Raw genomic sequence first — 112188 nt, forward strand, 5'->3', positions numbered from 1 at the left:
CATCACGTCAGCGCTGCCAACACGTCGCATCAGCACGGACTCACACAGCACAACCCGAAGGTCCGGGGGCGCCTCCGCTTGTAGGACGGCCTGGCTGGCAAGGCGCTTGCTGACATCCGCCGCAATCTCCTCAGGGGTTGCCCGCGGAGCACCCTTGAGCAGGAGAGCCCGAGCGTAACCAGCGGTCTGCAACAAGCCTGGGACGATAGTTGGCGACCACTCCCAAATGGCCTCCGCCTGCCGTTCCAGAGCCATCCGGCGCCGATACAGGGCAGGGAAGTCAGCGGCAACGATCTCCTCATACAGGGCCTTGAAGAGGCCGCCAGTGTTGAAGACTTGGTCTAGGAGCGCCGGCAACTCTGGCGGGATCGGTGAGTCAGTGGACTCCAGGCGGCTAATGGTTGACTTCGAGGTACGGGTACGACGGCCCAACTCTGTCTGAGACATGGGGCTGCTCCCGTACAGCTCCCGAGCACTCCTCAGCTCTTCAGCAAAGCGACGCCGAGGGTTGTCAACGTCGTGGCTGTCGGCCATCTCACCCCGCCCACGTACTTGGTCACCGAACAAGGATCAGCCTTCCCGCAGGTCACGAGTCCTGGAATATGCCAGGCCGCCCAAACCGCAGGTCGGGCCGCGAAACCCTTTCAGGCTACTCGCATTGGGTTCAGGGTGGGGTACGGACAGTGACGTTGGGGCGAGGACGCCCCTGAGAGAGGTATCCCCCCATGCCCTTGCCGAGTCCCGAGTTGCTCAGCCGTGCATATGACCCTCAAGGCCCGGAGATGGAAGACGTCTTCAAGCTCTACCCCATCCTTCGCACGGCTGCGGAGCAGGGTGTGTCTGTCCTACTGGAGCGCATTGAGGGTGGCATGGGGCGGCTGTGGGTGCAGGGCTGGCACGTCAGGACGTGCGAAGACATCCACAACGTCACCACAGCCGTCCTTGAGGCGAAGGGAGCGGTATGAGCGGCGGCGCGCGAGACCACTACGTTCCCTCGTTCGAGGAGATCGTGAAGGACACAGGAAGCGGCAAGGTCGGCGTGTACCGAGGTACGTGGGCGGGGTCGGCCTGGCTCCGTCCCGTTGGTGGCGGCCGAGAGTGGGAGGTCGAGGCCACCAACATCCGCCAGGCCACGCAAGAGGAGCGGATGAAGGCTCAGCTCGACGCCCGGAACCATGTGATCGGAGGACGGCCGTGACCCGCTCAGTGATCAAACACGTCACGTACGAGCTGAGGCCGGACGAGACGGCCAATCAGGAGTTTGAGGCCCGCTGCGTCTGGGGTGAGGAGAAGGAGTGCGGCGCCGAGTCCGGCCCTCAGCCGACTCCCGAAGACGTGACAGTGTGGATGATCCAGCACACGTCAAAGACCCGACACAACAGGTATCGGCGCGCCCTGGCCGACTATCAGATTTGGAGTCCCACAGAGCCGGTGCCGGCGCCTCAGCCCGTTCCACCGCTGGAGCCCGCGAAGGTAGACAGGGTGAGGACGTGAAGGACATACCCTCACTGCCGGAAGGCTGGTACTGGTGGCGCTGCATGCTCGGGTGCATGCGCGAGGGCCTACCCGTTAAGTGGCTGGGGCCAATCCGCATTCCTCGTGGAGAAGGTCAACTGTACGGATGCACGGACTGTGTTCCTAGGCTCCTGGCCATGGTCGAAGAAGACCTCGGAGCCGCTGACGAAGCCGCCTTGGTGGCTCGATGACTCCCACCCTGCCGGACGGAATCCGCAAGAGGCTCCCCCGCCCTCTCGGAGATCCCGGCGGGGTGGGGCACTGCCTCTGTCGGTGTCCTTGCATTGGGCGATCCTCAAGGGGGGGACAACGAGTGTCCGACAGAGAGCCCGTGAACCAAGGTCATCGCTAAATAATCAACGGCCGCGTTGGCTGATCCGGTCCAATCCCGGACACGGGCACCCCCAAACCACCCCCCAAAGGCCCCGGTCGTCTCCTTCCTCCTCCGTGGGAGACGGCTGGGGCTCATTCATACGCTGATTTTCGGAGAGGTCATGATCCGGTGCCGCAGCAGGCGCACAATCCAGCTCGCAACGCTGCGTTTGGCTGAGGAAAGCCTGCCCTGTTGTATTGAAGGGTTCGAAGCGGAGCCATTCGAAGTCTTCCAGTGCGAGCTTGGTGACGACGGACATGAAATGCACGGGGCTTTCCTTGACGAGTTGGCAGATCCAAGAAAAGACGCGTACTTCTGTTGGTCGGAAGACGATGAAACTCAGTACGTGTTTGCCTCAAAGGTCTGCCGTAAGCGTGCCAACGACGATGACCTGTGCACTCTGTACGAGAATCACTCTGGGGTCTGTCGCTGGGGCCTCGTTGATCCTGTGAGGGTCGCTATTCAAGCGCAGGTTGATCAGGCAATGGCTAGATGGCGGGACATGGGGTTTGCCCCCCCCCGGCTCCGAAAGCGGGGGAGTGAGTGACCTAGTGTCTGTTACAGCGGTTTATAGAGACCTTCGCGGCCTCCAGGTCGACCCATGCCGCAATTGCGGACGCTGGTCGTCCGCCGGCATCATTTGTTGCGTCCCCTGTTGCAATGGAGGGGATTACCCGCATCAGTGGTTGTGCGAGAAACAAGAGCATGAACGCACCCGGTACCCCCGAGAACTCATTGATCCTCGGGACATCTGCCCCAAGTGCGACCGAGAGTTGATTACCGATGAGGTGTTCTTCTACGACAGGCACAAATGGAGGTGTAGGGACATCTCCGGTTGTGGTTGGTCAGGAGACAGACCTTCCTGAGCCGGGGTATACCAACCGGCTCCATAGATTACGTACGTGTCCTCTGAGGCAGATCAGGACACAGACGGCTCAGAGTGTGAGCCAAGGAACAATGATGTTGTTACCGCACCCCATGTGGTGCACCATTACGAGCCCTCTGAGGGGCCCCACGAGGCCGCGGTGCCGGCCGAAGGGGTCTGTTGGGGGGCTCGAAGTGCGTTCGGGATGATTAGAGCTTGTGCCCTTGTGAATGATGAAACCCGTACACACCCGAAGGGAGGCGCCCCCTGCGGTCCCTCGTGAACATTTTCGTTATATTACCCCCGTATGTATGCACCACATGGGTGTGCGACATCATTAATACATTGTGCACTTGTGAATGATAATGCTGCATCACTAAGTGGTGCATGAATAGGCGACCGATGTTCGGGCCGAGTAGGCATGGCAGCACCTGACAGCCCATCAGGTTTCACAAACGCACTAATGGTGTGTCAGATGACGTGTGACGACCCATCAGTAATGTGATGTCCGCCACACGCATACGGGTATGAATAGGGACATAGGGAATACCTGACAGTGCGTCAGATATAAATATGCAACAACCCTGCGTAAATGCATTCCTCCCACAATGTCCGTATGACGATGCGTCAGAAACACACCTGATGATGCATCACTTAGTCATGGTGCAGTAAAGATGCCTGCCCGGCTTGTCCGTTAATGCGGTATGTAAAGGTAAAGGGTATGCAAATAAGTTGCCCCCTGGGTAGAGGGGTATTGTGTCCTGGTTTGGCGTGATTGCCGGCCGCAGTCGACACTCTTCTGACCTGCGCTTTTGTGCCCTCTATGCGTGCGCACCCGGTTCCCTCCCTGACGGCTGGATCGTAAGTTGCCCCCTGGGTGGAAAACCGGAAGTGTCTGCCGGGCACCACCGACCGCCCGACGGGGGCGGCACCGACAGGAAGGCAGGCAAGCGAATGAGCGCACGAGACCCACCACCACAAGCGCGGGTGAGTGTCCATCTCTCACCGGGTCGGTATCGGCCCTGACAACGCGAATGGCGCCCCTTCAGGGCGACCTACGCGGATACCTACTCAGACGCGTAAGGCGCCCGTGAGGCGGCCTCGTAGCTCTTTGAGAACTCCATAGGGCAGTGCACGCATGGGGAGTGAATCCGTTCATGCGATCCCACGGTGCTGGAGCGGGACTGAGTCCGACGCGACGATAGGCCGAGAAACCGAAAGGTTCGGGTGCACTGCTAAGCGGGAAACTGACCGTCCCGATAGCCAATAGGTCCATGCGTTCAAAAGACAGCCAAGCGGGACGCGTCGAGTCAATCACTAGACATGCCAGCAACGTTTGTGCACGTTGGTTCATGACTCCGCAACAACAAAGGGTGCGTACTTTCCCAACTGAGTTGCGTTGAGACTGACCAACACGAGCAAACGCCAGAGTGCGAGTAAGACATGCCGAAACGAGAGACAACGCGCGTTTGTCAAGTAACTGTCCGGAGCGCATGAGTGCACCAATCGAGATTGCCTACGGCAGGCACGCTCAACACGACGTGTCCAGCACGCACCGGGTCATGGTGACTGATACTCACCAGCCTTCCAGCGTGTCTCTAAACGTCTGAGAGTGAGTCTGCCTAGGGGAGTGTCGATTAGGCACTTGTAAGGGCCGGAGACGGCCGTACAGCGATCCCTAAGGGGTTTGCGTGATGAAGCGCGATGCAGTCCGTTTGCAGCCTTTCAGCTTCCACCATGAGAACCGGGACCATGACACGTTCCTCGTTCACATCACAGACGCTGAGGGCGTGTTCACATACACCGTGCGCAGGTGGTCGGACATGGTCCGTTCCGTGACCGTGTTTGCGGAATCCATCTCCCTGTCTGACGCGTCGATTAAGGCGCGCACGGACTTGTACAACACGGGCTATGCCCTGGTGAACGGCTTCAACATCCGAGTCACTCCGCTTTCGTAGGGGAGTCGGGCGCACGGCGGATTAGGGACACTCTTCCGTGCGTCCTCTCACCCATTGCGAACGGTCGTAATGGAGTACAGGGAGGTAAGGCAATGAAGGTTATTCCGTGGACGTACGCGGGTGGCCAGGGAACGGGCTATCACCTCATGTTGTCCGGTCACATGCAGTACAACGTGATCTGGACGTACGGAGCGGATCACGTCCAGGTTCAGTGGTTTGACAAGACCGAGAATCACGACGGTTGGCAGGATTTCAAGACCGTGAGCATTCCGGGTGACTACAAGGGCAAGCCGTGCCGCGATATCGCCAAGGGCATGGACGAGCACTTGAAGGTGATTTGCCGTGGCCTGGTCCGTGACTGGGAGGGCTCTTCCGGCATGGAAGAGTTCCGCGACGAATGGGCCATGCACACGTGGGAGGAACGTCAGAAGGTGAGTTACAAGAGCGTCCGTGGCGGGATCGTGCTCGGAGTCGTCAAGGAAACCAAGCGGCTCGGTACGCGCCGTGTGGTCCTGGTCCGGGTGACCTCCCGCAACAACCCGCTCTATCGGTGCGGCGAGATTGTGGAGTTCTCGACTACTGACCCGTGGCTCAAGTCTCGGGAGGTCTGACCCATGGCTACGGAATTCTTTGTGCAGCACGTCACGGACGGCATCATTTCCGGGCCCCATCGGTCCCGTGACACTGCGGAACAGAAGGCAGACAAGTTCCGGGACGAATGCCCATGTGAGGGTGACTCGGAATGCGGGAGTGATGACACGTTCCCGCACGGCGTCAACGTGGCCAAGAGCGTTGACGGTCGGTGGAACAACGATCCCGATTACTGAGGGGGAGCAATGTACGTCGCTCACATGGGTGCCTCATGGCATCAGAGGTTCAGGAAGTACGGGGACGCCGTGGCTTACGCACGGCGGTACAGCATGGGTCCGGCATTCGTTGAGTTGAACCTGAGCAAAACCAAATACCGGGCACGCCCGGTGGTGGAGGCAACGGGACTCACGCGGTTTCGCGTCATGGGTTCATCGTCGTAGTTGGTAGTCACGGAGGCACGGCCGGACAGGGACACTCGTCCGTGCCTCCCTCTACCTACTGCGCCACAAAGGCACGGTAGTTGAGTGGAGGGCAAAGCAAATGGAGATTGGTAAGCGTGTGCCGTTCCTGTCCGGGATCCAGTCGTCTCAGATCTTTGAGACGCACGACCGGATGATCAACGGCACCCGGTACCGGTTCGTTGCGTTCATCGGACACGCGTTGTACGCACAGGAAAAGGGCGCCCCGCTGTTCGGTGTGGAGGTCTCCCGCGTGATCGGGGAGGACCAGCACGGTTATCCGATCTTGGAGAAGGTTCACCAGTGGGGCAGGCCCATGCAGCGCTGGGGATTCTGAGGTGAGTGACACTCTGCTCCGGTTTCCGGTCTTCCTGACAGAAGCGGATTGGAAGAGCGCTACGGCTGGCTTTGAGAAGCGCGTACGGCGCTTCCGTGCAGCGAAGAGGCTGGAGCAGGTTCAGCGCGTGCGCCGCGCCATGACTGAGGCGGACGGGGACAGGTGGCCGGACGGGGACGAATACAAGTACGTCCTGTACCTGTCTGAGGACGACTACAGCTTTCTCTGTGAGGCCGTGGGAGACCGCCGGAACGGCGTCCCCAGGGAAACCGTCGAGCGCATCTCAACGGAACTGCGCATGGCAGCAGGCGACGCAACCGAGTTGTAAACGATCAAGGGGACAGGTGTGCCCGCCGGCACCTCGTACCGGTGGGGAAATGGGCACGGACGGACAGGGACACTCGTCCGTGCCCTTCTCATGTCCGCCTACGGGCGGAGGGAAGGGAAACCAATGCAGACCTATGTCAAGCGTGATGGGCTCGGCCTCACTGAGGTTCGCCCCATCAGTGAGCCGATGACGCACGAGGGCACGGCGCTCGATTCGCTCATTGGTCGGCTCGTGATGGTCCGGCCGTTCTATCACGTACCGAATGGCCGTAGTTCGCTGAAGTCGGTGCGTTCCGCGTACGCCTATGAGGCGCGCGTCGTCGAGCGCTTCTCAGACGAAATGGTGAAGGTTCAGTACACGTGGGCAAGCGACGGGACCCCGTGGAAGCGAGAGGCCGTGTTCTTCGCCAGGGAGCTGCACCAGGTGCACATCTGTGAGTGCGCCGCGTGTAAGGGCAGGGGCATCTTCAACCAGCACCAGGGGGCGTGACTCATGCGTACACGACTCGCAATGCTCGCGCTCGCCCTGGTGGCCATTCTCGGTGGCGTTGCCAAGGAGGCACACTCGGCCCCCCACAAGCCTCACGCGTCCTACCGGGCTCGCGTGCTGGTCGGAACGCTGCCGTACCCGCCGTGCGTCGAGCTGCGGCGCACGAGTGAGGGACGGACGTGGTTCGCGGACATGGTGAGCGACACATTCGACGACGGGCGTAAGCGCACGGTCTCTCAACAGATCGGCTATGTGCGCGAGGGCTGCCGCGAGATGACCCGCTAGCGATTGACGGTAGAGGGCATAGGAAGGTCACCCGGAATTCCGGGCGCAGATCACCCGTGCCCTACTCCGCCAGTCTCTAGAGACAAGCTCAGAGGCTAGAGGAAAGGCAAGACAAAGGTGAAGGTGAATCTCGTCAAATACGAGTGCGTTGTGTATGGCTGTGGCCGAACGGCAAACGTGCTGACCGATGACGGTTTCGTGCGGGTGACTCACTGCCTGCCGTGCACTCGGCGCGGCCTCGTGCGGCAACACATCCGGCGGTTCTTCGCCACCGTTACTCCGTTGGCTCAGGTTCCGGCGGGCTGGGAGGGCAACAAGTAATGCTTAGGCGACGTTGGGTCCTGGCGGCCTCTGAGCAGGATGCTATTACGCTCGCGTGGGGTTCCATTGAGTCGGAATCTGCGGGCACGTCCATGCTCCACGCGAATAAGGGCGTGGTGCTCTCCGCTCCTGAGGATCTGTGGAATCTGTGGGCTGAGTGGGGGAAGCGTGATGACCCCCAGCGGAAGCGTTACCCGCGCGCCTATGACGTGTACTGGCTTTGGTTCAGGCCGGAGTGCAAGCCGGACCACAAGCACCACGTGAACCCTGGTGACGGGAAGTGCCCGAGCATCAAGGTTAAGCGTGAGGTCATGGAAATGCCGTTGTGGAATACCCCTACGGGTTTCCCTCCGCACCGTGACCCGGATTGCTCGGAAGCGATGGGGGGCGGCATTCGGTGCGCCGTTTGCTTCCACGGCAACATGCCTTATGGACACGCCGGAAACGGGCTGTGTGCGGCGCACGTGGACGAGGACTTCAACGACTACACGCAGATTCGTCACATGCAGTGCGGCGCCTGTAGCGGGACGGTCCTGGTCGCGCTGGTGGATTTGCGGCAGAAGGATTCCGTGCCGTGCCCTCATTGTGTCGACGGGGGCGTTGACCTCATTCACGCACGTGGCCACGCGAACAAGGACTGAAGGGAACTACGCGAAATGACTAACGAGGCTCCCGCAATCTCCCCTGTCCTGAAACAGGGGGCGAACAAGCGAAACAGGGATGCGGCCCGCAAAGCGGTCGCTGTGGCGCTCTACAACGGGTGGACCCTCGTGGGCCCGTACAACGGGAGTGACACCCGGTCGCACTGGAAGTGCGAACTGAAGGGCCCGAAGTGTGCGGTGATCGAGAAGTTCTACAGCCACATCCGAGGGCGTAAGAAGAAAGACGGGACGGTTGTCCCCAGCCCCCGGCACAGGGATTGCATCCCGTCTGAAGAGCGTGAGGCCGCTTTGGCTGCCTGGCGTGAACAGAACGGCCTGACTGAGGAGTGGGCGAAGGATCACGAAGTCCTCTAGTTGAGGAGTTTGGGGCACGGACGGATAGGGACACTCGTCCGTGCCCTTTGCTCTGCTACTAGCAGGAAGGGAAAGCATGGAATACACACACGCTGCAATTGGCGTGCACGTTGGCCAGTTTGTGAGGGTTGACGTTTTCTGGACGCCCGGCAAGGAGGGCACAGAGGTGAACGTGAGGGATGCAGAAAGCCTCATCTCTCAGGGCGTTTACGAGTCTCCGAGGCTCGCGGTACTGACGTACACGCCGGACCCGGACACGCTGCACTCCGTAGTGCGCAACGTCCTCGCGAGTAAGCGCGAGGAAACGTGGTTTGCCAACTTCGCCTATGCCCTGGCGGGCCGGAAGCGGTTCACGTGGGTACCGGAAAAGATGGCGCCTGCCTCGCGGCAGGTGGAGGCGTGAGCAACGGACAGGACGAACCCATACCGCTTGCGGATGGGGTCAAGTGCCCGCACTGCCTGAGGGGTGTCTTCCGTCTGCGGAGCAAGGTTCTCAGCTCTCCGGACGGGAATCCTGACGGAGTTCAGGTGTGGTTCTGGAAGTGCAGTTGGGATGAACTGCTGGCATGCCGGAAGCCGTATTACCCGGATCACTCCGAAATGGAGGGTGCGTATTTCGCGGTCGTCAATGGTCAAGTGAGAGTCATGAGGCACAGAAAGGCGGAGCAATGAGCGGCTCGAACCGCTGGAGTGTGGACGTGGTGCGGGCTCGCGATGGTGCCCGAGCTGCGGCCGGCAACTCGAACCGGAGCACCCGTGTACGCGCGTTCCTTGCGCTGTGCGGGGAGCTGGGCGAGGTCGCCAACGCATACGCCTGCCCGCATGGCGCTGCTCGCGCCCTGGTGCACATTGCCGCGTGCACATATGCGGCCGAACTGAAGGGGGCCTAATGGCCGACGAGAGTAAGCGAATGATCGTGAACACGTCCGAGCTTCGCGCGGGTGACGTGGTTATCACGCACGGAATGCGCGTCCTGCTCTCCGGTGAGCCGGACATGACTAGCTCCCGGAACTCCGGAGTGACGCGTACGGTCTACAGCTGGGCCGGACGCGTGACCAATTTGGAGGAGGTCAAGGCCGAGAAGTTCATCCCCCTGCGGTGGCTGTACCCGGATAAGTGGGGAGCAGGCGAAAGTGGGGGCTGGGGGAAGGACTGGGACGCTGATCCCTCATGGCGCATCCAAGGAAACGACCTCGCTACGTGGCTCATTGAGCGGAACGAGCCGGAAAGCGAGCCTGACAGTCAGTAAAGCGGTAAGGGGCTGAGCCTCTTTGGTGAGGGCTGGAATAGGGACACTTCCAGCCCGATCCATGGACGCTCACACGCCGAGTGTGGACGTACAACCACAACAGAAGAGGGGAAGTAATGGACGAGAAGGTTCGGTATGAGCCGATGGCTCACGGACCCATCGGGGCCGCAGTCAAGGCAGCCATGCCGCACACGGAGGCCGACCCCATTGGGGTGCACGCGGCTGTCCTGGCGCTCTACTCGGCGGCTATCAACGGGAAGGTGACGCAGCCGAACGGGAGCCCGGTAGTGGCCTGGACGGCTCTCGTCGGTCCGTCCCGGATCGGGCGTAAAGGATTCGCCCTGAAGACGGCTAAGGCGATTCTGAAGGACAGCATCGGAGAGTGGCTTTCCCTCCGCGAGGAGGGGGGTATCTCCTCGGGTCCGTCTCTGGTGCAGACGATTTGGGAGAATGAGCAGGACTCCCTGACGTCCGAAGGAGGGCCGGACAGTCGAACGCTGATCATTGATCAGGAGTGGCAAACCACCCTTCTCCTGACGAAGCGATGCCCCAAGTACGGCGGGATTCTGCGGACATCGTGGGACGGTGGCCGCATCTCGAACGTCACCAAGAAGGACGGCAGTCGAGTTGAGGTCACGGTTGAAGAACCGGCCCTAGGGTTCCATGCCCATATCCAGCCGCCACTCTGGGCGAAGTTCATTAGCCTGACAGAGGCTCAGGGCGGGACGTACAACCGGATTCTTCCTGTGATGGTGAAGAAGTCCAAGCGGCTCCGTAAGCGGGATTACAAGACCGGGAATTCTCTGGACGAGATCAAGGTCAGTGCATCCCTTCGCTTGGCCTACGAGTGGGCGATGAAGGAGCCCCGCCGCATGGAGTTCACCGATGCGTCTGCTGATCGTTTCGACGACATGAGCGCTGAGTATGAGGACATGCTGGAGGAACTCCCCGATGACGTGTCCTGTTACTTCGAGCGTGCAGACGAACAGGTGTTGAGGGTGGCCTGCGTTCTCACGGCGGCTGAGCGGAAGACAGTAATCACAATCAAGGCCCTGGAGGCTGCAAAGGCGTTCGTGGACTACTCCATTGCCTCTGTGAAGCAACTGATCTCACAGACCAATGTGACAAAGTCCCGGACGGTTCAGCCGCTTGACGTGAAGATCCGTCAGAAGCTCGAAACGTACGGCGGAGAGATGACGGCTACGCAGCTCTACCGTGCGCTCTCGGGTCGGTACACGGCTGCGCAGATCCTCAACACGGCTGAGGACATGGCAGACGTTGAGCTGGTGGAGCAGCGGCAGAGGCGGCCCGGCGCGAACCCGGTCGTCTTCCGCCTGGTCCCGGTCATGCCCGAGCCCGAGGTAGCGCCCGAGCCCGAGAAGCCTGCCCCGAAGCGTCGGGCGCCTGCCAAGAAGGCAGCTCCCGCCAAGAAGACGACGGCCACCGCGAGGAAGACCACCGCCGCGGGCTCCCCGCCGGCAACTCGTCGGAAGGCTGCGTCCAAGGCAGTACCCCGTAAGAAGGTCGGTGCGTGAGGCACACGACTCGGGCGCACCCGGAAGGGCGGTTCCAGTGCACGGGGTGCCGTGCCGCGTTTGCCACACAGGAAGGCGCCCGAGCATCCAAGTTCGAGTGCCCCGGGGAACCGCTGGCCCACGGGCACCCCTACGAGAGAGAACACGTTCTCTACCCCTTCTCGTACAACAGGGGAGACGGGTACGGCCCTGATCGGCTGTGCGATGTCGTTGACTGCCCGCTCTGCGTCGGTCACTCGTGTGACTGCGAAGTGTGCGCCGATCAGTTGAACGTGCCTTCTCTGAAGGTGCTGAACGACAGCCATGAACACGGGAACCGGAAGCGTTCCCCCAACTGGGAAGAAGTGGACAAGATGGAAGACCTCAAGACGATGCTTGCCCGGGTCAAGGCAGGCGACTACGTGACCGCCTTCGGGAAGAGCACGACGGGCGGAGAGGTGACGCGTACGGGCGTCCTGCTGGCTGAGCCCCAGGACATGAAGGCCACACACAACGGGGAGAAGGTTCCCGCGATCCGGGTGCGGGTCGGGGAGGAGGGGACCGACCCCGCGAAGCGGTCGACCTGGACCACTCTCATCCCGGGACACGGCAGCATCCGACCCGCTGAGCGTCCGACTGAGCAGGAGGCCGACCAGTACAGCACTGATCTGGAGCAGGGCCGGGCGCGTGGACTCGACTACGGCGAGGCGCACGACTATGCCGAGTCGAAGGCGAAGTCTCGCAAGGCAATCGCCGGCACTTCGGAGCCGGGAGAGGCCAAGGTGTGGGTTTCCGACCTCCAGGCGGCGACGGTGGCCATCGATCCGGAAGGGGTCGTCTGGCAGGACACCGAGTTGCGTGCCTGCATCAGCAGTTCCGTATTCCTCTATGGAGGCAAGGGCGGGAAGAACAGCTCTGGCCCCAGCCAGGCCGTGAAGGTGTCCGTGACCTACACGGAGGGTGGCGCGTACGAGCTGCGCCACCTGGAGACGAGTGAAGTTGTCGCCACCCTGCGGCTTCAGTCCCGCGTCTGGTGGGCCCCCATGCCTGCGGACCACTACGCACCGGAGGGCGGCTACGGCAAGCCCGTTCACCACGTCGACACGGGCGAACTCGTGGGCTTCTGGACTCCGGAGAGGTTCACGCCCGTGGAAGAGGTCCCGGGATACAGGGTCCAGTAGGGGTGTGAACACTATGAACACAAACCCCTCAGCGTCGAAAGCGGTTGGCCACCCTGTTATAGCGGAGGTAAAGACGCCCGCGTTGGGTGCATCTGCCAAGGAAGGTAAGGCTGCGCTTCCCTCGGCCATGCCGAAAGTTCGCCGCTCAACTACCCGTGCAATACAGGGGCGTTACTCCCCGATCTGTCGTAAGTGGGCTGAAGGGAAGTGGAGAGAATGAAACGGAGTTGAGTAAGGGGGGTGAATGTGGCAGCCTCCCCGTGACAGATCGGCGCTATACGGCGCTGAAAGGGATACAGGCTTTCGTGCAGGGACACCACGAAAGCCAACCCGCTCGGACGTAAACCCAACTAAGCAGACAGGGAAAGACATGGCGCAGAAGGTTCAGGTTCTCCTGCTCGACGACCTGACGGGGGGAGACGCTGACGAGACGATCTCGTTTGGTCTGGACGGCAAGGACTATGAAATCGACCTGAACGAGAAGAACGCGGCGAAGCTGCGGAAGGCCCTGGCGCCGTTCCTGAAGGCGGGCCGCAAGACGGGCGGAAAGTCGTCCGCCGGCAACCGCGGGCGGAAGGCCAAGCCGTCCCGCTCCGAGAGCGAGCCTTCCTCTGAGGTCTACCGAAAGTGGGCGGCCTCCAACGGCTACGAGGTGAGCAACCGGGGTCGCGTGCCCCAGTCCATCAAGGACGCTTACGCGGCAGCCAACAAGTAGCTCGAAGCAACAACACAGCAGCACACGGCGGCTCACTCCCTCAGGGGGTGGGCCGCCTCTCGTTGGGAGGGGGTTCAGGATGCTGAAGAGGTACCGCGTTGCGCTCCACGCGCACGCTTCTGCCGAGGTCTTCGTAGAAGCGTCTAGCGCTGAAGAGGCCAACCGACTTGCACAGGAGGAGGCAAAGGCCGGAAGGGCGAAGATTCACCCCGTCAAGCAGTGGACCCCGGTAGCCACCTCCGACCTGAGCCGGGAGCGGTGACGTGAGCACAGAGCAGCCCTACGGGGGCGCGTACGCCGCCATACTGCGTGAGATGGTGCGGGAGCTGGACCGCTCGAAGCGGGCCGAGGGACGGGCGCAGAAGCGCGCGTCCAATACCCGCATAGGGGCCTGGCGTCAGGCTCTCCTCTGCATCCTCCTGTTCGAGCACGGGATGAACGAGGAGCAGGCAGAGAGGGCCGTCCTGGACAGCGTGAGGAATTGGAAGAGCGTGCATGACACGGAGTTGGCAGCCGCGATCCGCTCAACCCTTCAGGGAAACGGCGGAGAAGTAACCTTCTCCCAGCTCTACAGGGAACTCGGAGATCGATTCCTGGCAACAGAAATCAAGTCAGCGCTGGACACCATGAGTGGCGTTGACTGCTCTCACATGCGCACGGCCTACAGAGGGCCGGGTACGTTGGTTATCCGCAGCAATGAGGGGGAGGGGCAGTGAAGAGCTACCGCGTGAGATGGACGCAGGACGGCCAGGAGCACGAGTCAGCCGTCATGTACGACGCGCCGTGTACCGAGAGGCGCGTGAGGGAGCTGGAGGCCACCGAGGGCGTGACCGACGTCCGCAGCGTGCCCGCGAAACCGGGGGAGTAAGTGTCATCTGTCTACCTGTGCAGGCATCACGGAGCCGAGCACCGCACCCATGGCGACCTTGCCTATCGGATCTGCGGATGCGACGGAACGCGTCATCACGCGTGCGCTCCCCGCCCGGCTCCGCCTGACACTCCTCGGCCTGAGGACTGGCCGATTCATCTGGCGTGGACGACCTCAAAGCAGGGAGAGTGACGGAGTGGCCCGGAGGAACACGAGGACTGCCCGAAGGGCGAGCAGTGCAATGCTCCTTGAGAGAAGCTACCGAGTGCGGTACGCCGAGAACGGCCATGAGTCCTTGGCTCCCGTTGCCGACTGCGTGAGGTGTTCTCAGGAACGCATGACCGAGCTGAGTAAGCGCGAAGGTGTGACCGACGTTCGGGCCTTCCGTGTGGACGCTGGGCAATGGGGCTGGTGTGACAAGCATTAGGCAGCCCTGAGCAACGCAAAAGAGGCCCCCTCCCGATTCGGGAGGGGGCCTTTTCGTGTTTCTCTCAACCCCAGGTGCACCCCTGCACCTAGTTATTGGTCGGCCTACTGGCCGAGGTCGCCCTTCAGCTCAGCCTCAAACGGGCTGTCCTCGTACAGAGCCCTGAGGGTCTTAGTGTCCTCGTGCGATGCCGCAACGACACCGACCCCGAGCAGAGCAGCGGAGGCCGTTACGAGCGCCTCCCAGGGGACCGTAGGCCACACCAGGACGAGCGCCGGCACCAGGGCCGCGAGGACGGAATAGATGCGCACACCGTGCTTGGAAATGAAGTCGTACATGAGTCCCCCTCTTAGCTAAACAGACGCTTCCAGGTCTGCGGACCTGGGTAACCGTCAGCGTCGCTTCCGGTCCAGCCTTGAGACCGCTGGAATGCCTTAACGGCGGCTCGGTCAACGGCAGTCCACTGAGGGCCTGGACCCTGCTTGTAGACCTTCCCATAGCCCTTTTTAACGAGCTGACGACCGAGCATGGTCACGTACTGGTTCTTGGCACCAGGACGGAAGTAGTAGGCACCAGGGAAGGCAGGAACACCCGGCTTGGGCTTTGGCGCAGGAGTGGGCTTAGAGGGCTTCTCAGGCTTGCTCGGTGCGGGCTTGCCCTTATCCATGGTCGCCTTGATGTCAGAGCGAACCGCGTCCATGTCCATCATCTTGCCTGGCTTATAGCCAGGGTCCCACTTGCCTGGAGAACCCCACTCGCCGTGCCCGATGACGCTTCCCTCGTCCCACCCGTGGAAGTCGCAGATTGCCGCAGCCAGAAGCCGCAGGGTTTCGTACTGCGCCTCGGTCATCGGGTGACTTCCCGAATACCAAATCTCGACGCCGTAAAATCGGGAGTTCCCGTCAGTGTTGCTCTCGTCGTCGTTCGGAATCGGCTTCTCGGCAATCACGGCAGCAAGTACGTCGTCGTCACCAGATCCCGCGTGATTCGCTCGACCCCAGCCGACAAGATGAATGGTGCCGTCCTGAGAAAGCCCGAACTGGCAGAGAGGGCCTGGAAGAGCCGCAGTGCCCTTGTAGAGAAGCTCCCTCTGATCCTTGGAGTCACTTCCCGTGTGGTGCACCATCAGGCCGTGAACCGGGCCCCAAGCACCCTTGTGATTGCGGTTGTGGGTCTTCCAATCCTTGTACTCCGCATAAGGGATACCGAACTTCTTGAGCTGCTTGACTATCTCAGCAGCGGTCATAGGAGTTGCCATTAGTCCTCCGTTGGGTCATCCACCAGCCGGATAACGGCAAGGCGGGCAGGGTCGAGAGAAGTAAGGAGCTGGATAAGGCGAGCGTTTTCCTGCTCAATTCGAGTCAGGCGGTTCTTGATCTCGGTCAAGTCACCGGCGAGGCGGTCAGCCCGCTCCTTTTGGGCCTCCGCCTCTTCGCGCCACACCTTTGCGGCACTGGTTCTGTGGCTCGCGAGAACAACCACGAGGGCCGCAACGAAAGTCGCCAGAGTCCCCGAGTAGGAGAAAAACTGAGCAAGGGTCATGTGGGCTCCTGAGGGCAACACAAAGACGGCCCCGGACTCCGGTCCGGGACCGCCCTTAAGGCATTCGTTCAGCCCATGAGGATGGGCGTTACAACACTGGCTACATGCGCGTATCCGGTATCGGAGAGGTGGACGGAGTCCGTACCGGTCGCGCCAACATTGCTTGCCGTCCCCCAGTAACCCAGGGAATTCCAGTACGACCATGAGTTACGGCCGATGGTCCACATATCCACGAGGGCAGCGTCATACGCCTCGGCAAGTCCGCGGGCCCTTACTGCGTAATCCTGATACAGGAAATTTGTCACATCGTGGTTTCCCAGATGCGGAAGCAGAATCATCAGGTCGGTAGCCCCGTTGTTAGCGTCTCGAACCGCCTTGAAATACTTGGCGACAGAGCTTGCCCAAACGTCACCCGTGGTGCCGGCTACCGCATCATTAGGTCCGGCAGTGAAGATGCAGAGGTCTGCCGGATAGTTGGCCCCGCCGTTCCAGACCGCATTAAGCGCGCTAGCCGTATGCGTTCCGTAGGTCGACGCCCGAGCGCCAGCCTTGGCAAGGTTGTCGACCACAACTCCAGTAGAATTCTCGCCTGCAACACCACATACGGAAAGGAACTGGCCTGTCCCCGAAGAGGTGCCCTTCCAAGTGAGTGTTACGTCATGGTCTCCAGCACTCAGCCCGTTGACAGTAGTGGTCTGAATGGATGCCTGAGAGCCCCCACCATCGGCTACAGTAACCGCCGCAGCGCCGTCGATCGAATAGGTATATCCGGCCCGGGTAGACGCGCCAGTGACCGTGTAAATCTTGACGGTCGTACCGGTGACCCGAAAAGTGATGCTGGCTCCCGTGGTCTGGCAGTAGACGTAAGTGACACCAGGGCCGTACTGGCTACCACCCAAAGTCCAAACACCGCTCTGCGATGCGACAGACTTATTTGCCAGCCACGCGGCCAAGGCGTTGGCGTCTGAGGCTCCGTTGATGTAAGTAGCGGTCCGGGAGGCAGGAAACATCCCGCTCCCTCCATCTCCGTACTGAGCCTGAAGAGCGGCCCGGACGTTGCCGACCCAACCACCAGAGTGGAGGTTGGATGCGTAGTAGCCCTGAGAGGCAGAGCCGCCCGCCACGACGACACGAGCCTTGCCCGTAACCGCGGCGTTCCGCTTGGCCTTCCAGTTGGCTCCCCAGCCCGCCGGCACATAGACGCCGGATCGGTACTGGCCGAGCTGGGCTGCGGGGACCTTGCCCTCACCATCGAGGGTGGCGAGTCCGAGGGGTACCCCGCGCTGGGCCGCCACGGCGTCTAGGGCAGCCTGAGCACTGCCGTGAGGGTCGGAGTCCGTCAGGTGGGCTTCAAAGCGGTCACCTAGGTTCGTGGACAGGATGGCGACGCGGGCCGCTCCGAAGTCGACCCACAGGCGCTCGGAGTCATCGGGTGGCCCCTGGAACTGAGGAATCATCCCGTTCTCATCCGCCGTGAGGGCGGTGATGGGGGCTCCGGAGTGGTCCAGGAGGTCAGTCACCTGAGCAGCGCCCTCAGAGGGGCCGTCCCACACAGTTCCAGCAGCACCAGGGACGCGGGCACCTGTAACGTCCTCAGCCACGTCAGCGGCCGTACCGCCGAACAGAAGTCGAGCCATGAAATCTCCTTAGGGGCAACAAAAAAGCCCCCGGTGGGGGCTGAGGCATACGTAGGGGGTAAGGCGTTACATCTCTGCGGCCTCATATGTTCCGGAGATGGTGAGGAATCCCTTACGAGGGAAGATCGTCAGACCGTCAAGACCCTGTGACGTGGTGCTCGCGTTGGGCGCATAGAGGTAGAGGGTTGAGGTATTGCCGCCTCTGTTGGTCTTTCCTGTGATCTCAAGGAAGTTGGGCAGTGCCGGGGAACGTCCCGCGCCGTTATTGTCGATGTGCCCAGTGATGACCTGACCGGTTGCGCCGTTTGCTGGGGTCGGCAGCGTTACGCCGATGATCCAGTTGTCTCCAGATGCCTTGATGTCAGAGGAGGACGTACTAGCGATGTAGGCCGAGAACCAGACCACGTTTGGGGCGATCCAACGCCACCGACCTGTGCGGGTGGCAGGGTTAGCACAGTTGACCATGCTTGGCGTATAGGTCCGAGACTTGCCCAGGTGTCGGGTGATCACCCGCCCGTCACGACCGTTGAAAGCCTCGTACTGCGAAAAGTTGTTGTTGCTGTCCATGTCCACGTAGAACGTGCCCCGCGGCTGAAGTGCAGCTCCCTCTTCCGCATTCCAGGGGTAGGCCACCCGAGCAGGCACGTTGAACGGCATGCGGCCCTCGATAGTGACCGATGCGTTGTTGGCCGCTGCGGTGACTTCGTAGAGGGGCATTTCCCAGATCCCTCCCGCCTGTCGGCGGGGAGTTGGGACGACCGGAGTAGCCGCAGCCGTGCCCGTGATAACGGCTATGTTCACCGCGCTCTTAGCCATATCGGCCTGAAGAACGATCAGGTCCTTACGCGGCTTGGTGGTGCTGTTGTTGGCAATCGTGACGGAAAGCATTGCCGTAAGGGTGTAGTAGAAACCGCCCACCCAAGCCTTGCCTGGATTGATTTGAACAGTCCGACCATTCACGACCGAGGCATTGAACGGCAGGGAAGTAGTTCCGTAGGTTGCGGCAGTGAGCTGAAAGTCAACTCGGTCACCGCCCCACATGTTTGCCATGGCTTGCCACTGGGACTGAGAGACGATCTGAGCACCGCCATTGGCATTGTCGGCGTTGAACGGGTAACTAACCTCTGCCATGCGGCCTCACATCCTTGCTTCGAGTCGACGCAACTTGCGTTGCATGTCATAAACGGTCTTGTAGAGGTTCAGGGGGTCGCCCGTGCCCTGCTTACCGATCTTTGGGGAAACGTCCTGAACGTTTCCGCCATCGTCGATAGACACAACAACCTCCCGGACGACATCCACATATTCCGTTCCGTCTACCGCAACGGTCACCTTGTCGCCCACAAAGTAATGCTTGCCGAACTGGCAGTCAGGTGTGTCGATCGGGTAAATCTGGAAGTTGCCGTTCTTCTCGCCCTCTTCCAGGACAGAGCTTGCAGCGTCCTGGGCGGCCTCCTTGGCGTCCTCAAATTCCTGATCTGTCATCGTGGTATCAGCCTTGATGACGGCTCCGGTAGTGGTATTCACCTTGAGCTGGATGTCACGACGGTCTACAAACTGCTCGATCTGGATGCCCCATTCGGCCTCAGCCTCAGCGTCAATCTTCTGGTAGTAGTACCGATCGAACTTCTCGCCGGCACAGCCGACAATGGCCCGAGTCACCTTCGGAGCGCTAAGCGTCCAAATGAATTCCCGGAGATTGCCTAGCTCGGGAGAGAAGCGCACTTCCGCTGACTTGTCAGCAGGTCGGAAGACTTCGAGGTCGATCCGCTGAGCCTGGGCGTTGTAGATGAATCGGTAGCCCACTCCCTTTGCGTCAAACCACTCTTCGAGCTTGGAGCCGATTACATCCATTCGCATCTGGTCTGAGATGAAAGGCCACGGCAGAACTGACCCGTCAGGTTCGGTGCCGACATTCAGGCCCGGAACTCGTCGATCTGCAAGAGCACCAGGACCAAGAGCCCAGTTCAGCTCTCGCCATACGTGCTTCTCCATGGGGACTGAGGGCGAGATGAGACGCCAGGGCCGAGCGGCCTGGTACTGGTTGCCCACAGTCCTGGAGGGGTCTGGGAAGGCGAGACGCTGATAGGCAAGGGTGTTGTGACACTTGCCCGCGATGTATAGCGAGCCCGGCCCTGTGTGCTGAAGCTTGGTCCAATACTTCTGATAAGTCTGCACTTGCCCCGACAGGAGCGGCTTGGAAACGCTGTCCTGCCAAATGGCAATCCCCCCACCCTTCTCGATGAGCTGGGATTGGGGTGTGTCGTCCTTAATGAGGAGCTGCCAAGCACCTTCTTGAGAGAGACGCACAGTGAAGTCAAGTGAGAGCCATTCGTCAATCTCTCCGACGCGCTTTAGGTTCTTGTCGAACACCTCAACCCGATAGCCCACGGAGCCCCCTATACGTAAGACGCGTACCGGGGTTGGAAGGTGAGCACGACTGCCGCCTTGCCTGATCCGGTTACTACTGAGATGGATGCATTGCTGTCGCCTGGCTCCACTGACCAGAACTGTGGGTTGGTAGCGAGCTTGGGCCAGTAGTTGACACCTAGGTCGTCCTTGACGGTCTTCTTTCCGGGCCGGGTGTCGATGGTGAGAACACGTCCCGCCGGCACCAGGTCCGAACTGTCTGCGGGCGCGTTGCCCTTCAGGGTTTCTCCGCTAGGGCTGGTGAATGTGAAGCTCTTGATGGGGCCGTGGAGACGCCAGATCGGCCAAGCCTCGATGTCGCCAGGGTTTGAGATGACGAGGCTTTCGCCAGGGCCACCCATAACGCCATCCGCAATCTTCATAGGAAAGAAGGCCGCGGTAGTGCTCAGGAAGGGATCCCCAGTTCCGAAGCTCCAAGAGGTCGTCTCATACCGGTCCTGATAGAACCAAGGATCCATAGCAGTGAAAGTGAGCCCGTACTTCGACCACGTGAAACCAGCGGTGTCGGTGCCCTCAGAGCCCTCCATACCGCCCTTGTAGTAGCACGTGAGCTGTCGAGTCAGGCCACTGCCCTCGGTGAACTTCAGAAGGCAGTAACCCCGCTTGGGGTTGAGGGCCTGGAAGAGCTTCCGCTTCAGGCCGTTAATGGTCTGTCGGTCAACGCCGTGCAGATAGACGGGGAGCATCACTTCCCGGGCTGCCGCCCGAGCAGATCGGAATATGGAACCGTCGAGGTTTGGGGAGTCATCCGAGAACAGTCCGAAGGGCGGCATATCCAAACCTGTTGCGCCCGGCTGCATGATGATGGCTGGCCACTCACGGCCAGAGAACAGGGTCAGGGGGATTTCCTCCCCCTGACCGTTGCTCCCTGCCACGGAAACACTCGTCCGACCCCACTGAACCGGTGCCGGCGGCTGCGGCCTGATGACCACAGGTGGTGCCGGTCGTGTCCTTACCGGAATTGGCATATGGGGTCCCCCTTACAGGTAAAGGGCCTCCGCAGTCTGGAGAGCCCTTAGCACTGCCTGAGGCGTCGGCTCGTTGCGAGCCTCATGGATGTGAATTTCGTACCGCTTGCCGTTGAGAATCCCTTCGGTGTCCTCGTTGTTGAACACCCGCTCTCCACCACCAAAGGCGACGAGTTCACGGCCCTTCTCGCCTACCATGGCAAGGCCAGGAGAAGCGGAGATGGTTCCGGTCGCATAGCCCTTGTTTCCAGAGAGGGCCTTCTGCCAGTTACCGCCGTAGCGATTTCGGGCATAGTTGAGGCCGGAGTAGATGTTGGCCAACGGGTTAACAGAGGTGCCGTAAAGGAACGGCCCCGTCTTCCGGAAGGGACCTGCCCAACGCTGAAACGTGGGCCCAATGACCTGCATAAGACCAACCGACGGATGGCCCATCTTCCAGTTGCTATCCCACTTGTTGACGATGGTCGGGTTTCCCCCAGACTCGACGCCAATACGGTGCATGACCAATGGGAGAGCGCTAGAAGGGAGCCCCAGCATGGCGAGAGCCTGAGCGGCAACAGGTGCCCATCTCTGGACGCCCTTACCTGAGCCAGGCTCAACGATCATGTTGGCGATATCAGGGATATTCGCCGTGACCTTAGAACCGCTGCTGAAGTCGAACAAGCCCTTCGTGTTCGGCATTGCTTCCTGGGCATTGGCCATCACGCCACCGAGGACGCGCCCGGCGTAAGCCATCGGCGCATCCCTGATTTCCTTCACGGTCTCGACCATGTCAATCAGGCTGTTGTATGAGCCCGAGAAGATCCCGCCGATATCGTCGAAGGCATCCGAGATGGCGCCAAAGGGATCGGTTGCAAGATCCCAGATGGAGCTTGCGGAGTCCTTTACGCCACTGAACAGGTTGTCCCAAACCTTGCTCACGGTCTCCGTGCTGAAGACGTGGCCCATGTACTTCTTACCTCGGTCAACGATGTTGCCCGAGCCCTTCCAAACGTCCGACCAGAAATAGTCACCGAGGACGGGACCGAGAGCCCCGCCGAGGATTCCCGCAATCTGACCGACTCCGGAAGGCACTCGCTTGAGGAGCGAGAACAGATCCTCAGTCATCCAGTCGTACATGCCACGGAACTTCGAAGCGGTGACAGAACCACCGATGCCGGCGGAGTGGTCGCCCGTCCGCAGAATGCCGCCCTGAACGCTTCCGCCCAGTGGGTCAGACGACCCGTCGAGCTTCATCGTCTTGAGCATTGCAGTGCCAACCGGAGCGATGTTCTGAAGGTCGATCATTTCCCGGATGGCGTCCAGATTCAGCGCGCTTCCGCCCCCGCTAGTACCGCGAGCGTGACGGCTGATCCTTCCTCGGACAGCGAGGGAGTTCCACGTGTTGATGGTCTCCTCGCCCAGGGCGTTAGTGACCTCAGGACGGAGAACGGATTCACCGGGGGAGAGGACTGCTGGGATGTTGTCAACCCAAGGTGAGTAGCCCGGCATGACGCCGTACATCGAGACATCTGCCTGAGTGGCAACACCGCCCCGGGCGTTCTTCTTGCCCTTGGAGGAGCCGCCCCCACCACCGGGGGACTTCTTGCCGATGCGCCCAAGGGCGTCATCGAGCCCATCACCCTCGTCCTTGGCCTTCTTCAGGGACTTGGCAAGGTCATCGACATGCCCCTTGACCTTGGACAGGCTGCGGCCGTTCAGGAGACCTACACGGCCCGCAAGCGAGCCCGCCCCGGTGCCTTGACCGATTTTGTCGTAAGCCCCGTCAGCGGCATCTGTGAGCTTCTTGAACTCTGCGATGACATCCGTCAGCCGACGCTTGTTGAGGTTAGCTGTACGGCCAGAGGTGGACGAGGACATAGCCCCGTCGCCGATCTGGTCGGCAGCACGCTTGGCAGCGTCTCTCAGGTCGTTGATGGAGCCTGTGACCCCACTGACCCGCTTGCCGTCGAGGTTTCCGACTCGGGTGTTGTCGGAAGTGATCTGCTTCCCGGCTTCCTCGGCAGCCGTCTTGAGCTGACCGAACTCGACCGTCACCTTGTTGAGGTTTTGGTTGTCGAGCCCGTTCACATTGCTCTTGACCTTGCCCAGCTCCGACACGACGTTCTGAGCGGCCTTCTGTACCTTCTCGACCTCCTGACGGAGCCCATTGAGAGAGGTGCTGTTGGCCTGCTGGGCGTTGGACTGAACCGAGTTGACTGCTGAGGCAGCCTGCTGAGCCGAGTTCTGGACTGAGCCGTTCCCGCCAGCAAGGGCCTGGCGGATCTGCCTCATGTTCTCTCGGTCGGTCTCCTGTAGCTCCGTGCGGAGCCGAGCGGCCTCGTCCCGAGCTTCCCTGATCTGGTCCTCAAGGGCTCGCATCTGTCGCTGTCCGTCAGCCACACGGGAGTCACGGCCCATGAAGCCGTCTAGGAGCCGCTGACCACTGGTCCGGCTGTCTCCGTTGCGGTTGGTGGCCCGCTGCTGTCTGTAGGCGTCACGGCCCGCCTGGCGGGCGTCACGACGGGAGGCGCCGTTGTCACGGGCCTCGTTGCGAGCATCCCGAGCTGCACGCCGCTGGCTGCGGATGTCCCGCTGTCCCTCGTAGGCGCGGACACCAGCACGTGTCACAGCAGCAGCAGGGGCGAAGAGACGACCGACCAGGCCCACGGCCTTGCCAATGACCTTGGAGAGCAGGCCAACAGCCAAAATCAAGGGACCCCACTTGAGCAAGAACTCAGTGATCGGCTTAGCCAGATCAGCTAGCCCTGATTCCTCAATCCACGTGGCAGCACGGTCAATCGTGCTGATGAAGGTCTCTACACCGTCCAGGAAAAGCCCAAGGAAATCATCGACCTTCGGCGCCCACTTCTTTGCCAGATCGGTGACCTGGTTCAGAATCCCGTCTTCGCCAGCGATCCGGTTGCCGAGGTCAGAGTAACGGTAAGTTCCGTCCTTGCCTTCCTCAATGAACAGGTTGCCAAGTTCGAACGACGCCCGTTCCTTCATCTGCTGGAGTCGACCGGTAATGGTCTCGCTCGTCATGGTGGCCGCAAAGCCCTTGGAGCCGTCGCCCGTGGCGGAACCACCCTTGTACTTCTGGGGGTTCCAGTAATTCAGCATTGCGTCCATGATCTGACGACCAGTGACACCGCCACCATCCTTGGCAGGGGTACCGATGACCTTCCACATCTCCGTGGAGTTCTTGAACCCGAGGAGTCCGGCAAGCTCAGAGGCGGGCATACCCGAAGCGGCAGCGAGCTGCTTCACGTTCTTCGTGGGCGCCCGGTCCATATCCATGATCATGTCCATCGCGTACATAGCGCGCTGGAATTGCTGCGGATTGAGGTTACCCGCACGAGCCATCGAGTCACCGATAGCCATAATCAGGTCAGTCGTCTGTGCAGCAGCGCTGTTGGCTGCCTTCGTCCGCGTTCCTGCGTCCTTGCTGTACCAGCTCTTATCCGTACCAGCGACGGAACGAATAAGCTTCATCTGGTATTCGTGCATGACGTCGATCGAGAACGGCGTATTGATCGCGTATTCCTGGATAAGTCGCATCTGCTCAGCAGACGCAGACTTGGAGACACCAGCCGAAGAGAGACCAAGCTGACCGAGAAGCCGCTTATCCGCGTTCTCGACACCGATAGCCGTCAGAGCGGCGCCGGCACCAGCCAGCGGAGCAAGGAAACGAGTCGTCAAAATGTTGGCGGCCTCGTTGATGGACATGCCCACCTGATCGAACCAAGTGCCCATACGGCGAAGGGCAGTTCCAGTCTTGGTGAAGTAAGACTGAGTGGTCGTGTTGGTGGTGTTGATGTTGCGGTTCAGGTCCCGGATCTGATCCCGCAGAGCCGTCATACGGCGCTGCTGGTCGGCTATGCCGTCCTGGAGGGTTGCCCGCTGAGCCGCTGCCTGCTCTCGGAGAGCGGCAACCTGCTGCCGTACCGCATCACGCTGAGCCTGGACCTGAGTCCGCAGGGCTATGCGCTGAGCGGCAGTCTGCTGCTGAAGCTCAGCCCGGTAACGAGCCGTCTCCTGCTGCATGGTGGCGATACGGATACGGGACGCTTCCCGCGCCTCGATGTCGCGCGTACGGTTCGCCTCGCGAAGAGCCTGGATTCTCAGACGTTCCTGAGCCTGCTCAAGCCGAGTCTTCTGCAGCTCCAGCCGAGCATGATCAGTGGCACCCTGACGCAGCAGCCGAAGGCGGTCCTTCTCCAGTCGTTCAGCAGTGCTCTGGCGCTGCCTGGCTGCCTGCTCCTCAAGGCGGACCGTTTCCCGGAGAGCCGCCTTCGTTGCAGAGGAAGCCTTCTTTAGGGCCTTCTCCTTCTTCTGCTCAAGGTCACGGAAAGTGCGCCACCGCTTGGCGGCTTCCTCGCCGTACTCCCGAGTGATCTGCTCCTCAATGCGCTTCAGATCCTTAGCGGATTCCTTCTTGCGCTTCTTGGTGCTCTCGTTGGCCTTCTTGGCGGCCTTGTCGACCTCCGCCGGCAGTGCCGCAAGACCCTTCTTCGCTCCCTCGGAGATGTCCTTAGCAGCCTTGGCGCCAAGAGCCTGCATCTCCCTTTGCACCTTGCGGCGGAGATCTTCCACGTCCTTCTGAAGGACCTTAGGGACTATCTCGATATACCCGGTGCCGACCTTGATTGGGCCTCGTGATCCTTCAGCCATGGAACCCCCTAGGCGCTGTTCAGCCGCCCAAAGAAGCTCGTGAGTTCCTGCGCATCGCTGAACTCTGGCTCACGCTGTTCGGGCTGCGGCTCCGGTTCGCCGGGCCGTGGAATGGGTGGAGGAAGCTCAAGGTCTCGTGCGTCGGACTCGTCGACGTTCGCCTTGAGGAAAAGGAAGTTGGAAAGCTCAAGCGCGTCAGACACACGCGCGAGCATGTAACTGCTCTCGGGCCATGAGGCGCGTTCGTCCATGGCCATCAGCAGAGTTGAGCGTCCGGGCTTGCTCATCAGGGAACGGATGAGCACGCCTACACGACGCAGAGAAAGCCGTCCGCGCCACACGTCCAGGAGGTCAACCCCGAAGAACTCCAAGAGGTCTGCTTCTAGTTCGTCGGGGAATTCCCGGATGACGCGGACGACCGTGATCAGTTTCCCGACTCGTCGTCCTGTCCCTGAGCCTCGCCCATCTTGCGGGCGAGATCACCGAAGTCCTCGATGGTCGGGCGAGTGGAGAGGTAGGCCGCCCACTGGTCTTCGCCAAGGATGAGCTGCGTTGCAACGATTTCGTCATCCGTCATCAGCACCTCAAGTGGGAAGTGCTTCGGGTGAGGGAGCTTAAAGGTAAGGCCGCGGTGCTCGAACGAAGCGAAGGTCTCAGTAGCCTCGGCCGCAGCCGCAGCAACCTTCTTCTTGCCGCTCTTCTTAGCAGGGGCCTTCTTCTCTTCAGACATGGGGAACTCCTTGGGGTGGGGTGAGAGAGAGTGCCGGGGGCGTAACCCCGCCCCGGCTCAGGGCACTACTTATGGAGTGACGGCCGCAACGATGTCGTCATTGGTGAGGACGTAACCGAGCTTGCCGGCGGAGTCCAGAGCCTCAATCGTCAGCTCGAACTTTCCGTTCTCGGTGCGCGAGAGCTGGATAGCGCCACGGTCCGAAATCATGGCTCGCGGGATAACCACACGGTTGCGAATCGCGTTCTGATTCCAGTCAACTACGAGGCTGAGTTCCTTGAGGTCCGGGGTGCTCGAAAGGTCAAGCTTGAAGACGCCCGTACCGACCGGAGTTGGGTCGGTCGACATGACCTCAACCCACTCGGCACCCCAGAACAGTTCCGTAGTGACCTCGTTGGTTTCCTGGAGGGTGGCCTTCACGGAGAAGGACGCCGAAGTCACGTTGTAGAGGACGGGAGTTGCCGACTGCCACGCATTCACCGGCTGCGTCTCAATGGCAGGAGTCAGTGTGACACCGCCTTCGTCCACGTAACCAAGAGCCTTGTAACCCGTCGGAGGAGTGCCGGTGGTGCCGAGGTCAGTTGGGACAACGAGGCTCTCACTTGCAGGGGCAACGTAGATCGCACCGTTGGGAGCAAATCGAATCTTCTGCGGGTCATTGGCCATGGGGCCTCCTGAGGGCATAGAAAAAGCCCCCAACAGGGGGCCTACAGATGTCGGGGGTTAAACGGCGGTGTAGAAAACCGATACTTGACCGCAGTACACGTGTTCCCGGCTGGATTCGTCGGGGTCGTACTTGGGAGAGTCGATCTCCGTTACGTCCAGGACGAGAGCCCCGCCAACGGCAGTGTCAGGAAGCTCCTCTAGAAGCTTCTCGCGTACGAGAAGGGCGAGATCGACGGCTTCCTTGCGGTCCATCGAGTAAGCGGCATACTCAACGTCGATCCGGTCCATGCGGTCCCGCACAACGCGGAAACCGCCCATGTGCTCTAGATAGACGGCAGTCTCACCGGTCACATGTTCCGTGAGGTCACCCAAGACGGAACCCTCAGGGATCTCCGTAAGGGATTCGAGGTAGGTGACTAGGAACTCAATTGGGTCAATCCTCATTCCACCCTCATCTTCAGAAGGGCGCCCTTGAGGTACCTACGGCCCTTGACCCTGCGGCCTCGGGGACTGGTGAACCCACGCTCTTGCAGCATCGCGTGACGAACCTGCGGATCGTCCTCGATCACCACGTTGCCGAACCAGCCGTGTGCATCGAGGCGCACATACGCCTCAAGGTTCTTCTTGATGGCGTTCCAAGGCAGGGGGCTGTGTCCTCGCCTCGGGGCGTCGGTGACAGCCCGGTGAAGCAGCTCCCCTGTCCGCTCCGCCACCAGGTCCCGGACCTCAGGCAGGGACATGGCCTGTCGCTCCCACCCTCTGTGCAGGGTGAGCTTCGTACGTGCTGCCACAGGACGTGTCATCGCAGAGCCCTCCAGGCGGACACCTTCAGGTGCCGGCGGGAGGTGTAGCCCCATCGCTCAGGCTCTCCGTCCACCTCATAGAAGTGGCCACTGAGCTTCACGCGGTCGCCAGAGGTGACCACAGCACTGAAGGGGAGGAAGACAGTGAGTCGCTCTTGAGAGAGGTCACGGTCAGGGGAAAAGGACTCGTAGGCCCTGTAGGGCTGAACAGAAGCCGTCCCTTCCCAGACCTTCACGGCCTGGTCCCAGTCGGGACGGCTGGTGTACGCGTTTCTGAGCTTGGGAGCCCGCCAGACCTCAACAGGGTCAGTCATGGAGAACAACGGGCCCCCTCATGTCGAGGACGGGACCTTCCCTGTGAAGGGTCAGTGAGCCGACTGAGCCACGGCGCCAACGCCCTTGACGGAGGCTGGTCCTGGTGGACGCTGAGAGCGACTGCGCCGAGCTGGCGCCTGAAAACGTCACCTCAACCTCACCGACCCGTTCCGACTCGACGCCGGGGGAGAGGGCAAGCCAGCGGATGACCTCTGAACAGGTGATCGCGGTGAGCGAGGCGGGTACAGCCTCGTAGCCCCAAGAGGCTGTGAGGGTCACCGCGGATTCGCCCCAGCCGGCACTACGGGTCAGGTGACGGCCGTTGAAGGTGTAGTCAGTCACGGCCTGGCCGTCCTGGACGACGGCAGTAATGGTCAGGAAGGTCTGATACCGAGCCGGGATGGGGAGGACACAGCCACCCTCCGGGAAGAGGGTGATGCTCTGGCCACTCCGCCTGTCCATGTCTCGACCGCAGTAGTCCTCAACGAGCCCTGTCACGTCTGCCAGAAAGGCAGTGACACGAGCTGTCTCGTCTGCGGCGACGGGCCGCCCAAGACGGGCGGCCACATCGTCAACGGAAGCCAGAGGCAATGCAGCCCCCTTACGCGGCGTTGTGGGTCGCGATCAGGGATTCAACGCCCTGCGCTACGATCAGCTGCTCTGGGCGAATCACCTTGCTGTCGTAGATGACGCGCGACTTCACGGCATTCGTGAACTTGGCCTCAGGCTGGTAAGCCTGCATCTCCGCGAACGGAACAATGAGTGAAACCGCAGAGGTCGCACCCATGAACATGTCGACGCTGGAGAAGTCCGTGTGACGGTTCTTCACCAGCTTCTCAGTTGGGCGGGTGTGGGAACCAAGGGTGTTCGCAACGCGAACCGGAACGCCGAGAATCTGACCGATGACACCGGAAGGCATCACGGCGTTCGCGCCGAAGTGCGAAGCGTCGATGAACTTCGGGTCCCGCAGAAGCGCAGAACGCAGCTTCGGGGAGATGAACAGGAAACGATCCTGTGGAGCACCCTTGATGTCCAGGTTCTCAAGCATCGCCACGACGAAGTCATAGACAGAAATGTCAACGCCCGCAGTGAAGTTGGCGTCAACGACCGCGTCAATCTTGCCGTGCAGAGCAGGCAGACCGCTGACAGTCGCGTTACGGTCCTCGGAGCCGTTCAAGTCCTTGCCGGCCACAGCCGCAAGCAGGGTCTTGGCAATCAGCGAATCCATCGTGTTGGCCAGAGTCCGAGCCCGCTGCCGGACCAGGTTCGACATGAGGTCGATACCGGTCTTGGTCTGGAGCTGGTGAAGGTTGTCAAGCTCCAGGTGGAAGCTGGAACCCTTCGCAACGGTCATCTTGATGTACTCAAGGGCCGCGTGGTCCGCCGTACCGATGGAACCGTATGCCTTGACGATTCCCTTATCGGTCACGGTGTCAACGAAGTGCGGGATTCGCACAACGTCGCCCTCACGCCGAAACTCGCCCTCATACTGGCGATTGACGATCTCCGGGGAGCCGAGAACTAGATTATCGTCCAGGTCCTCAAGGAGCTGGCTTACCCAAATCTCGGGAATGAAATGGCCGCCCGCGGCCTGAAGTGCACCGGCACCAGCGTTGTTACCGGCCTGAGTCGTAAAAGTCAATGTGGTACCTCTTTAGGTCAGAGGTCCCCCTTCATCAGTGCATCGAGCTTGCCCGCCTTACGGGCAGCAGAAATTTCCTGGGGGGACATTCGAGAAAGGGCGTCACGGCCGATCTGACCGGCTGCATAAGAACCGGAATCGCCTTGACGGCCAAGGCCAATCCCCTGGGCAAACTCGGGGGAGTTGGACGGCTTGGGGAGGGACTCCACGAATGCCTTGATGGCCTCGGTGTTCACCACTCCGTCAGTGCCGAGAAAGGCACTGGTGTTGAGGAACTCCGGGCGAGGAAGGGTCACGCCGGCAGTGGCAGCCTGTACGCGAAGCTCTGCGTCAACCAGTCGAGTACCGACCTCAGAGAGAGCCGCATTGCGCGCCTCTTCCTTGGCCTTCTCAATGGCCTTCTCTGCGTCCGTCATGGACGCGTCCTTGAGCTTCTGAAGCTCCGCGCTGGTGTCGTTCCAACGCTTCTCGTTCGTGCGAGAAAGGTTCTTCCACTTCTCCACTTCGGCCTGAAGCGTTTCCGCGTCAGGAGTAGCGGGAGGAGTGACCGGAGGAACCGGAGGTGTCGCAGGAGTCTGCGGGGCGTTCTGGGTGTTCGTGGTGTCGTCCATTGGGAGCCTTCCATTTCGGTGGCATCAAAAAAGGCCCCCATTTCGGGAGCCGTCCTTTGGTGAAAGTGAGCTACGCGGCCTTGCGGGCTGCGTTGCCCGAGTTGCCCTGAGGTGCCTTGCGGGCCGCCTTGTCTGCGTCCTGCTGGCCGTTAGGCTGTTCCGGCTGTGGTGCCGGGTACTTCTTTGCCAATTCCATTGCGTCCTTGGCATCCTGCTCCCGCATGACGCGGAAGCGCTCGATCTGCTGCGGGGTGTAACCCGCATCAAGAAGGAGCTGGTCTCTTGGTACGCCGATAAGCTGAGCCTTCAGCAGGGCGTCATAATGCTGGGCTTCGGTTCGGTTCTCAGGGTCACGCCAGATGACCTCTGCCCCATGAGCTTCGGCCCTCTTGTCGCCCATAACCCGGAACGCGAGTCGCATGACCCTTTCCCAGGATTCACCGAAGTGGAGCATTCGTTCACGAGTCTTGGCTATCAGGCCAGCCTCAGCAGAGGTGATGGACTCGCCAGACGGAGCCGTACCGCCGTTCAACAGGAAGTAGTGGAACGGGATTCGGCTGATGCTCGCCATGTGCTGTACGAGCATGTTCGTGAGATTCACGTAGTTCTTCAGGTCAGCCGCTTCAAACTGCCCAAACTTCACGTCCGGGTTCTCCGCCTGAAGGAGCTTGTCAACGGCTACCTTGTAGGGCTCGACAGGGCGTCCCTGGTCGTCCTCCTGGATCTCCAGGCCGGTGACGTACCTCTGGGGCCATGCCGCATACTCAGACGCAACCAGGGCGTCAGCCACGGTTTTATTGATCGCGTCAGCCAGAGGGATGACAACGGAGAGATCCGAGATCGGAGGGCCCGTCAGACGAGACCGGTTAGGGATAGGGACTACCGGAGGCTCTCCGAGAGGGTTCCGGGCTTCCTTGTAATCGCCCCACTGACCAGTCATGCCACTACCGGTGAAGACCTTCCCATCCCACCAGAGGGTGACGAACTCGCGTCCCCATTCGTCCTGATAAAACTTGGCTGCGGCCTCGATGTCCCAGCGGCTTCCAGGCTTGTACTGGACAACCACGTTCTCAGCACTCTCGACGGTGATAGTCGGCTGGCCGGCACCGTCCGCCCAAACGATGGCGTACGAGACTCCGTGAACCATCGCATCGAGGTGAGCAGCGTTCGACTCTGCGTCCAGGTGGTTTCGCTGCCAGATCTCGCGAGCGTCCCTGTCTCCTCCGGGCTCGTCAGTCATCTGGAAGCCGTCGATGAACATGCGTTCATTGACGCTGTCCACGATGAGCCCGCAAAAATTGTCTGACCAGCCGTCGAAGATGCGGCCAAACTCGCTCTGGTACTTGGCCTGAGCGAACACCATCTTTTGGTGCTTGCCGTCGTAGTAGTCCGAGCAGAAACGAAGATACGTCCTGCGGCGGAGTAGCTTGGAATGGAGCCAGTCAACCCACCCCGATGGGGTGTTGGGGGGAGACCCAACTTCAATATCGGCCAACGGCTACCACCCCACTACTCGGGACCTCCGAATCTGCATTCGGCCATCAGCGATGGCGTCAGCTCTCGCCTCCAGGGCAAGCACGGCACACACGGCAAGGTCGATCTTCCTTTTGGATCTCGGGCTGTCCTTCTGAATGAGGAGGCCCTGAGGTACTTCACGAGTTACGGCGTTCAGCACGTGACGAGTAAGCCGGTAGTCTCCGTCGTGCTTCAGGTCCCCCACCATTGCGGCGGTACGGAAGCGCTCAACGGCCTGCGTCATCCTCGTTGGCTTGTTCGTCCAGAACTCAAATACGGTGTCGTCACCGTGCTCGATTGCCCAGCGGCCGATGTTCTCTTGCCAGTAGGGCGGGTCGGCATAGAGCCAGGCAACTCGGTAGGTCTTGAAAGCGCTATTGACTGCGGCCTCTACCGCGAGAACATCAACTTCCCAGTCATCAGGGGCGTTCTCTGGACGCTCCCAGACTCCGAGAACGAACAGCTTGGCGTCACGCAATCTGACTCCGACAAGCCCCGTTGAGTCACCGCGGATTGATCCGTCAAAGCCGATGGCTATTTGGTCGCCCGGCTTGATCGGGTCGCCCTCGTCAAAGCACGCGTCCCACTCGCTCTTACTCATCCAGCCGTCTGAAGACTCAGCGATCTGGTTAAAGTAGAAGCGGCAATAAGTGCTGTCAGGAGTCGTGCGGTCGAAGAGGATGGTTCGCGTCAGGCCGTCGATGTCGGCCCAGGACGCGTCTCCGTACGCCTCTATGAGGGACGCGCGGACCTTCTCAGGGTCTCGGATGTCCTCGGGATCAATCGACCCCTCAAGGCAGTCGTAGAGCCAAATGCCCTGCGCGACCATCTCAGACTCATGGATGATCTGAGCAACGCTGTCCTCGGAAGGGTTATAGGCGTTCGTCGTCGATACCCAGCGAGAACCGGCTTTCGTCGTCTTTTCGATATTCCGCTTCAGCACCTGGAAGAAGTCCGGGCCCCCGTTGCTGCCCACCCAGTGATGGCATTCATCCATCAAACAAAAAGATGGCCGGTTGCCTTCATTTGTGCGGCCGGCAGTGGCCTTTGGTTTGATGCTTCCGGGCTTGCCACTCTTGAACTGGACGACCATCTTGCCAATGTCCAGGCCGTAAATCGCTTCGGCTGGAGACTCCGAGAGCATGCCTCGGATCATGTCCATCGTTTGCTCGGTCTGGTCCAGCGCAGTGGCGCCGATCTGGACGACTGGGAGGGGGACCGGCTTACCGACCGGAAGGCCGAAGGCGTCGAAGTGAGAGAACCTACAAGGGCCTAGGAATTCCACGATTGCGAGCGCCGCCAACAATGGAGTCTTGCTAAGCCCCAGCCCTTCGCTCGTCGGAGCGTTGCGGCTGAGTAGGCCCACCCCCCGTCAGGTCGAATGCTGTAGAACCACAGCACAAACCTCAACTGCTCGGGGGTGAACTGCCAGGGCTCGCCCGCCCTGTCTCCATCCGGCTGGACAATGAACTTTTGGGCCCAACGAATGATCTGGTAGCCCAACGTCTCATTAGGCTTTGGGACCCCTGCGGGCAGATTGCCTGTCTGCAAGGATCACCGCCTATCTAGGAGCCGTTCAGCAGCTTGTAAAGCTCCTCATCCATGTCCATCTCTCCGGGCGCCTCAGGGGCAGCCGCGGGCTCGCCCTCGCCGGGCTTCTGGAAGGTCATTCGCAATCTCGCGCGGTCCTCGACGGTCGCGCCCCACTTGGCGACGCGCTGACGGATTTCCCCAGCTAGCTTCAAGTCGCCCAGGAATAGGCCGTCTACGAGCTTGGTCGTCAGCTCCAGTTCGGCCCAGTCGGTCTCTGTCCAAGCCGCTGTCTGAGGGGCAGTGCTCCAGGTCCGCCAGAAGCGCTTAGCTCCGGGGGTCGTGATGCCGAGCCCCTTGGGCAGCTCGCGGCCGGGCTGGGGCTCGGCCGGCAACGTCTGCGCGTTGGGGTGGACGTTGCGCCTCTGTGCGTTGTCCTTGGGGGCTGGTCCTCGTGTCATGGGAGCCGCACCCCCGAGAGGTCCACGTCCACGAGGTCCGCCAGGTCCTCGATCTCGAAGAGGGCGTCCTGACGCCAACCCCGCTTGCGCTGAGCCCTGTTGGGCTGGTCAGCGGCCCTCAGCCGAGGGCCTTCGGGCTCGTCCTGGCCCTCATGCATTGGTGCATCACTTCCCTGCGGTAACAACAACGAAGGCCCCTCCTCGGGGGCCTGGTGGTGGTCTAGTCGGCAGGTCTCGAACCTGCGGCCTCCGGGTCCCAAACCCGGCGCTCTGCCTACTGAGCTACGACCAGAGGGGGACTCGGGCCCGTTACGGCTACGGGTGCCTTGCTCCAAGTCCCTGCTGAGCCGGTTGGAGTCGAACCAACATCCCCCGGTTTTGGAGACCGGTGCTCTCCCAATTGAGCTACGTCCCACTGACGGCAGGGTGCCGGCGACCGCGTTACCCCTGCCTGGTGAATCTGGTTGGACTCGAACCAACGGCACCAGGATTAAGAGTCCCGTGCTCTACCAACTGAGCTACAGATTCAAAGTGGCGAGAACCGGGCTCGAACCGGTGACCTCCGGGTTATGAGCCCGGCGCGCTTCCAACTGCGCCATCCCGCTAAGTGGCCAAGGAACTAGGCGGGGACTCGAACCCCCGGAGGCCAACCCACGCCGTACGCCGACGCTCCACATACCCCAGTGGTCTGCCCGTTCCCTTGCTGACATGGCTGGACTCGAACCAGCAACCGGAGGATTAACAGTCCCCTGCTCTGCCATTGAGCTACACGTCATTAGACCGGCGGGCCGTACGGTAATCCGCCATCCCCGTTGTTCCGGTCTGTGGGCTCGGGCAACCACCCCGAGCCCTGTATGCCCCCGCTGAGACTCTTAGACACCGTTTCTTTTGGCCTGGGGTGGTCGTTGGTCAGTGCATGGCAGACCTGGTCCAGCGGCTGGTACCGGACGTGTTGTGGGAGCTGTTTCGCCGGGTGGTACCTCCTACGGAGGTCATACGTCCCCAGGGCGGGGGCCGACGACGGGCGGGCGACCGCGAGACGTTGGCGGCGATCATCTTCGTGGCCACGTCGGGCTGCACCTGGCGGCAACTCCCGCCGGTCTTCGGCCCGGCGTGGCCCACGGTCTACCGGCGCTTCGCGCAGTGGAGCCGTGCCCGCGTCTGGGCCAGGCTGCACCGCGTCATCCTCGACGAACTCGGCGCGCTCGGTGAGCTGGACTGGTCCCGATGTGCAATCGACTCGGTAAGCGTCAGGGCCGCAAAAGGGGGCTACTGACGGGACCGAATCCGACCGATCGCGGCAAGCCGGGATCGAAGATCCACCTGATCACCGACCGAAAAGGACTGCCCCTGTCCCTGGGCATCTCCGCAGCCAACCTGCACGACAGTCAGGGCCTGGTGCCGCTCGTACGAGGCATACCGCCGATCCGGTCCCGCCGGGGCCCGCGTCGCAGGCGACCTGGGAAACTCCATGGCGACAAGGGATACGACTACGACCACCTGCGCCGATGGCTCCGCAGCCGCGGCATACGCCACCGCATCGCCCGCAAAGGCATCGAATCCTCACAACGACTCGGCCGCCACCGATGGGTGGTCGAGCGAACGGTGTCCTGGCTGGCAGGCTGCCGCCGTCTCCACCGCCGCTACGAGCGCAAGCCCGAGCACTTCCTGGCCTTCGTGGGCATCGCTGCCCTCCTCATCGGCAATCGGCGCCTCACACGGATCCGATAACTCACTGGTCAGAGGTGTTCCCCTCGGTCAGGATTCGCTCATGGACGAGCCAGCCACCATCGCCTGGAAGTACGCGGCGAACCTCATCTGCGAGGAAGACCTGCCCATGTTGGCGGCCCACCTACTGGCTGCCGGCCACGACTCTCCTTCACTGCGCGACCTGGCCGGCCGTTCCCGGCGCGAGCACCCAGCAGAGATCCGCCAGCTCTTCGGGCACACCATGGAGGAGCTCGGGATCCAGATCCCGGACTGCGAGACCGCTGAACGCTGCCTCCTGCATCACATGGCGACAGAGCTGACCGCCGGTGCCTTGTCACCGAAGATGGCCGCAGATCGAGTCTGGCAGGGGATCGAGGCGTTGACAGATCCTGAGCGGGAGTTCGTGGCGGCCGTGGGCCTGGAGTACCACCTCGACTTCATGTCCCCCGAAGAGATCCGGGCCTGGGAGAACGCTGTACGCCGAGCCGCAAAGACTCTGGCTGGAACAGCCTTCCCACACCCGCAGTGACACCAGCCACGGCCACGCCCACCACTCACCAGCAGCCAGCCCTCACGCACACCAAAAGAAACGACCTCTTACGCGGCCCTGCCGCTGGTCCCGGTCATCCGCATACTTCCCAGCTCCAAGCGCTTCCTACCGGATTCGAACCGGCAGCCGTCCGCTCGACAGGCGGGTGCTCTGACCGTTGAGCTAAGGAAGCATGAGGCGCGTTGCGGGATTCGAACCCGCGTTGCCGGGTCACCCCCGGAGTCCTGAGCCACTAGACGAAACGCGCGTCTCCTCCATCACCTGATCAGGGCGAGTTTCAGAGACAGGGGAGCTACCCCACTTCAGCGGACAGGTGCACGCCGCCTAAGTCGTGCTTTAAGCCCTCAGGAAAGGGCGCCTGTCCTCGTTGACCATCCCGGATTTGAACCAGGGACCCCCGCCTTATCAGGGCGGTGCTCTAACCGGACTGAGCTAATGGCCAGGGTGGTGCTACGTCTGCCGGCGGTCCTCTGCCGACTTCTCCTTGTGGCAGTCGTGGCAGAGGGTCTGTGCGTTGCCGAGCGTCCATGTGCCCCCCTTGGCGATGGGGGTGATGTGGTCGACTTCAAGCCGTTCTCTGGCCCCACAGCGGACACACGCGAAGCCGTCACGGACCAGAGCCCGCGGGCGGACTTGGCGGCCCCAGGCCCTCAAAACAGCGGGTGCGGTCTGGTTTCTGGCGCTCTTACGAGCCCAGGCGCGCTCAACTGGCGCGTGATCGACGCACCTTCCCGCCCTCGCGGTTCGCTGAACACACCCGGTCACGAGGCAGATTGAGGCGGCTCTAGGCATGCTCACCGCCTCTTGTTCGATTGTCGTTCGAATTCACAGAACAAACCGGGTCTACTCGGTGGTAGCCGATGGGTTAGGTTTGGCTAAGTCCTTACGCCAACACCCTTGAGTGGTAGCCCCGGCGGCTTCTAGTCTGGCGCCGGGGCTACCTCCCCAACTGGCTCTCTACCTGGCGCCTTCGCGACAGGGAGACTCAACAGAGGGGCAGAGTTGTGATCGTCCGACTACGTAAGTGGAGGTAGTTAGTCCAGTCACCTCAACACTGTGTTGAAAGTCGTAGTGGCTAGATCTATCTAAGCTCTTCTCTCTTGGCTCTCACTAGGTATGTACGTGTCCTCTGAGAGCAGACCGGACGGTCTCGTAGGGATCTGAGACCTGGATCACACTGGCTTAGAATTTGCCTGTGTTGGGCGGCTGGAGCCCGGTAGAGTGCTGACAGTCCCCACCTCTCTGCCGCTGCGAGGGTCGGCGGACCTAACAAGGAAACGAGTAGAGGAATCGAATGAGGCCGCGACTGCTTCCCGATAATGCGAAACTTCTGATGCTGGAAGCCGCAGGGATGTCGCACGCTCAGATTGCCGCCGAATACAAAGTTTCCCGCCAGGCTGTAACTAAGCGGTTCAATGACATGGGCGAATACTCGCAGGCGTCCAATCGGGAAGTTACCGCCGTGCTCCCCTGGGATCTCAGCTCTCACCCCGCTAAGGGCCGCCTGAAGGACTCGGAAGAGTATTTGGGGCTGCGCGCGTTCCTCCGGGAGCGCATGAGCCTGCCCGTGTCGCCTCGGTCCAAGCTGGCCCTGAAGATCTTCATGAACCACATGGAGCGTGGGGAAGTCCTCGACCTCGACCAGGTCAGGGGCGTGAGGTACGTGCGGCGCGAGGAGAGAGATGGGTCACTGGTCATCCGGTGGCCTGAGGGCGTCCCGCAGGACGAGCGGATGGCCCTGTTCCGCCTGACCCCAGCTCACGAGGCGTCTTCACCCTAAGTGACACTCTGTCTAACAGTGTTTGGCCCGAGCAGGTATGACCCTGCCGGGCCTCTTTTGGTTGTACCAGGGGAAACGCTTTCCGATGTGAAGTACGTCACACCAATATTCACGGTTGCTTCACAGGTTGCAGGACGTAACCTCTGAGTCACCGGGTGAGCGATCGCACGGACGTTCGACCGGTAGGCAAGAGAGGTCAGGGGGCGTGGGGCTAATGATCTTGGGGGCGGTCTGTCAACGGCAGACGCGCGCCGAGCTGCGGCGCGCTATCGGGGAGGCTCCCGTACTGAGGCGGGCAGACGTGTACGCGTCTGAGGGCCTACGCGTCACGCGTGTGGCTACGCCTACGGTCGGGGCCTACTTCGTCATCACCGAGTCGGATTCTCTGGTTCCTGAGGACGTATCGGCCCTGGTCCAGATCAGCGCGGAACTTAGGTCTCCTTGGCGAAACCGGGTTGTCGAAACGGACTCCTACGATCACCCTCACAAATGGTTCCCGTTGTCTACAAAGTTCTGGGTGCATGTGGTGCACCCTGAGTTGCAACCCGATTGGGAGGCTCATGAGCGACCGTTTTTCTGTGCTGGCAACCATGACAAGGTCCGTCAGTCAAGCCGAGCAGTACGACAAGTGCCCGCATCAGTACGAGCTTCTGCGGCTTAGGGAGGTCAAACCTCGTCCGGCTGCCTGGTCTCATCAGGGGACGGCTTTTCACAGCGCCATCGAGGCGTACGAAGAGGGCGGCAGAAGGCTCACCGCGGATGAGGCAGCGAACGTGTTCCACGTCGAGTACGTGGCTGCCACGAAGCGCGCCCTGGCGGACGAGCCCAACCTAGACCGGTGGATGACCGCCGGCACTGATGGGCAATCGGACATCGAGGCTAGGTACGTCCTCGGGGTGGAGCAGACGAGGGCGTACGTCAGGTGGGCCGAGGAGCACAAGCCTTCCATCTGGAAGGATCCCGCCGGCAAGCCGGGCATCGAAAGGCACTTGACAGCTGACATCGGTGGTGTCACTGTCCAGGGCTACGTAGACCAGCTCCTGAACCGATCGAACAACTCGGTCCGGGTGCGGGATCTCAAGACGGGCTCGACCAAGAGCAAGTTCCAGCTTCAGACGTACGGCGTCCTGGTGCGCAAGGTTCTGGGGGTGGAGGTCAACGACGCTGACTGGTACATGGCCAAGACGGGTGGCCTGTCCAGGCCCGTGGACCTCAGGGAGGTCACGGAGGACGACGTAGCCGAGAGGTTCGTGAAGCTCGACCAGGGCGTGAAAGCGGGGAACTTCCCGCCTGTCCCTGGCTTTCACTGCCGATTCTGCGATGTATCACATGCCTGCACATCGAGACGCGGGTAACAGGATTGCCAGGAAACAACCGCTGGCATATGCTGAAAGTGGAAGGACGGCCCCTCAGGGGGCATTTTTTCGCCCTAGTAAGTTGCCCCCTGGGTGGGAGTGAAAGGGAGGTGGGACGATGTTCAGCCTTGCTCAGTCGGTAAGGATTAGGGGGGCCGCAGGTGAACCGATCCCAAACCCGTTCAAGTCGCTCAAGCGGCTAGAGGTCGAGTTCCGCCGGGCGGAGCTTTCTCTAGTCGTTGCCGGCCCCGGGACGGGAAAAAGTCTCTTCGCGCTGTTCCTGGCGATGATGGCTAACATCCCTGTCCTGTACTTCTCTGCTGACTCAAGCTCTGCAACTCAAGTGGCCAGAGCTACAGCGATGATCACCGGAGAGGACGCCAAGGGCATCAAAGATGCCTTGACTGAAGGTGACTTTTCCGAGTACGAGGACGCTCTAGGAAAACGCTGGTGGACTCGGTTCAACTTCTCGGCTAGGCCCACTCAGCAGGAACTTGAGCTTCACCTCTTGTGCTATCTGGAGGTGTACGGATGCACTCCACATCTTCTCGTCGTCGACAATGTAACGAACGTCGACACCGGGGCAGTAGGGGATGCAGAGGCATATACCTTCGGTCTGGAGGGGTTGTGCGAATATCTCTCCGAGATGGCGAGGGCGACAAACGCTCACGTGCTCGGTCTCCACCATGTGACAGGACCGCACTCCGACGGCTTGACCCCCATCCCGCTCAGCGGAGTAAAGGGCCAGGTTCATCGGGTCCCGTCGCTCATCATGACGATTCATAAGGAGGTTGACGGCATGAACAGCCGGATCCTCCATGCCTCGCCTGTAAAGAACCGAGAGGGCTTTGAGGACTCCTCTGGGGGCACCTTCGCTAGCTTCCGGCTCAACCGCTCGAATCTGCGGTTGGAGGAGCTTGACGAAGAGCTTCCGGTTTCTTTCGCTGGTTAATAAGTTGCCCCCTGGGTAGGAAAGGCGTACCTTAAAAATGGAAAGCACGAAGACAGCTCAGGTCATCCGGGGCGGGTTCAGGGCAGATCGAGAGTTTGGCTTCGCCCTCGCGAGCCGATTCCCGGACCTGGACCTCTCTGAGGTGGACACGGAAGGCGTGGCAATGGTCATCGAGATCGGTGACGTGCGCCGCCTCAACGTCTTCCAGCTTTCCAGGGTCCTCGTGGGGGCCGCCAAGGGTGGAGTGAAGACGGCAGTCATTCACTTCCCCGGCAAGGGGCTGAGCACGGCAATCCCGCTGTTCAACCTGTTCGCCATGGTGGACGAGACCGCCCGACTTAAGGAACTCCGCAGGCTGGAGGCGGCCATACGAACGGGGGCTTAATGGCCGAACCCCGCAAGGGATTTCGGGAGTGCACGAAGTGCGGGAAGAACAGGTCTGAGAGGTTCTTTACCTCCTCTCGGGGGAAGGTCTGTTCTTCCTGTCGCAAGTCCAACCGCCGGCAGGCCGCTCGAAACGCTCGCATCCAAGCGACGTACGGACTCTCTGCCGACGACTACAAGCGCCTCTTTGAGGCGCAGGGCGGCAGATGTGCAATCTGCCGAGAAACGCGCAAGACCAATTTGGCCGTGGACCACTGTCACAAGACAGATGCGATTCGCGGCCTTCTTTGTGCCCGCTGCAATGGGCAGCTCCTAGCGCGGGGGGCTAGGGACCGCCCAGAGGTATTGCGGCGGGCCGCCGATTACCTAGAGGACTACCCGGCTTGGAAAGTCCTCGGACCTCGATACACCTACGAAAAGGGAAATGGCCATGGCTGAGGCCAAGCGCACGATCATTGAGCAGGAAGTCACCGAGACGAAGAAGGTGCCGGCGGTCACCCTGACGCTCACCATCGAGGAGGCCGAAACTCTTATGGCGGTCGGCTCCCGTATCGCTGGCGACCGCTACAAGAGCCCGCGGCGACACTACGAGTCCGTTGTCACGGCGCTGTCCAAGGCGGGTGTTCGGGACTTCACGGCGGGTGGCGCGCACCCGTACAAGCACCTCACCGGTAACGGTCTTTCCTTCTCGGTGGAGCCGCTGAAGCGGCCGGGTACGGACTGGGCTCTGAGCTTCTGATGAGCGACACGAGCGCGGGCTATGGCCCGTCCTACTCGCGGCAGTGGCGCGGAAATCACCACATGTGGCAGGCCGCAGCCCGCAAGTACGACTTTCCGGTGACGACGTACAAGGTTGGTCCGAATGGTGAGCGAAAGCTCATCGAGACCACCAATCGCTAGAGTCCTCGCCCACTTCTACGGGTTTGAGACGAAGGCCACGAGGGGGCGGGTGAAAATCGCTTGCCCCCTCCCTTCGCATCCGGACTCCAATCCATCAGCGTCGGTGGATCTCGACAGGAACCGATGGAACTGCTTCGCGTGCAACCTATCGGAAGACTCATACGCCGTAATCATGAGGGAGGAAGGTATTGGCTTCACTGAAGCCAAAGAACGCGCACATACCCAATTCGGTGGAGACAGCGAAGCGGTACCACCAGACGTATCAGGGAAGCCCGGCCGAGAAGTACATAGCAGCTCGGGGACTCGAAGAGGTCGCAACCAGGTTCGGCCTAGGCTTCGTGGATTCGGCTCAACCTGGTCATGAGCGCTATGCGGGAAGCCTCTGCATCCCTTACCTCCGTCCTGCTGGGGGAGAGGACGGAGTAGCGACATGCCGCTTCCGCTGCATAGCTGACGAGTGCGTCAAGGGTGCTGACGGCCTCTACCTCTTCCAGAAGGGCGAGAAGGAACGCCACCAGGGCCACGGCAAGTACCTGAGCCTCCCTGGGGATCCTCCGAGGCTCTACAACACTCCTGCCTTGATCGAGCCCAGCCCGTTCCTGGTGGTGGTTGAAGGCGAGTTCGACGCGCAGTCGTGGGCCGTCGTGGGGGTGCCAGCGGTTGGAGCCCCCGGCACCGGTACATGGCGGGACTACTGGACGCCTGCGCTGCTCGGTTACGAGGTGGTCTACCTGATAGCCGAGGACGAACCCGGGTTGGTCTTCATGGACGGCCTAGCGGCCGATCTGCCCAACGGCAAGGTCATCAAGACTGATGGGGACTCGAATCAAATCCTCATCAGCCAGGGGCCTGAATCGCTGAAGAGAAGGATTGGGCTGTGAACGCTGGCCAAAAGGTCGTGATCACCTCAGGGCCTTACTTGGGGAAGCGAGGACGGATAGCCAGTGTCCGAAACCCGACGCAGCTAACCCCGTACAGCTATTACGTCAAGGTGTATGGCTCTGTCGCCCGTTACGTCTGGTTCAAGGAAGGTGAAGTGAAGGCGGATCCTGTCCAGAGTGACCCGATCGGAAAGGCCGATACGGTCAACCATCCCGGGCATTACACATGGCTTCCGAACGGAATTGAGGTCATCGACCTCACGGAACACATGAACTTCAACCGCGGAAACGCGGTGAAGTACCTAGCCCGAGCCGGGCGAAAGACCAAAGCAACTGAGTTGGAAGACCTGCGCAAAGCGCGCTGGTACATCGACCGCGAGATATCCCGAATGGAGAACGCCCAGTGAGCATTGCCCTGACTGACGAGCAGGTTCTTTCGACCCTCCGTGACGTGTCGGATGAGAGCCCGGAGAAGGTTTACGAGGCCCCCGCCCACCTTCAGGACGAGTGGGGTTCCTGCTACTACGTCCACACCGACGAGGACGGCAACCAGTCGGCTGGCTGCATCGTCGGCGCTGTCCTTCACCGCCTGGGCGTCCCCCTGTTGGACCTCCGAAAGGTGGAGACCTACGGGGCTGATGCGGCGTTCCCGCTTCTGGAGATCAAGGGGGTTAGCTCGCAGGTCAAGAGCTTCCTCCGTCATGTGCAGGGCAAGCAGGACCGGGGCCAGACCTGGGGCAAGGCCGTGCGCGATGGCCTCGAAGACTTCAACGAAATCTCTGGGACCTCCCTGACTCTCCCGGAGAAGGCAGCGTGAAGCGAGCTGTCGTGGGGATTGGGGCCGCTCTGGCGGCCCTTTCTATTTCCGCCTGTTCTTCCAGCCCGCTGGTTCCCGTCGAACAGAGGGAAAAGGGTTCCGCAGAAATCTACGTCATGCCTGACGACTTCCCGGATGTCGCCTCAAAGTGCGACGGCCACGGGAACCGGATCTTCGTCTCTGAGGACGGAGAGAAGGCGGGCTATGACATCGCGGCTGTTGCAGATCCGAAGTGCTTCAAGAAGGGGACGAACCGATGACCGCTGCGGTAGCGATCACTGACGACCAGGCACTTGCGACGCTTCGTGAAGTCGTCGCTGAGCGACCGGAGTACGTGTATTCGGCGCCTGCGTACATGCAGGAGATTCAAGACGGAGAGGACCCGTCGTGCTTCTACGTCCACAAGGACGAGGACGGTTCCATAGTCGCTGCCGGCTGCGCTGTGGGAGTCGTCCTCAACCGGCTCGGTCTGCCGCTTGAGGAGTTGGTAAAGCACGAGGGCAAGACGGCTTACCAGCTCGTCAACACGGCTCCGGTAGAGGTCACCACCAAGACCAGAGACCTCCTGAACCGCATGCAGACGCACCAGGACAGTGGCGACCCGTGGGGCCTGGCCTATGCGAAGACGACGGGGGAGACCATTTGAAAAAAGTAGTAGTCATATCGGACCTTCAGGTTCCCTACCAGGATCAGCGGGCCCTGAACAACCTGATCCAATTCATCGGGGATTATCAGCCCGACGAGCTGTATCAGATCGGGGACCTGAACGACTATGAGACGCCCTCGCGTTGGAACGAGGGCACACGGTACGAGTACCGGCAGCAAGTCAGAAGTGATTCCGACGTGACGAAGAAGAGGTTCCTTGAGCCGATCAGGGCCGTCTATGACGGCCCCTTCGGAATCCTGGAGGGGAACCACGACCTTCGCCCGCGAACGTACCTTTCTGCCAAGGCCCCGGCTCTGGCCGAGTATGCTGATGACTTCCATTTCTCCAAGCTCTTGGAGTTCGACGCCTTCGGTATCGACCTCACTCCGCCCTTCCACAAGGTCGGGCCGGACACGGGCCTGATCCACGGCCATGAGATCAAGGGCCTGTCGAGCATCGCGGGAACGACCGCCTACGGTCACGCGAGCAAGGCAACCATGAATCTCGTCATGGGCCACACTCACCGCCTGGGCGTCCGCCGGCACGGCCCTTCGCATCTCGGGGGAATGCGTTGGGGCTTCGAGGTGGGCCACCTCATGGACCCGAGGAAGGCTCAGTATTTGGGGCCTGGCGCCGTAGCCAACTGGCAAGCCGGTTTCGGCATTCTCTACGTCGGAGATCACGAAGTATCCCCCTATCCCGTAGATGTGCGCCGGGATGGCTCTTTCGTCGTGGAAGGCGTGCGCTACGGCAAGCTCGTTCGTGGCGCTGGGGGGCGCTTTGCAAAGAAGGGGGGCACCACGTGACCGAGGTCGATTGGGCCTACGTGGCGGATATCGCTGACAAGGCGGCTCGATCCATCGCTTCGGCGTGGAGCGTGGTGGAGAAGGACGACGTGAAGCAGGCCATCCTTCTTCACGCCTACGAACGTCGAACGCTCATCGAGAAGAACTACACAGACACGTTTTTGTGGCAGTTCGCTAAGAAGGCCGGAACCCAGTACGCCTCAAAGGAGCGCGACGCGCGAGACGTTGAGGATGGGAATTACTACTACACGCCCGATGAAGCGAAGTTGGCCCTAGCCACCTTCGTCTACTCAGACGATGAGCTTGGTCAGATGCTCGGGCGAGAGGATGACCTTCTCGCCTGCCGCATCACAGACAATCTCGTCTCCGCTCGACTCGATGCCTCCTTGGCGCTCAACAGGCTGCCCGCTAAGACGCGGGAGGTACTCATGCGCCGCTACGTCTTCGGAATTCCTCCGAAGGACGACACGGAGCGCAAGGCGAGCAACCGCGGGCTCGATGTGTTGGCCCGTCAGATGAACCGTGACCTACGAAAGGTGACTGCATGACTTCATTTCCAACTGAGACCGCGAGGACGGTTTATGAGCGTACGTACTCCCGTGTGAAGCCCAACGGCCAGCAGGAGACATGGGAGGAGACCGTTGAGCGGGTAGTAGACGGCAACCTTGCCCTTGTCCCGGTGCGGTACGCGGAGGAGGGCGAGCGGGCTGCGCTGCTCGACCTGATCGGCTCCTTCAAGGTGCTGCCGGCGGGGAGGCATCTCAAGAGTTCGGGTGTCGCACCCTTCGCCCTGAACAACTGTTGGGCGGCAGGCTGGGACAGCAGCAAGCCTGAGGAGCACTTCACGTTTAGCCTGTTGCGGCTGGCTGAGGGTGGAGGCGTGGGAGCCAACTACAGCTCCCGGTACTTCGAGGGCTTCCCCGAGCTGGTCATCCCGGTAGAGGTCCACATCGTCTGTGACCCGGACCATGCTGACTTCCTTGACCTCGTTGAGGCCGGTCTGATCAGTACCGAGTACAGCCACGAGTGGACTGGGGCCTATCAGGTCCAGGACAGTCGCGAGGGCTGGGCTGAGGCCCTGGGAGACCTCATACGGACGGCACACGACCCGGTTACGCGTCACGCAGCTCGGGTCTACGACGTGAGCCGCGTACGGGCCAAGGGGACGCCTCTCAAGGCGTTCGGGGGGACTGCGAGTGGCCCGGAACCCTTCGGCCGCATGCTCAAGGCCGTGGGCCTGGTGCTCAAGGACGGCCATGGTCGGCCGCTCCACGGCATCGACGCCATGCGGATTGACCACGAAATCGCTCAGTGCATCGTCTCTGGTGGTGTCCGTCGGTCGGCCCGTATGTCGATCATGCATTGGCGTGATCCGCTCATCTGGACGTTCCTGCGGATCAAGGCGGAGGGAGGACACTGGACGACGAATGTATCGGTCGAGATTGACGATGACTTTATTCGCCTCCTCCCCAAGATGTCGTCTCCGTCCATGCCAATCCTTCGCGAGATCGCAGCCGGAATGCTTAGGAACGGCGAGCCCGGTATTTGGAATTCAAGCCTGACGGCAGAGGGGGAGGTTGATGGAACGTACACGACTAACCCTTGTGGCGAAGCAACCCTGACCCCGTGGGAGCCATGCAATCTCGGTTCTGTGAACCTCGGTGCATTCGTCAGTGATGACGGAGAGGTTGACTGGACAGGGCTTGAGCTGGCGCACCGCTATCTGACTCGATATCTGATCCGTGCGACCTTTGCGAAGGTGTCCGACCCCAAGTCGGAGGCGGCCATTGCGAGGTATCGCCGTATCGGTGTGGGGCATCTGGGTTTCGCTGACTTCCTGGTGAAGCGTGGCATCAAGTATTCCGAGGCAGGCGGGTCGGATTATGTGGGCTGGGATCTGGCCGATCTCGCTTACGCAGTCGACAAGGCTGCTGCCGAGTATGCGCGTGTCCTCCGCATCCCCGTGCCGATCAAGACTCGGGACGTTGCTCCCACGGGGACGACGAGCAAGCTGGCCGGCACCAGCGGCGAGGCCGCACACGCACCGTTTGCCGGGCACTTCAAGCGCCGTATCCGTTTCTCTGATCTTGAGCCCTCCGAAAAGGCTCAGGTGGAGGAGTACAGGCGGAGGGGTTATCACGTGGAGCCGGACAGGAACGCGGCCAATACCTCTGTCGTCACCATCCCGACTAAGGACCCACTTGCCGAGATGGAGTGTTTCGAGCATGCGGGAGATCTGAGCCTTCGAGACATGCTGTCGGTTCAGGCGCTCTATCAAGAGCACTGGGCAGATCAGGCGGTGTCTTACACGGTAAACGTCGACCCGCAGAAGTATTCGGTTGACGATCTCGTTGAGGCACTGGTGCCATTCCTCCCGAGGCTCAAAGGAACAACGGTCTTCCCGGAGCTTTCCTTTGAGCAGCCGCCTTATGAGCGGATCACTAAGGAAGAGTACGAAGACCTTGCTGCCGCAGTCGGCATCGAGGTTTCCGACACGTCCTATGACGAGATATGCGCCTCTGGCGCGTGTCCCATCTAGGACCTTCCTTTTGCCTAGTTAGTTGCCCCCTGGGCATCCCGATAACCGGAGAGAGCTGAATGAGCTTCCCGAACCCGTTTGATGGCCCCTCGCCCTGGGGAGAGCCGGACACTCCAAAGGAGAACAAGTCTATGACCGATGCTGTTGCCTCTGTCGCCCCCAACCCCTACAAGGTCGGGGTGACCCTCAAGGCCGCTGCCAGTTTCGAGGCCGAGTGGCTTACGCCCACGGTTTACGGCGCCACTGGTGACGAGACCGCAAAGCGCGTGGTCGAGCTGGTGAAGGCGCTTGCGGATAACGGCGTTATCGACATCGTCTCTCACGCGGCTGTGAAGATGCGCGAGACCCACCAGCCCACCGCCGGCAAGGGCAGCAACAACGTTCCCAAGACGTTCAGTGGCGGCAAGGTCCAGACGCAGCAGAGTTCCCCGGCGACTGATGGCGACTCCTGCCAGCACGGCCGAACCCTGCGGGAGGGCAACGGCAAGAACGGCCCTTGGGCGGCCCTCTTCTGCAGCGCACCGAAGGGCAGCCAGTGTGACCCGCTTTGGCGGCAGAAGGATGGCAGTTTCACGTAAGGGCTGATCGCTCTTTCAAGGCACCTCAGGGGGCCGGGGATTCCTCGGCCCCCTTTCCTTTGGAGTCATTCAGTGGCAGACATCACCACTCGGTCTGACGTAACCGTGAAGCTGGTCAACATCTCGGCCAACGATGCAATGGTTGCCAAGGCCGCACGAGTATCGACCATCGGTAAGCAGTCGGCTGCTGACGATCTGCCGACCGCGGGTCTTATCAACTTCCTCATACGTGACAGGCATGGGAGCCCTTTCGAGCACAACTCATTCACCTTCCTCATAGAGGCGCCGATCTTCGTTGCCCGAGAGCACATGAGGCACAGGGCGGGGTGGAGCTACAACGAGGAGAGCGGGCGTTACAAGGAGCTTGAGGGCTCCTTCTATGTACCTGCCGTGGATCGTCCTCTAGTACAGGTCGGCAAGCCTGGGGCCTATCAGTTCAGGCCCGGAGACACGGCCCAGGTGTCCTCTGTGCAAGGGAACTTCTGGAAGCTGTATTACAGCGCCTTCCAGCGATACAGAGGGATGCTCAAGCAGGGCATTGCACGTGAGGTTGCCCGCATGGTGCTCCCTGTCGGCACCTTCACGTCGTACTACGCGACGTGCAATGCCCGCTCGCTCATGCATTTCCTGAGCCTTCGCACCATCTCTGAGGACGCGCAGTTCCCGTCCTTCCCGCAACGGGAAATCGAGATGGTTGCTGAGCAGATGGAGCGGGAGTTCAAGGAATCCATGCCGCGTACGCATGCGGCCTTCGTCACGCATGGCCGCGTGGCGCCTTGAAGGGGGTACGGGGGGATTCGAAAGCTACTTGACCTTTACTGCTGCCAGGGGGGAGCAAGTAAGGGCTACCGCGATGCGGGTTTTGAGGTGGTGGGCGTCGATATCGCCCGGCAGCCTCGCTACCCGTACGAGTTCGTTCAGGCCGAAGCGATTCAGTTCCTACTCACTTATGGCCACCGATTCCATTTCATCCATGCATCTCCGCCGTGTCAGCTCTACAGCAAGACGCAGAGGATCATGCAAAACGAACACCCTGACCTCTTGGCCCCAACTCGGGACGCCCTGAATGCCGTTGGCGTCCCCTGGGTGATCGAGAACGTCATGGGTGCCCGGCCGGAAATGAATGACCCCGTTCTCTTGTGCGGGGCCTTCTTCGGTCTCAACACCTACCGGCATCGCCTCTTTGAAGCGGGCGGATGGGAGTTGAAGGAGCCAGGCCACCCGGAGCACATCCGGCGTCAGACCAAGATGGGGCGCCGCCGGAAGCCCGAAGAGATGGGAATTTACGTCGGGAACTTCATCGGGGTGGACGACGCAAAGGAAGATCTTGGCGTCCCATGGATGTCCCGCGAGGGTATCCGCGAATGCATCCCGCCTGCTTACACGGAGTACGTCGGCCGGTCGTTCCTTGCCCAAAACCACTAGAAGGGAGGTCCCGTGATTGAGCTTGGCTATTCGCTGAAGGGTCAGCCGGTTTCGATTCACGTTGTCGAACATGAAAGGGACCTCCCTGCCTTTGAGGAGTTCGTCTCTCGGCACCGAATCCTTGGGTTCGACACCGAGACCACCGGGCTTTTTTGGTGGGCTGAAGACTTCCGGTGCCGGCTGGCTCAGTTCGGCACTGGGGCAGAGACCTGGGTCATCCCGGTGGAGCTGGGGCCCGCCTTCGCTGAGGCCGTGAGGCGGGCTCTGAGGCGGCTTGAGTGGCTCGTCTGCCATAACGGCACCTTTGACCTTCACGTGGTCGAGCAGACGCTAGGAATCCCCATGGAGGAGCTTGCTCCGAAGATGTGGGATACGGCCAAGCTCGCTCACCTCGTCGACCCGCGGGCTGTGAAGGAGCGGGGCCCGGGGCTCAAGCTCGAAGAGCTGACCAAGTTTTACATCTGCGAGAAGACCGCAGATGAGGTCAAGGGCTCCATGACGGCCATCGCCAAGAAGTACAAGACGACGAAGGAGAAGATTTGGAAGCTGGTTGAGCTTCTGGACCGGGACTATTTGCTTTACGCGGGCATGGATCCGGCCCTAGCTTTCCGACTCTTCCAAATCCTCTATCGTCTCGTACCGGCTCGCTCTAAGGCCCAAGGGCTCATCGGCTGGGAACACCAGCTAGCGCACGTCACAGCCAAGATGGAGCGGGCGGGATACCTCATTGACGTGGGGTATGCCGAGATGCGGTGTGAGGAGCTGCAATACGAACAGGAGAAGTGGGAGACCGTAGCCAAGACGTTTGGCGTCGAGAACCCCAACTCCAGTCAGCAGCTCATTGAGGTCTTTCAGTCCCTCGGGGTGAAGCTCACTAAGCGGACCAAGCCTAGTAAGAATCACCCTAACGGCCAGTTGGCCATGGACGACGACGTTCTATCTGGGCTGAAGCATCCACTTGCCGATGCGGTAATCAAGTCGCGCAAGGCTGGCAAGTGGCGTAAGACGTGGTTTGAGAGGGCTTTGAACGGACGCGGCCCGGATAACCGGGTACACGCGTCGATCAATAGCCTCCAGGCCAGAACGTCAAGGATGTCCATATCCGGGAGCATCCCGGCTCAGACGTTCCCTTCGGGGGACGGCTATGTCCGGCATATGTTCCTGGCTGACGAGGGTCACGTCAGTTGCTCGATTGACTTCGGCAACATGGAGCTTCGTTATCTGGCGGCGTTCTCCCGAGATCCCACGATGCTTGACGCCTTCCTTAACGGAAGGGACCTGCACCAGATCACGGCGGACGCTGCCGGCGTCCCTCGCAAAATCGGCAAGATGGCAAATTTCTTGACGGTCTACGGGGGCGGTTGGGCAGCCCTCATGGAACAGGCGCACATTGACGAGGAGACTGCGAGGAAGGTACTCGACGCCTTCGCGGCCACTTATCCGGGGGTTGGTGCCTTCGGTAAGCGGCTGGCAGATGAAGCCCGGAGGACGGGGTTCGTCTACACGGCCACTGGCAGGCGTCTGCCTGTCGATGCAGGTAAGTGGTTCCGTGCGCTGAACTACTTCATTCAGGGCGGGAGTCGTGACGTAACGGCTCGGGCTCTGCTGAAGCTCGATGCCGCCGGATTCACTCCATACATGCGTCTCCCGATCCATGACGAGATTGTCTTTTCGTTCCCGGAGAGGGAGGCCCCTGAGATGGCTCAGGAAGCCGCAAAGCTGATGGAGTTCCCCGTTCAGGGGCTCCTCATCCCAGCAGACGCGGAAATCGGTGGACGCTCCTGGGGGAGCGTGCTGGAACTGGAAGAAAGCAAGCACTAGGGGGAGCGATGGGCGAGAACGAGCAGAACGAGGCCGCGGGCGGCTTTGAGGAACTCATCTCCGGTATCGAGAACGAGATGAACACCCAGCGGCTTCACAAGCAGGGCGCGTATGCGGTGACTGCGGCCCGCATCTCTGGGACGGTCCTGACTGAGGCAATGGCCTCGGGTGTGCCCCACGACCTTGCTAAGGAGATGGCAGCGGACACCTGGAACTCGATTATGGGCTTCTCCGCTATCGAGGTGGTTGACGGAGCTGAGGGCTGAGGCTCCTTGTCACAGGATCCCGGAGCTGGACGGACGTAGCCCTCTTGGAGGGCGTCATAGGCGAACTGCTCTGGCTCGGTAGGTACAGGCCCCGTGACGTGCTGCTGATACACGGGGCCTGTCCACGGGGGGCCGATCACATGGCCGACCGCTTCGCCCACGAGATCGGGATGAGCGTCCGCCGGCACCCAGCCGACTGGGACGCGTACGGGAAGCGAGCTGGATTCCTCCGCAACGCGGAGATGGTCAGCGCTGGCGCTGATCTCTGCTTTGCCTTCATCAAAGGCGGAAGCCCTGGAGCTTCCATGACTGCCAGCCTCGCCAAGAAGGCGGGGATACCGACCGAGATATTCGAGGACGTGTAATGCCTCTGTTTCCGCACTACGAGTATGTAGGACCCGGCCAGGCGCACAAGCTCGACCTGACGAACATCCCTAAGGAGTGCGTCACGGTCACGGTCAATATCAAAGACGAGAAGCTGAAGACGGTCATCGAGAAGCGCATTCGAGTGCTCAAGGGTGCTCTGGAGAACGCCAAGCAATCTGAGCAGTGGGGCGTAGTCCATCGCGTCTCTCAGAAGCTCTCGGTTCTTGAGGAAGTCCTGAAGGAAGCGGCCGTCTGATGTTTGAAGACATGGAGATGGACTGTGAGTGACAAGAATCTTCCCCGCTTCCTGATCTCCTACGGAGGACGGGACAACCGACTTGCATACACCGAGGACAACGTACGGAACAGTCTCAAGGGCGTGTACGTGAGACGGCCTTGGGGGCTCGATAAGGCGAAGGTCTACGCCCTGCCGGGATACGAGGACGTGACAGGCCGGTTCATCATTGGGGAGAGCAATGAGCCCGCACCGTTCTAGCGAAGCACTGAAGGCATTTCTCACTGAGCTGTCTGACCTGACAACGAAGTACGGATTCTTCATCGAGGGTGACGTAGACAGCGAGGGTTACAAGGGGTTCGCAAGTGTCCGGGGGAATGGAATCAGGCGGGACCTCGTCCACGACGGAGAACGGTACGACGCCTTCTAGCCGTCCCTCTTGGGACAGGTGGGCGCTCGGTATCGCTGACGCTGTAGCGCCTCGGGGGGACTGCACCAGATCACGTGTTGGTGCGGTCCTCCTGGACCGCAGGCGCCGCGTAGTCATGTCGGGGATGAACGGGACGGTCCCCGGTGAGAAAGGCTGCCTAGCGGGCGCGTGTCCGCGAGGACGACTGACCTACGAGCAGATACCCGCCGGCAGCGATTACGGGAACTGCATCGCGATTCACGCCGAGGAAAACCTTCTGATCAACGCGAGGCGTGAAGACCTGGAAGGCGGGACGGTCTACATAACCCGTGCGCCGTGTTACCGGTGCTTGCCTCGCCTCAAGGCGGCAGGGGTCTGGCGGGTGGTGTGGCGGACAGAGACCGATTACGAGGCGAAGGTGTTGGACTGGGGGATGCGGTGAGCGATCCGGAGGCCCCGAAGGCGGGCGAGATCACCACGCGTTGGGTTGCCACTCAGTGGAGTGAGGCTCAAGAGAAGCGCCTAGCAGCGTTGTTGTTCGGGCCAGCGCCCAACGCGACTGCTGAAAACGAGAGTTGATTAGCAAGCAGACCCAAGACGCAGGCCGTCCGAGCTATCATGTGCAGAAATGCGTGTGACCCCGGCGGGAGATTAGGGCCTACCACCGGGGTCACTGGCCAGTCACTGGAGGACTGACACATGGGCAAGCGTACCCGCGTACGTACTCGCTCGGGACCGATCCGGGTAGCGATCTACCTTCGGGTCTCGACCCTGAAGCAGGTTGACGGCTTCGGCCTCGGGACTCAGGAAGAGGTCTGCGTCAACTGGCTCAACTACAAGATCGGGGCAGGCAAGTACGTAATCCACAAGATCTACGTAGATGGGGGCGTGTCGGGCAAGAAGGCGTCCCGTCCCGATCTGGACATCCTCAATGAGGACATGGAGAACGGCCTTATTGACCTGGTCGTCTTCGGCAAGCTCGACCGCATCGGCCGGACCATGGAGGACATCCACCTTTGGGTGTTCAACGCGACGAAGCGCCTCAACATCCGCGTTGCCACTGGTGACGGGCGGATCGACAGCGACGACGACATGTTCGGCATCATGCTCAGCTTGCTGTCCTACATGGCGGAGCTTGAGCACACGCTCATTCTGGAGCGGACCTCTGGCGGGCGGTATCAGAAGCTCATGGCTGGTGGCTGGCCCCTGGGTCAGCCGCCCTATGGCGTAGTCCTGGAGGGCAAGGGCTCAAAGGCCGTGCCGGTCCTCTGTGAGGACGAGGTGCACGTAATCCTCATGGCGGAGAAGCTTTTCGTTGAGGAAGGCATGGACCGCGAAGAGGCTGCCCAGACGCTCAACGCTCTCGGGAAGCTGACGCGAACCGGGAAGCCGTGGACTGGCGCCAACCTCGCCCGCCGCATCACGTCGACAGCCCTTGACGGCTTCGTAGAGTTCAAGATCGAGACCGAACCCGGTGACGACGACGAAGAGGCGAAGTACGAGACCTTCCGTATCCCGGTTCCTAGCCCCATCCCGGACCCGAAGCGTGTTGCAGCACTGCGCGCGGCCGTCAATCGGAAGTCCACGGGGAAGAAGTACAAGCCCGCTGCGAAGTACCTGCTCAGTCAGCGTCTCCTCTCGTCCTGCGGGTGGTACTACACAGGAGGAAAGGCAGGGGACGCACCCCACGCGTACTACCAGTGCGCCGGCAAGCGGCAGCGGGACGCCGAGAAGTGCTCTTGTGCTCAACTTCCGGTGCCGCTCGTCGATCAACTCGTCTGGGAAGAGGTCGTAAAGCTTCTGGACGATAAGGGGCGGTTCCGCGAGCTGGCTGACAACTGGCTTGGCTCGGTCCCGTCGCGTCTTGAGTCGTACAGGAAGCGGCTGGCTGAGCTTGACGAGCAGATCGCCAAGCGTAAGGACAGCAAGAAGGCCCTGGTCCTGGAGAAGCTGACTGCGCTGTTCGCGGACGAGATCGGTGAGGACATGGGAGATGTCCTCACAGAGGACACCGTTGCTGAGTTCAAGGCCAGCCTTCAGCAGAAGGAGGAGAAACTTCAGGAGGAGAGGGACCGTGTCGCTAAGTGGATCGCTGAAGCTGAGGGGCAGGCTGCACGCGTCGGGAGCGTGATCGAGGTCGTTGAGAACCTGTCGACCAAGATCACTGACTTCACTGAGCAGCAGCGGGCTGACCTCTTGGAGCTGCTTGACGTCAGGGTGCAGGTCTTGACCCCGGGTGAGCGGATGCGAAAGGGCATTGCCGACCCGCTGACTGAGTGGCACCGCGAGACAGGCACTCTCGTGCCTATCGAGATCACTGACGAGCAGTGGCAGACCGTTGACGGGATCCTTCCGGACTCGCGGCAGAACTGGACGCCCAAGCGTGAGGTGTTCGAGGCGATCCTAGGGAAGCTGAGGACGGCAGCCCGGTGGAGCGATGTTGAGGTCTCTGGGAACTCTTGGAGCGCCGTGAGGCGACGCGCCGAGACCTGGCGCAAGGGTGGGCACTGGATGCTTGCGATGGAGGCTCTGAAGGGAGCTGAGGGCGTCCCTGTGCCCCCGCTGAGGACACTGCCGCCCATGGAGGTCACTGGAGTCGTTGACCCCCGGTACACGACGAGGGCCTTGGAGGAGCGAGGAGAGGGTGCGGACGGGGAAGGGTGCAACCGCACCCTTACCTCTGCACAGTCTTCCCCGAGATGATCATCTACGGGCTGATCCAGCCGATCATGTTCGTGGTGCTGTTCACCTACGTCTTCGGCGGCTCCATGCAGATCGGCAACAGCACCAGCGCCGCCGACTACAAGAACTTCCTGATGGCGGGCATCTTCGCGCAGACCGTCACGTTCGCCACCGCCAGCTCCGGCGCCGGCATCGCCGACGACATGCACAAGGGCCTCATCGACCGCTTCCGCTCCCTGCCGATGGCGCGCGGCGCGGTGCTCACCGGCCGCACCCTCGCCGACTCCGTGCAGACGGCCCTCACCCTGGTCGTCCTCGCCGTGGTCGCCCTGCTGGTCGGCTGGCGTGTCGGGTCGGACGGCAGCACCAACGCCGCCAAGGTCCTCGCGGCCTTCGGCCTGCTGCTCCTGCTCGGCTACGCGTTCACCTGGATCGGAGCCCTGATCGGCATGTCGGTGAAGACCCCCGAGGCGGCCACGTCCAGCGGCCTGATCTGGCTCTTCCCGGTCACCTTCATCTCCAACGCCTTCGTGGACACCAGCCACATGACGCCCTGGCTGCGCCACATCGCGGAGTGGAACCCCTTCAGCGCCACGGTCCAGGCCTGCCGTGTGCTGTTCGCCAGCCCCGGCCAGTCCCCCTCGGACGCCTGGCCCATGCAGCACCCCGTGTGGGCCTCGCTGATCTACTCGATCCTGATCCTGGTGATCTTCCGGACCTGGGCGGTCCGCAAGTACCGCTCGGCGACGGCATGACGATGCCCCCGGCACCGCAGCGGCGCCGGGGGCACGTCAGGGATCGGGTGGCCGGTCAGCCCTCGTACGGCTCGGCCTTGAGGATCTTCACCAGGGCCTTCTTGCCGTTCGGCAGCTCGTACTCCGCGTCCTCGCCGACCTTGTGGCCGATCACGCCGCTGCCCAGCGGGGACTGCGGCGAGTACGTCTCGATGTCGGAGCTCGCGTACTCGCGGGACGCGAGCAGGAACGTCAGCGTGTCGTCCTCGTCACCGTCGAACGCGATCGTGACGACCATGCCGGGCGCCACCGCACCGTCCGCCGCGGGCGCCTCGCCGACCTTGGCGTTCTCGAGGAGCTGGGTGAGCTGGCGCACACGGAGCTCCTGCTTGCCCTGCTCCTCCTTGGCCGCGTGGTACCCGCCGTTCTCACGCAGGTCGCCCTCTTCGCGAGCAGCGGCGATCTTCGCGGAGATCTCCGCCCGCGCGGGACCAGTAAGGTGCTCAAGCTCAGCCTTGAGCTTGTTGTACGCCTCCTGGGTCAGCCAGGTGACGTTCTCGCTGGTCTGGGTCACAGGTGCTCCTCGTAGGTACTGGGAATACAAAGCATCGCCCTACCCAGAAGAATGTTCCTTCACGGAAGGGCGAAACCACGAGCCTAACAATTCAGGGGCCCGAGGGGGAGGACATAAGCGACGAGAATCACGTCAATGCAGGTCAGGATCTCTGCATTCCAGGTGACGCCGAGCTGTCGTCAGCCGGCGTGGCAGCCCAGCAACTCGGCCGTCGTCCCCGGGGAGGTCGTACGGAGCGTGACGACCTTGTCGATGCGGGTCCCGTCCCCGTCGAAGCGGAAGTCGGCCCGGCCCACCTCGGCCCCGTTCTCGGCCTGCGAGCGCACGGTGCAGTAACCGTCGGCGCCGGCGTCCTTGCGGACCTCCAGGTGCACCTGCACGGACTTCTTGCCCAGCTCGAAGCTGATCACCTCGGCGCTGATCTCGCTCTTGGCGACGTAGTGGTAGCCGAACCAGCCGACGAGTCCCAGCAGTGCCGCCGCGAGGACGGCGCCCACGACCTTGAGCGTGCGGTCGGCGCGCTCGTCCGAGGAACGGCCGTAACGGCCCTCGGGCAGTCGCGTGCTCGCCGAACTCATGATCGTCCTCCTGGCAGGGCCGGGACGAAGGTCCCGGAAGGGGCTCCAGGACCGGGCCCCGGAATTATTGGCCCCCCGATTCGGTCACTATAGAAGCCGCTGATTGCGCCGACGCACACAGGGCGCCGACTTACTGAGGATTGAGTCTTGACTGACCAGTTGCGACTGATGGCCGTGCACGCCCACCCCGACGACGAGTCGAGCAAGGGCGCCGCGACCATGGCGAAGTACGTGTCCGAGGGGGTGGACGTGCTGGTCGTGACCTGCACGGGCGGGGAACGCGGCTCCATCCTCAATCCGAAGCTGCAGGGCGACGCGTACATCGAGGAGCACATCCACGAGGTACGCAAGAAGGAGATGGACGAGGCCCGGGAGATCCTGGGCGTCAAGCAGGAGTGGCTCGGCTTCGTCGACTCCGGGCTGCCCGAGGGCGACCCGCTGCCGCCGCTGCCGGAGGGCTGCTTCGCCCTGGAGGACGTGGACCACGCGGCCGGTGAGCTGGTGCGCAAGATCCGCGCGTTCCGCCCGCAGGTGATCACCACCTACGACGAGAACGGCGGCTACCCGCACCCCGACCACATCATGACCCACAAGATCTCCATGGTGGCGTTCGAGTCGGCCGCGGACACCGAGAAGTACCCGGAGGCCGAGTACGGCCCCGCCTACCAGCCGCAGAAGCTCTACTACAACCAGGGCTTCAACCGCCCGCGCACCGAGGCCCTGCACCAGGCGATGCTCGACCGCGGCCTGGAGTCCCCCTACGGGGACTGGCTCAAGCGCTGGGAGGAGTTCGGCATGAAGCAGCGCACCCTCACCACGCACATCCCGTGCGCCGAGTTCTACGAGATCCGCGACAAGGCGCTGATCGCCCACGCCACGCAGATCGACCCGGACGGCGGCTGGTTCAAGGTGCCCATGGACATCCAGAAGGAGGTCTGGCCGACGGAGGAGTACGAGCTGGCGAAGGCCCTCGTCGATACCTCCCTCCCCGAGGACGACCTCTTTGCGGGCATCCGCGACAATGCCTGACATGAGCGCAAGCGCAAGCCTGGCAATGACGCACCTCGTCTCCTTCGCCAAGGAGGTCGACGAGGACAAGGTCACCCCCGGCGTCCTCGGCTTCATCGTCTTCGCGGCGATGGCCCTGGCGGTGTGGGCCCTGATGAAGTCCATGAGCCGGCACATGAACCGCGTCGACTTCCCCCAGGACCCGGACCCTGAGGCCGAGCAGCCTGAGCAGCCGGCGGCGGAGCCGTCCCGGATGCAAGCGGAAACCGCGGAGGCGGAGCCCTCCGGCCAGGGCGGCAAGAAGCAGAGCTGACGCCCCCCACCCGGGGACGCCACCCGTCGGCGGCCGGCGCAAACCCGCCGCCGACGGGCAGCCCCCGGGGCCGTGGGGGGCCTACGCCTTCGGAACCACCGCCACCCCCATCACCTCACGCGCATGCCGGTTCGGCACCATGCCGAGGCGCCAGGCCTGCCAGCCCGCCTCCAAGGTGACGCCCCGCTCCAGCAGCAACCCGTACGCGTCGAGGTAGTCGTCCAGCTTGCCGTCGCGCAGGCCGTGGCTCGCGCGGGACAGCTGCGACAGTTCCTCCTGCGCCACCGCCGTACCCACCTCCATGCCGCCCGGGGCCGCGTAGGGCAGGAGCGTGCAGCGCAGGAAGCGGGCCCAGTCCTCGCCCCGGCGGTCGCCGTAGGACGCGAAGAGCTCCACCGCCTCGTCGCACAGGGCCAGAGCCTGCTGCGTGCGCGCGTTGCCCGCGTCCACGACCGCCAGCTCCAGACACGTCCAGGCCTCGCCGTGGGCGACGCCGATGCGCTGGAAGTCGGCCCGGGCGTCGACGAGGAGCTGGCGGGCGAAGCCCGAGTTGCGCAGCGAGCCCGTCTGGGCCGCCCGCTGGTCCCGGGTGACGCGTGCCGAGTGGTGGCGTGCGCAGGCCAGCCCGTAGACGTCCCGCATACGGGAGAACATCGTGCGGGCCCGTTCCAGCTCACGGACCGCCTGGTCGAGGTCGCCCGTCTCCTCCAGGGCCTGGCCCAGGTAGTACAGCGTCCAGGCCTCGCCGCGCGCGTCCTCGTTGTCGCGATGACGCGCGGCCGCCCCGCGCAGCTCCTCCACCGCCGGGGACGCGTCCCCCGCGACCAGCAGCGCCCGGGCCAGCTGGGTCAGCGCCCAGGCCTCACCGCGGGCGTCACGGGTCCGCCCGTACAGATCGAGGGCCGCCCGCAGCTCGGCCTCGGCACGCGGGACGTCGCCCATGCGCAGCCCGAGCTGACCGAGCTGGAAATGTGCCCACGCCTGGCCGTGCACGGACTCGCCCGCGCGGTGCAGCACGAGGGACTCGGTCAGGAGTTCCAGGGCCTCTCCCACCCGGGCACGGTCCCGCTCGACGGCCGCCAGGGCGTGCATCGTCCAGGCGCGGTCCGTCGCCAGCTCGGGCGAGGCCTGCAGCGCCAGGGCCTCACGGAGCTTCTCCGACGCCTCCGTCAGATTGCCCTGGTGGTGCAGGGTGATGCCGAGGGAGCACAGCGCGCGGGCGGCACCGGCGTCATGGTGGGCCTCGCGGTAGAGGTCCACCACCGACGCGAGGGTCGTGCGGGCCTTGTCCAGCTCGCCCAGCTGCCGTGCCGCGATACCCGTGCGCCACTGCACCGAGCGGACCAGCAGGCCCTCGTCCACCGCCTGGGCCAGCTCGCTGATCTCACCCAGCCGGTACAGGTCGCCCCGCAGCAGGCAGTAGTCGCACAGCGCACCCAGCAGGTTCAGCACCGCCGCCTGGTCCACGCCCTCGGCATGCCGCAGCGCCGCCGTGATGAAGCTCGACTCGTCGTCCAGCCAGCGCAGCGCCTCGTCGAGGGACGTGAAGCCGTACGGACTGAAACGGTTGGTGCGGGTCGACATGTTGCCGTCGACCATCCGCAGCACCGAGTCGGCCAGCTCGGCGTAGTTCACGATCAGCCGCTCCTGCGCCGCCGTGCGTTCGGCCGGCTCCTCCTCGTCGAGGAGGCGGGCCTGGGCGAAGGAGCGGACCAGGTCGTGCAGCCGGTAGCGATCGCCCCGGACGTGGTCGATCAGGCCGGCCCGGGTCAGCACCTCCAGATGGCGTTTCGCCTCCGCCTCGTCGGTGGCCAGCAGCGCGGCGGCCGCCGCGGCACCCAGTGAGGCCCGCCCGGCCAGGGCCAGCCGGCGCAGCAACCGCCGTACGGTCTCCGGCTGGTCCGTGTAGCGCAGCCACAGGACGCGTTCGACCGGCTCGACGGGACCGTAGGCGTCGAGGTCCGTGGCCAGCGTGCGGGGGGAGCGCGGGCCGAGGCACGAGCCCGCGATGCGCAACGCGAGCGGCAGCCCGCCGCACAGCTCCCGGACCCGCTCCGCGGACTCCGCGTCGTACGGCCCGGAGCGGTCCTGCGCCGCCGCGCCCAGCAGTTCCTCCGCACCGGCGGCGTCCAGCGGCTCCACCGCCAGCCGGTGCACCCGCGCGGGCAGGCCCTCCAGCTCCAGCGGGCCCCGTGCGGTCACCAGCACCAGGCTGTCGGACCGCTCCGGGACCAGCGCGCGGATCTGCGCCGCGTCCGAGGCGTCGTCGAGGACGACGGTGACCGGCAGGCCCGTCAGATGCTGGTGATACAGCTCGCTCAGCCGTTTGACCTGCTGGTCCGGCGAGGACCGCTCGCGGAACAACAGCTGCTCACGGGGCGCGCCGAGCCGGTTCAGCAGATGCAGCAGGGCGTCACGGGTGGACAGCGGGGACCCGCCCGGCCCCTCGGCGCGCAGGTCGACGACGCACGCACCGCGGAAGTAGTCCTTCAGATCGTGCGTGGCGTGCACCGCGAGCGTCGTACGGCCGCTGCCGGGCATACCGTGCAGCACCACCACGGTCGGCTGCGTCTCCGTGCTCGCACGGGCCGCCTGCACCCACTGCCGGATCTGCGCCAGCTCCTGCCGCCGCCCCGCGAACGGCTCCGCCGGTTCCGGGAGCTGCCCGAAGGACTGCTCCAGCACGTTGCGCCCGCGCGCCGCCGCGCTCTTGTCCGCGCCCCGCAGCCGCGGGCCGCCCGTCTTCTTCGGCCCGGTCGAGGCCGCGAGCACCCGCTGCTGGTCCAGGAACGGCCGGATGCCCCGCACCTCCAGCGCCGTCAGCCACTGCAGCCGCAACTGTTCCGGTCCACCCGGCTGGCTCACGGTCCCGGCGCGGCGGTGCGCGGCCGGCAGATGCGACCCGACCACCTTCACCACCGTCGCCGCGGCCCCCACCACACCCACCGTCACACCCGCCCCGAGAGCGGTCCCGGTCCCCGTGCCCAGCGCCATGTCCGCGACGACGGCCGCGACCGCGGCGACCCCGGCCACCAGCAGCGGCGTCCCGGCGCCCTCCCGGGCGTACCGCTGCCCGAAGGTCAGCTGGCCGGCCGCCGCCTCGTCCAGGGCGCGCGTGTAGGCCTCGTACTCCTCGGACGCGCTCCGTGCCATCACATCGAGCGCGCCGCGCGCCCGCGCGAGCAGCACCTTCCCGTCGGTGCGGCCGCCCGAGCGCCGCACCTCCTCCTCCACGGCCCGCCCCAACAGCCGCTCGGCCTCGGCCCGATGACCGTCCCGCATGTCAAGGTCCCCCTCCGGCGGCAACTCCTGTGCCTACGAGTGTCCTTGGTGGGAGGCGCGAGCGCGAGGGGGCGACGATCAACGTTTGCGGTCCGGTGACCTGCGAGCCACTCGCTCGTTGGTGCGAGTGACGGGCTGACTGTCGAACGGGGGAAGAATGACCGGTCACGCGCAGGGGCAAGGGGGCGGCAGGATCCAGGTCGTGTCCTACGCCCGTACGTCCGAAGACTTCCGGCAACGGGACGGCCACGGGGTGCGTCATCAGTTGCGGATCAACGAGCGGAGCGCCCGGGAACACGGTTGCCTGATCGTCGCCGCCTACACAGACAACGGTCGCAGTGCTTCGAAGAAATATGCGGCAAGGCCCGGGTTCGACCGCTTGGTTGCCGCATTGTCGGCCGGTTACACGGCCGATGGTCAGGCGATCCAAGGCGTCGTTTGCGTCGCGTACGACCGGCTGTATCGCCGCCCGGAGGACCTTGCGCGATTCTTCGCCGCGCTGACCAGCAGGCCAGAGCGCGTCTACGTGGATCCGCAGGGCATGCGAGACCCGTTCTCCCAGGCAGAGATGTCGCGGGCTGTGCGGTCGTTGGAGGCCGCGATGACCGAGACGCGGGTGAGAAGCCGGCGCGTATCGGACTGGCACTGGGCACGTGCGGTGGAGGGGATGCCGCACAGTGGGCCGAGGCCCTTCGGCTGGCAGGAAGACAGGCTCACGCTTCATCCGGTCGAGGCGGCGCTCATCCGCAGAGCTGTGGCCGACCGTGTCGGGGGCAAGGCGGTTCGAGCCATCGCACGGGAATGGTGCGATCTCGGGGTGACAGGGACACGGGGCGGCAGCCCCAATGCCCAGACGGTCACACAGATCATGACGGCGCCCCGGGTGTGTGGCTACCGAGCCAACAAGGGCGAGTTGTTGCTGCTGCCGGAGACGGGGGAACCGGTGCTCGGCCTGTGGGAGCCCGTGGTGACGCCGGAGCAGTGGATGGCGGCGTGTGCGACGTTCTCTCCCGGAAACCTCTACATGCACCGCGGTAGCGCTGCTCCGCGTCGCACCAGCAGAACCACTGCTCCCAGCCGTCTTGCAAGCGGCTTCCTGCGCTGTGGTGCACGGCTTCCGAACGGAGGATGCTGCGGGGGCGCCTTGTGTGCTCAGAAGGGGCGGAGCCGTCGGAGTCCTTACGCGTACGCATGCCGCTCGTGCAGGCGGTGCAGCATCAGCGGGCCGCTGGCCGACGAAGCCCTTGAACGCCTGCTCTTCCAGGACGCTCCGCCCCACGTGCGGCCGTCGGAGATCACGCGGCGACGCTGGCAGGAAGGGATGACGAATTCAGAGAAGCGTAAGACGATCGCGTCCGTCGTCGCCCACTGCGTCGTGCGCCCCGGTGTCAAAGGGAAACACACGTGGGACCACAGTCGTGTCGAGCCGGTCTGGCGTGACACGGGCCCCGTGACACCGGCAGAGCAGGGCGGCGAGGGGCGCGTTCCGTGGCCGGGTGGCCGTTGTGAGGCAGGATGGAAGCATGCCGAACCGACTGGCTCATGAAACGTCCCCGTACCTGCTCCAGCACGCCGACAACCCCGTCGACTGGTGGCCCTGGTCGGGAGAGGCTTTCGAGGAGGCGCGCCGGCGAGGGGTCCCGGTACACCTGAGTGTCGGGTACTCGAGTTGCCACTGGTGCCACGTCCTCGCGAAGGAGAGCTTTCAGGACGAGGTGACGGCCGCCTTCATGAACGAGCACTTCGTCAACATCAAGGTCGACCGCGAAGAGCGCCCCGACGTCGACGCCGTCTACATGGAGGCCGTGCAGGCGGCGACCGGGCAGGGCGGCTGGCCCATGACCGTCTTCCTCACCCCGGACGCCGAGCCGTTCTACTTCGGTACGTACTTCCCGCCCGCGCCCCGCCAGGGCATGCCGTCTTTCCGGCAGGTGCTCCAGGGCGTGAGTCAGGCGTGGGACGAGCGGCGCGACGAGGTGACCGAGGTCGCCGGGAAGATCGTCCGGGATCTGGCCGGGCGGGAGATCTCCTACGGCGACGCGCGGACCCCGGGGGAGGAGGAGCTCGCGCAGGCGCTGCTCGGGCTGACCCGGGAGTACGACCCCCAGCGCGGCGGATTCGGCGGGGCGCCGAAGTTCCCGCCGTCCATGGTGCTGGAGTTCCTGCTGAGGCACCATGCGCGGACCGGTGCCGAGGGAGCCCTGCAGATGGCGCAGGACACCTGCGAGCGCATGGCCCGGGGCGGAATGTACGACCAGCTCGGGGGCGGCTTCGCCCGCTACTCCGTCGACCGCGACTGGGTCGTGCCGCACTTCGAGAAGATGCTGTACGACAACGCCCTGCTGTGCCGGGTGTACGCCCACCTCTGGCGCGCCACCGGCTCGGAGCTCGCGCGGCGTGTCGCCCTGGAGACCGCCGACTTCATGGTGCGTGAACTGCGCACTACCGAGGGCGGGTTCGCCTCCGCACTGGACGCCGACAGCGATGACGGCACCGGAAAGCACGTCGAGGGCGCGTACTACGTGTGGACGCCCGAGCAGTTGCGGGAGGTCCTCGGCGAGCAGGACGCCGAGCTCGCCGCGCAGGTCTTCGGCGTGACCGAGGAGGGCACGTTCGAGGAGGGCGCGTCCGTCCTGCAACTTCCCGTGCGGGACGGGGTGTTCGACGCTGAGAAGGTCGCCTCCATCCGGGAACGGCTGCTGGCGGCGCGGTCCGGGCGGCCCGCGCCCGGCCGGGACGACAAGGTCGTCGCCGCCTGGAACGGCCTCGCGATCGCCGCGCTGGCCGAGACGGGCGCCTACTTCGACCGGCCCGACCTGGTCGAGGCCGCCGTCGCCGGGGCCGACCTGCTCGTCCGGCTGCACCTGGACGAGCAGGCCCGGCTGACCCGCACCAGCAAGGACGGCCACGCCGGCGCCAACGCCGGTGTCCTGGAGGACTACGCGGATGTGGCGGAGGGCTTCCTCGCGCTGGCGTCCGTCACCGGTGAGGGTGTCTGGCTGGAGTTCGCCGGGTTTCTCCTCGATCACGTCCTGGTCCGTTTCACCGACCCCGAGTCGGGTGCGCTGTACGACACCGCGGCCGACGCCGAGCGGCTGATCCGCCGCCCGCAGGACCCGACCGACAACGCGGCCCCGTCCGGCTGGACCGCGGCGGCGAACGCCCTGCTGAGTTACGCCGCGCACACGGGATCCGCGCCTCACCGCGCCGCCGCCGAGAGGGCGTTGGGTGTCGTGAAGGCGCTCGGGCCGAGGGTGCCGCGCTTCATCGGCTGGGGGCTGGCCGCGGCGGAGGCGGTGCTGGACGGGCCGCGCGAGGTGGCGATCGTGGGTCCGGCCCTGGACGACGAGGGCACGAGGACCTTGCACCGCACGGCACTTCTGGGCACCGCGCCCGGTGCGGTGGTCGCGGTGGGTGTCGCGGGGAGTGAGGAGTTTCCCCTGCTCGCGGACCGTCCGCTGGTCGGCGGTGAACCGGCCGCGTACGTCTGCCGTAACTTCACCTGTGACGCCCCGACGACCGAGCCCGACCGTCTCAATACTGTCTTGAGTGGCTGAAGTCACGTATCAACGGAAACATGGTCTTTATCTGAACAGCCCCCAGGCTTCACAGTTCCCCCCTAATCTCTGCACAGTGACGTGGCGGACGAGGCCGCATCGGCCCACCGTCACGACCGGGGGTTCTGGGATCTGGGGGGATCTGCTTGCTGACGTCTGTCTTCATCGCTGCCGTTTCGCTTGCCTTGTTCTGGATGGCGGCGTTCACCCTGTGGTGGCAGATGCACGCCTGGCGTACGCCGGAAGTGCTCGCCTCCACGCGGTTCAGCAGTCCGGACGGGGACGGGCACGTCTCCTTCTCGCTGTTGCTGCCCGCGCGGCACGAACAGGCGGTGCTGGACCACACGATCCAGCGGCTGCTGGAGTCGAGCCACACCGACTTCGAGATCATCGTGATCGTCGGGCACGACGACCCGGAGACCACCGCGGTGGCCGAGGCGGCCGCCGCGCGTGACCGACGGGTCCGGGTCGTCGTCGACACGCACGAGAAGAAGAACAAGCCGAAGGCCATGAACACGGCGCTGCCGCACTGCCGCGGCGACGTCGTCGGGGTCTTCGACGCGGAGGACCAGGTCCACCCCGAGCTCCTCGCCCACGTCGACCACGCCTTCCTCACCACCGGCGCGGACGTCGTGCAGGGCGGGGTGCAGCTGATCAACTTCCACTCCAGCTGGTACAGCCTGCGCAACTGCCTGGAGTACTTCTTCTGGTTCCGCTCGCGGCTCCACCTGCATGCGCAGAAAGGTTTCATCCCGCTGGGCGGCAACACCGTCTTCGTCCGCACGGACGTCCTGCGAGAAGCCGGCGGCTGGGATCCGAACTGCCTCGCTGAGGACTGCGACCTGGGTGTGCGCCTGTCCAGCGTCGGCAAGAAGGTCGTCGTCGCCTACGACTCGGACATGGTGACCCGGGAGGAGACCCCCGGCTCGCTGATGTCCCTGCTGAAGCAGCGCACCCGCTGGAACCAGGGGTTCCTCCAGGTGTACCGGAAGAAGGACTGGAAGCAACTGCCCACCCTCGGGCAGCGGCTGCTCGCCCGCTACACCCTGATGACGCCGTTCATGCAGGCCTTCACCGGCCTGATCATCCCGCTCAACGTGGCGATCGCCCTGTTCCTGGACGTGCCCGTCGGCATCGCCTTCATCACCTTCCTGCCGGCCGTCACCGCCCTGGTCACCTTCGTCTTCGAGATCGTGGGACTGCACGACTTCGGCAGGCAGTACGGGCTGCGCGTCCGCTTCGCGCACTACCTGAAACTGATCGTGGGCGGCCCCTTCTACCAGGTCCTGCTCGCCGGTGCGGCCGTGCGGGCCGTGTGGCGTGAACAACGGGGCCGCAACGACTGGGAGTTGACGACCCATGTCGGCGCGCACCTCGACGAGAGCGCCATGACCCCGCAGGACGCGACCCGAGAGGACGTTCCCGCGTGACCTCCACCCTTCCCGCGGTGACCGCTGCCAAGGTCCCCGCGCAGCGCCGGCCTGCGCCCCGGACCGGTGCGCACCGCAGACCGGAGCCGCCGAGCAGGCTGCGCTCCTCGCGCTCCGACCTGGTCCTCTGCGGCGTCCTCCTCGCGGCGATCCTCGTCGTGCAGGGCTGGAACATCGCCGACTACCCGGCCCTCAGCGACGACGAGGGCACCTATCTCGCCCAGGCCTGGTCGGTCCAGCAGGGCAACGGCCTGGCCCACTACACCTACTGGTACGACCATCCGCCGCTCGGCTGGATCCAGATCGCCGTGCTGACCTGGATCCCCGCTCTGATCAGCCCCGAGTCGATGACGGTGGGCACCATGCGCGCCGCGATGCTGGTGATCAGCGGCATCAGCGCGGTCCTCGTCTACGTGCTGGGCCGGCGCCTCGCGCTGCCCCGCTGGGCGGCCGCGCTCGGCATGGTGTTCTTCGGGCTCTCCCCGCTGTCGGTCGTCCTCCAGCGGGAGATCTTCCTCGACAACCTCGCGGTGATGTGGACGCTGCTGGCCTTCACCCTGGCCGCCTCCCCGAGCCGCCACCTCTGGCACCACTTCGGCGCAGGGATAGCGGCCGCCACGGCCGTCCTCACCAAAGAGACGATGCTCGTCGTCCTGCCCGCCCTGTTCCTCACCATGTGGCGCCACAGCCACAGGGACACCCGCAAGTTCGCCCTCACCGGAGCCGTCACGGCCTGCGCCCTGATCGGCTTCTCGTACCCGCTGTTCGCCCTGCTCAAGGGCGAGTTGCTGCCGGGCGCGGGGCACGTGTCCCTCTGGGACGGCGTCAAGTACCAGATGATCAGACCCGGTTCGGGCTTCATCCTCGACCAGGGCTCCGGCTCGTGGGGCGTGCTCCAGTCGTGGCTCTACTACGACAGGATCCTGCCGCTCGGCGGCCTCGCGGGCGCCCTGCTGCTGCTCGTCACCTGGCGCTGGTCGGTCACCGCCCGCGCCCTGGCCGGGCCCGCCCTGGCCGTGGCGATCTTCGCCGCGCTGGCCCTGCGCCCCAACGGCTACCTGCCCGCGATGTACGTCATCCAGGCCCTGCCGTTCCTCGCGCTGGTCCTCGCCGGAGGCACCGCCTCCGTCGCCCACGCCGTGCTGAGCCGCTGGCGCTCCGAGGCGGAGAAACGGTACGTCAGCGCGGGCCGGTACGCGCTCGCCGGCGTCCTGGCGCTGGCCGCAGGCGCCTACGTCGTCCCGCACTGGTACGACGGCGCCCGCACGGCCGTCACCACCGACGCCAACGCCCCCTACAAGGCCGCTTCCACGTGGCTGGCCACGAAGGTCGAGGACCCGGAGCGCACCCGGGTGCTGGTCGACGACGCGCTCTGGCTGGATCTGGTGCACCAGGGTTACCGGCCGGGCCTGGGCGTCATCTGGTTCTACAAGGCCGACCTCGACCCGGCGGTGACGAAGACGATGCCCCGCGGCTGGAAGGAGCTCGACTACGTCGTCGCCTCGCCGACCGTGCGGCGGGACGCGGCCGACCTGCCCAACGTCAAAGCCGCCATGGACCACTCGGACCCGGTCGCCACCTTCGGCACCGGCGAGGACCGCATCGAGATCCGCCAGATCAAGACGTCCGCCGGAGGCGCGCGATGAGCCAGGAGTCCACCGTCCCCGGCGAGATCGTCCAGACCGCCGAGATCCCCGAGCCGGGCGCCGTCACCATCGTCGTACCGACGTTCAACGAGTCGGCGAACATACGGCAGTTGCTGCACCAGATCACCGAGGCCGTCCCGGCCCGGCTGCCCTGCGAGGTCGTCTTCGTGGACGACTCCACCGACGACACGCCCGAGGTCATCGAGAAGGCCGCGCAGGACTGCCCGTTCCCGGTGACCGTGCTGCACCGCGACGAGCCGGTGGGCGGGCTCGGCGGCGCGGTCGTCGAGGGCCTGAAGGCGGCCACGTCCGACTGGATCGTCGTCATGGACGGCGACTGCCAGCACCCGCCGTCCCTCGTGCCCGACCTGGTCGCCACCGGCGAACGGGCGAACGCCGGGCTCGTCGTCGCCTCCCGGTACATCAAGGGCGGCAGCCGGGCCGGACTCGCGGGCAGCTACCGCGTCTTCGTCTCACGCGGGGCGACCTGGCTGACCAAGGCGCTGTTCCCGCGCCGGCTGCACGGCATCAGCGACCCGATGAGCGGCTTCTTCGCGATCCGCCGCAGCGCGGTCACCGCGGAGGTCCTCCAGCCGCTCGGCTACAAGATCCTCCTCGAACTCGCCGTCCGCAGCCGCCCGCGCACGGTCACCGAGGTGCCGTTCGTCTTCCAGGACCGGTTCGCGGGGGAGTCCAAGTCCACCGCGCAGGAGGGGCTGCGCTTCCTGCGCCACCTGGCGGGGCTGCGGGCCGCCTCGCCGGTCGCGCGGATGGTCGGCTTCGGCCTGATCGGGCTGACCGGCTTCCTGCCGAACCTGCTCGGCCTGTGGGCGCTGACCGCGCTCGGCATGCACTACGTACCGGCGGAGGTGCTCGCCAACCAGCTCGGCGTCGCCTGGAACTTCGTGCTCATCGAGCACCTGCTGTTCCGCGAGCGGCGCCGGCACCGGCGCTGGTGGGACCGGGCCGGGCGGTTCGCGCTGCTCGCCAACGCCGACCTGGTGCTGCGCATCCCGCTGATCGCCCTGTTCGTGCACCAGTTCCACCTGGGCGTGCTGTCGGCCACCGCGCTCGCGCTGGTGACGACGTTCGTCCTGCGCTTCGCCGGGACCGAAGCGCTGGTCTACCTGCCGCGCCGGGACCGTGAGAAGCCCGCGCGCAGGAGCCGCACCGCGAGGAGAACCGTGTGAACCTTCGTCGCAGAACGACCGCACTCCTGTCCGTGGCGGGCCTCACCTCGGGCCTGCTGCTGACCGCGCCCCAGTCCGCCTCCGCCGCCAACCTCATCAAGAACCCCGGCTTCGAGACCGCCGGCGGCGACGGCATGCCCTACTGCTGGGAGAAGTCCGGCTGGGGCGACAACGACTTCACGTTCACCACCACGACCGACGCGCACTCCGGCTCCAAGGCCATGAAGGTCGAGCTGACCCGCCGGGTCGACGGCGACCGCAAGGCGCTGATCACCGAGTCCGCCGCCTGCGCGCCGGTGGTGACGCCGGGCAAGCAGTACGACCTCGGCCTCTGGTACAAGACGACGACCCCGGACGCGGCGATCACCCTGTTCCGGCACGACACGACCGCCGGCTGGCAGTACTGGACCGACCTCAAGACGCTGGACCCGGCCGGGAACTGGACCGAGGCCACCGTCCGCACCCCCGAGGTCCCGGCCGGCACCGACCGCATCTCCTGGGGCGTCTCCGTCTACGGCACGGGCTCCGCCACCACCGACGACTACACCATGGACCAGGTGCCCGACCCGGTCCTTCCGCCCGAGTGCACCGGCACCGCCGAGCAGTGCGCCAACGGCAAGTGGGACGTCCTGCCCACGCAGAACCCGGTCCGCTCGATGCACTCCGTCGTCCTGCCGGGCGGCAAGGTGCTGCTGATCGCGGGCTCCGGAAACGACGAGTCGATGTTCGAGGCCGGCACCTTCACCTCGGCGGTGTACGACCCGGCGAACGGCTCGTACAAGATCATCCCCACGCCGAAGGACATGTTCTGCGCCGGGCATGTGCAGCTCCAGGACGGGCGCGTGCTGGTGATGAGCGGCAACAAGGCGTATCCGGTGCCGGGCGGGCACGGCTACGAGGGCTACAAGGACTCGTACGTCTTCGACCCGCAGACCGAGACCTACTCCAAGACCAACGACATGAACGACGGCCACTGGTACCCCTCGGCGACGATCCTCGGCAACGGCGACGTCATCTCCTTCGGCGGGCTGCGCGAGGACTCCACCGGTTCGGTCACCGCCGAGCTGTTCTCCGAGGCCGAGCAGCGGTGGCAGCCGCTGTGGAAGGTCAACCAGACCTGGTCGTACTGGGGCCTGTACCCGTCGATGATCCTCATGCAGGACGGCCGCCTCTTCTACTCGGGCAGCCACGTCTTCGGCAACAACATCCCCGGCACGGGCTCGGCGATCTACGACTACGGCGCCAACACCACCACCCAGGTGCCCGGCCTGCGCGACAAGGACGAGCGCGACCAGTCGGCGAGCGTGCTGCTGCCCCCGGCGCAGGACCAGAAGGTACTCACCCTCGGCGGCGGCAACATCGACTCCAACCCGGACGCGAACCGCCTGACCGACATCATCGACCTCAAGCAGCCCAACCCCGCGTACGTGGCCGGGCCGCCCATCCCGCAGGGCACGGTCGACCTCGGCAACGGTCCGGTCCCGCAGACCGGGAACCAGGGCAAGATGTACGTCTCCGCGGTCCTCATGCCCGACGGCAAGGTGCTGGAGACGGGCGGCGCGCTGCACAACCGCGCCGACCCGGTGTACGAGACGTCGATCTTCGACCCCGAGTCGGAGACCTTCGACCCGGTGGCCGTCGACCCCGAGGCGCGTGGCTACCACTCCTCGGCGTTCCTGCTCCCCGACGGCCGTGTGATGACGACCGGCGACAACCCGGGCAACGGCACGTGGAACCACGACGTGTCGGTCTACAGCCCGCCCTACCTGTTCAAGGGCCCGCGTCCGGCGATCACTTCCGTCATCGACACCGAGTGGAACTACGGCGACACCCAGCGGATCACCGTCGACCGGCCCATCGCCAAGGCCGAGCTGATCCGTCCGGCCGCCGTGACGCACTCCTCGGACCCGAACCAGCGGTTCGTGGACCTGCCGCTGTCGGTCGACGGCGACAACGTCGACCTGAACGTGACGAGCAACCCCAACCTGGCCCCGCCCGGCTGGTACATGCTCTTCGCGGTGGACGCGAACGGGGTGCCGTCGGTGGCCGAGTGGGTGCACCTCCAGGGCCCCCAGGCGCTCAAGGCGACCGATGCCTCGGCCCATGTACACGACTTCGCGGACGCGCCCACGGGCAAGGTGGTCAAGCCCGGCAAGAAGCGGGTGTCCCAGAAGGTGAGCCCCACGATCTCCGGCTGCGACCGCCACTACGGCTCGATCAACGTCTGCGTCCCGACGGACTTCCCGGCGGAGGTGAAGAAGACGACGGCGGCCCGCTGCGAGTGGCTCAGGACGAACGACTACGGCCGCCTCAAGATCAACGGCAAGGACGACCCCCTGCGCCTGGACAGGAACAGGGACGGAATCGCCTGCGGGAAAGGGGACGTGACCAGGCGTTGAGAGCGCCCTCGAGGGGCGTGCCCGCAGGGGCGCGGGGAACTGCGCGACCAGCCACGACGGTCCCGCGGTTCCCGGCGGCGCTCAGGAATCAACGGCGCTCCGCGCTGAGCGCGATCGCCCGCTCCACGATGGCCTCCAACTGCTCGTGATGCGCACCCTTCCAATAGGCCCGCCCACACGCACCGCACCGCGCGAACACGTCGTACGTCGCATGCGTACCGTGCTTCAGCTGGTCGGCGACCTCGTCCTTGCTCGCCTTGCGCAGCATCCCGTTGCAGGCCGTGCACCGCGTCCAGGGCAGCAGCTCGGGCCGGAACCGTTCCAGCACATCACGCAGCTGCTCCTCGGGCCGCGTGCTGTACACGAACGCCCCCGCCCACAGCTCGCGCCTGCGCAGCAGCCCCCGGTCGCGGCTCAGCATCACCCGCTGCTCGGCGGCCGAACGCGCCGCGAGGGCCGGGTCGCCGATGTCGGTCGACTCGTAGGCCGTGTCCACGCCGAGCAGCCGCAGCCGACGCGCGAGCGTGCCGAGGTGCACGTCGAGGAGGAAGCGCAGGGGAGCGCCCGGGACCTGCTGCGGTCGGGCGACGGCCCGGACCGTCACCGACTCGCCGGCCGACGGGACGTGCGCGAACGGCACCTCGCGGCCGCCCACGAGCAGCGCGCCGACCTCGGTCAGCGGCACGCCCAGTGACTCGACGACGTGGCCGAGGCTGGAGACGCCGTCGGTGGTGGCCCGCACACTGCCCGACTGCCGGGCCCGGGGCACGAACACGTGCAGCTCGGGGGCGAACTCGACCTGGATCTCGGGACCGTTCACCCGGTCAGGATGCCACGGCGAATCTGCGCCGGCCTCAGGGTTTTCCGGTCGGCAGGCCGTGCTCCAGGACGTCCAGGGCGCGGTCGACGAGATCCCGGACGTCGTCGTGGTGGCCGGTCTCGGCCCAGTAGTGGGAGGCCTCCATCAGCCCTGCCATCACCGACGTGGCGAACACTCGCAGCTCCAGACCGTCGGGGTCCAGCCCGCAGCGCTCGGCCAGGGTGTCCCGGAGCAGCCGGCCGGTGACCGCGGTGCTGTCCAGCATGCGGGCCCGGACCGCGGGCACCTCCACCCCGAGCCGGGCCCGCTGCCGGGTCACCTCGGGCTCCTCGGCGAGGCTCACGTCCAGGGCCGTGCGCAGGACGTGCCGGAGGGTGTCGGCCCAGGACTCGTCCGCCGGCCGGGCCCGCAGCTCCGCCGTCACCGCCGGGTCCCATTCGTCGCTGACGACGATGTCCTCCTTGGCCGGGAAGTACCGCAGGACGGTCGACGGCGACACCTCGGCGCGGTCGGCGATCTGCTCGATCGTCGTGGCGCCGTAGCCCTGCTCGTCGATCAGCGCGTGGGTCGCGGTGCGGATCGCCCGGCGTGTCTTGATCTTCTTCCGCTCCCGGAGCCCTGGCTGGGGGCGGTCGGCGGCGGTGGTGCGGGGGGCCGTCATGGAGATCATTGTCCGCCATCGGAGTGATCCGGGCATGCGAGAGGCCACGGCCGGAGCCGTGGCCCGAAGGGGTGAGAGGGCGCTATCCGTGCTGGTACGCCACCAGCGAGATCCCCACGTAGTGCGCGATGAAGGCCGCCAGGGTCAATGAGTGGAACACCTCGTGGAAGCCGAACCAGCGCGGTGACGGGTTGGGCCGCTGGATCCCGTAGACCACGCCGCCCGCGCTGTAGAGCAGGCCGCCGACGACGACGAGGACCAGGACGGCGATGCCGCCGGTCCGCATGAAGTCGGGCAGGTAGAAGACGGCCGCCCAGCCCATCGCGATGTAGCAGGGCGTGTAGAGCCAGCGCGGGGCGCCGACCCAGAAGACACGGAAGAGGATGCCGGCCACGGCGGCGGTCCAGATGCCCCACAGCAGCCACTGACCCTTGGCGTCCGGCAGGAGCAGCATCGTCAGCGGCGTGTAGGTGCCCGCGATGATCAGGAAGATGTTGGCGTGGTCCAGCCGGCGCAGGACGCCGTCCATGCGGGGGCTCCAGTTGCCCCGGTGGTACAGCGCGCTCACGCCGAACAGCAGGCATGCCGTGAGGGCGAAGATGCCGCAGGCGATTCGTCCTCTGGAGGAGTCGGCGAGGGCGGTCAGCACCAGGCCCGCGACCAGAACGGCCGGGAACATGCCGAGGTGCAGCCAGCCGCGCAGCTTCGGCTTCACCGGATGCGGCAGGGAGAGCGCCTTCGGACCGTGGCCGTCGGCCGCCGAGTCCGTGGGCGCGTCGGGGACGAACGCAGTCATGGGCGAATGGTAGCTACGGAACCGTAAGTCACGTATCGGTGCCGTCGATTGGCGGGCGAAGAGTGGCCATCCTCTCACCGCGCTCCGATGGTGGTTACGCAAACGGACTGCAAGGTGAACGCAACGTGCACGTAAAGCGGCCGCGAGAAACCGTGGCGAGCCTCACGTTGCTCACCTGTGCGCTCCTCTGGACAGATGGGCGCGGACGTCGGATGATCAAATGAGTGCGGTCGGCACCGGATGAGCGCCAAGATCCACCCTGAAGCATCCGGGTCGCAGCCCCCACGGGGCCTCCACATCACAAAAAATCCCTCATTTAGGAGCAATCGTGGCGCGCGACATCGCGGCTCCCACCGTCCCCACCACCCATCAGGGACTGATCTCGTGGGTCAACGAGATCGCCGAACTGACGCAGCCGGACAACGTGGTCTGGTGTGACGGATCCGAGGCCGAGTACGAGCGACTGTGCGAGGAGCTCGTGGAGAAGGGCACCTTCCGCAAACTCGACCCGATCAAGCGCCCCCACTCCTACTACGCCGCCTCCGACCCCACCGACGTCGCGCGCGTCGAGGACCGGACGTTCATCTGCTCCGAGAAGGAGGCGGACGCGGGCCCGACCAACCACTGGAAGGCCCCCGCCGAGATGCGGGAGATCTTCCAGGGTGCCGGCGGCCAGGGCGGTCTGTTCCGCGGCTCGATGCGCGGCCGGACCATGTACGTCGTGCCCTTCTGCATGGGCCCGCTCGGCTCGCCGCTGTCCGCACTCGGCGTGGAGATCACCGACTCGGCGTACGTCGCGGTCTCCATGCGCACCATGACCCGCATGGGCCAGGCCGTCCTGGACGAGCTCGGCTCCGACGGCCTCTTCGTCAAGGCCGTGCACACCCTGGGCGCCCCGCTGGAGCCCGGCCAGGCGGACGTCCCCTGGCCCTGCAACCAGACCAAGTACATCTCGCACTTCCCCGAGGACCGCGAGATCTGGTCCTACGGCTCGGGCTACGGCGGCAACGCCCTGCTCGGCAAGAAGTGCTACGCCCTGCGCATCGCCTCCGTCATGGCCCGTGACGAGGGCTGGCTCGCCGAGCACATGCTCGTCCTGAAGCTGACCCCGCCGCGCGGCGAGGCCAAGTACGTCGCCGCGGCCTTCCCGAGCGCCTGCGGTAAGACCAACCTCGCCATGCTCGAGCCGACCATCCCCGGCTGGACGGTCGAGACCATCGGCGACGACATCGCCTGGATGCGCTTCGGCGAGGACGGCCGCCTCTACGCCATCAACCCCGAGGCCGGTTTCTTCGGTGTCGCCCCCGGCACCGGCGAGCACACCAACGCCAACGCGATGAAGACGCTCTGGGGCAACTCCGTCTTCACCAACGTCGCCCTCACCGACGACAACGACATCTGGTGGGAGGGCATGACGGAGGAGACCCCGGCCCACTTGACGGACTGGAAGGGCAACGACTGGACGCCCGAGTCGGGTGTCCCGGCCGCGCACCCCAACGCCCGCTTCACCGTCCCGGCCTCGCAGTGCCCGATCATCGCGCCGGAGTGGGAGGACCCCAAGGGCGTGCCGATCTCGGCGATCCTCTTCGGCGGGCGCCGCGCCACCGCCGTACCGCTGGTGACCGAGTCCTTCGACTGGAACCACGGTGTCTTCCTCGGCGCCAATGTGGCCTCCGAGAAGACCGCCGCCGCCGAGGGCAAGGTCGGCGAGCTGCGCCGCGACCCGTTCGCGATGCTGCCGTTCTGCGGCTACAACATGGGCGACTACATGGCCCACTGGGTCGACGTGGCCAAGGACAAGGACCAGTCCAAGCTGCCGAAGATCTACTACGTCAACTGGTTCCGCAAGGACGACGAGGGCAAGTTCGTCTGGCCCGGCTTCGGTGAGAACTCCCGCGTCCTGAAGTGGATCGTGGAGCGCCTGGACGGCACCGCCGAGGGCGTCGAGACGCCGATCGGCGTCCTGCCGACGAAGGAGGCCCTCGACACCGACGGCCTGGAACTGGCCGAGTCCGACCTGGAGTTCCTGCTCACGGTCGACAAGGAGGTCTGGCGCGAGGAGGCCGCCCTCGTCCCCGAGCACCTCAACACCTTCGGCGACCACACGCCGAAGGAGCTGTGGGACCAGTACCGCGCGCTGGTGGAGCGCCTGGGCTGAGTCCCACCCCGAACTCCGCGGCCGGCCGGAACCGACAGTGCCCTGACCAGCAACATCGTCACGGCCGGCCGCGGGACGGACAGGCGGGGCCCGCACAACGGCGTGGGGGGTTCCGGGCCCGACGCCGCCCTCCGTCCGCCCCGACGGACCAGGCGCCGACAGGCTCACTCCCGCCCGCTTCGGCACGGCCCGCTCCGCGGGCTCACGAACGTGCCGTCGAATGACCGAGCGCCCCGGCCGACGGCCTACGTCGACCGGGGCGCTCGGGCGTGCTGCAGGGCGTAACGGAGGCGGTCCTGAGAGGCGTGGATGTACGTGGTCCCGTACTTGCCGACGGCCGGGGGATCGGACGGTCGCGGTCTGCGAGAGGCGTGACCGCTTCGAGCGGGGGTACCCGATGGCCCTCACGAAGGGGTGATGGCGCCCGGTCCGCGCGTCGCTGCGGGTGCGCGCGGACCGGGGCCGTAGGGGGGAGCCCCTGAGGGACTCAGCGGGACGCCAGGGCGCGCGGCTCCAGCGCCGCGGTGTGGGCGTCCATCCGCTCGGCGGCCAGGATCGCGACCGCCGTGTCGGCGCGGGAGGCGGCGACGACCAGTGTCCGGCCCGCGAGGGCGAGTGCCCGCCGGTGCAGGGCGGCGGCGCTGGGCTCGCGACGGCCGCTCATCGGCGCGCGCACCGGGGTGCGTCCCCCGCGCAGCCGACTCACCTGCTCCGCGAGCCGCTCCGCCGCCGTGTCCAGGTCGGCCGAGGCCTGCGTGGCGCGCAGGTCGTCCGTGACGGCGAGCAGGGCCGCGAGATGGCCCGCGAGCTGGATGTCCAGCTCTTCCTCGCGGGAACGGTGGGGGAAGTCCGGGCTGGGGCCGTCCACCGTGCTGTGGACCGACTTGGTGCGGATCGGTTCGTACATGGGAACGCCTCCTGAGCTCTTACAGGAAACCATCCTAGCTTAGATTTCGTCTAAAGTTGAGTCGTTCACAAAACAGGACTGCCCGCGCACATAGTGTGAGCGGGCAGTCCTGTCCGGGCTCGGGGTGGTCAGGGCTGGCTGTAGCCGTCCAGGAAGTGACCGATCCGCCCCACCGCGTCGGTCAGGTCCCCGACCGTCGGCAGGGTCACCACGCGGAAGTGGTCCGGCTCCGGCCAGTTGAAGCCGGTGCCCTGGACGACCATGATCTTCTCGCGCCGGAGCAGGTCCAGGACCATGCGGCGGTCGTCCTTGATCTTGAAGACCTTGGGGTCGAGGCGCGGGAAGAGGTACAGCGCCCCCTTCGGCTTCACGCAGCTCACCCCGGGGATCTGGGTGAGCAGCTCGTACGCCGTGTCCCGCTGCTCGCGCAGCCGTCCGCCGGGCAGCACCAGGTCGTTGATCGTCTGGCGCCCGCTGAGCGCCGCGACCACTCCGTGCTGCCCCGGCATGTTCGCGCACAGGCGCATGTTCGCCAGGATCGTCAGACCCTCGATGTAGGAGTCGGCGTGGGCGCGCGGCCCGGAGATCGACATCCAGCCGACCCGGTAGCCGGCCACCCGGTAGGCCTTCGACATGCCGTTGAAGGTGAGGGTGAGCAGATCCGGGGCGACGGAGGCGGTCGGGGTGTGCGTGGCGCCGTCGTACAGGATCTTGTCGTAGATCTCGTCGGAGCAGACGAGGAGGTTGTGCCGGCGGGCGATGTCGGTCAGGCCCTTGATCATCGCCTCGTCGTAGACGGCCCCCGTCGGGTTGTTGGGGTTGATGATCACGAGTGCCTTGGTGCGGTCGGTGACCTTGCGCTCGATGTCGGCGAGGTCCGGCATCCAGTCGGCCTGCTCGTCGCAGCGGTAGTGCACGGCGGTGCCGCCGGACAAGGAGACGGCGGCGGTCCACAGCGGGTAGTCGGGCGCGGGCACGAGGACCTCGTCGCCGTCGTCCAGCAGGCCCTGCATCGCCATCACGATCAGCTCGGAGACGCCGTTGCCGATGAAGACGTGCTCGACGTCGGTCTCGATGCCGAGGGTCTGGTTGTGCATGACGACGGCCCGGCGTGCGGCCAGCAGGCCCTTGGCGTCGCCGTAGCCGTGCGCCGTGGACACGTTGCGGAGTATGTCCTCCAGGATCTCCGGCGGGCACTCGAAGCCGAACGCGGCCGGATTGCCGGTGTTCAGCTTGAGGATCCGATGCCCGGCAGCCTCCAGTCTCATCGCCTCCTCGAGCACCGGGCCCCGGATCTCGTAACAGACGTTGGCGAGCTTGGTCGACTGGATCACCTGCATGTCTGGGAGCTTACGGCCCGGTAACGCCTCCCGGGCCGTGTTTTCCGCCACGTGAGACGCGGGGATTTGGGGCGATATCGCCGCACGCTGTCCCACCAGCCTCTTCGGTCCCTAGAATGCGCCGCCATGTCCAAGCCATTCGATTACGCCGACGGAGCGACGGGCGGCGAGCCGCAGGGCCCGCCGAACGTCTACCTGCCGCAGGGGGGCACCCCTCCGGTGTACGACGCCTACGCGGACCCGGCGGCGGCGCACGGATGGCAGGACGATGGCCAAGGCGGACCCGTACGTCCCGGCGACACCGGCGGCCCCCCGTATCCCGGTCGCTCGGACGGCCTCGGGGAGACCCGTGAGCTGCCGGTGCTGCCGGGGGCGGTGCCGGTGCAGGGTGGCCGGTCCGGGGCCGGGCGCCGGGCCCGGCGCAAGCCGCCCGCGCGGCGGTCGCGCCGTGTGGCGGTGGCCGCCGGTGCCGTGGGTGCCGTGTCGGCGGCCGTGTTCATCGCCGGGGTCTCCTTCTCGGGCGGGTCCTCCGGCGGGTCGCGGGGCGGCGAGGGCGGCCGTACCGATCCGGCGGCGGGGGAGTCCTCCGCGGCGTCACCCGCGGACACCGGCCCGGCGGCGAGCCCTGATGCCCCGCTCGCGGGCCGGCCGGGCAACTCTGACGGGGCGTCCGGCGCCGCGTCCCCGAGTCCGTCCCCCACGGCGAGTTGGAGCCCGTCCACGTCCGCCACGGGAGACGCGCGGCCCCCGGTGGCCACCTCCACGACCACTGCCCCCGCGGACACCGGCCCCAGCCCCACCGCCACACCCTCGGCCCCCGGCAGGCCCGACGGGAAACCCGGACATGGGCCCGGCGGCACCAAGGGACCCAAGTGACCTGTCTGTGAGGGCGGTTGAGTAGGGTCGTTCAGGACGCCGGGATTCCGGTTGTGGAACAGGTTCTTGTGCCGCCCCCCTTTGCGCGATCACAATGCACATGACAATCGTGCAGGCGGCCGGAGGATTTCCGGCCGCCTCCGTCGCAAGAGGGGACCCCCCATGAGAAAACCTCTCGCCGCCGCGTTCTGCGCCCTGGCGATAGCCGGGGCCGGCGCGGCCCCCGCGGCCGCCGCCGAAGCCGCCCCCACGGGCCTCGGCAAGGCCGCGGACACGGGCTCGGCCACGTCCGCCGTCTCCGGCGTGGTCACGTCCGTGGAGCAGACGCTGTCGGGCCTCCGCGGCCCTCAGGCCAAGGCCGTGAACTTCGCCGGCACCGTCGCGCTCAGCAACTGCTCCGGCTCGGTCGTCCGCATGCCGGACTCCGAGGCCGACGACCCGGCGCTCGTGATGACCAACGGCCACTGCCTGGAGTCCGGGTTCCCCGGCCCCGGCGAGGTCCTCGTCGACAAGGCGTCCAGCCGCACCTTCACCCTGCTCAACGCCTCCGGCTCGCGCGTCGCGACCCTGCGCGCCGCCAAGCTCGCCTACGGCACGATGACCGACACGGACGTCGCGCTGTACCAGCTCACCACCACGTACGCGCGGATCAAGAGCTCGTACAACATCAACCCGCTGACGCTGAACGACAGCCACCCGGTCGCCGGGACCGCCATCGGCATCCCCTCCGGCTACTGGAAGCGCATCTACAGCTGCAACATCGACGGGTTCGTCCCCACCCTGAAGGAGGGCGACTGGACCTGGAAGGACTCGGTCCGCTACACCTCCGCCTGCAACACCATCGGCGGCACCTCCGGCTCGCCCGTCGTCGACCAGGCCACCAACAAGGTCGTCGCCATCAACAACACCGGCAACGAGGACGGTGAGCGCTGCACGGTGAACAACCCGTGCGAGGTCGACGCGAACGGCGACGTGACCGTCCGCAAGGGCATCAACTACGCCCAGCAGACCTACGGGATCCCGGCCTGCTTCGGGATCGACAACAAGCTCGACCTGAGCGCGAGCGGCTGCACCCTGCCCAAGCCGTAAGGCAGGGTGCCGGCCGGGCGGTCACGCGGGAGCAGTCCTGCGGACCGCCCGGCCCGCCAGCACGTCCGTGCGCCGGCCGTCCTCGATCACGAACCGGCCGTCGACCAGGACGTGGGGGATGCCCACCGGGAGCGTGCGCGGCTGCTCGAACGTGGAGCCCGCCGCGACCGTCGCCGGGTCGAACAGCACCAGGTCGGCCTTGTAGCCCTCGCGGACCAGACCCCGGTCGGGCAGCCGGAGCCGCGCGGCCGGTCGCGAGGTGAGGTGCGCGACGCACTCCTCCAGCGACAGCACCCCCGACTCCCTGACGTAGTGCCCGAGATAGTGCGGGAACGTGCCGTAGGCGCGCGGGTGCGGTTTCGCGCCCTGGAGGATGCCGTCCGAGCCGCCGGTGTGCACCCGGTGGCGCATGATCGCCCGGACGTTCTCCTCGTGGCCGACGTGCTGGAGGATCGTCGGGGCCAGCCGGTCGGCCAGCAGCAGTCCGCGCGCGGTCTCCCAGGGCGTCTCGCCCCGCAGGTCGGCCGAGTCCCGGACCGTCCGGCCGACGAATTCGGCCAGGGCCGGGTCGTTCACGCCCGAGATCTCGATGGTGTCCCACGCGACGGGCACGCCGTGGCAGCCGTCCGAGCCGGTGACCTCCAGATGGTGGCGGATGCGTTCCGCCGTCTCCTCGTCCGCCAGCCGCTTCAGGGCCTGCTCGGGACCGCCCTCGCTCGCCCAGCTCGGCAGCACGGCCGCCAGCGTCGTACAGCCCGGGGTGTACGGGTACGTGTCGAGGCTGATGTCGGACCCGGTCGCGAGCGCCTCGTCCAGCAGGGCCAGCAGCTCGGGAGCGCGGCCTTTGTTCACGCCGAAGTTCATGGTGGCGTGGGCGAGATGGAGGGAGCAGCCCGCCTCCCGGGTCAGCGCCACCATCTCCCCGTAGGCCTGGAGAGCCCCGGCGCCGTAGGAGCGGTGGTGCGGACAGTAGTAGCCGCCGTAGGAGGCCACCACCCGGCATAGCTCGGTCAGTTCGGCGTCGGGCGCGTACATGCCCGGGGCGTACGTCAGCCCCGACGACATGCCGACGGCGCCCTGTTCCATGCCCTCCGCGACCAGCCGGCGCATCCGGTCCAGCTCGTCCGGGGTCGCCTCGCGGTCCTCCCAGCCGACGGCGAGGGCCCGGACCGTGCCCTGGGGGATCAGGTAGGCCGCGTTCACGGCGATCCCGCGGTCCAGCCGGTCCAGGTACTCGCCGACCGTGCGCCAGTCGAAGTCGAGGTCGTCCCCCGGGCCGTTCCACCCGGCGATCGCCCGCCGCACCTCACCCAGCGTGCGGTCGTCGACCGGCGCGTACGACAGCCCGTCCTGGCCGATGACCTCCAGGGTGACGCCCTGCGCGGCCTTGGCGCTGTGGTCGGGATCGCGCAGCAGCGCCAGGTCGCTGTGTGCGTGCATGTCGACGAAACCGGGGGAGAGGACGAGCCCCTCGGCGTCCAGCTCCCGGCGCGCCCTCGGCCGCTGGCAGCCGGCCGCCGCGGCCTCCTTGACGATCGACACGATCCGGCCGCCGTCGACCACGACATCGGCCCGGTAGGAGTCCGAGCCGGAGCCGTCGACGACGTCGGCGTCCCGGATGACCAGCTCTTCCATCGCGCCCGGCCTCCTAGAAGAACGTGCGGACGTAGTCGACGACCGTGCCGTCCGCCTCGGCGACCGGGATCAGCTGCCACTTGTCGAACGAGGTGCACGGGTGGGACAGCCCGAGCCCGACCCAGTCGCCGACCTCCAGATCCGCCTCCGGCGTGGTGGCGAGCCAGGCGTGCTGGTCGGACAGGCCGGTCACGGACACGCCGGTGGCCGGGCGCTCGGCACCGTCCCGGCGGATCACCTGCGCGAAGGGCAGACCGAGGTCGTAGGCCGCGTCCCGCTTGCCCGCGTTGACGAAGGCCTGCTCGGCGGAGGGACGCGAGACCACCTGCGTCCACAGCCGGAACGCCGGCTCCAGGGCGCCCTCCTCGGGGACCCGGTTGAACGGGGTCAGCTTGCGGTAGTGGCCGTCGTCGTGCGAGACGTAGGCGCCCGAGCGCAGCAACTTCAGCACGGGGAGGGACAGTTCGGGGATCTCCGCGAAGACCTCGGCGACCGCGTCGAACCAGGCGCTGCCGCCCGCGCTGACCACGATCTCGTCGAGCCCGGCGAACCGCCCGGCCTTGTCGAACTCGGCGGCGAGCGCGACCAGCCGCCGCAGCCATGCCGTCACCCGCTCGGTGTCGGCCTTCGGCACCTCGCCCTCGTAGCCCGCGACGCCGACCAGCCGCAGCGTCCGCGTACCCGCCACCGCGTCCGCGACCGCCGCGCACTCCGCCTCCGTGCGCACACCGGTCCGGGCGCCCTCGCCCGCGGCGAGCTCGACGACGACGTCCACGGGGCGCGTGGCGTCGGCGTCCCGCAGCGCGGCGTCCATCAGCTCGACGCCGCGCACCGAGTCGACGTAGCAGACCAGCTCGAAGTCCGGGTCGGCGTCGAGCCCGGCCGCGATCCAGCGCAGGGCCGCCGCGTCGACCAGTTCGTTCGCCAGGAACACGCGCCGGGTCCCGAACGCCCGCGCGACCCGTACCTGGTGCGGCACGGCCAGGGTGATGCCCCACGCCCCGTGCTCGATCTGCCGCTGGAACAGCTGCGGCGCCATGGAGGTCTTGCCGTGCGGCGCGAAGGCCAGGCCGTGCCGGGCCGCGTACGTCTCCATGAGCCGCAGGTTGTGCTCCAGGCGCTCGGCGGACAGCGCGAGCACGGGCGTGGCGAAGCCATCGGTGAAGAGGTTGCGGCGCTGGCCGGCCAGCTCGGCGACGGTCAGCCCGTCGGCGTCCGGCGGGAGGCCCTTGAAGCGGTGGTCGACGCGTTCGGCGGCGAGCCGGGCGAGGGACTGGGCGGTGTCGGCCGTCATAAAGCCTCCTGATCTGCACTATTGCAGTCTGTGCAACTATCATTGCGTAGGGTGCTGAGCGCTGTCTAACATCTCGACCACCCCCGGTCAATGAAACCGGCACCGGCCGCCCCGGCGCCCCGACGAGGAGCTACGAGCATCGTGACCCCCACCGGACCATGCGACGTCCCCGGCGCCCCGGACGTCGTCGACGTCGTCGCGCTCGGCGAGTCCATGGTCACCTTCCTGCCGTCCCGGCCGGGACGCCTCGCCGACGTGCCGTCCTTCGAGCGGGGCATCGGCGGGGCGGAGTCGAACGTGGCCTGTGTGCTGGCGGCGGCTGGGCACTCCGTGCGGTGGGTCAGCGCGGTCGGTGCCGACGGCTTCGGCGACCACCTCGTCGAGGAGATCGGGTCCTACGGCGTGGACGTCGCGTCCGTACGGCGCGATCGGGCGCGTTCGACCGGTATCTACTTCCGTACGGCGGGGGACCGGGCCACCGACGCCCACGAGGTGGCCTACTACCGGGCCGGATCGGCCGCCTCGGCGATGTCCACCGACACCGTGGACCTGGCGGCCGCCCGGGCCGCCCGGGTGCTGCACCTGTCAGGGATCACGGCGGCGCTCTCCGGCAGCTGCCTCGACCTGCTGTGGGAACTGACCGGGCCGGGCCCGCAGCGGCCGCTCGTCTCCTTCGACATCAACCACCGGCCGGGCCTGTGGACCGACCCCGACGGGCCCCGGGTCCTGCTGGACCTCGCCCGCCGCGCGGACCTCGTCTTCGTCGGGTCCGACGAGGCCCTCGACGCGTGGGGACTGCATGGCGCGTCCGCCGTGCGGGACGCGCTGCCCGAGCCTGAGCTCGTCGTCGTCAAGATGGGCCCGGGTGGCGCCGTCGCCCTCGGCAAGGACCCCGGTGACGCGGAGGACGCGGACGGCACGGCCACCCGCGCCCGCGCCCCCCGCGTGGACGTGGTCGCCGCCGTCGGCGCCGGGGACGCCTTCGCCGCCGGGTTCCTCTCCGCCACCCTGCGGGGACTGCCCGTGCGGGACCGGCTGCGGCACGGACACCTCATGGCCGCAGCCGCCCTCACCGTGCCCGGAGACCTCGCGACACCGCCCGCGCGGGAGCACGCCGACCGGCTTGCCGCCCTGGACGACGCGGCATGGGGGAGACTGCGACTCGGCCCGGGCTGGACCGAGGGGACACAGCGGGCCGCCGAGGAGGTACGAACGCCATGAGCCAGACCGTCGACCGCGCGCTCAGCATCCTGCCGCTGCTCGCGGAGGGCCCCGCCGACCTGGGGCAGGTCGCCGACCGCCTCGGCGTGCACAAGTCCACGGCCCTGCGCCTGCTGCGCACCCTCCACGAGCACGGACTCGTCTACCGCCAGTCCGACCAGCGCTACCGCCTCGGCGCCCGGCTCTTCGCCCTCGCCCAGGAGGCGATGGAGAACCTCGACGTCCGCGAGATCGCCCACCCCCACCTGGTCCGCCTCAACGAGAGCTGCGGGCACACCGTGCACCTCGCGGTGTACGAGGAGCACGAGGTCCTCTACATCGACAAGGTCGACAGCCGCTACCCCGTGCGGATGTACTCCCGCATCGGCAAGCCCGTCGCCATCACCGTCGCCGCGGTCGCGAAGCTGCTCCTCGCCGACCTGCCGGAGCACGAGCGGCGGGCGATCGCGGAAAAGCTCGACTACCCCGCCTACACGTCCCGTTCGACCCCCGACGCGGCCGCGTTCCTGCGCGAGCTGGAGAAGGTGCGCGAACAGGGCTGGGCCACCGACCTCGGCGGCCACGAGGAGTCCATCAACTGCGTCGCGGCGCCCGTCCGGGGCGCCGACGGCCGGGTCGTCGCCGCGATGTCGGTCTCCGCGCCGAACGTCGTCGTCACCGCCGACGAACTCCTCACCCTCCTGCCGCTGGTGCGCCGTACGGCGGACGCCATCAGCGGCGAGTACTCCGGCAGGACACCAGTGAAGGGCACCGTATGACGGACAAGATCGCGCTCACCCCGAAGACCCACACCACCCCGCCGGCGAAGTTCTCGCACGGTGTGAAGAAGGGCAACATCCTCCAGGTCGCCGGCCAGGTCGGCTTTCTGCCCGCCGAGGAGGGCAGGGCGCCCACACCCGCCGGGCCGACCCTGCGCGAACAGACCCTCCAGACCCTCGCCAACGTCAAGGCCGTCCTGGAGGAGGGCGGCGCCTCCTGGGACGACGTGATGATGATCCGCGTCTACCTCACCGACGTCGACCACTTCGCCGAGATGAACGCGATCTACAACGCGTACTTCGAGGAGCAGGGCCTGACCCAGCCGCCCGCCGCGCGCACGACCGTCTACGTCGGTCTCCCCGCGGGTCTCCTCATCGAGATCGACGCGCTGGCCGTCCTCGGCGACGCTTCTTAGCCGGCGACCTCAAGACCGGGACGGTGCTGGAGAGTGTGCTGTCGGTGGCGGGGTTCGCGGAGGCGGCGGTATCGAGTCTGTTCGTGTAGGCGTCTGATAACGAAGTCGGGGTCGACTGTGTGCCGCACAGGTTTGTCGACCATACTGCTCCGCTGTGGAGCAGCGCATAGGTTCGAGCAGCCAGCCCCTGGAAGGCGCCGGATTCGACCCGGCTTTCATCCCCGGGCTCACGTCACCCGCGTCCGAACGGACGAAGGAGGACGGGCCGGAGAAGGAGCCTGAGGTCGCAGCGGCCGAGGAGGCCGAGGAGGCCGTCTCCGAGCCGGAGGACACGGCCAAGGACACGGCCAAGGACACGGCGGAGGCGGCCCCCTCCGCACAGGAGGAGGACACCGAAGCCGACGGCCCCGTCTTCGAGGCGTCCGACCGCCGCGCCCGGCTGGTCGCCGACCACAGAGGCGTACGCATGTCCCTGGACGACCAGGAGTGCGAGTTCCGCTGGGACGAGATCGGCGCGGTGGAGACGGAGACGGCCCGCTTCGGCAAGCGGTACACCGTCACCGTCCACACCCCTGACCGGCGCTGGTACCCGATCGAGATCGAGGCGCCGGCCAGGAGCCACTTCAAGGAGTGGGACGAGCAGCTGGACGCGGTTCTGGACGCCTACTTCGAGGAAGACGCGGAGTGAGGGGCGCGAGGCTCTGCTGATGCGCGGCGCCGCCGCGCGGGCGCACCTAACCGCAGTACTGAGTCTCCTTGCCGATCGACCGATACATACAGTCCGCGTTCTCCAGCAACTGCAGCACCGCATCGCGGTTACGGGAGGTCTCCCGCTCGATCACCTCGTCGGGCGGGTAGAACCCACCCCCACCGGACCGGGGGTACATCTCGAAGGTGTACGCGAAGATCTTGTGCGCACCCCAGAGGTAGTCGTCGATCGACCCGTCGGTGATGTACAGGTCGCTGGACTGCTCCGCCGTGTAGCCGTTGCTCGCGGCCATCTTCTGGCCGACCGTCTTGAACGCCGCGTGGTCGTCGGCGGTCATCCCGGTCGTGGTGTCGGAGTACGTGTAGCCGAACGGCCACAGCACCAGCTCGCTGTAGGTGTGGAAGTCCACGCCCGCCTTGATCTGCTGCTTGCCGCCCACGACCCGGCTGCGCACGAAGTCGGAGACGACCTTCACCTCGGGCGCGGACTCCGCCGAGGCTCCCCGGTAGGTGTCCGAGGACGTCGACCCCGAGGAGCCGCCGCAGCAGCCCCAGCGGTAGTTCCAGTTGCGGTTCAGGTCCGTACCGACGTACGAGGAACCGGAGTTGGGCTGCCGGTTCTTGCGCCAGGAGCGGTACGACCCGGTGGCGATGTCGTACTCGCCGCCGTCCGGGTTGATGTCCGGGACGATCCAGATCTCGCGGTTGTTCACCATGCCGGTGACGCGTGAGTCGGAGCCGTAGTCGGAGGTCAGCTCGCGCAGCAGGTAGAGCGCCATCTCGACGGTCAGGTGCTCGCGGGCGTGCTGGTGGTGCGTGAACAGCACCTCCGGCTCGGACTCGTCGGCGCTCACGTTGTCGCTGATCTTGATGGCGACGATGTTCCGGCCCTGGTAGGACTTGCCGATCACGCGCTGGCTCGCGATGGACGGATGGGCCGAGACGATCGAGTTGATCTCGTTCGTCATCTCCGCGTAGTTGTGGTACTTCGAGTCGGCCGACGGGAAGTCGAGGAGCCGGACGTCGTCCTCGCCGGCGGACCGGTCGGGCACGGCGCCGAGCGGGGTGACCTCGTAACCCAGGGTGCGCAGCTTCCTGATCTGGTCGGCGCGGCCGGAGACCACGACGCCGTGGCCGTGGACCTCGTCCACGGTCACGCCCGTGCGCTGAAGTGCCGTGCGGTCCCGGGCCGTCGAGTGCAGATGGATCTCGTACTGCCGGACGTCGTCCGCCGAGGCGGCCGGCTTGCGGGCGCTGTCGGCGGTGGCGTCACCGGTCGTCGCGGACAGGGGCGCCGCGAGGACGAGGGCGAGGAGGCCGGCGAGGGCGGCGGTGCGTCTGCCGGTGCCGGCACCTGAGCCTCTTGTGCGAAGTCGCATGAAATCTCCTTGTGGGAGGTGGGGTTGTTCCGTGCGACGTACGTGTGCGGGTGGCGCATATCGTTCTGCCAATGGCATGAGCAGGTCAAGACTGAAAGCGGCCGCGCAGTGTACGCGCGTGGTGTCGCGGTCGAGGTGTCACAGCCGAAGTGCACCCGCAGGTGTGGCCCCGGCGTGCATATATGTATCCGACTTCGACAGGGTGAGGGTCCGCGCACACGGAGCCGGAGTGTCCGGACCCCCGGACTCACACCCTTTCAGAGGACTGGCTGATCATGGGCGGATCAGCGCCACGACGGGACCACCACCTGCCGGCCGAGACGACCAGCTTCGTCGACCGGCGTGGCGAACTGACCCAGGGCCGCGAACTGCTGGCCCGGGCACGGCTGGTGACGCTGACCGGACCGGGTGGCGTCGGCAAGACCCGGCTCGCCGCACGCATCGCGGCCAGGGTGCGGCGCGCCTTCCCGGACGGCGTGCGCTACGTGCACCTGTCCGGACTGCACGACCCGGCCCTCGTCCCACTCGCCGTCGCCGACGCGCTCGGGCTCCACGACCGCTCCGCCCAGCCGCCCCTGGACGCCCTCGTCGAACAGGTGCGGGACCGGCGGCTGCTCCTCGTCGTCGACAACTGCGAGCACCTGGCGCATGCGTGCGCCCGGCTCGCAGCGGCCCTGCTGCACGGCTCCGAGGGCGTCCGGATCCTCGCGACCAGCCGGCACCGGCTCGGTCTCACCGAGGAGCACCTGCTGGAAGTGCGGCCGCTGCCCGTGCCCGACCCGGACGGAGACCTGTCCGCCGCCGAGGGCTACCCCGCCCTCCGGCTCTTCAGCGACCGAGCCGCCGCCGTCGTCCCCGGCTTCCGCCTCACCCCGGCCAACCGCGCCTCCGTCGCCCGGCTGTGCCACCGCCTCGACGGCCTGCCCCTGGCCATCGAACTCGCCGCCGTCCGCATGCGGGTCCTCGACGTCGACCAGCTCCTGGACCGCCTCGACGACCGCTACCGCTTCCTCACCACCGGCAGCCCCGCGGCCCAGCCCCGCCACCAGACCCTGCGCGCGGCGGTCGCCTGGAGCCACGACCTGTGCACCGTCCCCGAGCAGACGGTGTGGGCCCGGCTGTCGGTCCTGCCGGGCAGCTTCGACCTGGAGACGGCGGAGGCGGTCTGCGCGGACGGCACCGCCCCGGAGAACAGCCGGCCTCCGGTCGGGGCCCCGCCCGCGGAAGGTGCCCCGTGTCCGGTCGGCGCCCGAGCCGCGGGTGGGGCCGCGTGTCCGGACGGTGGCCTCGCCCCGGAGAGCACCCGCCCCCTCGGGGGCGTCGTCCCGGCTCCGGAGGGCGGGGGGCGGCTCGTCGCGCTCCGGCGCGCTGCCCTGCCCGACCGGCTCACGGACGAATCCGCTGCCCACGCCGGGTCCGCGGCAGCGCCCACCGGCACCCCGGCCCCGCCCCTTCGCCTGCGCACGGAAGACGTCCTGGAGGCCGTCGCCGGGCTCGTGGACAAGTCCGTGCTCTGCCGGGAGCCCGGGCCCGGCGGTATGCGTTACCGACTGCTCGACACCCTGCGGCAGTACGGGCTGGAGCAGTTGCGGCGGTGCGCCGGGCAGGAGGAGGCCGCCCGGCGGCGGCAGCGGGACTGGATGGCGCGGCGGGCCGAGGAGTGCGAGCGCGGCTGGTTCGGGCCCGGGCAGCCGGAGACGGTCGCCCGGCTGCGCGCCGACCGGGACAACCTCCGCGCCGCCCTGGACTACAGCCTCTCCGCCCCCGGCGAGGCCCTCGCCGGGCTGCGTCTCGCCGGCACGCTCTGGTTCCACTGGCACGCCTGCGGCGCCTCCCGCGAGGGCGTCTACTGGCTCGACCGGGCCCTGAGCGCCGCCCCCGGACCGACCCGGGAACGGGCCCGCGGCCTGTGGGTCGCGGGGCTGCTGGCCGCCGCCACCCGGGACTTCCCCCGGGGCCGCCGCCACGCCGGCGACGCCCTCGCCCTCGCCCGCGCCCTCGGTGACGACGCCGAGGCCGCGCACGCCGAGTACGTCATCGGCGTCATCCGGCTGTTCGGAGACGACCTGCCCGGAGCGCTGCGGCACTTCGAGACCACCGTCGCCCGCGGCCCCGTGCCCGGCCAGCACCTCAGCCTCGTCGGCCTCGACCAGGTCGAACTCGCCTGCGCGCTGGGCTACCTGGGCGAGGCCGAGCGGGCCGTCGAGGTCTGCGAGCGGGCCCTCCGGCTGTGCGAGCGGCACGGCGAACAGTGGGTCCGGTCCTACGTGCTGCGCATCCTCGCCCTCGCCCACACCGTGCGCGGCGACTGGCCCCGGGCCGAACGGCACGCCAGAGAGGCCCTGCGGCTCAAACTCGCCGTCCACGACGTCATCGGCATCGCCCTCACCCTCGATCTGCTCGCCTCGATCGCGACCGCACGCGGCGACCACGAACACGCCGCCGTGCTGCTGGGCGGCGCCGACCGCGTCTGGGCCGACATCGACACCGGCCGCTGGGGCTCCCACACCCTCAACTCGTCACGCCGGGACAGCGAGGAGCGGGCGGGCCGGGCCCTCGGACGCGAGGCGTTCGAGCGGGCCCATCGCCGGGGAGGAACCCTGGGTCTCGCCGAGCTGGCCGGCCACGAGCTCCAGGAGCCGGGCCGCCCGCACCCCACGGAACCCGCCACCGCCACCGCGCAACCGCACGACGACGGCACGGTCCGTCTGACCCGCCGTGAGACCGAGGTCGCCCAGCTCGTCGCCGAAGGGCTCGCCAACCAGCAGATCGCCGACCGCCTGGTGATCGCCCGCCGCACCGCCGAGGGCCATGTGGAACGCATCCTCGGCAAGCTCGGCTTCAGCAACCGCAGCCAGATCGCCGCCTGGGTGACGGCCCAGCGCTGCCCCGCCCCCACCCGCACCCACCCACCCGAGGGGATCACGTGACCACCCGAGAGCTCAGCCCGTTCGACCACCGCATGGCCGTCTTCGACTCCGACGACGGCTTCCTGGCCGCCGCCCTGCCCTTCCTCGGCGAGGGCCTCGACGCCTCCGGCGAACCGCCCCCGGTGGCCATCGCCGCCCCGCACCACCTGGACGCCCTGCGCGACGCCCTCGGCTCCGGAGCGAAGGACGTCACCTGCATCCCGCACACCGACTGGTACACCGGCTCCGCCGCCAACGCCGTCGCCCGGGCCGCCGCCTACCTCACGGCGCACGCCGGCCCCGGCGGCCGGCTCCACCTCGTCATGGAGCCCGTCTGGAGCGGCCGCGCCGGCCGTTCGGCCCGCGAGACCACCGAGTGGATCCGCTACGAGGCCCTCGCCAACCTCCTCTTCGCCCCCATGTCCACCACCGCCCTGTGCGCCTACGACACCCGCACCGCCGGGCCCGCCGTCGTCGCCGCGGCCCGCCGCACCCACCCCGACACCGAGGTGTACGAGGACCCGCTGCGGCTCGCGGCCGAACTCGACGCCGTACCACTGCCGTTGCCGCCGGCCGGTGCGCTGCGCCTCCCGGAGCCGCACGGCGCGGCCGTGCAGAGCTGGGCCGTGGGGCGGGGGCTGCCCGCCGCGGACGCCGAGCTGTTCGCCGCCGCCGTGGCCGAGAGCGCGGCGGCCCTCGCGCCCCTCGGCGGTGACCTCCTGCTGTGGGGCGATGCTCCCGGCTGCGTCTGCGAACTGCGCTCGGCCCACCGTCTCGACGACGCGCTCGCCGGCTTCGTCCCGCCGGCCGCAGACCCGGAACCGGGACCGGGGCTGTGGTACGCGCGTCAGGTCTGCGCCTACGTCGACATCCGCGACGACGCCGACGGAGCGACGGTCCGTCTCCAGTACGCGTGACCTCCCCACCTGCACAAGCAGGTAGAGGATCGGGTAGTCCTCCCCGTGTGCCGGAGCGCCCGGAGGGATCACCCTGGACCCATGCTGCAACTCTCCGGGCGGCACCCCCTCCCCGACCCCGACGCCCGCTACGGCCCGTTCCCGCAACCACCGTTGGGGGCGGGGCATCTGAGGGTCGAGTACGCACCCCGGCCCTCCTCCGTCCGTGAGGCACGCGCGGAGGTCCGCAGGCAGTTGGAGGGCTGGGGGCTCGCCGAGCGCGGTGACGTCGCGGAGGTGGCCGAACTGCTCGTCGGTGAACTGGCCACCAACGCCGTGGTGCACGCCCGCAGCCCCTTCCGGCTCACCCTCTTCGCCGCGCACGGCCTCCTGCGTTGCGAGGTCGCCGACACCGCACGCCGTGTGCCGCGGGTGCTGGACGCGGGCACGGGGGAGAGCGGACGTGGAATGTTCCTGGTGGAAGCGCTCGCCCAGCGCTGGGGCTGCCACCGGGACGGGCCGGGCAAGACCGTGTGGTTCGAGCTCGGTACGTGCGGGGCGGACGGCTGTGGTCGGCGACGGCCGTAGCGCTCCGCCGGGCCTGACCGGGCCGGGTGTCCTACGGGCATCGCGTGAAGATCCGGTCAGGCCCTCTTGTCCCGCGGGCTCCTTTGGGATTTCTTGACCCTCATGGCGGACACCACGGGAAACACCACCGAGAACGAGGCCACCCATCCCCCACAGCCCCGGAAAGCGAGCTGGAAGTACATCGGCCCGGGCATCGTCGTCGCGGCGACCGGTGTCGGCGCCGGTGACCTGGTCGCCACGCTGATCGCGGGCAGCAATTTCGGCTACACCCTGCTGTGGGCCGCGATCATCGGCTGTCTGGTGAAGATCTCCCTGGCCGAGGCCGCGGGCCGCTGGCATCTGTCCACGGGCCGCACCCTGTTCGACGGCTGGGCGAGCCTCGGCCGCTGGACCACCTGGTTCTTCGCGGTCTACGTCGTGGTCTGGGGCTTCGTCTACGGCGCCGCGGCGATGTCGTCGAGCGCGCTGCCGCTGCAGGCGCTGTTCCCGGACGTGATGGACCTCAAGTGGTGGGGCATCGCCTGTGGTCTGGTCGGCCTGGTCTTCGTCTGGTTCAACAAGTACGCGGTGTTCGAGAAGGTCATGACGGTCCTGGTGGGCGTCATGTTCGTGGTGACGGTGTACTTGGCGATCCGGGTCACGCCGAACATCCCCGACGCCTTCGCCGGACTCCTGCCGGTCCTGCCGGACGAGAAGGACTCGATCCTCAACACGCTGGGCCTGATCGGCGGTGTGGGCGGCACGATCACGCTCGCGGCGTACGGCTACTGGGTCAACGCCAAGGGCTGGACCGACACCGGCTGGATGAAGGTCATGCGGCTGGACAACCGCGTCGCCTACGCCACCACCGGCATCTTCGTCATCGCCATGCTGTTCGTCGGCGCGGAGCTGCTGCACTCGGCGAACGTCGCCATCGCCAGTGGCGACAAGGGCCTGATCCAGCTGGGCGACATCCTGGAGAAGGAATACGGGCCGGCCACCGCGAAGTTCTTCCTGATCGGCTTCTTCGCCACGTCCTTCACCTCCCTGATCGGCGTATGGCACGGCGTGAGCCTGATGTTCGCCGACTTCGTGGCCCGGCTGTCGGGCAGGGGCCAGACCAAGGGCGAGGAGGTCGCCTCGGGGACACGCGAGCGCTCCTGGCCGTTCCGCGCCTACCTGCTCTGGCTCACCTTCCCGCCGATGATCCTGCTCTTCGAGGGCCAGCCCTTCCGCCTGATCATCATCTACGGCGTCCTCGGCGCGGCCTTCCTGCCCTTCCTCGCCGGCACCCTGATCTGGCTCCTCAACTCCTCCCGCACGCCCCGGCAGTGGCGCAACGGTCCGCTCAGCAACGTCATGCTCGCCGTCGCCGGCCTGCTGTTCCTGATCCTGTGCGTGAAGCAGATCTGGGACCAGCCGTGGGGGGAGTTCTTCTAGGGCGGCGGGCAGGGAGAATGGCTCACCGAAGCACCGAGACGTTGCCGGCGAGCACGAGGACCGAGGACCCGACGGATGAGCCAGCAGTACCCGCCCCCGGGCCCCGGCTTCGGCCCGCCCCCGCCGCAGTACGCGCCGGCGCAGCCCCCGTACACGGCCCCGCAGCCGCAGCCGCAGCCGCAGCCGTACGCCCAGGCCCCGCAGCAGCCGCCGTACGCCCAGGCCCCGCAGCCGCAGCCGTACGCCCAGGCCCCGTCGCAGCCGCCGTACGCCCAGGCGCCGCCGCAGCCGGCGGTGGACGGCCCGGACTTCCTGGCCGTCGACAAGCGCAACGCGGTCGTCGTCGACGCGTCGGGCGTCGCCTTCGAGTCGTCCGGTCTCTCGATCGAGTTCCGCTGGCCCGAGATCCGCAGCGTCCACTACCAGGCGAGCCCGAGCGGCAAGGCGCTGATGGTCGCCGTGGTCCACATGGACGGCCGGTTCTTCGAGTGCGTGGTGGAGGCCAGGCCCCGGTCGCGGCTCCAGGAGTGGTTCCCGCAGCTGGCGTGGGTGCTGGGCCACTACCGGCCGGCGGGGTGAGGCACCCCCTGCACCCCACCGGCGACGTCAGCGGTGGCTACGGCAGCCCGTGCACATGCGGTCCCACCGCGTCGGACCAGGCGTTGCCCGCCGTGGCGTCCCAGTTGGTCGACCACGTCATCGCACCGCGCAGGCCGGGGTACGTCCGCGGCGGCTTGAAGGCGCCGCAGCCGGTGGCCCTGGTCAGACAGTCCAGGGCGTTGTTCACCACGGTGGGCGAGACGTAGCCGCTGCCCGCCCCGCGTGTCGAGGCCGGCAGGCCCAGACCGACCTGGGACGGGGCGAGGCCGTTCTCCAGCTGGATGCAGGCCAGGGCCGTCAGGAAGTCGACCGAGCCCTGGCTGTAGACCTTGCCGTCGCAGCCGAGCATGGAACCGCTGTTGTAGTACTGCATGTTGACGACCGTGAGGATGTCCTTCACGTTCAGCGCGGTCCGGAAGTAGCCGTTGGACGTGGACTGCATGTCGATCGTCTGCGGTGCCATCGTGAGGACGAGCGAGGGGCCCGCCTTCGCCGACAGGGCGCGCAGCGCCTGCGTCATGTAGGTCGCGTTCAGGCCGTTCTCCAGGTCGATGTCGACGCCGTCGAATCCGTAGGTCTGCATCACGGAGTACACGCTGTTCGCGAAGTTCGTCGCCGATGCCGCGTCGTTGACCGACACCGTGCCGCGCTCCCCGCCGACCGAGATGATGACCTTCTTGCCCGCGGCCTGCTTCGCCCTCACGTCCGCCTTGAACTGGTCGACCGTGTAGCCCTTCAGCCCGGCCGAGTCCAGGGTGAAGGACACCGCCCCGGGCGTGCCCGTGGCGTCGGCGAAGGCCACCGCGATGATGTCGTAGGCGGCCGGGACGTCCGAGATGCGCTGGACCGTCGCGCCGTTGTCGAAGTTCTGCCAGTAGCCGGTCACCGCGTGCTCGGGCAGCGCGGGACCCGGGCCGTTCGGCTTGTTCGTGGTGCCCGTCACGGCCGCCGACTTTGGGGACTCACCGGCCCCGTTGGTCGCCGTGACCTGGAAGGAGTACGACGTCGAGGCCGCGAGTCCGGTCACCGTCGCCGAGGTGCCCAAGACCGCCGTCACTTTCGTGCCGTCGCGGTAGACGGTGTAACCCGTCGCTCCCGGGACCGTGTTCCACGCCAGGGAGACCGAGGAGGACGTGGTGCCGGAGACGTTCAGGCCACCCGGCGCGGACGGGATCGCCGGGCCCGGGTCCGTGCCCCCGCCGCCGTCGGGGCCGAACACCGACACGTCGTCCGCGTGGTAGGCCGCCTGCCCGTACCAACCGTGCGTGTACACCGTCACCGAGGTCGTCGAGGAGCCCGTGGTGAAGGTGGTCGACAGCTGTTTCCAGGAGGAGGAGTCGGGCGTCCAGGTGGACACGTCCGTCGTGCCCGTACCCGTCACGCCGAGGTAGGCGTACCCGCCCCGGACCCAGGCGCCCAGCGTGTACGTCGAGTCGGGCTTCACCCGGACGCTCTGGGAGCACCGGGCGTTGTCCTGGCCCGAGGGGGTCGCCCGCAGCGCGGCCGCGCCGGTGCGGACGGGGGAGGAGACCGTCGCGCCGCTGCCCGCCGAGCAGGTCCAGTCGCTCAGGCCCGACTCGAAGCCGGCGTTCCTGGCGTTGTCGACGTCGGCGGCGCTCGCCTGGCCGACGGTCGTGACAGTGAGGGCCAGGGCAGCCGTGACGGCACCCGACCACAGCCGCAGGGATCGTCTGTGTGGGGACATGACAAGAAAATGGTCCAGACCAAAGCGACTGTCAAGAGGTCCGGACCAACCGGTCGAGCAGTGGCCCCCCAGGGCCGTGGCCCCTCACCCTGGACCGCCCCGGGTCCACCGAGACGACTGGCAAGATGCTCAACCTGCCCCGTTTTGACGCCTCTTGTGCAACGGCAGTTGTTCTCCAGCTACACAAACGCTGTTCTCCGGTCACAGAGGCGTGGATACAGTGCTGAGGTAGTCACGCAGTGAAGTCGACACGGTGCGCCGGAGTGACACGCGGCGTTCCGACCGGCATGGGGAAACGGGGAGCTGCGCGTGCCAACTGCCATTGCCGTGACCGGCGCCGACATGGCGCTGCCGCCACAGGACGAACGCACCCTGCCCGCCGTCGTGCTGCGGGACGTCGACCGACGCCCCCTGGAGCAGGCGCTGGCCGAGATGCAGGCCCTGGTCGACCACCACGGGCATGTGATCGTGGTCTGCTCGCAGGCCGCGCCCACCGCGGTGCGGCGCCGGCTGCACACCCTGCGCTCCCTCATGGAGAGCGACCGCATCGCCCTGTTCCGGCCGGACCTGCCACCTCTCGGACTCGCCGTCCTGGCCCGTCAGTTACGCCAGCTCGCCTCCTGCGACATCAGCCCCGGCGTGCTCGCCTCGGCCGGCCGGCTGCTCGTCCACTACATCCACGCCGGCGCGCTGCTGAACTCCGTCGCCCGCCTCGACCGCGTCCCCGTCGGCCTGAAGTCGCACGCCAAGTCCTGGGTGCCCGGCAGCCAGTTCGGCGTTCTCGCCCACCCCGAGCCGCACCTCGTCAAGATCACCCCCGAAGCCGCCCTCCCCGGCCCCGAGTTCGGCACCTGGATGCTGGTCGCCAAGGGCCAGCTCCAGTCCGACTGGGTCACGGGCACCCTCGCCCCCTCCTGGAAGGTGCAGGGGCTGCGCGAGATCCCCCTCCCGGCCGAGTCACCCGGCTGGTGGGGCACCGGCAAGCTCATCGAGTTCTGCAGCTACCTGCCCGACCTGTCCGTCCTCTACCAGCTGGTCACCTCCGTCCGGCGCAGCCGGTGCCACTGGTGCGGCATCGACGTCATCGGGGACCGCTGCGTGTTCTGCTCGGCCACGCCACCCGTCCACGACAGCCCGTCCCACCAGCAGCTCGAGAGCCGAACGGCCGTCGGCTGAGGCCTGACACCGCTCGTCAGCACTGTTCCGATCCCGCTCGACCGATATCCCCAACGAGGTTGTACGGTTCATGAACTCCCGTCAGCGCCGCGGCGTGATTCTCCTGCTCCTGTCGGTCGTCTGCGCCCTCGGCGCCTTCGCCGGCGTGCTCTCCGTCATCAGCGACGTGAAGTCGAAGGTCGGCCCCGAGGTCACCGCCTACCGGCTGAAATCCGACGTGCCGCCCTACACCACCCTCGCCACGGGCCAGTTCGAGAAGATCAAGATGCCCGAACGGTGGCTGTCCGACAACGCGGTCACCGATCTGCGGGAGATACAGGGCAAGATCGCCGTCACCACGCTGGAAGCGGGCTCCCTGCTCCAGTCGGACATGATCGTCCGCCGGCCGGCCCTCCAGCCGGGCCAGCAGGAGGTCGCCATCATGATCGACGCGGCGACCGGTGTGGCCGGCAAGATCACGCCCGGTGCCTCGGTCAACGTCTACGCCACCTTCGAGGGCGCCCGCGAGGGCGACCCCGACCAGTCGAAGATCATCGTCACCGACGCCAAGGTCCTCGATGTCGGCGAATTCACCCCGCTCCAGCCCGACGAGTCCGACCGCACCCGGCAGCCCACCGAAGCCGTCCCGATCACGTTCGCACTGTCCGCCCTCGACGCCCAGCGCATCACCTACGCCGAGTCGTTCGCCAAGCGGGTCCGGCTCGCCCTCGTCGCGCCCGGCAGCGACACCACCGTCCCCGAGAAGGACCGGACGTACGAACTCGCGAAGGACAAGTGAGAGGCTGCCATGCCCACGAGGATCCTCCCGGCAGTCGGAGACACGGACGCGGTCCGGTCGATCACGACACTGCTCAGCCAGCTCCCGGACGCCGAGCCCGTCGCCCCCGTGGTCGACTCCACCCAGCTCATCGACACCCTGGCCCGGCTGGCCGCCGAGTCGGTCGACGAGCTGCCGGAGGTCGTGATCGTCCACGAGCGGATCGGCCCGGTCCCCGCACTGGAACTGATCCGCGAAGTGGCCCTGCGCTTCCCGGCCGTCGGCGTCATCCTCGTCACCTCCGACGCGAGCCCAGGCCTCTTCCAGGCCGCCATGGACTACGGCGCCCGCGGCCTGGTCGCCCTGCCCCTCAGCTACGAGGAACTCGCCAGCCGCGTCCAGGCGGTCGCCCAGTGGTCCGTCGGTGTACGACGCCACCTGGGCGCCGGCGGCGACGTGTTCACCGGGGTCGGCGGCACCGTCGTCACGGTCAGCGGCGCCAAGGGCGGCAGCGGAGCCACCCTCACCGCGATCCAGCTCGCGCTCGCCGCCCAGGCCTCCGGCCGCAGCACCGCCCTGGTCGACATGGACCTCCAGACCGGCGACATCGCCTCCTACCTGGACGTCCAGTTCCGCCGCTCCGTCGTCGACCTGGCCGCCATCACCGACATCTCCCCGCGCGTCCTCGCCGACGCGGTGTTCCGACACGACACCGGCCTCGCCCTGCTGCTCGCCCCCGCCGAAGGGGAACGCGGCGAGGACGTCACCGACCGCGCCGCCCGGCAGATCGTCAGCGCCCTGCGCTCCCGCTACGAGGTCGTCGTCATCGACTGCGGCGCCCAGCTCGGCGGGGCCGGGGCGGCGGCCGTGGAGATGGCCGACCGGGCCCTGCTGGTCACCACGCCGGACGTGGTCGCCGTACGGGGCGCCAAACGGGCCGTGCGGATGTGGGACCGGCTGCAGATCCGCAAGGCCGAGGAGACGACCGTCGTCGTCAACCGGCACTCACGCGCCACGGAGATCCAGCCGCCCCTGATCCAGAAGATCACCGGCACGGCGGTCGCGGCCACCGTCGTCCCCGCCAACTTCAAAGAACTCCAGAGCGTCGTGGACGCGGGCCGTATCCACGAACTGGAGAACAAGAGCTCCGTGAAGCAGGCCCTGTGGGGTCTGGCGGGGGAGCTGGGACTGGTCAAGGCCCCGGACGGTGCCCAGAAGGGGGGCCGGGGGGCGGTGGGCTTCCGGCGGAGGAGGGAGGGGTGAGGTGCTTTCAAGAGAGCGGGACAGGGGTCAGGTGACGATCGAGTTCCTCGGCATGACACCGACGATCATCGTGACGCTGATCGCCCTGTGGCAGGCCGTCCTCGTCGGCTACACCTTCGTCCTCGCGGGCAACGCCGCGGACGAGGCCGTACGGCAGGGGACGGCGGCGGAACCGGGGGTGCGGCAGGGCGTGTGCGAGGCGGCCGGGCTCAAGCATCTGTCGGACGCGTGGCGCTCCGGGGCCGAGGTGACCTGCGACGGCTCGGGCTACGTGACGGCCGACGTGGGCCTGGAGGTCCCGGTCCTCTTCCCCGGCACGCTGTCCTTCGGGTTCACGGTCCACGGCCACGCCGGGGCGGTCGAGGAGGCGAAACCGAGATGACCGGTATCCGCAAGGGCCGCCGCGACCGCGGCCAGGTCGCCATCGAGTACATCGGCTTCCTGCCGATCCTGCTGATCGTCGCCCTGGGGGCCGTACAGCTCGGATTGATCGCCTACACCGCCCAGCAGGCGGGCACGGCGGCCCGGACGGGGGCGCGCAGCGCGTCGCTGGCAGGGCCGTCCGAAGCGGATTGCAAGGCCGCGGTGAGCAGTTGGCTGGCCGACGGGACGAGCTGCTCCCCGCCGACCGGCGGGGAAGAGGTCACCGTCACGGCCACCGTGCAGATCCCGTCCCTCGTGCCGGGCTGGACGTTCGACCCGGCCGTCAAGACCGCGACGATGCCGCGCGACCACTGAGCAAGAGCTAGGAGCACCTGACTCATGAGCCTGCGAGCACGCATCAACACCCCCGAGGAGAACGGCAACCGGGGCGAGGACGGCCACATGGTCGCCTCCTACCGGGCCAAGCTCCTGGAGGAGATCGACCTCGCGGAGATGAGTTCGCTGGCCGCCGCCGAGCGCCGGGCCCGGCTGGAGCGGGTGCTGGGGCACATCATCAGCCGCGAGGGCCCGGTCCTGTCGACGGTGGAGCGCTCGCAGCTGATCCGCAGGGTGGTCGACGAGGCACTGGGCCTCGGCATCCTGGAACCGCTCCTGGAGGACGCGTCCATCACCGAGATCATGGTGAACGGCCCCGACGCGATCTTCGTGGAGCGCGGGGGACGGGTCGAGCAGCTGCCGTTGCGCTTCGCGTCCAACGACCAGCTCATGCAGACGATCGAGCGGATCGTCTCGACGGTCAACCGCCGCGTGGACGAGTCGAACCCGATGGTCGACGCCCGCCTCCCCTCCGGTGAGCGAGTCAACGTCATCATCCCGCCGCTGTCCCTGACCGGCGCCACCCTCACCATCCGCCGCTTCCCGCGCTCCTTCACGCTCCAGGAACTGATCGGACTCGGCTCGCTCGACGAACACATGCTGTACCTGCTGGCGGGCCTGGTGCAGGCGAAGTTCAACATCATCGTCTCGGGCGCGACGGGCACCGGCAAGACGACGCTGCTCAACGCGCTCTCCGGCCTCATCCCCGAGGGCGAACGCATCATCACCATCGAGGACTCCGCCGAACTCCAGCTCCAGCAGCCCCACGTCATCCGCCTGGAGTCGCGCCCGCCGAACGTCGAGGGCAAGGGCCAGATCACCATTCGCGACCTCGTCCGCAACTCCCTGCGCATGCGCCCCGACCGGATCGTCGTCGGTGAGGTCCGCGGCGGCGAGTCCCTCGACATGCTCCAGGCGATGTCCACCGGCCACGACGGCTCGCTGGCCACCGTCCACGCCAACAGCGCCGAGGACGCGCTGATGCGACTGCAGACCCTGGCGTCCATGTCGGACGTGGAGATCCCCTTCGTGGCGCTGCACGACCAGATCAACAGCGCGGTCGACGTCATCGTGCAGCTGACCCGGTTCGCGGACGGCGCCCGCCGCATCACCGAGATCGCGCTGATGGACAGCCACGGCAGCGACCCTTACCGCCTGGTCACGGTCGCCCGCTTCCACGCACGGCCCATGACCTCCGACGGCCGTATCCACGGAGCCTTCGAGTACTTCCCGCTCCCGCGCCGCACCGCCGACCGCCTCTACATGGCGAGCCAGCCCCTCCCGCAGGCGTTCGGCATCGCTCGCTCGGCGGACCAGCTAGCCACCCGAGAAGCCAGGTAGGACCGACCGATGGAACTGCAATCGCTCATCACGCTCACCACCGGCGTCACGCTGCTGACCTGCGTCCTCGTGGTCGCCGGCCTGCACTCCTACGCCATGGGCAAGGCACAACGGCAGGCCCTGGTCGACCGCCTGTCCGCCACGGGTCAGATCCCGGCCGGCGGCCGGCGCCGCAACTTCCGAGGGATCGACCGCCGTCTGCGACGAACCAAGATCGGCAAGAAACTGGAGCTCCGCCTCGCGGCGACCGGCCTGGACATCACCCCGGGCGAGTTCTTCGTCTACATGCTGGCCACGGTCGCGGGCCTGTGGCTGATCGGCCAGGCGGCCCTGGCACCGTTCTTCGGGCCGTTGGCGGGTCTGCTCGGCATCGGGGTCGCCGTCCAGTTCCTCAACTGGCAACGCCAGAAACGCATCGAGAAGTTCATCAACCAGCTCCCCGAGATGGCCCGGATCCTCGCCAACGCCACCCAGGCGGGACTGGCCCTGCGTACGGCGATCGGGATGGCGGCGGAGGAGATGGAGGCCCCGGCGGGAGAGGAACTGGGCAAGGTCGCCGCACAGCTGGCGGTCGGCGCCTCGATGGACGACGCGCTGGCCGAAATGGCCGACCGCCTCCCGTCCCGCGAACTGGTCGTCCTCGTCACCACACTGGTCCTGTCCAACCGGGCCGGTGGTCAGGTGGTCAGCGCCCTGCGCAATCTGACGGAGACCCTGGAGGAGCGCAAGGAGACCCGGCGCGAGGTCCGCACCCAGCTCTCCCAGGTCAACATGACGTCGTACGCCGTCCCGGTCCTGGGCGTCGGCTCCCTGTTCCTCATGAACGGGGTCAAGGACGGCGCCCTGGACCGCATGACCGGCTCCGCCTTCGGCCAGGCGGCGGTCATCATCGCCTTCTCGCTCTACGCCGTGGGCTTCGTCCTCATCCGCCGCCTGTCCCGCATCGACGTCTGAGAGCCCGGAGGCAACCATGGGACTGCTCCTCGCCCTGCTGATGGGCCTCAGCGTCTGGGGCGTCTTCGCCGGTATCCGCATGTACCGGGCGGAGGCCAAACTGCCCGGCGACCTCGCCCTGGCGCTGGAGGTCGGCTCCACCCGCACCGGCGCGGTCGACTCGCTCATCGACCGCCTCGGCATGCGCTACGCGCCCGCGGTGCTGCGTCTGATGGGCCCGAAGCAGGTGGCGAAGTACCGCCGCAAGATCGACCTCGCGGGCAACCCCGGCGGCCTGACGATCGACCGGTACGCGGCACGGCGCGCGGTCTACGGCTTCCTCGGGGCCGTGGGATTCCTGGTCTTCCTCATGCGCGGCCAACTGCTGGTCGCCCTGCTCCTGCTGGCGTTCGGGGCGTTCTGGACGGAGGTCGGCATCTGGTCGGCGATCCGCATCCGCAAGGACGTCATCGAACGGACCCTGCCGGACTTCCTGGACGTCCTCGCCGTCGTGGTGAGCGCGGGCCTCGGATTCCGCCAGGCGCTGGACCGGGTCGCCTCCCGCTACGAGGGCCCCTGGGCTGACGAACTGCGCATCACCCTGCGTCAGATGGATCTCGGCATGAGCCGTCGCCAGGCCTTCGCGGAACTGCGCCGCCGCAACGACTCCGAGCAGGTGGCGATGTTCGTGACGGCGCTGCAGCAGGGCGAGGAACTGGGCGCGCCGATCGTCGACACGCTGGTGTCCCTCGCCAAGGACATGCGGCGTACGGACGCGCAGAACGCCCGCCGCAAGGCGGCCCGGGCCGTCCCCAAGGCCACGATGATGATCACGACCTTCATGGTCCCGGCCACCATGCTCCTGCTCGGCGCAGGCCTGATCCTCGGCTCGGGCACGGACTTCGGCTCGGTCACGGGGAAGTAGGGGAGGGGCGACGGTATGTCGATGACAGGGGAGCGGACAGGGCTGCTGGGCCGTCGACGCCGCCGGGCCGAGCAGACACCGGAGATCACGACGCCCCCCGCCGGGACGGTGCTGCCGGCGCATGTCCGCACGGGCGCACCGGACGTACCCGTGACATCGGTGACGCCTGCGCTGCCACCGGGGTGGGAAGCGGCGGTGGGCGGGGAGCAGACGCTGGGCATCAGCGGTGAGCCGACGCTGCGGATCAAGGGGGGCGGACGGCGGAAGGCCGGGGTGCAGTGGGGGGCCGCGGCGGACGCTCCTGCGCCGGGTCCGCTGCCGACGGCCGAGGGTGGCGCACGGGAGCGGCACGCGGTGGATGCTCCTGCGTCGGGTCTGTTGCCGACGGCCGAGGGTGGCGCACGGGAGCAGCGGCACGCGGTGGATGCTCCTGCGTCGGGTCTGTTGCCGACGGCCGAGGGTGGCGCACGGGAGCGGCACGCGGTGGATGCTCCTGCGCCGGGTCCGCTGCCGACGGGCGAAGGCGGCGCACCGGAGCGACACGCGAACGGTGAGTCGCAACCGTCGGTGAACGGCCGATCGGCCGCCGATGGCGCCGCGCCCCCGCAGGGGCCACGCGCACCCGGCGACGACGGCCGCCCGGGTGGTGCGGCCGCGCATCAGCTCCCGGCCGAAGGCCGGGACACCACCCACACCGCCGGCCCCGCGATCGACATCCAGGTCAACGCCCTCCAGGCCATGTGCCGCCAGGTCTTCGGCTTCCGCCTTGCCATGATCGCCCTGGCGACCCCCACCGCCCTCGTCAACGCGAACGACGGCCTGCCCACCCGCCTGGTCGGCGCGGCTGTGGTCGTCACCTTCATGACCTCCTACGTCCTCTTTCGGGACTGGGAACGCTTCGGCCCCCTCCTCCTGCGCCACCCCTCCCTCCTCGCCGCGGACACCCTCTTCGGCGCCCTGCTCCTCATCGCCGCCGGCCCCGACAGCACCCTCGCCTACGTCAGCGTCTGCACCCCGCTCCTGGCAGGCCTGGTCTACGGCTGGCGCGGCGCGGCGGTCTTCGCCTCCCTCCAGGCCCTCCTCCTGCTCCTCATCCACGCGGCACAGGAGGACCCGGCACCCGGCATCACCGAGTCCGCCCTCCTGCCCGGCCTCTGTGTCATCGCCGGCGCCGTCGGTTCCAGCCTCCGCAACCTGCTGCTCCGCTTCGGCGCCGCCACCCAGGCCCTCACCACCGTCCAAGCCAGGCTCGCCGTGACGGAAGCAGTCAGCGCCGAACGCGCCCGTCTGGCCCGCGAGATGCACGACTCGGTCGCGAAGACCCTGCATGGCGTGGCCCTGGCCGCCGACGGCCTGACCACCTCGGCGAACGCCGACCGCATGGATCTGGCCCTGGTGAGACAGCAGGCGGCACTGGTCGCCCGCTCGGCCCGTCGGGCCGCCGCGGAGTCCCGGGAACTCCTGGCCGACCTGCGCCGCGAATCGGACCCGACCCAGGCCACGGACGTCCTGGTCGAACTCGCCGCCCGCACCCGGGACTTCAGCACCCGCACCGGTCTCCCGGCGGTCTACCGCCCCACCGGCGCCCACGCCGTACCCCCCGTCCCGCCGGCTGTGGCCCGCCAACTCCTCACCATCGCCTCGGAAGCCATGGAGAACGCCCACCGCCACGCCCGACCCACCCGAGTCGACGTCAGCGCGGGCGTCCACGGCGACCTGCTCCGCATCAGTGTCTACGACGACGGCCTCGGCCTTCCCCCTGGAACCACCCTCGAACAACTCCGCCGAGCGGGCCACTTCGGCCTGGTCGGCATGGTCGAACGCGCCGCATCGGTCGGCGCCCGCATCCGCATAGGACGCGGCGGCCACTCTCAGGGCACGGAGGTCCGCCTGGAACTTCCCCTGGCCGCCCTGACCACCCCCACCGCATGACCCCACGACTCGAGAGGAGGCCCCCGATGCCGGACCAGACGCCCCACCCGACCGGCGCCCCGCAGCCGCCACCGCACCACCCGTTCGCCGACCTCCCGCTCCCGCAGCCGCCAGGGCCGGCCCGCCGCCTCCGGGTCGTCGTGGTGGACGACAACCCGGTCGTCCGGGCCGGCCTCACCGCCCTGCTCTCCGGCCGTGCGGACATCGAGGTCGTGGCGGAGGCCGCCGACGGCCGCGAGGCCTACGAGGCCACCCGCCAGCACCGCCCGGACGTCATCCTCCTCGACGTCCGCATGCCCGGCGTGGACGGCATTTCGGCCCTCCCGTACCTGGTGCGGATCGCCCCGGTCGTGATGCTGACCTACAGCAGGGAGTCGGAAATCGTCCAGGAGGCCCTGCGCCGGGGAGCGGGCGGCTACCTGGTCCACGGCGAGTTCACGGCCGACCAGCTGGTCGACGCCGTACGGGACATCAAGGAGGGCAGGGCCCACTTCACCCCTACGGCGGCGGGCGCCCTGCTGGCCCAACTCCGCCAGGACCAGACCCCGGCCCCGCCCCTGCCGGAGGGCTTGGGCGAGGCATCGAGTGCGACTGCATACGGAATTTCCACTTCCGCAAAATCGGATAAGCGACCTCAAAGTCCGTCGCTGCCAGCGCACTTCACTCCTCCCTACATCCCACCCCCGCCCACTTCTTCAGAAAACCTTTCGCACATGCAACCGCATGTGGGACAGTCTTCGTCAGAGTGGACGAGTGGCCGTCCGGCCGCTCCCGACAGGTCGCGGTTCCAACTGAGCACGAGGGAGGCGGAGATCATGGACCTCATCGCGTCCGGCATGAACAACCAGCAGATCGCCGCCACGTGCTTCATCAGCGAGAAAACCGTCAAGAACCACATCAACCGCATCTTCGCCAAGCTGCACAGCACAAGCCGCTCCGAGGCCGCCGCGAAGTGGATCGGCACGGCGCCGGACACACGTCGGGGACGGGGGTGACTTCCGGTGACGCGATGGGGGAACAACCCGTTGGGCCCTAGCGATTGGGCCCGGAATTGGGTCCTGGGGCCCTCTGCCGGACAGGGCGTCCCGCCGTACGTTGCTCGTGTCGAGAACGACACAGCCGAACCCGGAGGGGAACACCATGAGCGACCTGATGCTGAAGACCGCCGTCGCGACCAAGGTCCGTGTGAACGGCTGGAAGAACACGACGGTCGAGGCGATGCAGCGCCGCACCGCCGACAAGGGCCAGACGGCGGTCGAGTACCTGGGCATCATCGCGGTGGTGGTGGCGATCGTGCTGGCGATCACGGGCACGAACATCGGTCAGACGATCCTCAACAAGATCCAGGAGAAGATCAACGAGATCACCTGATGCAAACGCGCAGGTGTGGTGACGCAGGGCAGGCCTTCCCCATCTACATCACGATGGTGGCAGGCCTGCTCTTCCTTGCGTTGGCCTACTTCGCGGTTGGACAGGCTGCGGTGAATCGGAGTGGTGCCCAGACAGCCGCCGATGCGGCGGCGCTCGCGGCAGCCCAGGACACCCGGGACAAGCTCGCAGGTGAGTGGCTTGAGAAGGTGCTCGACCCCGGCACGTGGGATGACATCTTCAACGGCCGTGGTGCAGCACTCGACGGGTGCGGACGTGCGACCCACTTTGCGGCGCACAACGATGCCGAAGTGCAGAGTTGCGGGCCGGGCCCCCGGCCCTTGAGCTACGAAGTTGACGTCCAGTCCAGTAAACCCGTTGGGAAGTCCATCGTCCCAGGCACGGAGAACCAGTACGCGGAAGCCTCCGCCATAGCGGTGATCGAGTCGCGTTGCAGTTTCGAGGATCCGGCGGGGAACGCCCCAGCAGATGCACTGCCCACGCTCGACTGCTCGGGTCAGAAGTGGATTCTGAAGCCCGACGACCTCACAGATCTCCCAGCGCCCGAGGACCTCTTCGACGTCCACCTGGCCGACTGACTAGCGAACGACGAGTGATGAAGGAAGCCTACAGATGAGCATTCGGTTCACGGGGAACGCCCGCAGGGGGATCGTCGCGTTGACCGTCGTGGCCGGACTGGCCCTCGGGGCAGCCGGCTGTGGCGGGGGTGGTGACGGCGAGGACAAGAAGCCGAACCCTTCGGCTTCCGCTTCCAAGGGAGGCGGATCTCAGCCGAGTGCTCAGGAGGGGCAGTCCGAGACGCCCTTGGCCGAACTCAAAGGCACAGAAGGGCTTCTTCTCCAGGTCACCTCCGCAGCCAGAGACGCGGGCGGGTTCATCACTGTGAGCGGAAACCTGAAGAACGACGGGGCGAAATCGGTAGTCATCCCGTCTCAGATGAGCGGCGATGAGACAGAAGTCATCAAACACGGCCCTTCCCTGGGTGGCGCCACACTCGTGGATTCCAAAGGGAAGAAGCGCTACTACGTGCTCCGCGACACGGAAGGACGGCCACTGACGACTACCGGCTTCGGAACGCTGAAAGCCGGCCAGACCCTTCCGGTATTCATGCAATTCCCTGCGCCCCCCACCAGTACCACAGACGCGACCCTGCAACTGCCGACCTTCTCCAGCGGCACGATCAAGATCTCCGGGTGAGGCGAGCCATGAAGACCCGCACCCGCACCCGACCGGCGACCCCACGCCTCACCCTGGTCCTCACCGCCGCCGGCCTCATCGTCGCCTCGAACCTCTACGGCGCCGTCTCGGCTCACGCCGACGAAACCCCTGGCGTGCCGCCCGGCACCGAGGCCTCCGCCTCCGCCCCAGTCGAGGTCGACCCCAACGACCCCGACCTGAAGCTCCCCGAAGGCGCCACCCTCGCCGAATCCAAGGTCCTGGACATCAAACAGGTCGTAGAAGACCAAAGCGGCGACGAACGCCGCGAAGACACCAACGCCGACGTCAAATTCGCCCTCCAGGCCGAGGTCCTCTTCGGCAAGGACAGCGCGAAACTCAGCGGCGAGGCAAAGGCCCGTATCTCCGCGATCGCCGAGGAGATCAAGACGCAGAACGCGACGAAGGTCCGCGTCTTCGGTTTCACGGACAACCTCGGTTCCTCCGCCCACGGCGACGTCCTCTCAAAGAAGCGCGCAGACGCCGTACAGAACGTCCTCGACCAGGAACTGACCGACTCCAACGTCACCTACGAGGTCCGTGGCTACGGCGAGCAGTACCCCATCGCCGACAACTCCTCGGAAACCGGCCGCAAGAAGAACCGCCGGGTCGAGGTCTCCTTTCCGCGCACGGAGAGTTGAGTCGGCGCGAAATGGGCCCGGGGTTGGGGCCACGGGCCCATGCGTGAGTGATCGACGTTCCTTAGCCTCGGCTCGGTATCCGTCTTGAACGGCCGTTTATCGAGCTGAGCCGAGGTCGCACATGTCCCCTGCCGGTGACCGGATACCCCCGCGCGGAATAGGGGGTGCGCAGAACAGCCCGCCCTGGGGACGGCGTTCGCCGTTGCCGACGGAGCTGGGCTGGGCGCAGGTACTGCTGTGGGTCCAGTTCGCGCTGACGGTGCTGTACGTGGTCACCGTGCTGTCGGTGGTGACGTACTACTCCGGGGAGATCTTCGGGATCCTGGCGTACGACTCACTGCCCAGCGTGGCCGGCATCTACCTGGCCCGGCGCCTGTGGCGGGGCGGGGTGTGGACGAGCCGCGCACTGATCGCCGTACAGGCGTGGATCGTGTGGCTGTCGCTCGGCACGCTGTTGCACGGTGATCTGCGGGGCGTCACGCAGGCGGCGATTCCGGTCGCGGTCAGCGTGCTGTTGCGCCGGGCCCGATCGCGTGAGTGGTTCGAGAGCGCTCCGCAGGACAGGGAGCAGCGGCGGCCGTTCAGCCTGGGGAGAATGATCCGCTGGCGACGGGACGAGGGCCAGACCGCGGTGGAGTACGCGGGGCTCATCGCGGTGGTCGCCACGATCATCGTCGCGCTGTCGGTGGGCGGCCTCGGCGGGCGTATCGCCGACGGCATCCGGTCGGCGGTCTGCTCGGTGACGGGCACGGCCTGCCCCGCACCGCAGGGCGATGGTACGGAGACAGGCGCGGCCGGGAACAACGACGCCCCGAGGCAGGGCGATTCGGACCCCCAAGGTGGCTCGGACCCCCGAGGTGGCTCGGACCCCCAAGGTGGCTCGGACGCCCAAGGCGATTCTGGCACCCAAGGCGGCTCGGGCGTCCAGGGCGGTGCGGCCGGCCAGGCAGGCACCGAGGCCGGCGGCACGAGCACAGGCACGGGCGTTGGTGACACGGACGGCGGAGGCATCCCCGCGTCGGCCCAGATCATCACCTACGACGGCGCGGGCCCGAACGACACGGTTCCACTCGCTCCGGGACCGTTCGAGGACAAGTCCCTCTGGGACGACGTACATGACCAGGAACGCCACGACCGAACGTTCATGGACCATGTCCGGGGCTTCTTCGTGGCCCCGGCCAAGAGCTTCCTGGCCGACACCATGGACGTCGTCAGCGACCCGGTCGGCTCGGTCAAGGACACCTGGAACGGCCTGCAGGGCTACACCACGGACTGGTGGGGTGAGAAGGCCGACGAACTGGGCGAGAAGTGGGACAAGGGGAACTACGTCTCCTCCGTATGGGGCTGGGTCAACTCGCCCGAGGACTTCGTGTCCGACCTGGCGGTCGACACGTTCGTCGACAAGGAGAACTGGGAGAAGGGCAACTACGGCGCCTCCATCGGCAACACCGTGGTCGGCGTCATCGGCATCTTCAGCCCGAAGACCATCACGAAGTTCACCAAGTTCGAGAAGCTGGCCGAGGTAGGCGAATCCCTCGACAAGGCGGCGGACGCGGCGCAGAAGGCCCGCAAAGCCGCCGAGGCGGGCGATGCCGAGGGCGCTCGGAAGGCGGCGAAGGAGGCCGACGAGGCGGCGGACGCGGCCGAGAAGCAGGCCCGCGAGTCGGGCTGCACCATCGCCGCGCCGGCTCGCCGGATCCCGTACGGCGGCAACCCCCGTGGGACCACCCCTGGCCTCCTCACGGGCTCCTCCGGCACAGGCACCACGGTCCTCGCCGCCGGCCCGTCCGGCTCCCCGTACGTCGTCCTCGCCCAGGACGGCTGTGACGAGGAGGCCAAGGAGGGGGCCCAGGATGCCCGGGAGAAAGCGGACGAGGCACAGCAACTGGCGTTGGAGGCCCAGGCGGAGGCGGCTAAGGCCGCCATCAAGCAGGGCAGGCTCAGTATCGACGAGCGCAACATCGACGACTTCGTCAGGAACGCCAAGAAGAACCCCGGCAAGAAGGAGATCGGCAAGGACCAGGCGACGGCCGCGCTCGACGAGCTCACTGATCTCGCAGGACGCCAGAACGTCGATCGGGCGGGCGCGAGCAAGCTCGGTTCCGAGGTGACCAACGCGCGTACCGCCAGCAGGCTCGAGGAGATGCTTGCCGAGGTGCGCGGCGTGCGGCGCGCCTCGGAGGACGCGGCGCCCGACAGCACCGTGCACACCGCTGTCGGCTCGGAACACAACCGGCGTCAGGTCGAGGTCGCGCCCGGAGAAACCGTGGATGTTTCGAACGTGCCGGACGCCGATGTTCTGTACAAGGGGCGGGACGGCAGGGTGCACCTGGTCGAAGTGAAGAACACGGTGAACCCGACGCGTCAGCCGGAATTCGTCGGGAAGATCAACACACTCTCCGAGTGGAAGAAGACGAACCCGGGCAGGGCGACTCGAGTCGAGATCGACAAGCCTGATAAGTGGACTGAGGTTTTCCGGCCCATCAAGGGGCAGAAAGTCTCTCCTGCCCAGCTCATGAACGAGAAGGGAGTTGACGCTCGTATCGGTGATGCGAGTTTCACGGCCAAGCAGCTGGGTGACATGCAACGGGCGCTGGAGGCGAAGTACAGTCGAGGTGAGGAAATCGACTGGAAGCGGATGAACGACAATCCCAAGGGGGCGTTGGAGTACCTGGGCCTGGGATGAAAGGCGCCGGGATGAAGACGAGAAGGAGAGTGACGGCCCGGAACCGTCACCCCCGTGACGCGCGACTGAAGCCCTCCGGGGTGTCGTGTCCGTTCAGCCACCGAACCAGACGACGAGGCGGACGTTGTCCTCACCGTGGAGTCCGGCCAGCGTTCCCATCACATCGAACACGGGTTGCCATGGTCCGTCGGCCGGTACCAGATCGCGGTAGGCAGGGGTGACAGGGCGGTACACCTCGTTGCCGAGCAGGAGCTTTCCATCGGCGGGCCACCGGGAGGGGGCGATGTTGCCTTCTCCGAACTCGGCGGCGGCCGAGTCGTACAGCTCATCCGGGAGTGCGGTCAATCCCTCGGGTTCGAGGGATCCTTCCGGAGTACGGGACCAGCGGCGGACCCAGTACCGAGACAGGCCGTCGGTGCAGGGGGCATTCCAGTCGACGCTCGAGAGTTCACGCCAGGAGAACCACGAATGGCTGTGACCCTCGAAATCGTCCGCATCCCTTCGTGCCGTGTCCGAGATATCCGCAGGGGCTCCGCGGTCTGGGAAGAGAGCATTGACAGGTTCCACACTCCGAACGTCGAAGAGTGCTGACCACGACATGTAATCACGGGCCCAATGAAGGTGCCGGAGTTCGGAAAAGGGCTCCCACGGCACGTGTTCAGCGCCGAAGCGCCCGGGCTCGGGCCTGCATTCCAGCCATCCGTACAAGTCGGTACTCATAAATGCGACTCTATCCAATGCGGCTGCTGAGCGGGCGGACAAGGAGCCCGGCCGGAAGGCCTCCGTGGAGGTCGATCCGACTGATCGCTGGACGTCGGTCTTCAGCGAGTTCAAGCCCGCCCGGGACGGCAAGCCGGCGAAGGACACCCAGACGGTCGCGGGTGAGATGGCGAGGAAGATGAAGGATCCGGAGAGCGCCACGTACTGGGTGTCGACTGAGCGGACGACGGGACGAGACGTTGGTGGGACGCGGGGATGAGTGAGTCTGGCACGGAGGCGAACGCCGAGGAGACATGGGATCCGCAGGTCGCGCGATGGCACGACCCGGAGGGCGGCCATGTCCTGCCCCCCCCACGCCCTGTCGTCCCTGCCCGGGCCCTGGGACGAGGGTGACTGGTGGCAGATCGCGGAGCTGCCCCGCACCGACGAGCAGTTGGCCGAAGCCCGGCGCGTGCTGAGCGTGCTCCTGGAGG

At 65.9% G+C, this 112188-nt stretch carries 115 protein-coding genes and 8 tRNA genes (1 of these 123 only partly in view); 80 read left to right on the forward strand and 43 right to left on the reverse strand.

The window, feature by feature from the left end:
• On the reverse strand, positions 1 to 447 hold a 447-nt coding region (locus tag ACFY5B_RS30120; RefSeq protein ID WP_389975291.1), incomplete at its 3' end, for a Scr1 family TA system antitoxin-like transcriptional regulator.
• A 514-nt stretch (positions 448 to 961) separates the two neighbouring features.
• Here ACFY5B_RS30120 and ACFY5B_RS30125 point away from each other — a divergent pair.
• The 15 genes from ACFY5B_RS30125 to ACFY5B_RS30195 all read left to right on the forward strand — a co-directional run bounded on the left by ACFY5B_RS30125 (position 962) and on the right by ACFY5B_RS30195 (position 14063).
• Entirely contained in the window at positions 962 to 1198 is a 237-nt protein-coding gene (locus ACFY5B_RS30125) for a hypothetical protein (protein WP_389975294.1), read from the forward strand.
• The gene (locus ACFY5B_RS30130; protein ID WP_389975297.1) at positions 1195 to 1494 is read left to right on the forward strand and encodes a hypothetical protein; all 300 of its coding nucleotides are present in this window, start codon (positions 1195 to 1197) and stop codon (positions 1492 to 1494) included. The genes ACFY5B_RS30125 and ACFY5B_RS30130 overlap by 4 nt, the downstream gene beginning before the upstream one ends.
• Positions 1495 to 4872: 3378 nt before the next feature.
• Entirely contained in the window at positions 4873 to 5322 is a 450-nt protein-coding gene (locus ACFY5B_RS30135) for a hypothetical protein (RefSeq protein ID WP_389975300.1), read from the forward strand.
• 520 nt (positions 5323 to 5842) lie between these two features.
• Positions 5843 to 6097 (forward strand): hypothetical protein, encoded by a 255-nt coding sequence (locus ACFY5B_RS30140; RefSeq protein WP_389975303.1) that lies wholly within the window; start codon positions 5843 to 5845, stop codon positions 6095 to 6097.
• A 1-nt stretch (position 6098) separates the two neighbouring features.
• Positions 6099 to 6425: a hypothetical protein gene (locus ACFY5B_RS30145; protein ID WP_389975307.1), complete on the forward strand. Its 327-nt coding sequence runs from the start codon at positions 6099 to 6101 to the stop codon at positions 6423 to 6425.
• Between the two features lie 123 nt (positions 6426 to 6548).
• Positions 6549 to 6914 carry a hypothetical protein gene (locus ACFY5B_RS30150; protein WP_389975310.1) on the forward strand — a complete coding sequence of 122 codons (366 nt, stop codon included), beginning with the start codon at positions 6549 to 6551 and terminating at the stop codon, positions 6912 to 6914.
• A gap of 3 nt (positions 6915 to 6917) precedes the next feature.
• Positions 6918 to 7199, forward strand: coding sequence for a hypothetical protein (locus tag ACFY5B_RS30155; protein WP_389975313.1), 282 nt, complete (start codon positions 6918 to 6920; stop codon positions 7197 to 7199).
• Between the two features lie 977 nt (positions 7200 to 8176).
• Positions 8177 to 8536: a hypothetical protein gene (locus tag ACFY5B_RS30160; RefSeq protein WP_389975316.1), complete on the forward strand. Its 360-nt coding sequence runs from the start codon at positions 8177 to 8179 to the stop codon at positions 8534 to 8536.
• A gap of 76 nt (positions 8537 to 8612) precedes the next feature.
• Positions 8613 to 8939: a hypothetical protein gene (locus tag ACFY5B_RS30165; RefSeq protein ID WP_389975319.1), complete on the forward strand. Its 327-nt coding sequence runs from the start codon at positions 8613 to 8615 to the stop codon at positions 8937 to 8939.
• Positions 8940 to 9425: 486 nt separating this feature from the next.
• Positions 9426 to 9785, forward strand: a complete 360-nt coding sequence (locus tag ACFY5B_RS30170) for a hypothetical protein (protein WP_389975322.1) — start codon at positions 9426 to 9428, stop codon at positions 9783 to 9785.
• A 116-nt stretch (positions 9786 to 9901) separates the two neighbouring features.
• The gene (locus ACFY5B_RS30175) at positions 9902 to 11320 is read left to right on the forward strand and encodes a DUF3987 domain-containing protein (RefSeq protein WP_389975325.1); all 1419 of its coding nucleotides are present in this window, start codon (positions 9902 to 9904) and stop codon (positions 11318 to 11320) included.
• Positions 11317 to 12480, forward strand: a complete 1164-nt coding sequence (locus ACFY5B_RS30180) for a hypothetical protein (protein WP_389975328.1) — start codon at positions 11317 to 11319, stop codon at positions 12478 to 12480. Before ACFY5B_RS30175 ends, ACFY5B_RS30180 begins: the two co-directional genes overlap by 4 nt.
• A gap of 370 nt (positions 12481 to 12850) precedes the next feature.
• Positions 12851 to 13195, forward strand: coding sequence for an Lsr2 family protein (locus tag ACFY5B_RS30185; RefSeq protein WP_389975331.1), 345 nt, complete (start codon positions 12851 to 12853; stop codon positions 13193 to 13195).
• Positions 13196 to 13458: 263 nt separating this feature from the next.
• Positions 13459 to 13911 (forward strand): hypothetical protein, encoded by a 453-nt coding sequence (locus ACFY5B_RS30190; protein WP_389975334.1) that lies wholly within the window; start codon positions 13459 to 13461, stop codon positions 13909 to 13911.
• 11 nt (positions 13912 to 13922) lie between these two features.
• Entirely contained in the window at positions 13923 to 14063 is a 141-nt protein-coding gene (locus tag ACFY5B_RS30195) for a hypothetical protein (RefSeq protein WP_389975336.1), read from the forward strand.
• Between the two features lie 531 nt (positions 14064 to 14594).
• On the opposite strand, the gene ACFY5B_RS30200 is transcribed toward ACFY5B_RS30195, so the two are convergent.
• The 25 genes from ACFY5B_RS30200 to ACFY5B_RS30320 form a co-directional block, all read right to left on the reverse strand.
• Entirely contained in the window at positions 14595 to 14828 is a 234-nt protein-coding gene (locus tag ACFY5B_RS30200; protein WP_389975339.1) for a hypothetical protein, read from the reverse strand.
• Positions 14829 to 14839: 11 nt separating this feature from the next.
• Entirely contained in the window at positions 14840 to 15748 is a 909-nt protein-coding gene (locus ACFY5B_RS30205) for a peptidoglycan-binding protein (RefSeq protein WP_389975342.1), read from the reverse strand.
• Positions 15748 to 16032: a hypothetical protein gene (locus ACFY5B_RS30210; protein ID WP_389975344.1), complete on the reverse strand. Its 285-nt coding sequence runs from the start codon at positions 16030 to 16032 to the stop codon at positions 15748 to 15750. The genes ACFY5B_RS30205 and ACFY5B_RS30210 overlap by 1 nt, the downstream gene beginning before the upstream one ends.
• Positions 16033 to 16100: 68 nt before the next feature.
• Entirely contained in the window at positions 16101 to 17669 is a 1569-nt protein-coding gene (locus ACFY5B_RS30215; protein ID WP_389975347.1) for a hypothetical protein, read from the reverse strand.
• 66 nt (positions 17670 to 17735) lie between these two features.
• Positions 17736 to 18800 (reverse strand): hypothetical protein, encoded by a 1065-nt coding sequence (locus tag ACFY5B_RS30220; RefSeq protein WP_389975350.1) that lies wholly within the window; start codon positions 18798 to 18800, stop codon positions 17736 to 17738.
• 6 nt (positions 18801 to 18806) lie between these two features.
• Positions 18807 to 20039 carry a siphovirus ReqiPepy6 Gp37-like family protein gene (locus ACFY5B_RS30225; protein ID WP_389975353.1) on the reverse strand — a complete coding sequence of 411 codons (1233 nt, stop codon included), beginning with the start codon at positions 20037 to 20039 and terminating at the stop codon, positions 18807 to 18809.
• A gap of 26 nt (positions 20040 to 20065) precedes the next feature.
• Positions 20066 to 20971 (reverse strand): phage tail family protein, encoded by a 906-nt coding sequence (locus ACFY5B_RS30230; protein ID WP_389975356.1) that lies wholly within the window; start codon positions 20969 to 20971, stop codon positions 20066 to 20068.
• A 105-nt stretch (positions 20972 to 21076) separates the two neighbouring features.
• On the reverse strand, positions 21077 to 25717 hold the full coding sequence (locus ACFY5B_RS30235; RefSeq protein WP_389975359.1) for a hypothetical protein: 4641 nt from the start codon (positions 25715 to 25717) through the stop codon (positions 21077 to 21079).
• An 8-nt stretch (positions 25718 to 25725) separates the two neighbouring features.
• Entirely contained in the window at positions 25726 to 26088 is a 363-nt protein-coding gene (locus tag ACFY5B_RS30240) for a hypothetical protein (protein ID WP_389975362.1), read from the reverse strand.
• 53 nt (positions 26089 to 26141) lie between these two features.
• The gene (locus ACFY5B_RS30245) at positions 26142 to 26447 is read right to left on the reverse strand and encodes a hypothetical protein (protein WP_389975365.1); all 306 of its coding nucleotides are present in this window, start codon (positions 26445 to 26447) and stop codon (positions 26142 to 26144) included.
• Between the two features lie 69 nt (positions 26448 to 26516).
• Positions 26517 to 27113 carry a hypothetical protein gene (locus ACFY5B_RS30250; RefSeq protein ID WP_389975368.1) on the reverse strand — a complete coding sequence of 199 codons (597 nt, stop codon included), beginning with the start codon at positions 27111 to 27113 and terminating at the stop codon, positions 26517 to 26519.
• Positions 27114 to 27170: 57 nt separating this feature from the next.
• Positions 27171 to 27557 (reverse strand): hypothetical protein, encoded by a 387-nt coding sequence (locus ACFY5B_RS30255; RefSeq protein WP_389975371.1) that lies wholly within the window; start codon positions 27555 to 27557, stop codon positions 27171 to 27173.
• A complete protein-coding gene (locus ACFY5B_RS30260) occupies positions 27554 to 27853 on the reverse strand; it encodes a hypothetical protein (RefSeq protein ID WP_306964288.1) in 300 nt (99 codons plus the stop codon). Before ACFY5B_RS30260 ends, ACFY5B_RS30255 begins: the two co-directional genes overlap by 4 nt.
• A 59-nt stretch (positions 27854 to 27912) precedes the next feature.
• Positions 27913 to 28230: a hypothetical protein gene (locus ACFY5B_RS30265; protein WP_389975374.1), complete on the reverse strand. Its 318-nt coding sequence runs from the start codon at positions 28228 to 28230 to the stop codon at positions 27913 to 27915.
• A gap of 602 nt (positions 28231 to 28832) precedes the next feature.
• The gene (locus ACFY5B_RS30270) at positions 28833 to 29873 is read right to left on the reverse strand and encodes a hypothetical protein (protein WP_389975377.1); all 1041 of its coding nucleotides are present in this window, start codon (positions 29871 to 29873) and stop codon (positions 28833 to 28835) included.
• A 17-nt stretch (positions 29874 to 29890) separates the two neighbouring features.
• Positions 29891 to 30484, reverse strand: a complete 594-nt coding sequence (locus ACFY5B_RS30275) for a hypothetical protein (protein ID WP_389975379.1) — start codon at positions 30482 to 30484, stop codon at positions 29891 to 29893.
• Positions 30485 to 30554: 70 nt separating this feature from the next.
• Positions 30555 to 31979: a phage portal protein gene (locus ACFY5B_RS30280; RefSeq protein ID WP_389975382.1), complete on the reverse strand. Its 1425-nt coding sequence runs from the start codon at positions 31977 to 31979 to the stop codon at positions 30555 to 30557.
• A 3-nt stretch (positions 31980 to 31982) separates the two neighbouring features.
• Positions 31983 to 33302 (reverse strand): hypothetical protein, encoded by a 1320-nt coding sequence (locus ACFY5B_RS30285; protein ID WP_389975385.1) that lies wholly within the window; start codon positions 33300 to 33302, stop codon positions 31983 to 31985.
• Between the two features lie 262 nt (positions 33303 to 33564).
• A complete protein-coding gene (locus tag ACFY5B_RS30290) occupies positions 33565 to 33990 on the reverse strand; it encodes a hypothetical protein (RefSeq protein WP_389975388.1) in 426 nt (141 codons plus the stop codon).
• Positions 33987 to 34148, reverse strand: coding sequence for a hypothetical protein (locus ACFY5B_RS30295; RefSeq protein ID WP_389975392.1), 162 nt, complete (start codon positions 34146 to 34148; stop codon positions 33987 to 33989). Before ACFY5B_RS30295 ends, ACFY5B_RS30290 begins: the two co-directional genes overlap by 4 nt.
• A gap of 58 nt (positions 34149 to 34206) precedes the next feature.
• A tRNA-Pro gene (locus tag ACFY5B_RS30300) sits at positions 34207 to 34282 on the reverse strand.
• A 50-nt stretch (positions 34283 to 34332) separates the two neighbouring features.
• Positions 34333 to 34405: transfer RNA gene (locus ACFY5B_RS30305), tRNA-Trp, on the reverse strand.
• Positions 34406 to 34442: 37 nt separating this feature from the next.
• Positions 34443 to 34518 (reverse strand) — tRNA-Lys (locus ACFY5B_RS30310).
• A 4-nt stretch (positions 34519 to 34522) separates the two neighbouring features.
• Positions 34523 to 34595: transfer RNA gene (locus tag ACFY5B_RS30315), tRNA-Met, on the reverse strand.
• A 98-nt stretch (positions 34596 to 34693) separates the two neighbouring features.
• Positions 34694 to 34765: transfer RNA gene (locus ACFY5B_RS30320), tRNA-Asn, on the reverse strand.
• 141 nt (positions 34766 to 34906) lie between these two features.
• Here ACFY5B_RS30320 and ACFY5B_RS30325 point away from each other — a divergent pair.
• A protein-coding gene (locus tag ACFY5B_RS30325) for an IS5 family transposase (protein WP_389975395.1) occupies positions 34907 to 35721 on the forward strand; the annotation gives its coding sequence in 2 pieces (ribosomal slippage) (positions 34907 to 35254 and positions 35257 to 35721; 813 coding nt in all).
• Positions 35722 to 35761: 40 nt separating this feature from the next.
• Entirely contained in the window at positions 35762 to 36229 is a 468-nt protein-coding gene (locus tag ACFY5B_RS30330; RefSeq protein WP_389975397.1) for a hypothetical protein, read from the forward strand.
• A 120-nt stretch (positions 36230 to 36349) separates the two neighbouring features.
• On the opposite strand, the gene ACFY5B_RS30335 is transcribed toward ACFY5B_RS30330, so the two are convergent.
• From ACFY5B_RS30335 to ACFY5B_RS30350, 4 genes are all read right to left on the reverse strand, one after another.
• A tRNA-Asp gene (locus ACFY5B_RS30335) sits at positions 36350 to 36422 on the reverse strand.
• A 4-nt stretch (positions 36423 to 36426) separates the two neighbouring features.
• Positions 36427 to 36497 (reverse strand) — tRNA-His (locus tag ACFY5B_RS30340).
• Positions 36498 to 36617: 120 nt separating this feature from the next.
• Positions 36618 to 36692: transfer RNA gene (locus ACFY5B_RS30345), tRNA-Ile, on the reverse strand.
• 8 nt (positions 36693 to 36700) lie between these two features.
• Positions 36701 to 37042, reverse strand: a complete 342-nt coding sequence (locus ACFY5B_RS30350) for an HNH endonuclease (RefSeq protein ID WP_389975400.1) — start codon at positions 37040 to 37042, stop codon at positions 36701 to 36703.
• A gap of 541 nt (positions 37043 to 37583) precedes the next feature.
• Between ACFY5B_RS30350 and ACFY5B_RS30355 the strand changes: the two genes are divergently transcribed.
• The 26 genes from ACFY5B_RS30355 to ACFY5B_RS30480 all read left to right on the forward strand — a co-directional run bounded on the left by ACFY5B_RS30355 (position 37584) and on the right by ACFY5B_RS30480 (position 55847).
• Complete coding sequence (locus ACFY5B_RS30355; protein ID WP_389975403.1) at positions 37584 to 38030, forward strand: hypothetical protein; 447 nt, start codon at positions 37584 to 37586, stop codon at positions 38028 to 38030.
• 560 nt (positions 38031 to 38590) lie between these two features.
• Complete coding sequence (locus ACFY5B_RS30360) at positions 38591 to 39385, forward strand: RecB family exonuclease (protein WP_389975406.1); 795 nt, start codon at positions 38591 to 38593, stop codon at positions 39383 to 39385.
• Positions 39386 to 39503: 118 nt separating this feature from the next.
• Complete coding sequence (locus ACFY5B_RS30365) at positions 39504 to 40337, forward strand: AAA family ATPase (protein WP_389975409.1); 834 nt, start codon at positions 39504 to 39506, stop codon at positions 40335 to 40337.
• 37 nt (positions 40338 to 40374) lie between these two features.
• A complete protein-coding gene (locus ACFY5B_RS30370; protein ID WP_389975412.1) occupies positions 40375 to 40722 on the forward strand; it encodes a hypothetical protein in 348 nt (115 codons plus the stop codon).
• The gene (locus ACFY5B_RS30375; RefSeq protein ID WP_389975415.1) at positions 40722 to 41159 is read left to right on the forward strand and encodes an endonuclease VII domain-containing protein; all 438 of its coding nucleotides are present in this window, start codon (positions 40722 to 40724) and stop codon (positions 41157 to 41159) included. The genes ACFY5B_RS30370 and ACFY5B_RS30375 overlap by 1 nt, the downstream gene beginning before the upstream one ends.
• Positions 41152 to 41460, forward strand: coding sequence for a hypothetical protein (locus ACFY5B_RS30380; protein WP_389975419.1), 309 nt, complete (start codon positions 41152 to 41154; stop codon positions 41458 to 41460). Before ACFY5B_RS30375 ends, ACFY5B_RS30380 begins: the two co-directional genes overlap by 8 nt.
• Before the next feature lie 123 nt (positions 41461 to 41583).
• On the forward strand, positions 41584 to 41985 hold the full coding sequence (locus ACFY5B_RS30385; protein WP_389975422.1) for a CHC2 zinc finger domain-containing protein: 402 nt from the start codon (positions 41584 to 41586) through the stop codon (positions 41983 to 41985).
• Positions 41909 to 42502 carry a topoisomerase gene (locus tag ACFY5B_RS30390; protein ID WP_389975832.1) on the forward strand — a complete coding sequence of 198 codons (594 nt, stop codon included), beginning with the start codon at positions 41909 to 41911 and terminating at the stop codon, positions 42500 to 42502. The genes ACFY5B_RS30385 and ACFY5B_RS30390 overlap by 77 nt, the downstream gene beginning before the upstream one ends.
• Positions 42499 to 42909, forward strand: coding sequence for a DUF3310 domain-containing protein (locus tag ACFY5B_RS30395; protein ID WP_389975425.1), 411 nt, complete (start codon positions 42499 to 42501; stop codon positions 42907 to 42909). The genes ACFY5B_RS30390 and ACFY5B_RS30395 overlap by 4 nt, the downstream gene beginning before the upstream one ends.
• A complete protein-coding gene (locus ACFY5B_RS30400; RefSeq protein WP_389975428.1) occupies positions 42906 to 43319 on the forward strand; it encodes a hypothetical protein in 414 nt (137 codons plus the stop codon). Before ACFY5B_RS30395 ends, ACFY5B_RS30400 begins: the two co-directional genes overlap by 4 nt.
• Positions 43316 to 43579 (forward strand): hypothetical protein, encoded by a 264-nt coding sequence (locus ACFY5B_RS30405; RefSeq protein WP_389975431.1) that lies wholly within the window; start codon positions 43316 to 43318, stop codon positions 43577 to 43579. The genes ACFY5B_RS30400 and ACFY5B_RS30405 overlap by 4 nt, the downstream gene beginning before the upstream one ends.
• A complete protein-coding gene (locus ACFY5B_RS30410; RefSeq protein WP_389975434.1) occupies positions 43576 to 43965 on the forward strand; it encodes a hypothetical protein in 390 nt (129 codons plus the stop codon). Before ACFY5B_RS30405 ends, ACFY5B_RS30410 begins: the two co-directional genes overlap by 4 nt.
• Complete coding sequence (locus ACFY5B_RS30415) at positions 43962 to 44771, forward strand: metallophosphoesterase (protein ID WP_389975437.1); 810 nt, start codon at positions 43962 to 43964, stop codon at positions 44769 to 44771. The genes ACFY5B_RS30410 and ACFY5B_RS30415 overlap by 4 nt, the downstream gene beginning before the upstream one ends.
• The gene (locus ACFY5B_RS30420) at positions 44768 to 45319 is read left to right on the forward strand and encodes a hypothetical protein (protein WP_389975440.1); all 552 of its coding nucleotides are present in this window, start codon (positions 44768 to 44770) and stop codon (positions 45317 to 45319) included. Before ACFY5B_RS30415 ends, ACFY5B_RS30420 begins: the two co-directional genes overlap by 4 nt.
• On the forward strand, positions 45316 to 47310 hold the full coding sequence (gene nrdJ / locus ACFY5B_RS30425; protein WP_389975443.1) for a ribonucleoside-triphosphate reductase, adenosylcobalamin-dependent: 1995 nt from the start codon (positions 45316 to 45318) through the stop codon (positions 47308 to 47310). Before ACFY5B_RS30420 ends, nrdJ begins: the two co-directional genes overlap by 4 nt.
• Positions 47311 to 47441: 131 nt before the next feature.
• Positions 47442 to 47888, forward strand: a complete 447-nt coding sequence (locus tag ACFY5B_RS30430; RefSeq protein ID WP_389975446.1) for a hypothetical protein — start codon at positions 47442 to 47444, stop codon at positions 47886 to 47888.
• Between the two features lie 138 nt (positions 47889 to 48026).
• On the forward strand, positions 48027 to 48668 hold the full coding sequence (gene thyX, locus ACFY5B_RS30435) for an FAD-dependent thymidylate synthase (RefSeq protein ID WP_389975835.1): 642 nt from the start codon (positions 48027 to 48029) through the stop codon (positions 48666 to 48668).
• 90 nt (positions 48669 to 48758) lie between these two features.
• A complete protein-coding gene (locus ACFY5B_RS30440) occupies positions 48759 to 49313 on the forward strand; it encodes an SAM-dependent methyltransferase (RefSeq protein ID WP_389975449.1) in 555 nt (184 codons plus the stop codon).
• Positions 49314 to 49325: 12 nt separating this feature from the next.
• Positions 49326 to 51134 (forward strand): DNA polymerase, encoded by a 1809-nt coding sequence (locus tag ACFY5B_RS30445; protein ID WP_389975452.1) that lies wholly within the window; start codon positions 49326 to 49328, stop codon positions 51132 to 51134.
• Positions 51135 to 51142: 8 nt separating this feature from the next.
• Entirely contained in the window at positions 51143 to 51400 is a 258-nt protein-coding gene (locus ACFY5B_RS30450; RefSeq protein WP_389975455.1) for a hypothetical protein, read from the forward strand.
• Complete coding sequence (locus tag ACFY5B_RS30455; protein ID WP_389975838.1) at positions 51397 to 51765, forward strand: DUF2493 domain-containing protein; 369 nt, start codon at positions 51397 to 51399, stop codon at positions 51763 to 51765. The genes ACFY5B_RS30450 and ACFY5B_RS30455 overlap by 4 nt, the downstream gene beginning before the upstream one ends.
• On the forward strand, positions 51765 to 52022 hold the full coding sequence (locus ACFY5B_RS30460) for a hypothetical protein (protein ID WP_389975457.1): 258 nt from the start codon (positions 51765 to 51767) through the stop codon (positions 52020 to 52022). The genes ACFY5B_RS30455 and ACFY5B_RS30460 overlap by 1 nt, the downstream gene beginning before the upstream one ends.
• Before the next feature lie 24 nt (positions 52023 to 52046).
• Positions 52047 to 52262 carry a hypothetical protein gene (locus ACFY5B_RS30465; protein ID WP_389975460.1) on the forward strand — a complete coding sequence of 72 codons (216 nt, stop codon included), beginning with the start codon at positions 52047 to 52049 and terminating at the stop codon, positions 52260 to 52262.
• Positions 52263 to 52378: 116 nt separating this feature from the next.
• On the forward strand, positions 52379 to 52852 hold the full coding sequence (locus ACFY5B_RS30470; RefSeq protein ID WP_389975840.1) for a deoxycytidylate deaminase: 474 nt from the start codon (positions 52379 to 52381) through the stop codon (positions 52850 to 52852).
• A 257-nt stretch (positions 52853 to 53109) separates the two neighbouring features.
• Positions 53110 to 55113: a recombinase family protein gene (locus tag ACFY5B_RS30475; RefSeq protein WP_389975462.1), complete on the forward strand. Its 2004-nt coding sequence runs from the start codon at positions 53110 to 53112 to the stop codon at positions 55111 to 55113.
• Entirely contained in the window at positions 55110 to 55847 is a 738-nt protein-coding gene (locus tag ACFY5B_RS30480) for an ABC transporter permease (RefSeq protein WP_389975466.1), read from the forward strand. Before ACFY5B_RS30475 ends, ACFY5B_RS30480 begins: the two co-directional genes overlap by 4 nt.
• Before the next feature lie 55 nt (positions 55848 to 55902).
• Here ACFY5B_RS30480 and greA read toward each other — a convergent pair whose 3' ends face one another.
• Entirely contained in the window at positions 55903 to 56400 is a 498-nt protein-coding gene (greA, locus tag ACFY5B_RS30485) for a transcription elongation factor GreA (protein ID WP_053675429.1), read from the reverse strand.
• Between the two features lie 179 nt (positions 56401 to 56579).
• Complete coding sequence (locus ACFY5B_RS30490) at positions 56580 to 56978, reverse strand: DUF4307 domain-containing protein (RefSeq protein ID WP_389975469.1); 399 nt, start codon at positions 56976 to 56978, stop codon at positions 56580 to 56582.
• A 147-nt stretch (positions 56979 to 57125) separates the two neighbouring features.
• Between ACFY5B_RS30490 and mca the strand changes: the two genes are divergently transcribed.
• Entirely contained in the window at positions 57126 to 58007 is an 882-nt protein-coding gene (mca, locus tag ACFY5B_RS30495; RefSeq protein WP_389975472.1) for a mycothiol conjugate amidase Mca, read from the forward strand.
• Complete coding sequence (locus tag ACFY5B_RS30500; RefSeq protein WP_389975476.1) at positions 58000 to 58299, forward strand: hypothetical protein; 300 nt, start codon at positions 58000 to 58002, stop codon at positions 58297 to 58299. The genes mca and ACFY5B_RS30500 overlap by 8 nt, the downstream gene beginning before the upstream one ends.
• A gap of 81 nt (positions 58300 to 58380) precedes the next feature.
• Here the strand turns inward: ACFY5B_RS30500 and ACFY5B_RS30505 are convergent, their stop codons facing one another.
• Positions 58381 to 61581 carry a tetratricopeptide repeat protein gene (locus ACFY5B_RS30505; RefSeq protein ID WP_389975479.1) on the reverse strand — a complete coding sequence of 1067 codons (3201 nt, stop codon included), beginning with the start codon at positions 61579 to 61581 and terminating at the stop codon, positions 58381 to 58383.
• Positions 61582 to 61783: 202 nt separating this feature from the next.
• Here ACFY5B_RS30505 and ACFY5B_RS30510 point away from each other — a divergent pair, with 202 nt between their 5' ends.
• From ACFY5B_RS30510 to ACFY5B_RS30535, 6 genes are all read left to right on the forward strand, one after another.
• Positions 61784 to 63127 carry a recombinase family protein gene (locus ACFY5B_RS30510; protein WP_389975482.1) on the forward strand — a complete coding sequence of 448 codons (1344 nt, stop codon included), beginning with the start codon at positions 61784 to 61786 and terminating at the stop codon, positions 63125 to 63127.
• Entirely contained in the window at positions 63105 to 65138 is a 2034-nt protein-coding gene (locus ACFY5B_RS30515; protein ID WP_389975485.1) for a thioredoxin domain-containing protein, read from the forward strand. The genes ACFY5B_RS30510 and ACFY5B_RS30515 overlap by 23 nt, the downstream gene beginning before the upstream one ends.
• Positions 65139 to 65284: 146 nt before the next feature.
• Positions 65285 to 66568, forward strand: coding sequence for a glycosyltransferase (locus ACFY5B_RS30520; protein WP_389975488.1), 1284 nt, complete (start codon positions 65285 to 65287; stop codon positions 66566 to 66568).
• Complete coding sequence (locus ACFY5B_RS30525; protein ID WP_389975491.1) at positions 66565 to 68214, forward strand: ArnT family glycosyltransferase; 1650 nt, start codon at positions 66565 to 66567, stop codon at positions 68212 to 68214. Before ACFY5B_RS30520 ends, ACFY5B_RS30525 begins: the two co-directional genes overlap by 4 nt.
• The gene (locus ACFY5B_RS30530) at positions 68211 to 69404 is read left to right on the forward strand and encodes a glycosyltransferase (RefSeq protein WP_389975494.1); all 1194 of its coding nucleotides are present in this window, start codon (positions 68211 to 68213) and stop codon (positions 69402 to 69404) included. Before ACFY5B_RS30525 ends, ACFY5B_RS30530 begins: the two co-directional genes overlap by 4 nt.
• Positions 69401 to 71803, forward strand: a complete 2403-nt coding sequence (locus tag ACFY5B_RS30535; protein WP_389975497.1) for a galactose oxidase-like domain-containing protein — start codon at positions 69401 to 69403, stop codon at positions 71801 to 71803. The genes ACFY5B_RS30530 and ACFY5B_RS30535 overlap by 4 nt, the downstream gene beginning before the upstream one ends.
• Before the next feature lie 88 nt (positions 71804 to 71891).
• Here the strand turns inward: ACFY5B_RS30535 and ACFY5B_RS30540 are convergent, their stop codons facing one another.
• The 3 genes from ACFY5B_RS30540 to ACFY5B_RS30550 all read right to left on the reverse strand — a co-directional run bounded on the left by ACFY5B_RS30540 (position 71892) and on the right by ACFY5B_RS30550 (position 74080).
• Positions 71892 to 72623, reverse strand: coding sequence for a Mut7-C RNAse domain-containing protein (locus ACFY5B_RS30540; protein WP_389975500.1), 732 nt, complete (start codon positions 72621 to 72623; stop codon positions 71892 to 71894).
• 34 nt (positions 72624 to 72657) lie between these two features.
• Positions 72658 to 73284 carry a TetR/AcrR family transcriptional regulator gene (locus ACFY5B_RS30545; RefSeq protein WP_389975503.1) on the reverse strand — a complete coding sequence of 209 codons (627 nt, stop codon included), beginning with the start codon at positions 73282 to 73284 and terminating at the stop codon, positions 72658 to 72660.
• Positions 73285 to 73366: 82 nt separating this feature from the next.
• The gene (locus tag ACFY5B_RS30550) at positions 73367 to 74080 is read right to left on the reverse strand and encodes a hemolysin III family protein (RefSeq protein WP_389975506.1); all 714 of its coding nucleotides are present in this window, start codon (positions 74078 to 74080) and stop codon (positions 73367 to 73369) included.
• 328 nt (positions 74081 to 74408) lie between these two features.
• On the opposite strand from ACFY5B_RS30550, the gene ACFY5B_RS30555 reads away from it, so the two are divergent.
• Positions 74409 to 76238: a phosphoenolpyruvate carboxykinase (GTP) gene (locus tag ACFY5B_RS30555; protein WP_389975509.1), complete on the forward strand. Its 1830-nt coding sequence runs from the start codon at positions 74409 to 74411 to the stop codon at positions 76236 to 76238.
• Between the two features lie 487 nt (positions 76239 to 76725).
• Here the strand turns inward: ACFY5B_RS30555 and ACFY5B_RS30560 are convergent, their stop codons facing one another.
• Both ACFY5B_RS30560 and ACFY5B_RS30565 read right to left on the reverse strand, forming a co-directional pair.
• Positions 76726 to 77145, reverse strand: coding sequence for a hypothetical protein (locus tag ACFY5B_RS30560; protein WP_389975512.1), 420 nt, complete (start codon positions 77143 to 77145; stop codon positions 76726 to 76728).
• A 128-nt stretch (positions 77146 to 77273) separates the two neighbouring features.
• A complete protein-coding gene (locus ACFY5B_RS30565; RefSeq protein WP_344458447.1) occupies positions 77274 to 78485 on the reverse strand; it encodes a pyridoxal phosphate-dependent aminotransferase in 1212 nt (403 codons plus the stop codon).
• A 126-nt stretch (positions 78486 to 78611) separates the two neighbouring features.
• Between ACFY5B_RS30565 and ACFY5B_RS30570 the strand changes: the two genes are divergently transcribed.
• Together ACFY5B_RS30570 and ACFY5B_RS30575 are read left to right on the forward strand one after the other, a co-directional pair.
• Entirely contained in the window at positions 78612 to 79361 is a 750-nt protein-coding gene (locus ACFY5B_RS30570; RefSeq protein WP_389975516.1) for a hypothetical protein, read from the forward strand.
• 162 nt (positions 79362 to 79523) lie between these two features.
• On the forward strand, positions 79524 to 80450 hold the full coding sequence (locus tag ACFY5B_RS30575) for a serine protease (RefSeq protein ID WP_389975519.1): 927 nt from the start codon (positions 79524 to 79526) through the stop codon (positions 80448 to 80450).
• A gap of 21 nt (positions 80451 to 80471) precedes the next feature.
• On the opposite strand, the gene ACFY5B_RS30580 is transcribed toward ACFY5B_RS30575, so the two are convergent.
• Both ACFY5B_RS30580 and ACFY5B_RS30585 read right to left on the reverse strand, forming a co-directional pair.
• Positions 80472 to 82085: an amidohydrolase family protein gene (locus tag ACFY5B_RS30580; RefSeq protein WP_389975522.1), complete on the reverse strand. Its 1614-nt coding sequence runs from the start codon at positions 82083 to 82085 to the stop codon at positions 80472 to 80474.
• 13 nt (positions 82086 to 82098) lie between these two features.
• The gene (locus ACFY5B_RS30585) at positions 82099 to 83379 is read right to left on the reverse strand and encodes an amino acid deaminase (RefSeq protein ID WP_389975525.1); all 1281 of its coding nucleotides are present in this window, start codon (positions 83377 to 83379) and stop codon (positions 82099 to 82101) included.
• A 90-nt stretch (positions 83380 to 83469) separates the two neighbouring features.
• On the opposite strand from ACFY5B_RS30585, the gene ACFY5B_RS30590 reads away from it, so the two are divergent.
• The 4 genes from ACFY5B_RS30590 to ACFY5B_RS30605 all read left to right on the forward strand — a co-directional run bounded on the left by ACFY5B_RS30590 (position 83470) and on the right by ACFY5B_RS30605 (position 86462).
• Positions 83470 to 84600: a sugar kinase gene (locus tag ACFY5B_RS30590; protein ID WP_389975528.1), complete on the forward strand. Its 1131-nt coding sequence runs from the start codon at positions 83470 to 83472 to the stop codon at positions 84598 to 84600.
• Positions 84597 to 85358: an IclR family transcriptional regulator gene (locus ACFY5B_RS30595; RefSeq protein WP_389975531.1), complete on the forward strand. Its 762-nt coding sequence runs from the start codon at positions 84597 to 84599 to the stop codon at positions 85356 to 85358. Before ACFY5B_RS30590 ends, ACFY5B_RS30595 begins: the two co-directional genes overlap by 4 nt.
• Entirely contained in the window at positions 85355 to 85774 is a 420-nt protein-coding gene (locus ACFY5B_RS30600; protein WP_389975534.1) for a RidA family protein, read from the forward strand. The genes ACFY5B_RS30595 and ACFY5B_RS30600 overlap by 4 nt, the downstream gene beginning before the upstream one ends.
• A 154-nt stretch (positions 85775 to 85928) precedes the next feature.
• A complete protein-coding gene (locus ACFY5B_RS30605; protein WP_389975537.1) occupies positions 85929 to 86462 on the forward strand; it encodes a hypothetical protein in 534 nt (177 codons plus the stop codon).
• A gap of 46 nt (positions 86463 to 86508) precedes the next feature.
• On the opposite strand, the gene ACFY5B_RS30610 is transcribed toward ACFY5B_RS30605, so the two are convergent.
• Complete coding sequence (locus ACFY5B_RS30610) at positions 86509 to 87861, reverse strand: M14 family metallopeptidase (RefSeq protein WP_389975540.1); 1353 nt, start codon at positions 87859 to 87861, stop codon at positions 86509 to 86511.
• A gap of 275 nt (positions 87862 to 88136) precedes the next feature.
• On the opposite strand from ACFY5B_RS30610, the gene ACFY5B_RS30615 reads away from it, so the two are divergent.
• The 5 genes from ACFY5B_RS30615 (at position 88137) to ACFY5B_RS30635 (ending at position 94252) form a co-directional block, all read left to right on the forward strand.
• Positions 88137 to 90791 (forward strand): ATP-binding protein, encoded by a 2655-nt coding sequence (locus tag ACFY5B_RS30615; protein ID WP_389975543.1) that lies wholly within the window; start codon positions 88137 to 88139, stop codon positions 90789 to 90791.
• Positions 90788 to 91687: an anti-sigma factor RsbA family regulatory protein gene (locus ACFY5B_RS30620; protein WP_389975546.1), complete on the forward strand. Its 900-nt coding sequence runs from the start codon at positions 90788 to 90790 to the stop codon at positions 91685 to 91687. Before ACFY5B_RS30615 ends, ACFY5B_RS30620 begins: the two co-directional genes overlap by 4 nt.
• Positions 91688 to 91768: 81 nt before the next feature.
• Complete coding sequence (locus ACFY5B_RS30625; protein WP_389975549.1) at positions 91769 to 92254, forward strand: ATP-binding protein; 486 nt, start codon at positions 91769 to 91771, stop codon at positions 92252 to 92254.
• Between the two features lie 102 nt (positions 92255 to 92356).
• Entirely contained in the window at positions 92357 to 93673 is a 1317-nt protein-coding gene (locus tag ACFY5B_RS30630; protein WP_389975552.1) for an Nramp family divalent metal transporter, read from the forward strand.
• A 75-nt stretch (positions 93674 to 93748) separates the two neighbouring features.
• Entirely contained in the window at positions 93749 to 94252 is a 504-nt protein-coding gene (locus tag ACFY5B_RS30635) for a hypothetical protein (protein ID WP_389975555.1), read from the forward strand.
• Between the two features lie 37 nt (positions 94253 to 94289).
• Here the strand turns inward: ACFY5B_RS30635 and ACFY5B_RS30640 are convergent, their stop codons facing one another.
• Positions 94290 to 95978, reverse strand: a complete 1689-nt coding sequence (locus ACFY5B_RS30640) for a chitinase (RefSeq protein WP_389975558.1) — start codon at positions 95976 to 95978, stop codon at positions 94290 to 94292.
• A gap of 309 nt (positions 95979 to 96287) precedes the next feature.
• Here ACFY5B_RS30640 and ACFY5B_RS30645 point away from each other — a divergent pair, with 309 nt between their 5' ends.
• The 15 genes from ACFY5B_RS30645 (at position 96288) to ACFY5B_RS30715 (ending at position 110995) form a co-directional block, all read left to right on the forward strand.
• The gene (locus ACFY5B_RS30645; protein WP_389975561.1) at positions 96288 to 97154 is read left to right on the forward strand and encodes a hypothetical protein; all 867 of its coding nucleotides are present in this window, start codon (positions 96288 to 96290) and stop codon (positions 97152 to 97154) included.
• A 70-nt stretch (positions 97155 to 97224) separates the two neighbouring features.
• Positions 97225 to 97932 (forward strand): Flp pilus assembly protein CpaB, encoded by a 708-nt coding sequence (gene cpaB, locus ACFY5B_RS30650; RefSeq protein WP_389975564.1) that lies wholly within the window; start codon positions 97225 to 97227, stop codon positions 97930 to 97932.
• A 9-nt stretch (positions 97933 to 97941) separates the two neighbouring features.
• Positions 97942 to 99174: a CpaE family protein gene (locus ACFY5B_RS30655; protein WP_389975567.1), complete on the forward strand. Its 1233-nt coding sequence runs from the start codon at positions 97942 to 97944 to the stop codon at positions 99172 to 99174.
• A 52-nt stretch (positions 99175 to 99226) separates the two neighbouring features.
• Positions 99227 to 99556, forward strand: a complete 330-nt coding sequence (locus tag ACFY5B_RS30660; RefSeq protein WP_389975842.1) for a pilus assembly protein — start codon at positions 99227 to 99229, stop codon at positions 99554 to 99556.
• Entirely contained in the window at positions 99553 to 99912 is a 360-nt protein-coding gene (locus ACFY5B_RS30665) for a TadE/TadG family type IV pilus assembly protein (RefSeq protein ID WP_389975570.1), read from the forward strand. Before ACFY5B_RS30660 ends, ACFY5B_RS30665 begins: the two co-directional genes overlap by 4 nt.
• Before the next feature lie 24 nt (positions 99913 to 99936).
• A complete protein-coding gene (locus ACFY5B_RS30670; RefSeq protein WP_389975573.1) occupies positions 99937 to 101274 on the forward strand; it encodes a CpaF family protein in 1338 nt (445 codons plus the stop codon).
• Positions 101275 to 101283: 9 nt separating this feature from the next.
• A complete protein-coding gene (locus ACFY5B_RS30675) occupies positions 101284 to 102228 on the forward strand; it encodes a type II secretion system F family protein (protein WP_389975576.1) in 945 nt (314 codons plus the stop codon).
• Positions 102229 to 102244: 16 nt separating this feature from the next.
• Entirely contained in the window at positions 102245 to 103132 is an 888-nt protein-coding gene (locus ACFY5B_RS30680) for a DUF5936 domain-containing protein (RefSeq protein ID WP_003992659.1), read from the forward strand.
• Between the two features lie 507 nt (positions 103133 to 103639).
• Complete coding sequence (locus ACFY5B_RS30685) at positions 103640 to 105064, forward strand: sensor histidine kinase (RefSeq protein WP_389975844.1); 1425 nt, start codon at positions 103640 to 103642, stop codon at positions 105062 to 105064.
• Positions 105065 to 105090: 26 nt separating this feature from the next.
• Entirely contained in the window at positions 105091 to 106059 is a 969-nt protein-coding gene (locus ACFY5B_RS30690; protein ID WP_389975579.1) for a response regulator, read from the forward strand.
• A gap of 145 nt (positions 106060 to 106204) precedes the next feature.
• Complete coding sequence (locus ACFY5B_RS30695; protein ID WP_389975582.1) at positions 106205 to 106435, forward strand: hypothetical protein; 231 nt, start codon at positions 106205 to 106207, stop codon at positions 106433 to 106435.
• Positions 106435 to 107031 carry a pilus assembly protein TadG-related protein gene (locus ACFY5B_RS30700; protein ID WP_389975584.1) on the forward strand — a complete coding sequence of 199 codons (597 nt, stop codon included), beginning with the start codon at positions 106435 to 106437 and terminating at the stop codon, positions 107029 to 107031. Before ACFY5B_RS30695 ends, ACFY5B_RS30700 begins: the two co-directional genes overlap by 1 nt.
• 34 nt (positions 107032 to 107065) lie before the next feature.
• Positions 107066 to 107650: a hypothetical protein gene (locus ACFY5B_RS30705; RefSeq protein WP_389975586.1), complete on the forward strand. Its 585-nt coding sequence runs from the start codon at positions 107066 to 107068 to the stop codon at positions 107648 to 107650.
• Positions 107651 to 107658: 8 nt separating this feature from the next.
• On the forward strand, positions 107659 to 108309 hold the full coding sequence (locus ACFY5B_RS30710) for an OmpA family protein (protein ID WP_389975589.1): 651 nt from the start codon (positions 107659 to 107661) through the stop codon (positions 108307 to 108309).
• A gap of 202 nt (positions 108310 to 108511) precedes the next feature.
• Positions 108512 to 110995 (forward strand): Flp family type IVb pilin, encoded by a 2484-nt coding sequence (locus ACFY5B_RS30715; protein ID WP_389975592.1) that lies wholly within the window; start codon positions 108512 to 108514, stop codon positions 110993 to 110995.
• Between the two features lie 93 nt (positions 110996 to 111088).
• Here ACFY5B_RS30715 and ACFY5B_RS30720 read toward each other — a convergent pair whose 3' ends face one another.
• Complete coding sequence (locus ACFY5B_RS30720; protein WP_389975595.1) at positions 111089 to 111715, reverse strand: hypothetical protein; 627 nt, start codon at positions 111713 to 111715, stop codon at positions 111089 to 111091.
• A 64-nt stretch (positions 111716 to 111779) separates the two neighbouring features.
• Between ACFY5B_RS30720 and ACFY5B_RS30725 the strand changes: the two genes are divergently transcribed.
• Both ACFY5B_RS30725 and ACFY5B_RS30730 read left to right on the forward strand, forming a co-directional pair.
• On the forward strand, positions 111780 to 111974 hold the full coding sequence (locus tag ACFY5B_RS30725; RefSeq protein ID WP_389975598.1) for a hypothetical protein: 195 nt from the start codon (positions 111780 to 111782) through the stop codon (positions 111972 to 111974).
• Between the two features lie 78 nt (positions 111975 to 112052).
• Positions 112053 to 112188, forward strand: partial view of a hypothetical protein gene (locus ACFY5B_RS30730; RefSeq protein WP_389975600.1) — the 5' portion only. It continues 512 nt past the right edge of the window; the window shows 136 of its 648 coding nt (coding positions 1-136); it begins with the start codon at positions 112053 to 112055; the stop codon falls past the right edge of the window.

This window comes from Streptomyces sp. NPDC013187 (assembly GCF_042899705.1).
Taxonomy (GTDB): domain Bacteria; phylum Actinomycetota; class Actinomycetes; order Streptomycetales; family Streptomycetaceae; genus Streptomyces; species Streptomyces hawaiiensis_A.

Excerpts from the sequence above, each read along its gene's own strand:
- ACFY5B_RS30125 (WP_389975294.1), top strand. The coding sequence starts at position 962 with ATGAGCGGCGGCGCGCGAGACCACTACGTTCCCTCGTTCGAGGAGATC.
- ACFY5B_RS30135 (WP_389975300.1), top strand. The coding sequence starts at position 4,873 with ATGCAGTACAACGTGATCTGGACGTACGGAGCGGATCACGTCCAGGTT.
- ACFY5B_RS30140 (WP_389975303.1), top strand. The coding sequence starts at position 5,843 with ATGGAGATTGGTAAGCGTGTGCCGTTCCTGTCCGGGATCCAGTCGTCT.
- ACFY5B_RS30150 (WP_389975310.1), top strand. The coding sequence starts at position 6,549 with ATGCAGACCTATGTCAAGCGTGATGGGCTCGGCCTCACTGAGGTTCGC.
- ACFY5B_RS30155 (WP_389975313.1), top strand. The coding sequence starts at position 6,918 with ATGCGTACACGACTCGCAATGCTCGCGCTCGCCCTGGTGGCCATTCTC.
- ACFY5B_RS30160 (WP_389975316.1), top strand. The coding sequence starts at position 8,177 with ATGACTAACGAGGCTCCCGCAATCTCCCCTGTCCTGAAACAGGGGGCG.
- ACFY5B_RS30165 (WP_389975319.1), top strand. The coding sequence starts at position 8,613 with ATGGAATACACACACGCTGCAATTGGCGTGCACGTTGGCCAGTTTGTG.
- ACFY5B_RS30170 (WP_389975322.1), top strand. The coding sequence starts at position 9,426 with ATGGCCGACGAGAGTAAGCGAATGATCGTGAACACGTCCGAGCTTCGC.
- ACFY5B_RS30175 (WP_389975325.1), top strand. The coding sequence starts at position 9,902 with ATGGACGAGAAGGTTCGGTATGAGCCGATGGCTCACGGACCCATCGGG.
- ACFY5B_RS30185 (WP_389975331.1), top strand. The coding sequence starts at position 12,851 with ATGGCGCAGAAGGTTCAGGTTCTCCTGCTCGACGACCTGACGGGGGGA.
- ACFY5B_RS30200 (WP_389975339.1), bottom strand. The coding sequence starts at position 14,828 with ATGTACGACTTCATTTCCAAGCACGGTGTGCGCATCTATTCCGTCCTC.
- ACFY5B_RS30205 (WP_389975342.1), bottom strand. The coding sequence starts at position 15,748 with ATGGCAACTCCTATGACCGCTGCTGAGATAGTCAAGCAGCTCAAGAAG.
- ACFY5B_RS30210 (WP_389975344.1), bottom strand. The coding sequence starts at position 16,032 with ATGACCCTTGCTCAGTTTTTCTCCTACTCGGGGACTCTGGCGACTTTC.
- ACFY5B_RS30215 (WP_389975347.1), bottom strand. The coding sequence starts at position 17,669 with ATGGCTCGACTTCTGTTCGGCGGTACGGCCGCTGACGTGGCTGAGGAC.
- ACFY5B_RS30220 (WP_389975350.1), bottom strand. The coding sequence starts at position 18,800 with ATGGCAGAGGTTAGTTACCCGTTCAACGCCGACAATGCCAATGGCGGT.
- ACFY5B_RS30235 (WP_389975359.1), bottom strand. The coding sequence starts at position 25,717 with ATGGCTGAAGGATCACGAGGCCCAATCAAGGTCGGCACCGGGTATATC.
- ACFY5B_RS30245 (WP_389975365.1), bottom strand. The coding sequence starts at position 26,447 with ATGTCTGAAGAGAAGAAGGCCCCTGCTAAGAAGAGCGGCAAGAAGAAG.
- ACFY5B_RS30250 (WP_389975368.1), bottom strand. The coding sequence starts at position 27,113 with ATGGCCAATGACCCGCAGAAGATTCGATTTGCTCCCAACGGTGCGATC.
- ACFY5B_RS30255 (WP_389975371.1), bottom strand. The coding sequence starts at position 27,557 with ATGAGGATTGACCCAATTGAGTTCCTAGTCACCTACCTCGAATCCCTT.
- ACFY5B_RS30260 (WP_306964288.1), bottom strand. The coding sequence starts at position 27,853 with ATGTCCCTGCCTGAGGTCCGGGACCTGGTGGCGGAGCGGACAGGGGAG.
- ACFY5B_RS30265 (WP_389975374.1), bottom strand. The coding sequence starts at position 28,230 with ATGACTGACCCTGTTGAGGTCTGGCGGGCTCCCAAGCTCAGAAACGCG.
- ACFY5B_RS30275 (WP_389975379.1), bottom strand. The coding sequence starts at position 30,484 with ATGGACGACACCACGAACACCCAGAACGCCCCGCAGACTCCTGCGACA.
- ACFY5B_RS30290 (WP_389975388.1), bottom strand. The coding sequence starts at position 33,990 with ATGACACGAGGACCAGCCCCCAAGGACAACGCACAGAGGCGCAACGTC.
- ACFY5B_RS30295 (WP_389975392.1), bottom strand. The coding sequence starts at position 34,148 with ATGCATGAGGGCCAGGACGAGCCCGAAGGCCCTCGGCTGAGGGCCGCT.
- ACFY5B_RS30330 (WP_389975397.1), top strand. The coding sequence starts at position 35,762 with ATGGACGAGCCAGCCACCATCGCCTGGAAGTACGCGGCGAACCTCATC.
- ACFY5B_RS30350 (WP_389975400.1), bottom strand. The coding sequence starts at position 37,042 with ATGCCTAGAGCCGCCTCAATCTGCCTCGTGACCGGGTGTGTTCAGCGA.
- ACFY5B_RS30355 (WP_389975403.1), top strand. The coding sequence starts at position 37,584 with ATGCTGGAAGCCGCAGGGATGTCGCACGCTCAGATTGCCGCCGAATAC.
- ACFY5B_RS30360 (WP_389975406.1), top strand. The coding sequence starts at position 38,591 with ATGAGCGACCGTTTTTCTGTGCTGGCAACCATGACAAGGTCCGTCAGT.
- ACFY5B_RS30365 (WP_389975409.1), top strand. The coding sequence starts at position 39,504 with ATGTTCAGCCTTGCTCAGTCGGTAAGGATTAGGGGGGCCGCAGGTGAA.
- ACFY5B_RS30370 (WP_389975412.1), top strand. The coding sequence starts at position 40,375 with ATGGAAAGCACGAAGACAGCTCAGGTCATCCGGGGCGGGTTCAGGGCA.
- ACFY5B_RS30375 (WP_389975415.1), top strand. The coding sequence starts at position 40,722 with ATGGCCGAACCCCGCAAGGGATTTCGGGAGTGCACGAAGTGCGGGAAG.
- ACFY5B_RS30380 (WP_389975419.1), top strand. The coding sequence starts at position 41,152 with ATGGCTGAGGCCAAGCGCACGATCATTGAGCAGGAAGTCACCGAGACG.
- ACFY5B_RS30385 (WP_389975422.1), top strand. The coding sequence starts at position 41,584 with ATGGTGAGCGAAAGCTCATCGAGACCACCAATCGCTAGAGTCCTCGCC.
- ACFY5B_RS30410 (WP_389975434.1), top strand. The coding sequence starts at position 43,576 with ATGACCGCTGCGGTAGCGATCACTGACGACCAGGCACTTGCGACGCTT.
- nrdJ (WP_389975443.1), top strand. The coding sequence starts at position 45,316 with ATGACTTCATTTCCAACTGAGACCGCGAGGACGGTTTATGAGCGTACG.
- ACFY5B_RS30430 (WP_389975446.1), top strand. The coding sequence starts at position 47,442 with ATGACCGATGCTGTTGCCTCTGTCGCCCCCAACCCCTACAAGGTCGGG.
- thyX (WP_389975835.1), top strand. The coding sequence starts at position 48,027 with ATGGTTGCCAAGGCCGCACGAGTATCGACCATCGGTAAGCAGTCGGCT.
- ACFY5B_RS30450 (WP_389975455.1), top strand. The coding sequence starts at position 51,143 with ATGGGCGAGAACGAGCAGAACGAGGCCGCGGGCGGCTTTGAGGAACTC.
- ACFY5B_RS30460 (WP_389975457.1), top strand. The coding sequence starts at position 51,765 with ATGCCTCTGTTTCCGCACTACGAGTATGTAGGACCCGGCCAGGCGCAC.
- ACFY5B_RS30470 (WP_389975840.1), top strand. The coding sequence starts at position 52,379 with ATGGAATCAGGCGGGACCTCGTCCACGACGGAGAACGGTACGACGCCT.
- ACFY5B_RS30475 (WP_389975462.1), top strand. The coding sequence starts at position 53,110 with ATGGGCAAGCGTACCCGCGTACGTACTCGCTCGGGACCGATCCGGGTA.
- ACFY5B_RS30480 (WP_389975466.1), top strand. The coding sequence starts at position 55,110 with ATGATCATCTACGGGCTGATCCAGCCGATCATGTTCGTGGTGCTGTTC.
- ACFY5B_RS30490 (WP_389975469.1), bottom strand. The coding sequence starts at position 56,978 with ATGAGTTCGGCGAGCACGCGACTGCCCGAGGGCCGTTACGGCCGTTCC.
- ACFY5B_RS30500 (WP_389975476.1), top strand. The coding sequence starts at position 58,000 with ATGCCTGACATGAGCGCAAGCGCAAGCCTGGCAATGACGCACCTCGTC.
- ACFY5B_RS30505 (WP_389975479.1), bottom strand. The coding sequence starts at position 61,581 with ATGCGGGACGGTCATCGGGCCGAGGCCGAGCGGCTGTTGGGGCGGGCC.
- ACFY5B_RS30515 (WP_389975485.1), top strand. The coding sequence starts at position 63,105 with ATGCCGAACCGACTGGCTCATGAAACGTCCCCGTACCTGCTCCAGCAC.
- ACFY5B_RS30530 (WP_389975494.1), top strand. The coding sequence starts at position 68,211 with ATGAGCCAGGAGTCCACCGTCCCCGGCGAGATCGTCCAGACCGCCGAG.
- ACFY5B_RS30545 (WP_389975503.1), bottom strand. The coding sequence starts at position 73,284 with ATGACGGCCCCCCGCACCACCGCCGCCGACCGCCCCCAGCCAGGGCTC.
- ACFY5B_RS30550 (WP_389975506.1), bottom strand. The coding sequence starts at position 74,080 with ATGACTGCGTTCGTCCCCGACGCGCCCACGGACTCGGCGGCCGACGGC.
- ACFY5B_RS30560 (WP_389975512.1), bottom strand. The coding sequence starts at position 77,145 with ATGTACGAACCGATCCGCACCAAGTCGGTCCACAGCACGGTGGACGGC.
- ACFY5B_RS30565 (WP_344458447.1), bottom strand. The coding sequence starts at position 78,485 with ATGCAGGTGATCCAGTCGACCAAGCTCGCCAACGTCTGTTACGAGATC.
- ACFY5B_RS30570 (WP_389975516.1), top strand. The coding sequence starts at position 78,612 with ATGTCCAAGCCATTCGATTACGCCGACGGAGCGACGGGCGGCGAGCCG.
- ACFY5B_RS30575 (WP_389975519.1), top strand. The coding sequence starts at position 79,524 with ATGAGAAAACCTCTCGCCGCCGCGTTCTGCGCCCTGGCGATAGCCGGG.
- ACFY5B_RS30580 (WP_389975522.1), bottom strand. The coding sequence starts at position 82,085 with ATGGAAGAGCTGGTCATCCGGGACGCCGACGTCGTCGACGGCTCCGGC.
- ACFY5B_RS30585 (WP_389975525.1), bottom strand. The coding sequence starts at position 83,379 with ATGACGGCCGACACCGCCCAGTCCCTCGCCCGGCTCGCCGCCGAACGC.
- ACFY5B_RS30590 (WP_389975528.1), top strand. The coding sequence starts at position 83,470 with ATGAAACCGGCACCGGCCGCCCCGGCGCCCCGACGAGGAGCTACGAGC.
- ACFY5B_RS30595 (WP_389975531.1), top strand. The coding sequence starts at position 84,597 with ATGAGCCAGACCGTCGACCGCGCGCTCAGCATCCTGCCGCTGCTCGCG.
- ACFY5B_RS30600 (WP_389975534.1), top strand. The coding sequence starts at position 85,355 with ATGACGGACAAGATCGCGCTCACCCCGAAGACCCACACCACCCCGCCG.
- ACFY5B_RS30610 (WP_389975540.1), bottom strand. The coding sequence starts at position 87,861 with ATGCGACTTCGCACAAGAGGCTCAGGTGCCGGCACCGGCAGACGCACC.
- ACFY5B_RS30615 (WP_389975543.1), top strand. The coding sequence starts at position 88,137 with ATGGGCGGATCAGCGCCACGACGGGACCACCACCTGCCGGCCGAGACG.
- ACFY5B_RS30625 (WP_389975549.1), top strand. The coding sequence starts at position 91,769 with ATGCTGCAACTCTCCGGGCGGCACCCCCTCCCCGACCCCGACGCCCGC.
- ACFY5B_RS30630 (WP_389975552.1), top strand. The coding sequence starts at position 92,357 with ATGGCGGACACCACGGGAAACACCACCGAGAACGAGGCCACCCATCCC.
- ACFY5B_RS30635 (WP_389975555.1), top strand. The coding sequence starts at position 93,749 with ATGAGCCAGCAGTACCCGCCCCCGGGCCCCGGCTTCGGCCCGCCCCCG.
- ACFY5B_RS30640 (WP_389975558.1), bottom strand. The coding sequence starts at position 95,978 with ATGTCCCCACACAGACGATCCCTGCGGCTGTGGTCGGGTGCCGTCACG.
- cpaB (WP_389975564.1), top strand. The coding sequence starts at position 97,225 with ATGAACTCCCGTCAGCGCCGCGGCGTGATTCTCCTGCTCCTGTCGGTC.
- ACFY5B_RS30655 (WP_389975567.1), top strand. The coding sequence starts at position 97,942 with ATGCCCACGAGGATCCTCCCGGCAGTCGGAGACACGGACGCGGTCCGG.
- ACFY5B_RS30660 (WP_389975842.1), top strand. The coding sequence starts at position 99,227 with ATGACACCGACGATCATCGTGACGCTGATCGCCCTGTGGCAGGCCGTC.
- ACFY5B_RS30665 (WP_389975570.1), top strand. The coding sequence starts at position 99,553 with ATGACCGGTATCCGCAAGGGCCGCCGCGACCGCGGCCAGGTCGCCATC.
- ACFY5B_RS30670 (WP_389975573.1), top strand. The coding sequence starts at position 99,937 with ATGAGCCTGCGAGCACGCATCAACACCCCCGAGGAGAACGGCAACCGG.
- ACFY5B_RS30675 (WP_389975576.1), top strand. The coding sequence starts at position 101,284 with ATGGAACTGCAATCGCTCATCACGCTCACCACCGGCGTCACGCTGCTG.
- ACFY5B_RS30680 (WP_003992659.1), top strand. The coding sequence starts at position 102,245 with ATGGGACTGCTCCTCGCCCTGCTGATGGGCCTCAGCGTCTGGGGCGTC.
- ACFY5B_RS30690 (WP_389975579.1), top strand. The coding sequence starts at position 105,091 with ATGCCGGACCAGACGCCCCACCCGACCGGCGCCCCGCAGCCGCCACCG.
- ACFY5B_RS30695 (WP_389975582.1), top strand. The coding sequence starts at position 106,205 with ATGAGCGACCTGATGCTGAAGACCGCCGTCGCGACCAAGGTCCGTGTG.
- ACFY5B_RS30700 (WP_389975584.1), top strand. The coding sequence starts at position 106,435 with ATGCAAACGCGCAGGTGTGGTGACGCAGGGCAGGCCTTCCCCATCTAC.
- ACFY5B_RS30705 (WP_389975586.1), top strand. The coding sequence starts at position 107,066 with ATGAGCATTCGGTTCACGGGGAACGCCCGCAGGGGGATCGTCGCGTTG.
- ACFY5B_RS30710 (WP_389975589.1), top strand. The coding sequence starts at position 107,659 with ATGAAGACCCGCACCCGCACCCGACCGGCGACCCCACGCCTCACCCTG.
- ACFY5B_RS30720 (WP_389975595.1), bottom strand. The coding sequence starts at position 111,715 with ATGAGTACCGACTTGTACGGATGGCTGGAATGCAGGCCCGAGCCCGGG.